The 115343-nt window shown below is 42.1% G+C and carries 121 protein-coding genes, 6 tRNA genes and 1 riboswitch (1 of these 128 running past the window's edge); of the genes, 68 read left to right on the plus strand and 59 right to left on the minus strand.

The window, feature by feature from the left end; genetic code table 11:
* Positions 1-103 precede the first annotated feature (103 nt).
* Together ubiE and CKK33_RS16325 are read left to right on the plus strand one after the other, a co-directional pair.
* The gene (gene ubiE, locus CKK33_RS16320; protein ID WP_095705889.1) at positions 104-832 is read left to right on the plus strand and encodes a bifunctional demethylmenaquinone methyltransferase/2-methoxy-6-polyprenyl-1,4-benzoquinol methylase UbiE; all 729 of its coding nucleotides are present in this window, start codon (positions 104-106) and stop codon (positions 830-832) included.
* A complete protein-coding gene (locus CKK33_RS16325) occupies positions 829-1554 on the plus strand; it encodes an outer membrane beta-barrel protein (protein WP_095705134.1) in 726 nt (241 codons plus the stop codon). Before ubiE ends, CKK33_RS16325 begins: the two co-directional genes overlap by 4 nt.
* Here the strand turns inward: CKK33_RS16325 and CKK33_RS16330 are convergent.
* Together CKK33_RS16330 and CKK33_RS16335 are read right to left on the minus strand one after the other, a co-directional pair.
* A complete protein-coding gene (locus tag CKK33_RS16330; RefSeq protein ID WP_233138244.1) occupies positions 1535-2011 on the minus strand; it encodes a GNAT family N-acetyltransferase in 477 nt (158 codons plus the stop codon). The two genes, CKK33_RS16325 and CKK33_RS16330, sit on opposite strands and share 20 nt — an antisense overlap.
* Positions 2012-2252: 241 nt before the next feature.
* Positions 2253-2945, minus strand: coding sequence for a S24 family peptidase (locus tag CKK33_RS16335; protein WP_095705136.1), 693 nt, complete (start codon positions 2943-2945; stop codon positions 2253-2255).
* 183 nt (positions 2946-3128) lie between these two features.
* Between CKK33_RS16335 and CKK33_RS19545 the strand changes: the two genes are divergently transcribed.
* Positions 3129-3302, plus strand: a complete 174-nt coding sequence (locus tag CKK33_RS19545; protein WP_158223457.1) for a hypothetical protein — start codon at positions 3129-3131, stop codon at positions 3300-3302.
* A 48-nt stretch (positions 3303-3350) separates the two neighbouring features.
* Positions 3351-3767 carry a hypothetical protein gene (locus CKK33_RS16340; RefSeq protein ID WP_095705137.1) on the plus strand — a complete coding sequence of 139 codons (417 nt, stop codon included), beginning with the start codon at positions 3351-3353 and terminating at the stop codon, positions 3765-3767.
* A gap of 41 nt (positions 3768-3808) precedes the next feature.
* On the opposite strand, the gene CKK33_RS16345 is transcribed toward CKK33_RS16340, so the two are convergent.
* The 5 genes from CKK33_RS16345 to CKK33_RS16365 all read right to left on the minus strand — a co-directional run bounded on the left by CKK33_RS16345 (position 3809) and on the right by CKK33_RS16365 (position 8106).
* On the minus strand, positions 3809-4138 hold the full coding sequence (locus CKK33_RS16345; RefSeq protein ID WP_095705138.1) for a hypothetical protein: 330 nt from the start codon (positions 4136-4138) through the stop codon (positions 3809-3811).
* A 69-nt stretch (positions 4139-4207) separates the two neighbouring features.
* The gene (locus CKK33_RS16350; protein WP_095705139.1) at positions 4208-5536 is read right to left on the minus strand and encodes a sensor histidine kinase KdpD; all 1329 of its coding nucleotides are present in this window, start codon (positions 5534-5536) and stop codon (positions 4208-4210) included.
* 156 nt (positions 5537-5692) lie between these two features.
* The gene (locus CKK33_RS16355) at positions 5693-5971 is read right to left on the minus strand and encodes an RNA-binding protein (protein WP_095705140.1); all 279 of its coding nucleotides are present in this window, start codon (positions 5969-5971) and stop codon (positions 5693-5695) included.
* 118 nt (positions 5972-6089) lie between these two features.
* Positions 6090-6683 carry a hypothetical protein gene (locus tag CKK33_RS16360; protein ID WP_095705141.1) on the minus strand — a complete coding sequence of 198 codons (594 nt, stop codon included), beginning with the start codon at positions 6681-6683 and terminating at the stop codon, positions 6090-6092.
* 181 nt (positions 6684-6864) lie between these two features.
* Entirely contained in the window at positions 6865-8106 is a 1242-nt protein-coding gene (locus CKK33_RS16365; protein ID WP_095705142.1) for a BamA/TamA family outer membrane protein, read from the minus strand.
* A 185-nt stretch (positions 8107-8291) separates the two neighbouring features.
* On the opposite strand from CKK33_RS16365, the gene CKK33_RS16370 reads away from it, so the two are divergent.
* The 14 genes from CKK33_RS16370 (at position 8292) to CKK33_RS16435 (ending at position 23781) form a co-directional block, all read left to right on the plus strand.
* On the plus strand, positions 8292-8741 hold the full coding sequence (locus CKK33_RS16370) for a terminase small subunit (RefSeq protein ID WP_158223458.1): 450 nt from the start codon (positions 8292-8294) through the stop codon (positions 8739-8741).
* Between the two features lie 15 nt (positions 8742-8756).
* Entirely contained in the window at positions 8757-9980 is a 1224-nt protein-coding gene (locus CKK33_RS16375) for a PBSX family phage terminase large subunit (protein WP_095705144.1), read from the plus strand.
* Positions 9981-10004: 24 nt separating this feature from the next.
* Positions 10005-10706, plus strand: a complete 702-nt coding sequence (locus CKK33_RS16380) for a hypothetical protein (protein ID WP_095705145.1) — start codon at positions 10005-10007, stop codon at positions 10704-10706.
* Positions 10707-10937: 231 nt separating this feature from the next.
* Positions 10938-11378 carry a hypothetical protein gene (locus CKK33_RS16385; protein WP_095705146.1) on the plus strand — a complete coding sequence of 147 codons (441 nt, stop codon included), beginning with the start codon at positions 10938-10940 and terminating at the stop codon, positions 11376-11378.
* 18 nt (positions 11379-11396) lie between these two features.
* Positions 11397-13484: a hypothetical protein gene (locus tag CKK33_RS16390; RefSeq protein ID WP_095705147.1), complete on the plus strand. Its 2088-nt coding sequence runs from the start codon at positions 11397-11399 to the stop codon at positions 13482-13484.
* Between the two features lie 108 nt (positions 13485-13592).
* On the plus strand, positions 13593-15644 hold the full coding sequence (locus CKK33_RS16395; protein WP_143822977.1) for a hypothetical protein: 2052 nt from the start codon (positions 13593-13595) through the stop codon (positions 15642-15644).
* 179 nt (positions 15645-15823) lie between these two features.
* Entirely contained in the window at positions 15824-16318 is a 495-nt protein-coding gene (locus CKK33_RS16400; protein ID WP_095705149.1) for a hypothetical protein, read from the plus strand.
* 11 nt (positions 16319-16329) lie between these two features.
* Positions 16330-17298, plus strand: a complete 969-nt coding sequence (locus CKK33_RS16405; protein ID WP_095705150.1) for a hypothetical protein — start codon at positions 16330-16332, stop codon at positions 17296-17298.
* An 839-nt stretch (positions 17299-18137) separates the two neighbouring features.
* The gene (locus tag CKK33_RS16410; protein ID WP_095705151.1) at positions 18138-18971 is read left to right on the plus strand and encodes a hypothetical protein; all 834 of its coding nucleotides are present in this window, start codon (positions 18138-18140) and stop codon (positions 18969-18971) included.
* 56 nt (positions 18972-19027) lie between these two features.
* Positions 19028-21160 carry a hypothetical protein gene (locus tag CKK33_RS16415; protein WP_095705152.1) on the plus strand — a complete coding sequence of 711 codons (2133 nt, stop codon included), beginning with the start codon at positions 19028-19030 and terminating at the stop codon, positions 21158-21160.
* Complete coding sequence (locus tag CKK33_RS16420) at positions 21091-21681, plus strand: hypothetical protein (RefSeq protein ID WP_095705153.1); 591 nt, start codon at positions 21091-21093, stop codon at positions 21679-21681. The genes CKK33_RS16415 and CKK33_RS16420 overlap by 70 nt, the downstream gene beginning before the upstream one ends.
* 81 nt (positions 21682-21762) lie before the next feature.
* Positions 21763-21993 (plus strand): hypothetical protein, encoded by a 231-nt coding sequence (locus CKK33_RS16425; protein ID WP_095705154.1) that lies wholly within the window; start codon positions 21763-21765, stop codon positions 21991-21993.
* Positions 21994-22384: 391 nt separating this feature from the next.
* Positions 22385-22819 carry an ATP-dependent Clp protease proteolytic subunit gene (locus CKK33_RS16430; RefSeq protein ID WP_095705155.1) on the plus strand — a complete coding sequence of 145 codons (435 nt, stop codon included), beginning with the start codon at positions 22385-22387 and terminating at the stop codon, positions 22817-22819.
* Positions 22765-23781 carry a hypothetical protein gene (locus CKK33_RS16435; protein ID WP_143822978.1) on the plus strand — a complete coding sequence of 339 codons (1017 nt, stop codon included), beginning with the start codon at positions 22765-22767 and terminating at the stop codon, positions 23779-23781. The genes CKK33_RS16430 and CKK33_RS16435 overlap by 55 nt, the downstream gene beginning before the upstream one ends.
* On the opposite strand, the gene CKK33_RS16440 is transcribed toward CKK33_RS16435, so the two are convergent.
* Entirely contained in the window at positions 23778-24647 is an 870-nt protein-coding gene (locus CKK33_RS16440) for a putative nucleotide-diphospho-sugar transferase (protein WP_095705157.1), read from the minus strand. The genes CKK33_RS16435 and CKK33_RS16440 overlap by 4 nt on opposite strands.
* A 69-nt stretch (positions 24648-24716) precedes the next feature.
* Here CKK33_RS16440 and CKK33_RS16445 point away from each other — a divergent pair, with 69 nt between their 5' ends.
* From CKK33_RS16445 to CKK33_RS16460, 4 genes are read left to right on the plus strand one after another with little or no spacing between them, the layout of a single operon-like run.
* Positions 24717-24965: a hypothetical protein gene (locus CKK33_RS16445; protein ID WP_095705158.1), complete on the plus strand. Its 249-nt coding sequence runs from the start codon at positions 24717-24719 to the stop codon at positions 24963-24965.
* A gap of 40 nt (positions 24966-25005) precedes the next feature.
* Positions 25006-25578 carry an N-acetylmuramidase family protein gene (locus CKK33_RS16450; RefSeq protein ID WP_095705159.1) on the plus strand — a complete coding sequence of 191 codons (573 nt, stop codon included), beginning with the start codon at positions 25006-25008 and terminating at the stop codon, positions 25576-25578.
* 1 nt (position 25579) lies between these two features.
* Complete coding sequence (locus tag CKK33_RS16455; protein WP_095705160.1) at positions 25580-25816, plus strand: hypothetical protein; 237 nt, start codon at positions 25580-25582, stop codon at positions 25814-25816.
* Position 25817: 1 nt separating this feature from the next.
* Entirely contained in the window at positions 25818-26207 is a 390-nt protein-coding gene (locus CKK33_RS16460) for a hypothetical protein (RefSeq protein ID WP_095705161.1), read from the plus strand.
* A 5-nt stretch (positions 26208-26212) separates the two neighbouring features.
* Here the strand turns inward: CKK33_RS16460 and CKK33_RS16465 are convergent.
* Both CKK33_RS16465 and CKK33_RS16470 read right to left on the minus strand, forming a co-directional pair.
* Positions 26213-26296 (minus strand) — tRNA-Leu (locus tag CKK33_RS16465).
* Positions 26297-26349: 53 nt separating this feature from the next.
* Positions 26350-26433, minus strand: a tRNA-Leu gene (locus CKK33_RS16470).
* A 115-nt stretch (positions 26434-26548) separates the two neighbouring features.
* Between CKK33_RS16470 and CKK33_RS16475 the strand changes: the two genes are divergently transcribed.
* The 5 genes from CKK33_RS16475 (at position 26549) to CKK33_RS16495 (ending at position 34069) form a co-directional block, all read left to right on the plus strand.
* Positions 26549-27550, plus strand: a complete 1002-nt coding sequence (locus tag CKK33_RS16475) for a YCF48-related protein (protein WP_095705162.1) — start codon at positions 26549-26551, stop codon at positions 27548-27550.
* 131 nt (positions 27551-27681) lie between these two features.
* Positions 27682-27754: transfer RNA gene (locus CKK33_RS16480), tRNA-Lys, on the plus strand.
* A 602-nt stretch (positions 27755-28356) separates the two neighbouring features.
* A complete protein-coding gene (locus tag CKK33_RS16485; protein ID WP_158223459.1) occupies positions 28357-29484 on the plus strand; it encodes a glycoside hydrolase family 2 TIM barrel-domain containing protein in 1128 nt (375 codons plus the stop codon).
* A 77-nt stretch (positions 29485-29561) separates the two neighbouring features.
* Positions 29562-32384 carry a glycosyltransferase family 2 protein gene (locus CKK33_RS16490; RefSeq protein WP_198952488.1) on the plus strand — a complete coding sequence of 941 codons (2823 nt, stop codon included), beginning with the start codon at positions 29562-29564 and terminating at the stop codon, positions 32382-32384.
* Between the two features lie 2 nt (positions 32385-32386).
* Positions 32387-34069 carry a glycoside hydrolase family 26 protein gene (locus tag CKK33_RS16495; protein ID WP_143822980.1) on the plus strand — a complete coding sequence of 561 codons (1683 nt, stop codon included), beginning with the start codon at positions 32387-32389 and terminating at the stop codon, positions 34067-34069.
* 17 nt (positions 34070-34086) lie between these two features.
* Here the strand turns inward: CKK33_RS16495 and CKK33_RS16500 are convergent, their stop codons facing one another.
* Entirely contained in the window at positions 34087-34914 is an 828-nt protein-coding gene (locus CKK33_RS16500) for a glycerophosphodiester phosphodiesterase family protein (protein ID WP_095705166.1), read from the minus strand.
* Positions 34915-35179: 265 nt separating this feature from the next.
* Here CKK33_RS16500 and CKK33_RS19740 point away from each other — a divergent pair, with 265 nt between their 5' ends.
* From CKK33_RS19740 to CKK33_RS16545, 10 genes are all read left to right on the plus strand, one after another.
* Positions 35180-35647 (plus strand): Wzz/FepE/Etk N-terminal domain-containing protein, encoded by a 468-nt coding sequence (locus CKK33_RS19740; RefSeq protein ID WP_233138245.1) that lies wholly within the window; start codon positions 35180-35182, stop codon positions 35645-35647.
* 50 nt (positions 35648-35697) lie between these two features.
* Positions 35698-36297, plus strand: a complete 600-nt coding sequence (locus tag CKK33_RS19745) for a hypothetical protein (protein ID WP_233138246.1) — start codon at positions 35698-35700, stop codon at positions 36295-36297.
* A 56-nt stretch (positions 36298-36353) separates the two neighbouring features.
* Positions 36354-37322 carry a glycosyltransferase gene (locus CKK33_RS16510; RefSeq protein WP_095705167.1) on the plus strand — a complete coding sequence of 323 codons (969 nt, stop codon included), beginning with the start codon at positions 36354-36356 and terminating at the stop codon, positions 37320-37322.
* Positions 37323-37374: 52 nt separating this feature from the next.
* Positions 37375-38064, plus strand: coding sequence for a glycosyltransferase family 2 protein (locus tag CKK33_RS16515; protein WP_158223460.1), 690 nt, complete (start codon positions 37375-37377; stop codon positions 38062-38064).
* Positions 38065-38072: 8 nt separating this feature from the next.
* Entirely contained in the window at positions 38073-39188 is a 1116-nt protein-coding gene (locus tag CKK33_RS16520; RefSeq protein ID WP_095705169.1) for a glycosyltransferase, read from the plus strand.
* Between the two features lie 11 nt (positions 39189-39199).
* Positions 39200-40684 (plus strand): lipid II flippase MurJ, encoded by a 1485-nt coding sequence (locus tag CKK33_RS16525; protein ID WP_095705170.1) that lies wholly within the window; start codon positions 39200-39202, stop codon positions 40682-40684.
* 82 nt (positions 40685-40766) lie between these two features.
* The gene (locus CKK33_RS16530) at positions 40767-41861 is read left to right on the plus strand and encodes a glycosyltransferase family 1 protein (protein WP_095705171.1); all 1095 of its coding nucleotides are present in this window, start codon (positions 40767-40769) and stop codon (positions 41859-41861) included.
* 100 nt (positions 41862-41961) lie between these two features.
* The gene (locus CKK33_RS16535; RefSeq protein ID WP_233138281.1) at positions 41962-42996 is read left to right on the plus strand and encodes an EpsG family protein; all 1035 of its coding nucleotides are present in this window, start codon (positions 41962-41964) and stop codon (positions 42994-42996) included.
* Positions 42944-43747 (plus strand): glycosyltransferase family 2 protein, encoded by an 804-nt coding sequence (locus CKK33_RS16540; protein WP_095705173.1) that lies wholly within the window; start codon positions 42944-42946, stop codon positions 43745-43747. The genes CKK33_RS16535 and CKK33_RS16540 overlap by 53 nt, the downstream gene beginning before the upstream one ends.
* Entirely contained in the window at positions 43744-44883 is a 1140-nt protein-coding gene (locus tag CKK33_RS16545; RefSeq protein ID WP_095705174.1) for a glycosyltransferase, read from the plus strand. Before CKK33_RS16540 ends, CKK33_RS16545 begins: the two co-directional genes overlap by 4 nt.
* A 157-nt stretch (positions 44884-45040) precedes the next feature.
* Here the strand turns inward: CKK33_RS16545 and CKK33_RS16550 are convergent, their stop codons facing one another.
* Complete coding sequence (locus CKK33_RS16550; RefSeq protein WP_095705175.1) at positions 45041-47605, minus strand: M1 family aminopeptidase; 2565 nt, start codon at positions 47603-47605, stop codon at positions 45041-45043.
* Positions 47606-47882: 277 nt separating this feature from the next.
* Between CKK33_RS16550 and CKK33_RS16555 the strand changes: the two genes are divergently transcribed.
* The 9 genes from CKK33_RS16555 (at position 47883) to katG (ending at position 55164) form a co-directional block, all read left to right on the plus strand.
* Entirely contained in the window at positions 47883-48191 is a 309-nt protein-coding gene (locus CKK33_RS16555) for a hypothetical protein (RefSeq protein WP_095705176.1), read from the plus strand.
* Between the two features lie 51 nt (positions 48192-48242).
* Positions 48243-48794: a hypothetical protein gene (locus CKK33_RS16560; RefSeq protein WP_095705177.1), complete on the plus strand. Its 552-nt coding sequence runs from the start codon at positions 48243-48245 to the stop codon at positions 48792-48794.
* Positions 48795-48799: 5 nt separating this feature from the next.
* Complete coding sequence (locus CKK33_RS16565; protein WP_095705178.1) at positions 48800-49612, plus strand: hypothetical protein; 813 nt, start codon at positions 48800-48802, stop codon at positions 49610-49612.
* Positions 49612-50037, plus strand: a complete 426-nt coding sequence (locus tag CKK33_RS16570; RefSeq protein WP_158223461.1) for a thiol-disulfide oxidoreductase DCC family protein — start codon at positions 49612-49614, stop codon at positions 50035-50037. The genes CKK33_RS16565 and CKK33_RS16570 overlap by 1 nt, the downstream gene beginning before the upstream one ends.
* 138 nt (positions 50038-50175) lie before the next feature.
* Positions 50176-50610 carry a hypothetical protein gene (locus tag CKK33_RS16575; RefSeq protein ID WP_095705180.1) on the plus strand — a complete coding sequence of 145 codons (435 nt, stop codon included), beginning with the start codon at positions 50176-50178 and terminating at the stop codon, positions 50608-50610.
* Positions 50611-50621: 11 nt separating this feature from the next.
* Complete coding sequence (locus CKK33_RS16580; RefSeq protein ID WP_095705181.1) at positions 50622-51284, plus strand: hypothetical protein; 663 nt, start codon at positions 50622-50624, stop codon at positions 51282-51284.
* Entirely contained in the window at positions 51268-52065 is a 798-nt protein-coding gene (locus CKK33_RS16585) for a sensor histidine kinase (protein ID WP_095705182.1), read from the plus strand. The genes CKK33_RS16580 and CKK33_RS16585 overlap by 17 nt, the downstream gene beginning before the upstream one ends.
* Before the next feature lie 4 nt (positions 52066-52069).
* On the plus strand, positions 52070-52720 hold the full coding sequence (locus CKK33_RS16590) for a response regulator transcription factor (protein ID WP_095705183.1): 651 nt from the start codon (positions 52070-52072) through the stop codon (positions 52718-52720).
* Positions 52721-52887: 167 nt separating this feature from the next.
* On the plus strand, positions 52888-55164 hold the full coding sequence (gene katG / locus CKK33_RS16595; protein ID WP_095705184.1) for a catalase/peroxidase HPI: 2277 nt from the start codon (positions 52888-52890) through the stop codon (positions 55162-55164).
* 65 nt (positions 55165-55229) lie between these two features.
* On the opposite strand, the gene CKK33_RS16600 is transcribed toward katG, so the two are convergent.
* The 6 genes from CKK33_RS16600 to CKK33_RS16625 form a co-directional block, all read right to left on the minus strand.
* Positions 55230-56282 carry a metallophosphoesterase gene (locus CKK33_RS16600; protein WP_095705185.1) on the minus strand — a complete coding sequence of 351 codons (1053 nt, stop codon included), beginning with the start codon at positions 56280-56282 and terminating at the stop codon, positions 55230-55232.
* Positions 56283-56394: 112 nt separating this feature from the next.
* Positions 56395-56763, minus strand: a complete 369-nt coding sequence (locus CKK33_RS16605; protein ID WP_158223462.1) for an RNA-binding protein — start codon at positions 56761-56763, stop codon at positions 56395-56397.
* 119 nt (positions 56764-56882) lie between these two features.
* On the minus strand, positions 56883-57947 hold the full coding sequence (locus tag CKK33_RS16610; RefSeq protein WP_095705187.1) for a phytase: 1065 nt from the start codon (positions 57945-57947) through the stop codon (positions 56883-56885).
* 2 nt (positions 57948-57949) lie between these two features.
* Positions 57950-59215, minus strand: coding sequence for a hypothetical protein (locus tag CKK33_RS16615; protein WP_095705188.1), 1266 nt, complete (start codon positions 59213-59215; stop codon positions 57950-57952).
* A 29-nt stretch (positions 59216-59244) separates the two neighbouring features.
* Positions 59245-62031, minus strand: a complete 2787-nt coding sequence (locus CKK33_RS16620) for a TonB-dependent receptor (protein WP_095705189.1) — start codon at positions 62029-62031, stop codon at positions 59245-59247.
* A 279-nt stretch (positions 62032-62310) separates the two neighbouring features.
* Entirely contained in the window at positions 62311-63915 is a 1605-nt protein-coding gene (locus CKK33_RS16625; RefSeq protein WP_095705190.1) for a tetratricopeptide repeat protein, read from the minus strand.
* Between the two features lie 204 nt (positions 63916-64119).
* Here CKK33_RS16625 and CKK33_RS16630 point away from each other — a divergent pair, with 204 nt between their 5' ends.
* The 3 genes from CKK33_RS16630 (at position 64120) to CKK33_RS16640 (ending at position 66907) form a co-directional block, all read left to right on the plus strand.
* Complete coding sequence (locus CKK33_RS16630; RefSeq protein ID WP_095705890.1) at positions 64120-64647, plus strand: OmpA family protein; 528 nt, start codon at positions 64120-64122, stop codon at positions 64645-64647.
* Between the two features lie 99 nt (positions 64648-64746).
* Positions 64747-65742 carry a DUF2157 domain-containing protein gene (locus CKK33_RS16635; protein ID WP_095705191.1) on the plus strand — a complete coding sequence of 332 codons (996 nt, stop codon included), beginning with the start codon at positions 64747-64749 and terminating at the stop codon, positions 65740-65742.
* Complete coding sequence (locus tag CKK33_RS16640; protein WP_095705192.1) at positions 65729-66907, plus strand: hypothetical protein; 1179 nt, start codon at positions 65729-65731, stop codon at positions 66905-66907. Before CKK33_RS16635 ends, CKK33_RS16640 begins: the two co-directional genes overlap by 14 nt.
* A 6-nt stretch (positions 66908-66913) precedes the next feature.
* Here CKK33_RS16640 and CKK33_RS16645 read toward each other — a convergent pair whose 3' ends face one another.
* A complete protein-coding gene (locus CKK33_RS16645; protein WP_095705193.1) occupies positions 66914-68236 on the minus strand; it encodes a hypothetical protein in 1323 nt (440 codons plus the stop codon).
* A 160-nt stretch (positions 68237-68396) separates the two neighbouring features.
* Here CKK33_RS16645 and CKK33_RS16650 point away from each other — a divergent pair, with 160 nt between their 5' ends.
* The gene (locus CKK33_RS16650; protein ID WP_095705194.1) at positions 68397-69641 is read left to right on the plus strand and encodes a cystathionine gamma-synthase family protein; all 1245 of its coding nucleotides are present in this window, start codon (positions 68397-68399) and stop codon (positions 69639-69641) included.
* A 300-nt stretch (positions 69642-69941) separates the two neighbouring features.
* Complete coding sequence (locus tag CKK33_RS16655) at positions 69942-70187, plus strand: hypothetical protein (RefSeq protein ID WP_095705195.1); 246 nt, start codon at positions 69942-69944, stop codon at positions 70185-70187.
* Between the two features lie 154 nt (positions 70188-70341).
* Here the strand turns inward: CKK33_RS16655 and CKK33_RS16660 are convergent, their stop codons facing one another.
* From CKK33_RS16660 to CKK33_RS16690, 8 genes are all read right to left on the minus strand, one after another.
* Complete coding sequence (locus tag CKK33_RS16660; RefSeq protein WP_095705196.1) at positions 70342-70662, minus strand: phosphoribosylpyrophosphate synthetase; 321 nt, start codon at positions 70660-70662, stop codon at positions 70342-70344.
* Positions 70663-70687: 25 nt separating this feature from the next.
* Positions 70688-70864: a hypothetical protein gene (locus CKK33_RS19645; RefSeq protein WP_198952489.1), complete on the minus strand. Its 177-nt coding sequence runs from the start codon at positions 70862-70864 to the stop codon at positions 70688-70690.
* Positions 70865-70912: 48 nt separating this feature from the next.
* Complete coding sequence (locus CKK33_RS16665; protein ID WP_095705197.1) at positions 70913-73141, minus strand: ATP-binding protein; 2229 nt, start codon at positions 73139-73141, stop codon at positions 70913-70915.
* A gap of 156 nt (positions 73142-73297) precedes the next feature.
* Positions 73298-73368, minus strand: a tRNA-Gln gene (locus CKK33_RS16670).
* Positions 73369-73441: 73 nt separating this feature from the next.
* On the minus strand, positions 73442-75571 hold the full coding sequence (locus tag CKK33_RS16675) for a carbohydrate binding family 9 domain-containing protein (RefSeq protein ID WP_095705198.1): 2130 nt from the start codon (positions 75569-75571) through the stop codon (positions 73442-73444).
* A 261-nt stretch (positions 75572-75832) separates the two neighbouring features.
* Positions 75833-75906: transfer RNA gene (locus CKK33_RS16680), tRNA-Cys, on the minus strand.
* Positions 75907-75919: 13 nt separating this feature from the next.
* Positions 75920-76555 carry a peroxiredoxin gene (locus CKK33_RS16685; protein WP_095705199.1) on the minus strand — a complete coding sequence of 212 codons (636 nt, stop codon included), beginning with the start codon at positions 76553-76555 and terminating at the stop codon, positions 75920-75922.
* 136 nt (positions 76556-76691) lie between these two features.
* A riboswitch (SAM riboswitch) is annotated at positions 76692-76801 on the minus strand.
* A 116-nt stretch (positions 76802-76917) separates the two neighbouring features.
* The gene (locus CKK33_RS16690) at positions 76918-77991 is read right to left on the minus strand and encodes a cellulase family glycosylhydrolase (RefSeq protein WP_143822981.1); all 1074 of its coding nucleotides are present in this window, start codon (positions 77989-77991) and stop codon (positions 76918-76920) included.
* Positions 77992-78420: 429 nt separating this feature from the next.
* On the opposite strand from CKK33_RS16690, the gene CKK33_RS16695 reads away from it, so the two are divergent.
* Both CKK33_RS16695 and CKK33_RS16700 read left to right on the plus strand, forming a co-directional pair.
* A complete protein-coding gene (locus CKK33_RS16695) occupies positions 78421-79896 on the plus strand; it encodes a PAS domain-containing sensor histidine kinase (protein WP_095705200.1) in 1476 nt (491 codons plus the stop codon).
* Between the two features lie 12 nt (positions 79897-79908).
* Positions 79909-80250 (plus strand): response regulator transcription factor, encoded by a 342-nt coding sequence (locus CKK33_RS16700; protein WP_095705201.1) that lies wholly within the window; start codon positions 79909-79911, stop codon positions 80248-80250.
* 94 nt (positions 80251-80344) lie between these two features.
* On the opposite strand, the gene CKK33_RS16705 is transcribed toward CKK33_RS16700, so the two are convergent.
* Positions 80345-81328: a type I phosphomannose isomerase catalytic subunit gene (locus CKK33_RS16705; protein ID WP_095705202.1), complete on the minus strand. Its 984-nt coding sequence runs from the start codon at positions 81326-81328 to the stop codon at positions 80345-80347.
* 86 nt (positions 81329-81414) lie between these two features.
* On the opposite strand from CKK33_RS16705, the gene CKK33_RS16710 reads away from it, so the two are divergent.
* Entirely contained in the window at positions 81415-82512 is a 1098-nt protein-coding gene (locus tag CKK33_RS16710) for an SIR2 family protein (RefSeq protein ID WP_095705203.1), read from the plus strand.
* Between the two features lie 59 nt (positions 82513-82571).
* On the opposite strand, the gene CKK33_RS16715 is transcribed toward CKK33_RS16710, so the two are convergent.
* Positions 82572-83801 (minus strand): NADP-dependent isocitrate dehydrogenase, encoded by a 1230-nt coding sequence (locus CKK33_RS16715; RefSeq protein ID WP_095705892.1) that lies wholly within the window; start codon positions 83799-83801, stop codon positions 82572-82574.
* A gap of 257 nt (positions 83802-84058) precedes the next feature.
* Here CKK33_RS16715 and CKK33_RS16720 point away from each other — a divergent pair, with 257 nt between their 5' ends.
* Both CKK33_RS16720 and CKK33_RS16725 read left to right on the plus strand, forming a co-directional pair.
* Entirely contained in the window at positions 84059-84757 is a 699-nt protein-coding gene (locus tag CKK33_RS16720; protein ID WP_095705204.1) for a hypothetical protein, read from the plus strand.
* A gap of 51 nt (positions 84758-84808) precedes the next feature.
* Entirely contained in the window at positions 84809-85237 is a 429-nt protein-coding gene (locus tag CKK33_RS16725) for a hypothetical protein (RefSeq protein WP_233138247.1), read from the plus strand.
* Between the two features lie 69 nt (positions 85238-85306).
* Here CKK33_RS16725 and CKK33_RS16730 read toward each other — a convergent pair whose 3' ends face one another.
* From CKK33_RS16730 to CKK33_RS16745, 4 genes are all read right to left on the minus strand, one after another.
* Entirely contained in the window at positions 85307-85945 is a 639-nt protein-coding gene (locus CKK33_RS16730; RefSeq protein ID WP_095705205.1) for a hypothetical protein, read from the minus strand.
* A 35-nt stretch (positions 85946-85980) separates the two neighbouring features.
* Positions 85981-87153, minus strand: a complete 1173-nt coding sequence (locus CKK33_RS16735; RefSeq protein WP_095705894.1) for a DNA polymerase III subunit gamma/tau — start codon at positions 87151-87153, stop codon at positions 85981-85983.
* A gap of 72 nt (positions 87154-87225) precedes the next feature.
* Positions 87226-87522, minus strand: coding sequence for a hypothetical protein (locus CKK33_RS16740; protein WP_143822982.1), 297 nt, complete (start codon positions 87520-87522; stop codon positions 87226-87228).
* 58 nt (positions 87523-87580) lie between these two features.
* A complete protein-coding gene (locus CKK33_RS16745; protein ID WP_095705207.1) occupies positions 87581-88198 on the minus strand; it encodes a hypothetical protein in 618 nt (205 codons plus the stop codon).
* 120 nt (positions 88199-88318) lie between these two features.
* On the opposite strand from CKK33_RS16745, the gene rpsF reads away from it, so the two are divergent.
* The 4 genes from rpsF to mtgA all read left to right on the plus strand — a co-directional run bounded on the left by rpsF (position 88319) and on the right by mtgA (position 90269).
* The gene (gene rpsF / locus CKK33_RS16750; RefSeq protein WP_095705208.1) at positions 88319-88684 is read left to right on the plus strand and encodes a 30S ribosomal protein S6; all 366 of its coding nucleotides are present in this window, start codon (positions 88319-88321) and stop codon (positions 88682-88684) included.
* Positions 88684-88947, plus strand: coding sequence for a 30S ribosomal protein S18 (rpsR, locus tag CKK33_RS16755; RefSeq protein ID WP_095705209.1), 264 nt, complete (start codon positions 88684-88686; stop codon positions 88945-88947). Before rpsF ends, rpsR begins: the two co-directional genes overlap by 1 nt.
* Before the next feature lie 16 nt (positions 88948-88963).
* Entirely contained in the window at positions 88964-89407 is a 444-nt protein-coding gene (gene rplI, locus CKK33_RS16760; RefSeq protein WP_095705210.1) for a 50S ribosomal protein L9, read from the plus strand.
* Positions 89408-89528: 121 nt separating this feature from the next.
* Positions 89529-90269: a monofunctional biosynthetic peptidoglycan transglycosylase gene (mtgA, locus tag CKK33_RS16765; protein ID WP_095705211.1), complete on the plus strand. Its 741-nt coding sequence runs from the start codon at positions 89529-89531 to the stop codon at positions 90267-90269.
* Between the two features lie 133 nt (positions 90270-90402).
* On the opposite strand, the gene CKK33_RS16770 is transcribed toward mtgA, so the two are convergent.
* Entirely contained in the window at positions 90403-90831 is a 429-nt protein-coding gene (locus CKK33_RS16770) for a hypothetical protein (RefSeq protein WP_143822983.1), read from the minus strand.
* Between the two features lie 400 nt (positions 90832-91231).
* On the opposite strand from CKK33_RS16770, the gene CKK33_RS19440 reads away from it, so the two are divergent.
* Positions 91232-91456, plus strand: coding sequence for a hypothetical protein (locus CKK33_RS19440; protein ID WP_143822984.1), 225 nt, complete (start codon positions 91232-91234; stop codon positions 91454-91456).
* A gap of 74 nt (positions 91457-91530) precedes the next feature.
* On the opposite strand, the gene CKK33_RS16775 is transcribed toward CKK33_RS19440, so the two are convergent.
* Positions 91531-92013 (minus strand): ABC transporter ATPase, encoded by a 483-nt coding sequence (locus tag CKK33_RS16775; RefSeq protein WP_095705213.1) that lies wholly within the window; start codon positions 92011-92013, stop codon positions 91531-91533.
* Positions 92014-92060: 47 nt separating this feature from the next.
* On the opposite strand from CKK33_RS16775, the gene CKK33_RS16780 reads away from it, so the two are divergent.
* Both CKK33_RS16780 and CKK33_RS16785 read left to right on the plus strand, forming a co-directional pair.
* Positions 92061-92546, plus strand: a complete 486-nt coding sequence (locus CKK33_RS16780; protein WP_095705214.1) for a hypothetical protein — start codon at positions 92061-92063, stop codon at positions 92544-92546.
* The gene (locus CKK33_RS16785; RefSeq protein ID WP_095705215.1) at positions 92543-93112 is read left to right on the plus strand and encodes a hypothetical protein; all 570 of its coding nucleotides are present in this window, start codon (positions 92543-92545) and stop codon (positions 93110-93112) included. The genes CKK33_RS16780 and CKK33_RS16785 overlap by 4 nt, the downstream gene beginning before the upstream one ends.
* 1 nt (position 93113) lies before the next feature.
* Here the strand turns inward: CKK33_RS16785 and CKK33_RS16790 are convergent, their stop codons facing one another.
* The 3 genes from CKK33_RS16790 to CKK33_RS16800 form a co-directional block, all read right to left on the minus strand.
* A complete protein-coding gene (locus CKK33_RS16790; protein WP_095705216.1) occupies positions 93114-93902 on the minus strand; it encodes a (Fe-S)-binding protein in 789 nt (262 codons plus the stop codon).
* A gap of 12 nt (positions 93903-93914) precedes the next feature.
* On the minus strand, positions 93915-94346 hold the full coding sequence (locus CKK33_RS16795; protein ID WP_095705217.1) for a DUF2750 domain-containing protein: 432 nt from the start codon (positions 94344-94346) through the stop codon (positions 93915-93917).
* A 71-nt stretch (positions 94347-94417) separates the two neighbouring features.
* Entirely contained in the window at positions 94418-95716 is a 1299-nt protein-coding gene (locus CKK33_RS16800; RefSeq protein WP_095705218.1) for a (Fe-S)-binding protein, read from the minus strand.
* A gap of 225 nt (positions 95717-95941) precedes the next feature.
* On the opposite strand from CKK33_RS16800, the gene CKK33_RS16805 reads away from it, so the two are divergent.
* The 3 genes from CKK33_RS16805 to rhuM all read left to right on the plus strand — a co-directional run bounded on the left by CKK33_RS16805 (position 95942) and on the right by rhuM (position 98793).
* A tRNA-Phe gene (locus CKK33_RS16805) sits at positions 95942-96014 on the plus strand.
* A gap of 195 nt (positions 96015-96209) precedes the next feature.
* Positions 96210-97553: a site-specific integrase gene (locus CKK33_RS16810; protein ID WP_095705219.1), complete on the plus strand. Its 1344-nt coding sequence runs from the start codon at positions 96210-96212 to the stop codon at positions 97551-97553.
* Between the two features lie 256 nt (positions 97554-97809).
* Positions 97810-98793 (plus strand): RhuM family protein, encoded by a 984-nt coding sequence (rhuM, locus tag CKK33_RS16815; RefSeq protein ID WP_095705220.1) that lies wholly within the window; start codon positions 97810-97812, stop codon positions 98791-98793.
* Between the two features lie 70 nt (positions 98794-98863).
* On the opposite strand, the gene CKK33_RS16820 is transcribed toward rhuM, so the two are convergent.
* The 16 genes from CKK33_RS16820 to CKK33_RS16890 all read right to left on the minus strand — a co-directional run bounded on the left by CKK33_RS16820 (position 98864) and on the right by CKK33_RS16890 (position 108078).
* Positions 98864-99889, minus strand: a complete 1026-nt coding sequence (locus CKK33_RS16820) for a hypothetical protein (protein ID WP_095705221.1) — start codon at positions 99887-99889, stop codon at positions 98864-98866.
* Between the two features lie 208 nt (positions 99890-100097).
* On the minus strand, positions 100098-100559 hold the full coding sequence (locus CKK33_RS16825) for a hypothetical protein (RefSeq protein WP_095705222.1): 462 nt from the start codon (positions 100557-100559) through the stop codon (positions 100098-100100).
* 132 nt (positions 100560-100691) lie between these two features.
* Positions 100692-101018: a hypothetical protein gene (locus tag CKK33_RS16830; protein WP_095705223.1), complete on the minus strand. Its 327-nt coding sequence runs from the start codon at positions 101016-101018 to the stop codon at positions 100692-100694.
* Positions 101015-101254: a hypothetical protein gene (locus tag CKK33_RS16835; protein WP_095705224.1), complete on the minus strand. Its 240-nt coding sequence runs from the start codon at positions 101252-101254 to the stop codon at positions 101015-101017. The genes CKK33_RS16830 and CKK33_RS16835 overlap by 4 nt, the downstream gene beginning before the upstream one ends.
* 17 nt (positions 101255-101271) lie before the next feature.
* Positions 101272-101535, minus strand: coding sequence for a hypothetical protein (locus tag CKK33_RS16840; RefSeq protein ID WP_095705225.1), 264 nt, complete (start codon positions 101533-101535; stop codon positions 101272-101274).
* A gap of 25 nt (positions 101536-101560) precedes the next feature.
* Positions 101561-102697 (minus strand): hypothetical protein, encoded by a 1137-nt coding sequence (locus tag CKK33_RS16845; protein ID WP_095705226.1) that lies wholly within the window; start codon positions 102695-102697, stop codon positions 101561-101563.
* A gap of 18 nt (positions 102698-102715) precedes the next feature.
* Positions 102716-102922 (minus strand): hypothetical protein, encoded by a 207-nt coding sequence (locus tag CKK33_RS19445; RefSeq protein WP_143822985.1) that lies wholly within the window; start codon positions 102920-102922, stop codon positions 102716-102718.
* Positions 102919-103101: a 3-isopropylmalate dehydratase gene (locus CKK33_RS16850; protein ID WP_095705227.1), complete on the minus strand. Its 183-nt coding sequence runs from the start codon at positions 103099-103101 to the stop codon at positions 102919-102921. Before CKK33_RS16850 ends, CKK33_RS19445 begins: the two co-directional genes overlap by 4 nt.
* A gap of 1 nt (position 103102) precedes the next feature.
* On the minus strand, positions 103103-103996 hold the full coding sequence (locus tag CKK33_RS16855) for a PRTRC system ThiF family protein (RefSeq protein WP_198952490.1): 894 nt from the start codon (positions 103994-103996) through the stop codon (positions 103103-103105).
* Positions 103993-104715, minus strand: coding sequence for a PRTRC system protein B (locus CKK33_RS16860; RefSeq protein WP_095705228.1), 723 nt, complete (start codon positions 104713-104715; stop codon positions 103993-103995). The genes CKK33_RS16855 and CKK33_RS16860 overlap by 4 nt, the downstream gene beginning before the upstream one ends.
* Positions 104696-105814, minus strand: coding sequence for a hypothetical protein (locus CKK33_RS16865; RefSeq protein WP_143822986.1), 1119 nt, complete (start codon positions 105812-105814; stop codon positions 104696-104698). Before CKK33_RS16865 ends, CKK33_RS16860 begins: the two co-directional genes overlap by 20 nt.
* A gap of 64 nt (positions 105815-105878) precedes the next feature.
* Positions 105879-106097 (minus strand): PRTRC system protein C, encoded by a 219-nt coding sequence (locus tag CKK33_RS16870; protein WP_095705230.1) that lies wholly within the window; start codon positions 106095-106097, stop codon positions 105879-105881.
* Between the two features lie 11 nt (positions 106098-106108).
* Positions 106109-106690, minus strand: coding sequence for a hypothetical protein (locus CKK33_RS16875; protein ID WP_095705231.1), 582 nt, complete (start codon positions 106688-106690; stop codon positions 106109-106111).
* Positions 106691-106696: 6 nt separating this feature from the next.
* Positions 106697-107257, minus strand: coding sequence for a hypothetical protein (locus CKK33_RS16880; protein ID WP_143822987.1), 561 nt, complete (start codon positions 107255-107257; stop codon positions 106697-106699).
* Between the two features lie 10 nt (positions 107258-107267).
* A complete protein-coding gene (locus CKK33_RS16885; RefSeq protein WP_095705233.1) occupies positions 107268-107642 on the minus strand; it encodes a penicillin-binding protein in 375 nt (124 codons plus the stop codon).
* A 1-nt stretch (position 107643) separates the two neighbouring features.
* The gene (locus tag CKK33_RS16890; RefSeq protein ID WP_095705234.1) at positions 107644-108078 is read right to left on the minus strand and encodes a hypothetical protein; all 435 of its coding nucleotides are present in this window, start codon (positions 108076-108078) and stop codon (positions 107644-107646) included.
* A 549-nt stretch (positions 108079-108627) separates the two neighbouring features.
* On the opposite strand from CKK33_RS16890, the gene CKK33_RS16895 reads away from it, so the two are divergent.
* Positions 108628-109221, plus strand: a complete 594-nt coding sequence (locus CKK33_RS16895; protein ID WP_095705235.1) for a hypothetical protein — start codon at positions 108628-108630, stop codon at positions 109219-109221.
* 38 nt (positions 109222-109259) lie between these two features.
* Here CKK33_RS16895 and CKK33_RS16900 read toward each other — a convergent pair whose 3' ends face one another.
* The 3 genes from CKK33_RS16900 to CKK33_RS16910 are packed head-to-tail and all read right to left on the minus strand — an operon-like array spanning position 109260 to position 113147.
* Positions 109260-110066, minus strand: a complete 807-nt coding sequence (locus CKK33_RS16900) for a competence protein CoiA family protein (RefSeq protein WP_143822988.1) — start codon at positions 110064-110066, stop codon at positions 109260-109262.
* A gap of 18 nt (positions 110067-110084) precedes the next feature.
* The gene (locus CKK33_RS16905) at positions 110085-111362 is read right to left on the minus strand and encodes an SMEK domain-containing protein (protein WP_095705237.1); all 1278 of its coding nucleotides are present in this window, start codon (positions 111360-111362) and stop codon (positions 110085-110087) included.
* An 18-nt stretch (positions 111363-111380) separates the two neighbouring features.
* On the minus strand, positions 111381-113147 hold the full coding sequence (locus CKK33_RS16910) for a hypothetical protein (protein WP_095705238.1): 1767 nt from the start codon (positions 113145-113147) through the stop codon (positions 111381-111383).
* Positions 113148-113290: 143 nt separating this feature from the next.
* On the opposite strand from CKK33_RS16910, the gene CKK33_RS16915 reads away from it, so the two are divergent.
* On the plus strand, positions 113291-113626 hold the full coding sequence (locus tag CKK33_RS16915) for an RNA-binding protein (RefSeq protein ID WP_095705239.1): 336 nt from the start codon (positions 113291-113293) through the stop codon (positions 113624-113626).
* Positions 113627-113630: 4 nt separating this feature from the next.
* Here the strand turns inward: CKK33_RS16915 and CKK33_RS16920 are convergent, their stop codons facing one another.
* Together CKK33_RS16920 and CKK33_RS16925 are read right to left on the minus strand one after the other, a co-directional pair.
* Positions 113631-114494 carry a hypothetical protein gene (locus CKK33_RS16920; RefSeq protein WP_095705240.1) on the minus strand — a complete coding sequence of 288 codons (864 nt, stop codon included), beginning with the start codon at positions 114492-114494 and terminating at the stop codon, positions 113631-113633.
* Positions 114495-114533: 39 nt separating this feature from the next.
* Positions 114534-115343, minus strand: the 3' portion of a protein-coding gene (locus CKK33_RS16925) for a hypothetical protein (protein ID WP_095705241.1). 60 nt of this gene lie beyond the right edge of the window; only the last 810 of its 870 coding nucleotides appear in the window; the start codon falls outside the window, past its right edge — the gene reads right to left on this strand; its stop codon occupies positions 114534-114536.

Consider the following 115343-nt stretch of genomic DNA (forward strand, 5'->3'; position numbering starts at 1 on the left):
TAGCCGGTAGGTTTTAGTTAATTATTGTAAACTATTTTCTGTTTACAATGGCCAATGATAGGGTAACATGAGCTATAAAAATCCGTATCTTTACCACATTCTTATGAGCAAAACTGTAACCCCATACCAGAACCAGGCTACTAAAAAAGAGCAGGTGGCCGATATGTTTAATAACATCTCCAAAACCTATGATTTCCTTAACCATTTTATGTCATTAGGGATCGATATTATCTGGAGAAAAAAGGCGATAAACGAATTGAAGCAGGATAAACCCAAACTGATACTCGATGTAGCTACCGGTACCGGTGATTTTGCTTTTGAGGCACTTAAAATGTTAAAGCCTGAAAAGATAATCGGGGTAGATATTTCTGCGGGGATGCTATCCATTGCTGATCAGAAAATAAAGAAACGGGCCCTGGGCGCTCAATTTGAAGTAAAATTGGGCGATTCTGAAAAACTACCGTTTGAAGATAACCAGTTTGACGCGGTTACCGTAGCTTATGGTGTGCGCAATTTTGAAAACCTGGAAAAAGGCCTCACCGATATACAACGGGTTTTGAAGCCAGGTGGTAAAGCAGTGGTACTGGAGTTTTCAAAACCCAAGGGCTTCCCGGTAAAACAGTTGTATAACTTTTATTTTAACTATGTAACACCTGGTATTGGCAAGCTTTTTTCAAAAGACGCCCGGGCATATACTTACTTACCTGAATCTGTTGCGGCGTTCCCGGATGGAGAAGCATTCAGGACCATTATGAACAAGGCCGGTTTTAGAGATACCAAAGTACGGCCTTTAATGTTCGGTATATGTTCCATTTACACCGGTGTTAAATGATCAAACTCAGGCTCCTTACCATCATCATGTTTATGTGCAGCGCCAATAGGCTGTTCGCACAGGCCTGGGGTGGTGGCGCCGACCAAAACGACCTGAGTTTTGGCTTCTCTTTTTCATACGTGCAAAGTAGTTATGACATTGCAAAAAAGGCTAACTGGACGCAACCATTTATTGACCCGCAGACCAACGCCCCTGCTACACCTTATTTAAAGGGCATCAGCTCAACACCATCTGCGGGGTTTGCTGTGGGCTTTTTAACCCGCTACCGCTTAACCGACCATCTGGAGGGCCGGGTTACACCCTCACTTGTTTTTGCAGACCGTAATGTAAATTATGATTATACTGACGATAGCCGGGTTACTAAATCGGTACAAACAACCGCGGTTGACTTCCCGGTGCAATTAAAGTTAAAATCAGACAGGGTGGGTAATATGCGCGCTTACCTCATAGGCGGCTTAAAATATTCAGGAGCTATAGGCTCAAAGAAAGACCAGGGCGATAACATTGCCCCTACCGAACGCCTACTCAGGAATGTTAAGGGTTACGCATCCTATGAGGCAGGGTTTGGGTTCGATATTTATTTTGAATACTTTAAACTATCGCCCGAAATAAAATTATCCAACTCCTTTACCAATATGCTGGTAAACGATAACACCCCTTACGCCGCTCCGCTAAGCAGGTTAGGTTTACGCACCCTAATGTTTAGTTTATATTTTGAGTAGACAGGCGCTTTTCAAAGCAAACAAATTTTAATCCCGGCCTGAATTGCAGCGTGATCTCTCCTTTATATTTGTAACCCATCTTTGGGAATAATTTTTGGGTAGCATGGTTTTGGCTATTGGTATCTACCCGCAGCAAAGATATGCCGCGCTGCTGCGCCACCTCCTCTGCCTGCTGCATTAATTCCTTGGCTATTCCGCGGCCCTGAAAACGCGGACTAACCGCGAGCCGGTGAGTAACAATAGCTTCTTCATTAACATCCATTCCCGCTTGCGCGTATTCGGGGTATTGCTCGGTAGTAATGGCAGTTACACCGGCAATTTCGTTACCCAACTCTGCTACCCAAAGCTGCCCATCTTTAATATCCTGCTCAAAAACCTGCGGATTAGGATAAACATCATCCCATTGCAGGTTACCGCTCGCGCGCATGAGAGGTACAACCTCTTTAACCAGTTGCATAATATAAGGAATATCTGAGTTTGTAGCTAAGCGCACCATGGGAAGTAAAGTAAAAAGTCAAAATTAAAAAGTCAAAACTTTGTTTATCCGGCAACAAGCCATTGCGGGGAGCGGCCGCGGTGCGGCAAATCATAAATAAACGCCGTCTCGCTACAAGTCGAGGATTGCCACCCTATCGTTCGTAATGACGCATGAGATAATATGATTATCATTTGTACATCTAAAATCTGCACATCTAAAATCAATGATTATGCTTTTTATGGATATCCTTTACCAAGCAAAGCTTTTTGATCTCATCAATACGGATGGGGAAAGGCGCGTATTTCAGCCTACCGCCCACCATTTCTGTTACATTATCAGAGTGGGCAATTACTTCTTCGGGGTTATCGCTTGCCAGCAGGCGTTTGTACATACGGTAGTCGCCCCACTCTATATAATATACTTCGCCGGGCAATATCTTTTTATCGTTGATGATCTTTAGCGCCACCCAGCAACCGTTTTCCAGATACGGATACATAGAATGCCCCCAAACCGGCAGCGCAAAATCGCATTCCTCAATACCTGGAAAATTCATACGCCCTACAGGCAGCGAATCATTGATATCATTATATACCTCTACCCCTGATGCGGTCGCGGTTATTTCATACATAGGTATACCCTCTTCCGAACGCTGCAATACAGGTTTTTCTGAATTTTTCCGTATACCTAATTGCTCTCCAAATTTTTCTTTAAAAATCTTCAGTTTATCGGGATCTATATTCTGCCTGCTCTTAATGATTTCAGTTATAGAACTGGCGGAATTAAAACCGAGCGCCTCTGCAAGTTCGCTATTATTATTAAATGCTCGACCACGCAATTGGTTATAAAGTATGATAAACTCCAGTGTTTCAGGTCTTACCGTTTTTATTTTATTAGGTTTTGATGCGTCTTCCATATCAAATAAAAATATTTAAAGATTTTTCTTGATTTATATAAAGAATATTCTTTATATTTGTTTTGTCAATACGGCTAATATAGCACTTATAATTTTAGTATTCTAATTTCAACATTACAGAAGTTAAAGAAAAAGCTTTAAAGACATTAACTCAATTAATAAAGAAAAGTTTCAATAAACCATATGCACATTGTTTACTCCGCGCTCCGCAAAAAAAAAGTAAAAGACACCAACCTGCTAAGCGATAAAGAATTGCAGCAACGATATGAAGGTTATCAATCGGCGTGTGCCAAATACCGCCAGGAAATTGCCGCCATTCAAAAATATCTGCCGGGTTGGACACCTAAGTTTATCTAACTCAAAAATTAATTGTAATAATCCATTCAACAATAATCAATTAAAACCATGATACGACTTTCACAAAAATTCCGCGACCAACTTTGGTGGCTTATTATTACCGTAGACTACAATTATAGCCGCATTTGCATAGCAGATCATGACCTTACAGACGAAACCCTCACCCTATGGCTTGAAGACAAGCAGGACTTTAAAAATTCGCTTGACGAATGCCTGCGAATGGAAATTCCTATTAAGGCCTTTGCTAAATTAATTAAAACCGAAAATCTTAACAGTTATGAAGGGCAAAGGCTGCACCCTAACAAACAATACGTCTACCGCACCCGCATACAAATTAACGAACCCATTACCTGGTATAAAACAGATGCTTCTTTAACAGAGCAGCAATGGGCACGCGAAGCAATGCTTAGAGCCGTATTAACACAATTGGTAGAAACAGAAGCAGCCGCAGATCGTGGCTGGTAGATTTATGCCGATCGGCATTTATTACATTTGGTGTTTAGGTACTATTTGTTTGTTTTCACCAACTCATCGGCCTGTATCAGCTCTTCAACTTCGCTCAATGCCTCCGCCGGTGCGCTGGCATAATTGAGTTTACGAAAACGCCATATAGCAAAAGCGGGTTCTTGCATACGGTTGATGAGCTTAAAAAACTTGGGGAAATTATGAACTTCTTCCAGTAATACACCGGTTACTATACCGTTGTTATCCAATATTTCACGAATGGTGTATTCTTTATCTTTAGTGATCCATATTTCAAAATCGCGGCGTATTTCTTCGCTCTTCTCCGGATCAATCTTGTCGTTAATACAAATTACTTTATCGCCTGGCCTCATTACAACTCAAAATTAGATAATCAAAATTAAAAACCTGTCAGCTTAAAATAATGTTCTTTGACTTTTCACTTAAACCGGCATGGCTACAAAAAACGTGGTTCCGTTATCAGGTTCGCTTTCTACCCATATACGGCCACCCTGCAATTCGGTAAACTCTTTGCAAAGCAACAAACCTAACCCAACCCCCTTTTCGTTATTAGTACCAAAAGTAGAAGTAGCCATGAGCGAAAATAATTCATTCACCTTAGCTGCAGACATGCCTACACCATTATCACGTACAATGAGCCAGCATTCGTTTCCGTTTTGCTTAGCCTCAAATATTACCTGGCCACCGTGCCTGGTAAATTTTATAGCGTTGCTGAGCAGATTGCGTATAACCAGTTGTAGCATATCTACGTCCGCTATAATGCGTGTGTCCCAATCAAGTGTGGTAGATAAACTGATATCCTTTTTCGAGGCGATAGATTTCTCAAGCTCAATGGTATTAAATAAGGCTTCTTTAAGATTTACATAACCCAGCTTAACATTAACGCCATCCATTTGCGCTTTTGACCACATGAGCAGTTTGCCAAGCATATCAATAGTACGACGGGTAACTTTTAGCAGGTCCTCTTCCACCATATGGCGTTCATGGCTGTCAAGCTCATACTCGGTAACCAGTTCAAGGTAATTCTGTATATTACTTAGGGGAGAACGCAGGTCATGCGCAATAATGGACATGAGCTTATTTTTCTCCGAGTTAATCTTCTCCAACTCCAGGTTCTGGCGCATGATCTGTTCGTTCTTGCGCCCTATGGCATTGGCCCTTTCAGATGCAGAGCGCTTTTCATAATCATAATTGCGCCTGAAATAAGTAACTGTATAATAAATAACCACTACAACAACGATATACGCCGATGAGATATCCCAATAACGGCTTTGCCTGTCGCGGTAGCTATCCGGTATTAAATGCGGATAATAGTACTCCACCAAATGCCCTGTTATAATGATGGAGATATTAAATAAGATCCAAAACAACTGCTGTTTTTTAGGCACTACACATAGTATAAGGAATATGCATAAGCCCATAAGGAGGTCTGTAGGGCCGTAAGTGCCTGAGTTAAGCACAAAGTTTACGGCAAACAGTAAATTACCTAATAAAGTAAATATAATTACTGTTGTATTTATCCGGCCGCGGTAACGCGACTGATAATAAAGTAATGAAAAAACGGTGAGGGTAACAAGGCTAACCAATGATACAAAAGGGAGCCCGATCAGATAATTGAATGGAACATTATAGACAAGGGCAAATATGGCAATGAGGCAAATTGAGTGATAAATTCTAACCTCAAGTGCAAATTCGGAGGTATGGCCGGTAAGCTTTACCCAAAGCTTATTTATATTTCTTAAAAGGCGCAATTTAAGCGTAATTAGGGCTGCAATTGTACAAATAATTATTGAGTAAGAAAGTGCTTAAACGCACATTTTATAACTAACAATTACAATTTAAGAAAAACTTTATGAGCATAAAAAAAGCCGGGTTAACCGGCCAATTTTATTGAAGTATAGTATCATTTAGTTACGGCTAAAGCCACCACGGTTAAAGCCGGGGCCCTTATCTTCTGCTACGTTAACTGTAATGCGTTTGCCATAATAGCTTTGTCCATTCATACATCTGATGGCTTCTTTTGCTTCGTCATCGTTAACCATCTCAACAAAACCAAAGCCACGGCTTTCTTTTGTTTCGCGGTCTTTAATGATCCTGAGCGATTTAACCGGCCCAAAATCTTCAAAAACTGCATTTAGTTCGGCCTCACTTACTTCAGTTGGTAGGCCTCCAATAAACACTTTCATTAATCTCCTTTTCTTTTCTGCAAATATACGAAAAAAGTGGCGTTTTTGCAGCAAACGAGGCGTTATAACTGCCCTGTAAAAGGTTTTTTACACTAACGTGTCAAACCAACACATTTGATTATTTCTTAGGTTTTAGCTTAAGTTCAAACGTTCCGTCAACCCGGTATAATTGAGATGGGCTATCGTTATCAGCAGCAAGGAAGGTAAAGAAACTGCCTTTAGCAAGTGTATCATTACGCATGTAGGAAACCAGTTTCAATGTGCCTACATCGCCGGGTTTAGCATAAGGTACTAATGTATACTGTTTAGAGTGCAAACCATCATTCACAACAATTAGCTGGCCACCGGCTATGGCTTTGGTGATGCTATCAGCCGCAGCGCCTTTTGAACTGATGCCAAAACTTAAATTGTGCGCCTTGTTAATGGCCGTTATACCAAAATACCGGTTATCTTCTACATGCATGTTTACAAATGCTACAGAATCTTTACTGGCATCAAAAGTATAAGTGGTGTCCCGCATTTTAAGGGTAAGCACGCCTGATGAGGCGAGGAAATTATCGTTAGGGTTCAGGGCCAATGCGCTATCTGCCTGTAGAGCGTTTTTCTTGTTTTCAACAGCTTGGTCTTTGGTATCTTTCTGGCAGGCAGAGGCAAAAAGCGCCACGGCTACTATCCACAACAAACACCATTTTGTAAACTGTTTAAAATACATATTTAAATAGATACGGTAAAGCTACAAAAAAACCAATTGCCACTAAATCCTTTAACTGCTGCCGCAAGTTATTTTAACATATTTTAACGTTATAACTATAACGAAAAAACCTTACCGTGTGTTTACGAATATAATAAAATTTTCATCAAAATTTCATTTATGCTTGAAGCTGGTTTTTCAATTAAAATATTTCTCCAACAGCAACAAATATTCCCTTTGAACCCTGGCTGCCCATACCATAATCAATAGCGATATTAGTTTTGGATACTTTGTTAAGCTTTATGCGGAGGCCCGCGCCATAGCCGGGTTGTATTTTTTGCAGGTCTGTACCGGGGCCGGCAGAAAAAGTTTCGGCATTGGTGAACACAACACCCCCCAGCAACCCATTACGGGTTAAACCAAAACGGTACTCACTCTCAAGATAAACCATTTTTGTACCGCGGAAGCGCCCCTGTATATAACCACGGCCGGTGCCGTTGTATTGGTCCCATGTGTTAGCGGGCAGGTCAAGATAGGGAGGCTTGCCGCCCAACGTGAGCCAGTTATAGCTCCACAACGCCAGCACATTATGTGACGTGCCCGGCAACCTGAAATATTTGCGTACATCTACAATAAGCGACTGCCATGGCGAGGTACTACCTAAAAATTTCTTGTTATCGCGGTATTGTATCGAACTGTAAAAGCCGCTGCTTGGGTTAATGCTGTTATCACGGATATCATACAAAACATTTAAAGTAGCACCTGATGATATGGTACTGCTTTGCGGCCCGTATAAAGAATAATCAGACACAGATCCATCGGGGTTGCCTGTTTCCGAAACACCAAAATGGTGATCAAAAATAAAGCCTGCACCGGCATACAAGTTCCCTGCTATGCGGGTAAGGATGGTTTCGTAGAACCTGAAAAGCGTATAATCCATCGGGTTTTCATTTGCCGCCCTGGAGTTGCTTCCTAAACCAAAGGTACTTTGCGGGTATTTGTAGTATTTGATATCGCCAATAAAGTTAAACTTATCGCCGCTTACCCAAATATTGGATTGAAGGGGGATAATGATCTGTTTGTTTTGGGTATAAGCGGAGTTGGAAGTAATGGTAGATATACGTTTGTTTCCCTCAAGCCTGAAAGCCACGTTACCGGCAAGCGTTACCGCAAATTTGGTTTGCAATGTATAACCCACAGCTGGTAGCAGTGAAAAAACCGGTTTGGTGCCAATTACAGTAGTAGCTTTGTTGTTAACACTTCCCTTTTTATTAAATATTCGCTTAATTACATCATACAGGTCTTTTTGTGCCGATGTATCCTGGCGTGAAACTTCCAGCGTATCGTTTCTGCGGGACTGCGTAAGTACGATAGTACTTTTGTCTTGAGCAAACAGCAAAACCGGTAATAGCAAGGTTAATACTGTTGTGATAATTTTTTTCATTGAGGCAATATTCCGGAGCAGGTGTTTGCGGCTCAAAGGTACTCTTAATGTTAGTATTATCGTTTTCGCTGTATCATTACAACATCATAAAATTTATTCTAAAAAAATTAGCAATTACAGTAAATTTTGCTTATCTTTGTATATAAATTATGCCATTCGGCATATTAAACACATCTCCTTTACATATGCCTACCATTACTAATAAACCTTATGGTGTACGCATTGCCCGTTATTTTAATTTCATAAAAGGCGAGTTTCATACCGAGCAGTTACCTGATAAAAAAGACAAAACCAGTTTTACAGAACAAAAGGTTTGGGATCGTGAGCCCGAGCCACCTACCCTTGCCGGCCTTGCACTATACCTGGGCTTTAATAGTCTTGACGAATTTGAAGCCTACGAGCGCAATGGAAAACATAAAAAACAATTACGGATGGGCAGATTGATGATAGAAGCCGAATACGAGAAGCGCCTTCATTACCAATCGGCCACCGGGGCGATATTCGCACTCAAAAATTTAGGCTGGAAAGAAAGCAATGAACCGAATGCGCTTAAAGAGGTGCCTAAAACCATCCACATAAAAATAACTACCAGCGGCCCTAAAGTAGCCAACAGCGAGAAAGAGGTAGAATTATAATACTATCAATTAAACATGCATGAAAAAACATCTATCCTTTTTAAATATAATTATGAATGCGATGCTCAGATAATTATTAATCAAGGGGGTACCAGTAGCGGCAAAACCTACGCGATATTACAGGTTTTGTTCTGCCTGGCTATTGAGATGCCTAAACAGATCATAACGGTTGTTGGGCAAGATATCCCTAATCTTAAAGCAGGTGCTCTGCGCGATGCGCTTAGCATACAAGCGGCATCGGATACGTTGAAACTACTTATTAAAAATTACAACAAGACCGACCGGATCATTGAGTTTAACAACGAAAGTATTATTGAATTTAAGAGTTATGCCAATGGGCAGGACGCTAAGTCAGGCAAGCGCGATTTTTTGTTTATTAACGAAGCTAACGGCATTTCCTGGGAGGTATACAGCGAACTGGCGCTGCGCACCCGCAAACGCATTTTTATCGATTACAACCCCAATACAGGCTTTTGGGTACATGAGCGGCTGATAGGCAAACCTGGTGTACAGCTTTTTATATCCGACCACCGGCACAACCCATTTACCGATGACGCCACACGCAGTAAAATTGAGCGTTTAAAGATGGAAGATACGGAACTTTGGAAAGTTTATGCCAGGGGCCTAACCGGTAAAGTAAGCGGCCTGGTATTTACCAACTGGCACGTATGTGAACATATCCCTCCCGATGCTAAACTTATTGCTGCCGGGCTTGATTTTGGCTTCAGCAATGACGAAACGGGCTTCCTGCTGGTATATAAACAGAACGGTGAACTTTGGGTTAATGAGTTGATCTATGAAACAGGGCTTACCAATACCGATCTGTCCGATAAATTAAAAAGCATGGGGATGAGCACTTCTACTGAGATCATCGCCGATAGCGCCGAGCCTAAGTCTATAGAAGAGCTCAGAAGGCTCGGATGGTATATTAACCCGGCTAAAAAAGGGCCTGATAGTATCAAAAATGCTATAGATATTTTAAAACGCTATACTATTAATGTTACCCGCAGCAGCGTAAACCTGCGTAAAGAACTCAGTAAATACACCTGGAAAACTGACAAAAGCGGCCAGTCGCTTAACCAGCCTATTGATGCCTACAACCACCTTATTGATCCGCTGCGCTACGTGGCACTGAATAAACTGATGATAAAAAACCAGAAAGCTCCTCGTAGCAGGCTGCCGCAGCAACACCACCCCGCACAAAACACCGTTGCAGGCCAAATGCAGGGTATGCTGTAATATTTGATTAAACAATGATAATTTATGATAGAAAAAAATCTGGCAACCGGCAACAGTAGGCTTCGTGTGTGCATCCCATCGCATTTACACGAACTCAGCCTTGGGCAAATGATCGCCTTGCAAAATGAGAAAGAATTGAGCGACATACAAGCCATTAGCATATTATCCGGTGTGCCGGCCAATGAGCTGATGCAAATCACTAACGGTAACGAACTACTGCAGTTTACAGATGCCATCCTATCGTTATCGCACCAGATAAAGAACCTTTATAACAGCGACGCTATTCCGAAAGATATTACCCTTGTTGTAAACAACAAGTCCGTTAAAATAAGCGTTAGCGGAAACCTGGCTATAGAACCGGCCGGTGCCTTTATGGCGTCCAGAGATATCATTGCTGATGAAATTGCCGCACATATTAAAGAGTATGGTGAAGAAGACTGGCAGCAATATTTTAACCCATCATTACAAGCTTGCGGTAAAATTTTAGCGCAATACTTTTATTGCAAGGCAACCGCTAAACCCTATGACGAATATGAAGCCGCCGATTTTTTTGAAACCATTAAAGAACTGAGGGTAACGGAGGCACTGCCCATAGCCAAACATTTTTTTACTGTTTATCCCAACTTGTGGACACAGAGAACCGGCTACTGGCGTCGTCTGTTACGGCTATTGAAAAACGCGCTGGTGTACAGGCGTTCGAAAAGTTCGGCTATGTTAACACGGTAAACGCCCTTGCCTCGGGCGATGTAACCAAATGGCCGCTCATTATGGCTATGCCTTACGAACGCCTCCTCACCAAATTACTGCTCAACAAAACCGAAGCGGAGTACCAAAAGCGATATACAGAACTTCTTTCTTAGTAAGATCTGCGCTTCGGAATAAATAACACATTATTATCCCTGTTTAATACGAAAAATACTGCTCCCCCTTCAGGGGGTTGGGGGGCTTCCAGACCATATGCGAAACCACATAGAAGCTATTGTACAAAGCCTTAGCACTCCAACAACCTTTATTTATGGCACCGAAAAAGAGTTAAACACCCTCGCTGATGATGTAGCTTTTCCGGCGGCATTTATGTACCCTATGCAGCCCTTTATTTTATCGCCACATGTAAATGGCTCGGTAAACAACGTTTTTACACTCTACATAGAGTTTTTATATCAAACACCATTTGGCCAGTTTACGGCTCAAAATGAAGTTCTGGTAGAGCAGGCACTGCAAATGGCCAACGAGTTTATAGCAAAAGCCTCAACCTATCGCGATGGCGATGGCCGCACCTTCAGGATAAAAGCCGGAGAAAAAGCTAAATGTGTGCCCGTATACAACAAGTTTGATGTGAATACAACAGGTGTAGGCCTTACCATTACGCTAAGCACCATGTACTTTAACGTTTATTAACCTTCCATAACCTTACCCATGAGTTTAACAGCCAATATTGAAATTGTATACCAGCCCGCAACCATTACGGATATTAATGGAAGTTTTATCAATAACGCGCAGGTTTACATAGCCATATACGATGCCATTACCGCGCAACCCGCAAACGGCAATAACTGCCTGGTTATTTACACGGTTACTGATGAGAGTAACAATACATCCACCAACACCATCAATATCCCCGGGATGCGATCACTCATCTACACAGGTGAGGTAGGCAGGACGGTATTTAACAGCAAAAAAAACATACTATCCTCATCAAATAAAACTTTTAAGGTATTAAGTGTAGGGCCGGGCGATGATAGTGTTTCGTTGCCACCAGTACCCGGCAACCTCACGCTGCAAATTAACGTAGATAGTCCCGAAAGCGCCCCTAATGCCAAAGACGGACAAATCACCATCACCGCAACTTCCAACTACCTGCCTATCGCTTATAAGCTTGATGATTTGATTACCGCGGCCGCCCCTACTTTCAGCGGTTTAAGCGGCGGCAACCATACCGTTACGGTTATTGACGCGGCCGACTACAGCCTAAGCCAAACCATATATATCCCTACCGTCACCAGTAGATTAGTATCAGATCCATCTGTAACACTGCCCGGCAATAATATCTCACGCTGGAACGCGGCGTTCAATCCCGTTGTTTTCACTTATCAGCGTAAAGATTTTTCGGTAACCGACATGGCGCTGAACACTGCCGACGGCAAAACCAGGGTAAGTGTGAATACCGATGTATCATCAGTGCTGAAAGATGACTACGTATACCTGCAAACCGATACGGTCACAGGCAGTTTTAAAGTTCTATCAGTATATGACAATTTTACACTGGTTATTGATGAACCTTTCAGCCAAACGGGCCAGGGCTTTATCAATATCAATCGCCTGCGCCCTTATTATAAAATGCTTACACGTATCAGCTTTTTTGATAAGGTCACAGGAAAATTCAGCGCTATAACAGCCACTCACCGGCCTAATAATACCGGGCTAACCCGTGCCGATATTTCTAACTTTTTGCAAAGCCTGTTGCGTGCTGCAGATGATTATGATTATAGCGCGCAAAGCTACCGCGATGACAACCTGAGCGCCAGTTACCAGATAGCCTATGCCCAGCATTGGGATGACGGAACCGACCAAGGTTACACTGCCGATTTTGTCACCATTGATAAACCTTATTACGTAGTATATGCCGCCAAACAACTGGGCGAAGCCTACGGTGGCAATATGGCGGCTTATGTACCATTCGCCACCACACCCTCGGGAGCGGCTAAAGCCGCATGGATAACCGACTTCGCTGAGCCTGCATACAGCGTAGGCTATCCGTTTGATATGAGCTTTATACACAGTGAGGACCTGGTAGGCAGGCAACTATACGCGGAGTTTACTCCATTGGATATTAACCGCAACCCGTTGCCGGGCAGCAGCGCCAGCTATCTGTTAAATGATGATGGTTCGTGGCTGCTCAATAGCGATGGCAGCAAAATGGTAATAGCACGGCAAAGCATCAGCAAAGCAGATGTGCCCGCGCAGCTTGGTCTTAACCGCTTGCTAATAAACAGCCCTTTGCCGAATGGTGCTTACTATATGGATGTAGTACTTAAATATGACGACGAGGGCGTAACGCATACCGTAACCCAAACACAAACCATACGTATAGATGACGCTGTTGACGACCAATCGGTTTACCTGCGCTGGATAGGCCTTAGCGGCAGTTGGAACTATTACCGCTTTGTATACAACCAGGAAGTAAGTTTAGATGTGCAGAATGCCGTGATCATCAAAAAATATGTAACCGATTGGCAGAACCAGCATGGCATTGATGAGGTGATCAGCAAAGCTGCCGGGCAAAAAATGAAAGTTGTGGCAGAAGATCTTTCCGTCGCCGATATCAAAGGCCTGCAATCGATTAAATATTCACCCAAAGTACAGATGCTGACAGGCCGCAACCCGGTGAAATGGCAAACGGTGGTAGTAAACACCGCTACTTATAGCGAATACGATACCCGCAACCAACAAGCACCATTCAGCATTACCTTTAGTTTACCGGCTATTAACGTACAGGCACAGTAAGTATTAGTCCATGGACGATAGCACATAGTCCATAGTAATATAAAACCATTCATTTAGTAATTCCAAAGCTATGGGCTATCGACCATGGACTATGGACTTCCAATCCCTATGAATCAACTCCAATTATACATAAACGACCAACTGGTTGATCTGGCCGATGACAGCCCGGTTGCCCTTACCTTTCAGATCAATAACCTGGCCGAAGTAAAGAACCAGCAGGGCAACACCAGCAACCAGTTTAAATTACCCCTCACTCAGCATAACCGGCAAGTATTGGGCTTCCCGGATGATATTACCCTTGTTGGCATACAGCCGTATGATTATTACCCGGCCAAAATAATTCAGGACGGGCTGGAGATTGTGCCTTATGGTATGGCACTTTTAAACAGTGTTGATAATGATACGGCCGCTATAACCGTATTAAGCGGAAACGTAGATTTTTTTGACGCGCTCGATGTAAAGATCTATGACCTGGGTGATAGCACTACTACAGCCGGGAAACAAAAGATCTTTGAAAAATATAACCACACCTGGAACCTGGAAAACATAGTGTACTCACAAACCCATACCGAAGGGTGGATATGGCCTGTGGTTGATTACGGAAAGATGGTAATGGATGCCAATAACCCTACCATTGATGTACGCTACCTACGACCGGGCTTTTTCCTGAAAACAGCTATAGAATTATTTGTGAAGCAGGCCGGTTACAAAATAAGCCCTTCATCATTCTTACTTAAGCAGCCTATGTACGAAAAGCTGATTGTACAGTTCGCGGCTGATACCTTTCAGCATGGTACTGATTATCAAAAATCACGGGATGCTTCGGGACTACTGGCAACACTGGGCGCTGATATCAGAAAAGACCACCCCAATGTTAATACACCTAACCAGGGGCTCATCAACTTCAGAAATATCGACAACAATGTAGATAATAATTACAACGCTGCCACCGGCATCTACACGGCATCGAGCATTTCTAAGGTAAACATTAAGCTTACCATACCCGGCTTTTACCTGTTCGGTAACATGAAAAAGTTGAATGATTACAGTTCATGTGTGGATATCAAGATTCAATCGATTGATCCGCAGCATGGGGTTTTAGACCTGGCCACTTACCGTTACGGGCTCGATGGTGGTATCCGTATATCAAACTTTACCAGCTTTGGTTACAAAACTTTTAAAGATGAAGTACAGTTAACGGCCGACGCCTTTTTAGAGCAAGGTGATCAGCTAAGGGTGATCTATTCTTTTGAAGGTTATAGCGGCAGTTTTTTTACCATGCCTGCATCAACCCAATTAAATATTGTTGCCGAAAACCAGGAAGTGCTTTACGGGCAGCAGGTACAGTGTGAGCGTATATTCCCGGATATTACTCAAAAAGACCTGCTTAAAGACACCTTGCAGCGCTTCGGCATTATTTGCCAGGCAGATAACACCAACCGTACCATTACTTTCTCGTCTTTCAGGGATATTGTAAATAATATACCCAAAGCTTTAAACTGGACGGATAAATGCCTGGACCAGGGAAAATCCATCAGCTTTCAGTTGGGCAACTATGCGCAGGTAAATAATCTGTTGTACAAGGAAGATGACGGTATTTTCCCGCCTAAATTTGGCAACTCGGCCATACGCATAGCCGATAAAACGCTTACGCAATCTGCCGATCTGTTTGAAAGTCAGTTTGCGCCTACGCTTAACCGCCCTTACTTTAACGGCTATATAGCGCAGATCTTAAAAATTGACCCTAAGGATGATGCCGAACAGCCGGCATTTAGCATAAGTACACAACCGCGGCTTTTAATAAATGAGCAGTATGATTTGCAAAATTCGCCAACTGCCAAGAGGATCACTTTTACTGATGGGCACAACAGAATGGTAGTGAATGACACCCTGTCTGTACCCTATTTTTATAAACCAAATGCCGAACACAGCCTGTTGTGGGAAGATCTGCGGCTTAAGTACTACCCCGAACTGGAGAAAGTATTGCGGCAAACAAAAAAGGTGGAGCGCTATTTCATGTTATCACCCAAGGATATATTGGAGCTTGATTTACTTTTACCGATTTATTTAGAACAGGATGGTGCATACTACTACATTAACAAAATTGATAACTGGCGCAAGGGCCAGCCAGTAAAAGTTGAACTGGTTAAATTGGGTTGATTATGATTTGCTTATTTGATGGCAAGCTTATATATTTACCAATATTTTTAGCAAAACCTTATTATGACAGAATTAAATCGCCAACCAAATATTAAAAATCTAAGAGAAAAAAATTGCTTATTTGGCTCACTGTATTAGTACTTACAAGTTTAGTTGTGTTTTTCAACTATGGCCGGATAATGGTGTTGTATATCTACACGTTTGGCTCAAAAAACTTTGAAGCAGGTCAAAAGGTTTATTTAAGCAAGGATATTCTGGACGCCAAAATTGATGTAATAGCCGAACTTAGACTTATAAGACCTGTAACGGAAAAGGAAGCAAAAGATTCATTCTTTTTTAGTAATGCAACACGTGATGAGACCTTAGCTATTGCTCAAAAAAAGGGCCTCAAACCCGTTTTGCAATATTTTAACTACGGTATAAATGTATCTAAACTTAAAGGCGCAGGCTCTGCGGCTGTAGGGACATTTATAGATAAAAAGATCATGACGTTTAAAACTCCCAACGGCGAATTAGGCAAAACTGTTTTTTATATTATCAAGCCATATCCAAATATTATTGATAATAATATAAGTAACATTGAAGTGCCTAAGGGATATAAATTAGCAGATGATTTGATGTATGTGTTTTGTTCAAACGCGACTGATTCGGAAACCTTAAATTCTACCAAATAATTTGTGCTACGATGAGAAAAACGTTATTCTTTATAATCACAAGTTTTGCATGCCTAAACGCTTATTGTCAAAAAAAGTATTCAGATATTAAGTTTGTTGGCAAAACGTTTACTATAGATACCTCCAGTTTGGATAAAACATCTATCGTTTCTTTAATTTATGATTTTCCCGAAGCTAATGCTAAGAATAAATTACCGCGTTTGGTAAATCAAGCGATCGATAGCTACCACACTGATTATGAAAGCCTGATTGGCGAAAAATTTAAATGTACCGAGGCGAAACCTTTTGATTCTAATCAAAAATTTTATCTCAAGCTTTATAGTAAAAAGTTGGGAATATTTTATGCTGTATCAGCAAATGGGTATTACTACAAACCAAGAGTTGGAGACCTCACCTGCGTTGAAGATGAGAGATCTATGGACACGAAAGGCTTTAAGAGACTTGATTCTTTAAGTTTGCTTTATCTAAATAAAACCTTTTGGATTAAAAGTAAAGAGCAAAATACATATAATGCCCAAAATGACATTTACGATAATGCAGGTACTTCAAGCCTGAGATTTAAACCAGTTACAGTACTAAAGTTTACATTATCAGATAACAAATTTAACCCTTATCGCGTATTTGCTAAAACCTCCGGCGGCCAAATGATCTATTTTGACTTTGAATTAGAGAAAGGTGAAAGATATGGCGAGATGGCGATGCACAACGTTAATGGTCGTAATATTTTCGAGCCACGTAACAGGTTAAGCGATGGTTTCTTTATGAAAAATCCTGCGCTAACACCTTCATTGATCAAAGCAATCAAAAAAGGCGATATTTACATAGGTATGTCGGCAAAAACTGTTGAACTTATTAAAGGAAAGCCTGATGATATCAATCGTACAACCAATGCCTACGGCGTGCGCGAACAGTGGGTTTACCGCAGCCAAGGCGAATACTATTACTTTGATAATGGTAAATTAACATCCGTACAGAATTAAAAAATTAAGACCTCGATAACATTGAGGTTGGATGCAGCTATGCCAATTGGCAATTATTTTCTGCCTGATTTTTAAATGCAGCTTCGAATTTTACCTGTTTAAATTTTCTCATATTCAAATTAATTTGATGTTATGACAACCGGCTATAACAACAAAATTTCTATTATGCCAATACAACCGGCGAAGCGGAAAAGATATTACATTTCTAACAAAGCTTAATTGTGAAAAATGCTAACATTACTGGCCGATCTAAATATACAATGAAACGCTATTCCAAAAAAACAGGGCCAGATTGAGTTAACCATTTCTTAAGTAATGGCTTGAATTTAATGTTCAATATCATACATTCCCTTAACAGAGAATGCAAAATGGAATTATAAACATAATTTGAAATCAATTTTAAAGCGATACTTTTTAAACTCAAAATATTCAACCGTAATAATATAGTGTAGGGCCGCCCATTCCTTCAGTGATGATTAAAATATCCTCTCGTTGAATATTGTTGCTATTAACAAATTCAACTAAAGCATCCCTGAACCTGAAACCCTTTACTTTTAAAATTTTCATTTCCTTTTTTAATTATACAATTTAGTATGCCAAATAACGAAAATCGATGTATCCGTAACCGGGCAGGATCAATTAGATAAGTATATAACATCTTTTAACAACTTACGAAATTCAATTGATGGTTTGTCTCAATCCTTTAATTCACTAAACTGATCAATGTTTTAAACTTTGGCTACAAAAACAATAAGAATTCTTCATGCATTAAAACTTAAAGCTATTATGATTTATCAAAACCTTCAATTATATTTACCAATAATATTAGCAACAAAAAAATGAAAAAACTCTTATCACTTGCATTTATACTATTAGCCAAAACAACTTTTTGCCAAACGGAACAGCCAAGATATCGCTCGCCAAAAGAAACCGTTGGCGAGACTTATTTTGTGCTTGCCACTAAGAACAGATTTACATATGGCCTTCTCAAAAACGACAAAGACGAATACGTCAAGGGTGATGAACATAAAAATCTAAAATTAAAACTCATAAAAATTGATAAAAAAGGTGATGATGTAATAGGCCATTTTATAGATACAGTAGGTAACACCTATAGTGAGGTGGTAACAAATGAACAATTTATATTAATGATATCTGAAAAAGATATTGAGGATGCAAAGAAAATATATTTAGGAAAAACTGTTTGGACGAACCCGAGTCTATTACCGGTTACAGTACGTGATACGTTTGTTTCAGCAACTAAAGTTGAAAGATTTAAAAAATATACGGTTAAAGAAGTTTCCATGTTCCCAAATTACTTTGAGCCCATTAAACTAACATTGCAGCCCGAGAGCGGGCCTGCATTGATCATTGCAGGAACATTAACAGGGACCAACGTTGGTGACAAAGAAAAGGTATGGTTACTATCTGATCTCCTTTTTCTTCAAGACCCTAAAACGCTTTACCATTTTACCCAGCAAACCTGGGATAACATTAAGATTGATTACGTTGCACCCGGTATGGATAAAGATGCGGTAAGGCTTATCTTAGGCAAGCCACAATCGATAAACAATTCAGCAAGCACTGGCAAATTCGCTCTTGACCAATGGGTTTACCCTTATGAGTATGTTTATTTTGAAGGCGGGAAATTCAAATCAAGACAATCTAAATAGCCTAAAGGCTATTTATTATTTAACAATTATGCCAATTGGCAATCAATACATATTTTATGGCAGATGATATTAGTAAAGGTGTTTTAACTGATTTTCAGAATAACACAGAACAATTAAAAAGCTCATTAGCGCAACTCACCCAGCAGCTTGACGAACTGCAGAAGAAACAGGCAGAAATGGGCCAGGGCGTGGCAAAATATAGTGATGAATTCAAAAAAGGATCAATAAGTATCAAAGAGACGCAAAAAGCAATCAAAGATCTTAATGGCCAGGTAGTTGAAAATAGCAAAACGTTACAAAGCGCCAAGGGCTCATTGCAGCAAAACAAAGACCTGTTAGCCGACCTGGAAGAACGTTACACAACCCTGTCTCGCTCCGAGGGTGATAATGCTAAGCAAGTAAAGGAGCTTAACGTACAAATAGAGCATCTATCGGCTACTATTGATAAGCAGGAAAAGAAGCTGGAAAAAAGCCGAGAGGTATTTGATTATCATACAGAATCAATAGAGGCACTTAAAGGCGCATTTGAGAAAATAAAAAATTCGGACGAATCATTCGGGAAAACGCTGGATGAAGTTACCGAAGGCTTCAATGCCATGAAAACCGGCATCGGTGCCGTTAAAACAGGCCTGCAAAGCGTTGATGGTGCTATAAAAACTACAGGCTTTGGCCTATTAATTCTGGTGCTAAAATCGCTTGTTGAATACTTTACCAACACTACTGAAGGTTCAAAAAAGCTACACGGGGCAATGGCTGTGGTTGGCAAGGTTGTAGAAACAATTAATGCGGCATTTGGCAAATTAGGTGGCATTATAGTTGATGCGGTTAGCCACCCGATAGATAGTCTAAAAAAGATAGGTGAATTTTTAAAGGAGAATCTTATAAACAGGTTTAATTCTTTAGGCGTAATTTTAGATGGTATTATCCACCTTGACTTTAAGAAAATAGGCGATGGGCTTATACAAAGCGTAAGCGGTGTTACTAATGCCACCGATAAAATAAAAACAGCCTATAATAAAACCAAGGCCGATATTGTTGCCGCAGGAAAAGTAATTGCTGACACTTATAATAGAGGCGCAGCAGAAGCCGGGAAAGCAAAAAAAACAGAGGAGCAATTGGCTAAGGAGAAAGAAGAACTTTTAGCAAAACAACAACATCAACGCGAGGAACGCCAACGAAAACAAGCAGAAGCTACCGAACGCGCTAAGCAAAAACATGCCGCCGACCTAAAAGACGCGAAGGCCACCAACGATACTTTTAACGATCTTGAAACTCAGTCCAATGCCCGCAAGGCGGAAAAAGTACTTAACCAGTATGATAGCGATGTAAAAGCCATTAAAGACTATTACGCCCAAAAATTGGAAGCCTACGAAAAATTTATTGGGGAATACGAGGGCAAGGCTGCCAAAGACCCCGAGTATAAAAAGCTGAATAAACAGAATTATGAAACGGCGCAAAAAGGCGTAGCAACCTTTAAAGCTGATGAGAAAAAGGAACTCATTGAGCTATCTGATAACTTCCAACAAAATGAACTGGATAAGCTTACGGCCTATGAAAACAAACTGCGCGAGATAGCTGCAAATGCTAAGAAAACAGCCCGTGAACTCGCTATTGCGCAGGTTAATGACAAATACAAAGCAGATGAAGATGCGATAAAAAAGGCTTTACAAGAAAGTATTACGCGAGAAAATCAGTTGAGGTATACAAACCCGGATGATCCTGAATCGCAAAAGAAAATTGCTAAAGAGATTAATATTCAAAATGCGGCAACAAGCGCAGCGTCTGTTTTAAATGATCAAAAAAGTGCCGACAAAAAAGCTGTAGATAACAATTTTGACGCACAAAACCTCCAGGAGAATATCAGCAACAATGAACAGGGTGGCCATTTTATAAAGGCTTTAAAGGAACAGCAACAGTTGCTTGATCTTAAATACTCAGCAGAAGTAGCTGCAGCGAAAAAACGCGGTGATGCTACTACAAAAATTGACGAAGACTACGCCAAAAAGAAGGCTGAGCTTGAAGATAAATTGACCACCTCAAAAATACATGCCGGCGATAAGTACATTGATGCCGTTCTAAAAACAGCAAAAAAGATTCGGCTATTTACAAGGCCGCTTTTATGGCCAAAAAAGCTACATCTATTGCTGATACCATCATCAGCACCAAGCGCGCTATTATGGATTCATTAAAGGCCTACAGCGGTATCCCATTTATAGGGCAGGCATTAGGGATAGCGCAAGCGGCCTTTATGGCTGCGCAGGGCGCAATGTCTATTGCGGACATTGCCAAACAAAAACCTGGGTTTGCTGCAGGTGGTCGCTTCATATCTGATGGCCGCGGAGCTTTGCTATCAGGCTACAGCCGTACCGACGATACCAACGCCTACCTGCGCAGCGGCGAAGCCGTAGTGGTATCTGAAGCTATGCGTAACCCCTGGGCACGCAACCTGGTAAGTGCTATTAATGTGGCCCACGGCGGCCGCGACTTCTCTGTTCCAAATACTACTCGGGGATACGCCATTGGCGGTATATTTACTGATGGAGGTAATGCCAATCGCTACTACAACCAGCCGGTTAATGATACCAAAGAACTGGCTAATACGCTCGCCTACCAAATGATCAATAACTTCCCTCCTATTTACGTTGACGTTAAAGACGTGAATAACCAGCAAGGCATCCTGGCACAAACAGTTAACCGGGTAAATCTATAATAGTAAGTATTTAGAGATTTATCCTAATAAAATGTTTGCTTCAGTTTAGATACTTGATACCAACTACTCGATACTAACTCCATGAACATCCAACAAGCTAACCTCCTCTATAATGAGGGAACACTTACCGCACTTTACAAAGCCGGCTTTATAACGGCTAAAGTTTTTACCTATCGAGAGATCTATCTGTGGGTAAAGGCGCAAATGCAAACGCGTAACATCAGCAAGAACCAGGCTGTGCTTGAAGCCGAAGTAAAATTTGAGAAAGACGAGCGCACCATCTGGAGAGCGCTGAATAGTTTTTCGGAATAATTTATCTTACTGACAAACCTCTGTCACCATACTCACCAATATAAGTCCCGATATTTGTATTGTTCCAAACGGTCGGAACCAGAATTTTCAGAATTATAAAATTCACAGAATTGTCGATCAACTTTATTCTGAAAATTCTTAAATCCTGAGAATTCTGATCGTACTGACAAACTTCTGTCACCAAAACAAAACTTAATTATCCCGACCTTTGAATTATGCCAACCGGCATTTAAAACAACTACAGTTTGAACCATGATTCTAATGATTCAAATGATTACCGAGAGAAGTTAGGAAAGTAAAAAATCCTCTATCAAGGTTCAAAATCCACTCGGCGAGATCACCCTCACCAATCAGTGAAATCCTCACAAAATCAGTGTAACCACACAAAAAAATGAAGATATACCTATACGATACCGAAACGGATTGTATCGGCTCAGGAAGCCTTTCATCCGCCTATGTAAAAACACAATTAGACGCAGCTGCCGGCGCCGATGTTGAGGTGCACATCAGTTCGGTTGGCGGTTCGGCCTTTGATGCCATCGCCATTTATGATCTGTTAAAAAAGTACACCGGCAACGTTACCACCTATATAGATGCCCTTGCGGCGTCGGCAGCGTCAGTAGTAGCCATGGCAGGCAGCCGCATTGTAATGAGCAAGTACGCGTTACTGATGATACACAAGCCCATGGTAGGCAGTGGCGGCAATGCCGATGAATTGCTGAAAGATGTACAGATGCTAAACGTGGTACAATCGCGCTGGCGCAGATCTATATGGACAGATCCGGGCTGGACGAGGCAACCATTAACAGCCTCATTAACTCCGTAACCTGGATGACCGCCGACCAGGCCCTGCACATGGGCTTTGTAGACTGCATTGAAGATTATAGCCAAACCATCATCAACAGTGCACTCATCAAAAAATATACTGACCAGGCGCCGGCAGTATACCAGCGTTGCATCAACAAAATCTTAATAAAAAACAGCAATATGAACATGGACAACAGAGACCTTATTGAACGCACCACCTCCGTTCTGGATAAGATCATGAACTTTTTTAAGCGGGTGGTAAACAAACAAACCATTACAGACAAAGGCACCCTGCATCATACAGATGAAATGGCTGAAGGCACGCATGTTTACCAGGATGAAGAAATGAGTGAACCTGCCATTACAGACACCTACACCACTGCCGATGGAAAGCAGGTTTGTGTTAAAGACGGCAAGATACAAAAGGTAGTTAATGCTGAAGACGACGGGCAAGAAGAAGACGAGGATACGCCTGTATCTAAGCTTAAACCAGCTAAGAAATTATCAACTGTAGAAAACCGCCTGCAAGAGGTAAAAGCCCGCCTGCATGCACAAAACGCTTTGTTAAATGAGGCAAAAGCGGCCTTAGCAGAAGCGCAGGCCCGCCTAAGCAAAAATAGCGAAGAAATAAAAAACGAAATTAAAAGTGATTTTACTCCCGAAGGATCACGCAGGAGCAGCAAAGCTAAAACCGAAACACAACCCTTCTTCGCCCCGCAAAGTCCGCTGGCACAAAACGCGGTTAAACGAGTTTTAAAGGGCGTAAAAGAAATAATTGACAATGATAAACCGCTGATTGTTTTAGAAGCAGATATGCCTACTAATAACACGCCTTCTGAGCTTGCATTAATACTTCAAGATTACATGAAGAATTTAGGTTACAATGCCTACAATTTCGATTTGCTTGAAGGTGAGCTAAAAATTGATACTTTAGGAAGTTTTCCCGTTGGTCACGCAAACATCCTATTTCAGCCTATTTAAATATAAAACGCGTCGCGCCAGAAAAGATGCCTTACCGGGCCGATGTAATGTCTGGCAATCCATTCGTCTTTAACCGAATATCTAAGATCGAACTGTCCGGTTGTACTTAATACATATTTATCGGCAAATAAAGCCGATTTCCCTTTCTGCTTTTGCAGATGAGCAAAAAGGGTTTGTTCGCTTAAATGCTCCGATTTTTCGATTAAATAGGGCAATAGTTTGTTGATTGTATCCACATCGCCGGCATCGATTTCTTTTATGAGCATTAAACCTGCACAATAATAAGGCGGTTCAAGTAAACCCTCCAACCCGGCTTTTGCTATAAAATCAAAATCATACCCGGGCTGATAATCGTATGACATGTGCATACTTAAATCGTCCTTTAATAAATTGCTGATATCGTCTATGGGATCTTTTAGCCACAGCACATCCGTGTCTGTGTAAATTAGGGGAGATCGATTATCTGCTATTTGTAGAATGGCGGCCAGCTTTAAACCCATGGGGTTTTTTGAAGCAAACTCACTTACACGCACATTATTTTTATCAAGGTGATATTTCACACATTCTTCAGCCTTCAGCACACTAATTTTTGATGACGGATATAAAGCCAAAATATTCTTGATCTGCGACTCCGGGAAACCAAAATCAACAAACGTATACAAATGCGGCAATTGGCTAAACTTTTTTTGTATGGAAATAATAACCTGCTTCAGGAATGGATAATGGTCTTTCCCGCAAAGAACAACGTAATTGAATTCAGCTGCAGGCTTATCTTGCGGCTGATAGTGGGAAAAATAAGTTAACCACTTTTTATAAACCAAAACAGGAAAGCGAAAAGCCAGGCTATTTTTTATCCTTCTGAGCATTTACAAGTATATCCAATTTGCTCATCATCTGCTCTTTTTAAAGCCATAATATTAAAAAACCGACTCATCATGACGTCCATAGAACACCGCCAGCTAAAAGGCATCACTATCAAAAATATCATTGTTACCATTATAAGCACAGCGAGTATTGTAGCCACTATCATGGGATCATATTTTCAATTAAAAACAGATCTACAGGGAATGCGCGCTTTGCAGGACTCACAAAACCGGGTTACGGACGTTCGTCTTAAAATCCTCGAAAGCCAGGTAGCTATGCTGCAACACCGCGTAGATGAGCTTAATAATGCCGCTAAATAAGTCTTTAAAAATACAAGGAATCCAACACTAACATCCTCTTATGGACAAAAAACTAACCGACCGGCAGCTTTACGATCTGGCATCGGCTTACGATTACGACTACAGGGCTCTTAAGGCGATTATTGAGGTAGAAAGCGGCCATCATGGGTTTTCGCCAATCACAGGTAAGCTTATCATTCAATTTGAACCTTCCTGGTTTAAACGCTTCAAAAAAGACTGGCAGGCAGACACTAAAAATACTACATGGCAGGCCAACAAGGTTGCAGACCAAACGCTTGAATGGGAGGCTTTTAACAGCGCGTTCGCATCAAGCCCAAACGCCGCCATGAAAAGCACCTCGATAGGCTTAATGCAGGTAATGGGTTTTCATTATGCATCCATAGGGTTTAAAACAGTAGGGCAAATGTGGGATTTCGCGAAACAAAGCGAGATGAACCAGGTAGAGCTTGCCTTAAGATTTATCAAAAAATCAGCTACGCTTGATCGGGCCCTTAAAGCGAAAGACTGGCCAAAAGTAGCCTACTATTATAATGGTGAGGGCTACAAATATTTTAACTACGATACCAGGCTTGCCTTTGCTTACCAGCAGGTAACAAACTTTAAATCAATTTAAAATGGAAAAAGCAATTGTAAAATTCGGAGCAGTAAACGCTCCAAAACCGGTGTGGGCAACATGGCTATTCCGGTCTGTAGCTATAATAACCACTGTAGCAGCCTTTTGGATAGGCGGAACTAAATTAATTACCGATGAAGCCAAAGTTGAAGTAATACTGGCTCTTAAAGCATTGGATATGCTGGTGCTTGGTTTTAGTAATCTTTTTGGAATAGTGATACCGGAGGAGGAGAAATAAGATGCTGAAGAAACTATGGGACTGGATTACCGGCGCGGCCGGAAAGATCAAAATTGCTTTGACATTTGGGAAAGACATCGCCAACGAAATTAAATCGATAGCTGAAAATCCATTATTGGACATTATTGTAAAGCTCACCCCTACGGGTTTAGATGATGCGGCTTTAGCCGCTTTCAGGACTTTTATGTACGAACTGGTTACAGAACTTAACTGGGCTGGTAGCAAACTTGATAACACTGACCCAAAAGTCAAAGCAATCATTTTGCACAGTTTATCTGCCGGGGCTGCCTACTGGAAGGCCTTAAATGACGGGGTTGATTTAAGCCTGCAAACAACATTAAGCACACCACAATTGGTATATGCTGTAAGTAAAGTAAATTTAAATGCTTAATTCAGTGCCCGGAACGAGATTCGAACTCGTACATCCTTACGAATGCCACCCCCTCAAGATGGTGCGTCTACCAATTTCGCCACCCGGGCTTTAAAGAAAAGACCACTAAGATAAACCAGGTTGATTTATCTTTTACTGGATGTGCCCGGAGAGAGACTCGAACTCTCAAGAGACAATTCTCAACGGCTTCTGAGACCGCAACGTTTACCAATTTCGCCATCCGGGCATTTAAGAGGGTGCAAATATAATTTTTTTATCATATTAAGCTTATATCTAAATTAAATAATTCTGCTTTCATTACTCACCCGGTATTTTTTATCTTCGGTTATTAAGATATACACATGCAAAAAGTAAAAATTATCAGTGCCCTACTCCTATTCCTGTCATTCGTAGCTAAAAGTCAGTCTGTTATTCCCCTTCAATCGGGCAAGTTAACGAGCATCCGCGGGTTATCGGTAGTGGATGACCATATTGCCTGGCTTAGCGGAAGCAAGGGTACAGTAGCCATTACATTAGATGGAGGAAAATCCTGGAACTGGCAGCAAATAAAGGGGTATGAAAAATCTGATTTTAGGGATATAGAAGCTTTCTCTGGTAAAGAAGCGATCATCATGAGTTCGGGTAGTCCGGCTTATATCTTAAAAACCACCGATGGAGGCGTAACCTGGGCCAAAAAATTTGAACAGGCCGACACTACCTATTTTTTAGATGCAATGGATTTTAAGAATCCTGCGCATGGTTTTGTTTTAGGCGACCCCATTAACGGGAAATTTTTGCTGTTAAAAACCGATAATGGCGGAGAAACCTGGTCCCCAGCCCAAAATCCACCAGATGCTTACAAAAATGAAGCGGCATTTGCGGCCAGCGGAACTTGCATCCGAACAACTAAAAGCAGTATTGTATTAGTTAGCGGTGGGGCAAAAAGCAGATTGATCAGTTCAAACGATGGAGGTAATAATTGGCATTATACAGATCTTCCGTTCACAGATGGTACATCAAGCCGCGGTGCGTTTTCTGTAGCGCTTGATGATAAACCGAAAGTTGTTGTGGGAGGAAATTATGCTAAAGACAAACTAAAAGATTCAGTTGCAGTATTATTTAATAAAAAAGACAAGCTTTTATTTCCCTCTATTGGTCCCAATGGCTTTCAATCCTCTGTAGAGCATATTATACCTAATGTGTACTTATCTACGGGCACTTCCGGTACCAACATAAGTACCGATGGCGGCAACACCTGGAAAAAGATTGACGACAAAAGTTACAACGTTTGCCGCAAGGCGAAGAACGGAAAATTGGTTTTATTGGCGGGTGACAGAGGGTCTGTGGGTTTATTTAAATTTTAATATTTTGTGTAATAGGCACTTATTGTAAACTTTACAATAATTTTAAAATAGACTTGCACGCAATTACAATTAAGCCTATATTTGCACCACTTTAACGGAAACGGATAACACAATCCACTAAGTTAAAAGATGATTCCGTAGCTCAGCCGGTAGAGCATAACACTTTTAATGTTGGGGTCCTGGGTTCGAGTCCCAGCGGGATCACGGAAAAAGCCACCACACGGTGGCTTTTTCTATTAATACGCTTCAGCGTTGGGTTTTCTGAAAAAGCCTCTCATTTCAAAACAGCCGATTAAATCTGTAATCCCAAAATCGGGGTCTATCACATAATGGTATCCTTGTCAATACCTATTTATTCATATATACAGGTATACCATGCAGTACAGATCATATTATTTCTATTCTGGATTACTATTAATAATTAAAATGCTATTAGAATATTGTTAATAGATGAACCAAGAATGAGGTTTGTCGTATAAGTCCTAAAGTCATTTATTGTACATATAAGGGGCATCTTGTTCGATCCAAAATCTATGGGGCATTTATATATGATTGAAAGATCAGCATTCAAAAACAATATTTTTATCTTTACGGATTGCCGAATCCGTTTGATGCGTAAGTTTTTTTGTAATCCCCCTATCTTCTTTATCTGCGCAGTGATGTGCCTTTTATACTCCTCATGCAATCGGCCACAACCAAATAAATTTTCAAAAGACGGAGTTTACATCAAACATGAAGGAGGCAGGTATCTACTATACCGTAATGGCGAACCATTTTTTGTCAAAGGAGCATCCGGTTTTACCAATTTGAAACAACTGCAGGAGGCGGGCGGCAATACCATAAGGGTTTGGGATACCTTAAACCTGGCAAGTATCTTGGATTCGGCACAGGCTAATCATTTAGCAGTTATAGTGGGTTTACCCTTGCCCCCAAGCGAAAGCATTGATAATTTTTACAACACGCCCAAAGCGGATCTGTACCGCAAAAAAATCACAGGTATTGTTGAGCGATTCAAGAATCACCCTGCGCTGCTGGCCTGGTGCCTGGGTAACGAGCTTTCCTTTCCTTACAAGCCAAAATATAATTCGTTTTATAAAGTGTTCAATGGCATGGTTGACATGATCCATAAAAAAGATCCCCGGCATCCGGTCACGACGACGATCATGGCCTTCCAGAAGAAAAATATTATCAGTATTAAGCTGCGCACAAAAATCGACTTTCTCTCCTTCAATATCTTTGGCTCCATCCAAACCTTAAAACAAGACCTCGAAGATTTCAAGTGGTTTTGGGATGGTCCCTTTCTATTAACCGAATGGGGCATTGAAGGGCCGTGGATTGCAGAAGATCAGAATGCCTGGGGTGCTTACATTGAAAATACCAGTACTAAAAAAGCCGAACAATACCTTTCCAATTACCAAAAGTACATGCCGGTTAATAACCCCAGATTTTTAGGTTCAATGGTATTTTACTGGGGACAAAAACAAGAATTAACGCCAACATGGTTTAGCCTTTTTGATGAAAACGGCGCTGAAACGGAAGCTGTTAAAGTGATGCAATACATTTGGACGGGTAAAAAATCAACAAAAAAGGTGCCCATGCTGAGATATATGCTGTTAAATGAAAAAGGCGGAAAAGACAATATTATACTAAAAGCCGATACTGTAACCAAAAGCAGGGTTTATTTTGATAATACAGATACCACCTTAACTTTTAAATGGAAAATATTAGAAGAGGATTGGTTTAAGCCAAACGGAATTTTCAGCAATAAAAAGCCAAAGGAAATCAATAACTTGATTATCAGGCAAAGGGGGGCTGAGCTAAGTTTTAAAGTACCTGATAAAGAAGGGCCTTATCGTATACTGGTATATGTATACAATAAAAGCGGGGCTTTTGCTACCGCAAACACGCCTTTTTATGTGTTAAAAAAACCATGAGCAATAATTTGATCAAAGCACCCACCAGATTACAACTATTCTACTTGAGATCGATGATTCTCATCGGTGTATTTTGCATGCTGTTTTTTTTGTACAGCCTGCTCAATAAATCGGTTATTGGCTACAAGCCCCTGTACTGGCTGTTAATATCAACCTTTATTTATACGTTTTTTAAGATACTTTATGAGTGGTATCACTATTGGGCTATTTCTGTTCCGGTTAATCCGGATGCAAAAAAAACCTATACCGTTGATATTTTTACCACCTTTTGTGCCGGCGAGCCCTATGAAATGATCGTGGAAACGCTTACCGCCATCCAGGCGATACGTTACCCTCATGAAACCTTTTTGTGCGACGAGGCCGATGATCCTTACCTGAAACAAGTATGTAAAGAACTGGGCGTTCATCATGTTACCCGAACGAAAAAAATAAATGCAAAGGCAGGTAACATCAATAATGCATTAGCCCAATCATCCGGAGAGCTTTGTGTAATCCTCGATCCCGATCATGTACCTGTACCCGAATTCCTGGATCCTATAGTTGGCCATTTCAACAATCCTGAGATTGGTTATGTACAAATTGTACAGGCTTATTACAACCAGCATAACGGATGGATAGCTAAGGGAGCGGCCCAACAAACTTATCAGTTTTATGGGCCAATGATGATGTGCATGAATAGTTACGGAACTGTACAGGCCATAGGGGCCAATTGCACCTTCAGGAGAACCGCTTTGGAATCAATTGGCGGGCATGCTGCCGGGCTGGCCGAAGACATGCATACAGCCATGCAGCTGCACGCCCGTAAATGGAAATCTGTTTATGTTCCCGCGGTTTTAACAAGAGGTTTGGTACCAGCCACTCTATCAGCATATTACAAGCAACAAATTAAATGGTCGAGAGGTGTTTTTGAGCTTTTGGTGACCTCCTACGTAAAGCTTTTTAATAAGTTTAACTGGAGGCAAAAACTGCACTATGGCCTCTTACCGCTTTTTTACTTATCGGGCTTTGTATTTCTGATCAACTTTGCCATCCCCATTGCTTCCCTTTTCATGGATACTTTTCCCTTGAGAATGGATTTTTCTGATTTTTTAATCATTAGCACGCCTTTTATCACCGCGGTTATTTTAATCAGGCACTTTGTGCAGCAATGGGTGATGGAGGATAACGAACGCGGCTTTCATGTGGTGGGTGGGTTATTGCTCATCGGCACATGGTGGGTGTTTATATTAGGCTTCATTTATACCATCATCAGGAAAAATGTACCTTATATAGCTACGCCTAAGGATGTAAAAGACGAGAAAAACTTAAAAAATAACCTCCCCAATATTTTTGTACTGGTTTTATCTGTAGCCGCTATTGTTTACGGTTTGTATAACGATTGGAGCCCTTTTACGCTCTTTATGGCCGCTATCACCAGCCTGAACTGCCTGTTCATGGTATTTATGCTCTTTGCGAGTTCGGAACTTAAATTCCAGGTATACCTGGATAAACACAAAACGCTCTTTGGCATCATATCACACATAAAAAACTTCAAGAGGCATTTTTGGCTATTCCGAAGAAAAGTATATGTAGGTGTAAGAAGATTTAGTCTGCTACTCACCATATCTGTGGTTTGTTTTAGCATTTATGCCGCCCGGCATTCAGACGACGAAACAAGTGATGATATCAAAGGCCGCTTTCAAAATGTTAATTATCCTATTCAACAAAAGCTCAGTTCGGATACTTTATTAATAGATATCACCCAAAACGCCAAGCAACAAAAGCAAGCATTAGAAAATCCTTCTTATTTCCAATCGGTTAAAGGGGTTATCTATTCAAAGGGGAACTATTGGTACAAAAACGTAACCCCGCTTACAAAAAAAAGTATTGTAGCTGATTTTGAAGAGATACGGAAAACGGGAATAAACACCATAAAAGTATACGGCCCTAATATTTACGACCATTCGATATTGGATGCTGCGGACAAAAAAAATTTGAAAATACATTATAGCTTTTGGCTACCAGGGCCTGCAAGTTTTATAGATAACAATAATAACTTACAGGAACAAGCGGACATTATTATTAAAGCTGTAGAAAATAATAAGTTAAACCCCAGCATCACCACGTGGAATTTGGGTAACACTACCTACCAACAACTGGCTCAATTTCTTCAAGGACCTAAATTATTAAACGCTCAGCAACAGTATATTAATTTCCTTAAATCCCTTGTTAAGAAAATTAAACTGGCAGACCCATCAAGGCCATTAACCATTGACCTGTTATGCTCCCCCACACTTGGCCAAACCATACGGTTATTACATGAGCAAATACCCGAAATTGATGCTTTTGGCCTTATCATTAATAATAAGGAGGCATTAAAATTTATAAGACCTGACTTTAATATCCCTTACTTTTTAAGTAGTGCTGATCCTAACACACTAAAAAATACACATCCGCAAGGCGGTATTTTTTACGCCAACTGGCAGGATCAGCAAAGCGGCAATGCCATTACCCTCGATGGGCTAAAAGATGTATGGGGCCGAAACAAGCGTTATCTCTATCAAATAAGCAAGGCCTGGCATGGTTCAATCCCTGCGTATAACTTGCCAACCATAAAAATATTAAAGCCGGCGTTAACCACAACAGCTGGAGCTTACCTGCCTTACAATGCCTTGATATACTTAACCAATAAATGGCATATTGCAGCTTACATAAATACCGATCTGAAATTTGAATGGTACCTGGTTAAAACAGACAGTTGGGGTAACGCTACAGATATGAAAAAAGTAGGCGACGGCCCAAAAGTATATATTTCTATTCCGCAAAACAGCGAAAGGTATAGGGTATATCTGATAGCCACTAAAGGCAATAATCAAACCGGTGATTACACCACGTTAAATACGCCTCTTCAAATTAATTGAAATTGAAAAAGAAGAAATCCCTGATAATTTATTTGCTGATCGGTACGGTTTTCCTTGTATCGGCATATGGTATGAGGCTATTGTTTAAGAATTATTTTACCAATACCTACTACCAAACCGATGAGCAAATTGTGGGCATATTTGATCCTAATAATTTAAACAGGATTTTACCTGCTAAACCCATTATTTGCTATGGCGCAGTATTTAAAAGCACGGCACTATGGTCAACCCACGGCAACCTGGAAACGGCATTAAATAACCAGGATGTACTTATTACGGTAGAAACCTGGCTTAAAGGAACGGATTACACATCCAACGTTCTAAAAGAAGTAACTAAAGGGCGTTTTGATAAACAGATAAGAGAACTGGCGCTTTTGGTTAGCAAAAGCCATCACCAGGTATTTGTTCGCTGGAACCCGGATATGGAAGTGCCAACTGATACTTACCCCTGGCAATTTAAATCGCCGGAGGATTACATTAATGCTTTCCATTATTTTTCAAAAAAATTGAAGGCTTATGTTCCTAAGGCGCAGATCATATGGGGGCCTTCCGGCTATCCAGGCGACACTGAGTATTGGCCCGGAAATAAAGCCGTTGACTATGCAAGTATCACTCTCGGTAGCCCGTCTGAACTTTCGGCCCATTTTTACCCGCAGGATACTACAGTTGCGGAAATGTTAAGGCACAAACTGCATCGCTTAAGGTTTATTGATAAACCGGTATTGATCATGAGCGGTAACGCTGCAAAATCACACCTGCCGGATAGTTTGCTAAACCGCCAAAAAAGTTATTACAGCCAATACCGTAACATTATCTACAGCAAAAATAATTATGTAGACAGCGCCCGTATCAAACCAGTGAGAACTACGCTAAAAATTGGTGTTTTTGACCCCAACAAAAAACTGATTAACCAACCAGGTATTACTGTAGAGCATCTTTTTACAGACTGGGGCGAGGTGGAACGAGGCGATTTTGAGAAAAAATTCTCTGGGGTTATTAACCGCCATCATGAAGTTATTGTAACTATGGAGCCATGGAAAGATACCAGCAAAACGCCGGATAAGGCTATGTTGCAAAGCATAATGAAAGGCCGTTATGACCCGGTGATCAAAAAGCTATTTACCATCATTTCCTCCACCCAAACAACTGTTTATTTAAGATGGATGCACGAGATGGAAATCCCGATCCATCGGTATGCGTGGCAAAGCCAGGACCCGGTTACCTATATAAATGCGTACAGGTATTTTATGCAGTTTGGCGGCGGTCCCGGAAAAAACGTCAAGAAAGTTTGGGGACCTGCCGGCGACAGGGGCTCTGTTGATTTTTGGCCGGGAGATGATGTGGTTGATTTTATAAGTATAGCCATTTATGGTTTACCGGATAAGAATATTACCGACCCGGAAAAACAGGAAGCCTTTAGCACCATTTTTAACAGGAAATTTTTCCGCATGAGGTTTCTTAGCAAACCTTTATTTATCACGGAATTTGGTGTAAAAGGCCCTGAAGACTTTCAAAATAAATGGCTTGCCAAGGCTGCGCAAACCATTAATGCCAATCCGCATGTTTTTGGCGCTTGTTACTTCAATTTATATGACAACCCCAAAGCATGGGGAAATATAAAAGCTCCTGACTGGAGTATCACGCCACGGTCTATGGCTGCGTTTACCAACCTGTTGAAGAAATAAAACATGTAGGCCTAAGTCTATCTAAGCCCCTTAGCCTGCAGAAATTTTATGAGCGCCTCCGGCTGATCGGTTTGTAAGCCTTTAAAACCCTTACTGATCGCTTTAGGCCATTGCTGGTCTTCGTCTTTACTTTGTATATCAGGCCACACCGGTATCCCTTGCTGGCTGGCCGCATTTAATATTTCTTCATTGTAATCCATCCATTCGCCATCTAATAAGGAAGGGACATACTGCTGCACAAATGCTTTAAAACCTGCTGCGTTAACCGCCGATTTAGGCAAGCTCAGCATTAGAGGCATATTGGGTGCAATCCGTTTCCACTCCTGCAACTGCGCCAAGCTGTTGATGTATACAATCACCTGGTTTTCCATCTCATACTGTTTAAGTACTTTCATGGTTTGAGCTACCGATGCGTCTTTAAAATCAATGTAAATATATATCCGGTTTTTACACAGTTTAAGTATTTCCTCAAAGGTTGGAATCCGGTAAACTCCTTTAACCTGCGAGCCATTACTTTTTATCATCAGCTGCTTCAGATCGGTCAACACCATATCTTTTATTTGCCCCTGCCCGCTTGTCATGCGGTTTACCGAACCGTCATGCATACTCACTAATACGCTGTCTTTGGTGGTACGGAGATCTATCTCCACGTAATCTGCACCGATGTTAATAGCTTGCTGATAGGCTTCTAAAGTATTTTCCGGGTAGCTCACATGAGCACCTCTATGAGCTATAACCACAAACGAATGACGTGGCTTAGGTACAGCATTTGGCTGGGCAATTGTATCAAAAGAAATAACGCATGCAGCGGTAAAGACCAACAGTGTTTTGATATAGAATAGCATAAATAAAACTTAATAAAAAGCTTCCGAAAATGCAGGTAATAGATTACCTGCGTGTAAAGCCTGAATTAAGTTCTACTTCAGATGATCCCTCCTTTTTAAACATACCGTAATGTTTCCAGTTTATGAGGAAGATAAGTGTAATCGATTGCATAGGATATTCTGTGCCGCTATAAAGTCCTGCCGATGTTCTTTTAAATACTTATTTAATTTAGAAGACTATTGGTGTTTAAATTTTACCTTTGACGGATTTAGCAATATTTAAAGTATGCCGGATACTATTAATACTAAAGAAACAACAGATACCAAAAACGAGATTACTTTAAAAGAGCTTATTTTTAAAGTTAAAGACTGGTGGGAATATTTATGCAGCAAATGGATACGTATTTTAATTTTTAGTGTAATAGGCGCTGTACTTGGTTTTACTTATGCACTCTTTCAAAAACCTCTTTATACAGCAACAACCACCTTTGTATTAGAAGCCGGAGAATCCGGAGGCAGGCTTAGTCAATACGCTGGTTTAGCTTCTATGGTTGGAGTTGATTTGGGGGGGCAGGACGGCGGCATTTTTCAGGGAGACAATATTATTGAGTTATATAAATCCCGAAAAATGCTAGAAAAAACGTTATTAACCTCTGTAGTTATAAATAATAAACGCCAAACGTTAATGCAATACTACATTGAATTTAATAAGTTGAAAAAAACTGGGCAGAAAAGCCACAATTACTTGCTGTAAATTTTAATGACACAAACAAAACATCAACAAATGAGTTTACAACAAACTCTATGTTCAGGCTTAAGGATAGTGTTTTAGGAAAAACCGTTGATGATATCAGAAAAAACTGTCTTAGTGTTGATAAACCTGATAAAAAGTTAAGTATTATAAAGGTAGATGTTAAAACTATCGATGAAAATTTTTCAAAGATATTTAATGAGGAACTAGTAAAAAACGTAAACAATTTCTACATACAAACTAAAACACAGAAATCATTAACTAATGTTAAAATTTTACAGCGTAAGGTGGACTCTGTTAGAAACGTAATGAATGGTGCCATTTATTCGGCAACAGCAGCTATAGATGCTACACCAAACTTGAACCCAACAAAACAAGTGCAAAGGATTGTACCCAGCCAAAAGGCTCAATTCTCTGCTGAAACTAATAAAGCTATGCTGAGTAACCTTATACAAAGCCTGGAACTAGGCAAAATTGGCTTATTGAAAGAAACCCCACTCATACAAACGGTAGATATACCGGTTTATCCGCTGAAAAAAGAAAAATTTGGCAAATTAAAAGGTCTTGTTTTAGGGGGAATGCTGTTAATGTTTTTTACCTGTATGTTTTTTATACTTAAAAGGCTTTTCATTCTTACAATAAATGAGAGCTAATAAAAAGTCTTATCATCGCCATATCTTTTTCTGCTAATAGGCAGTTATACTCTACAATGAAAATAAATTTTATATCCTTTTTAGATCCAACCGTATATTCTGGCGGCGGTGAGATGATAACAAAAGCGCTAATTGACACCGGCAAACAAAGAGGCCATGATATCAAATTATCTTCTGTTCGTCCATACAAATTTGATCTTCACCCAAATCCCGATCTGATCTTCTTAACGGATATTTTCAATAGCTCTCACTCACTTACTTCATTGGGTGCATGGAGGGGTTTTCCTAAAAATTTCGTATCAAATGCTGTAAAGCATACACCATTTATTCATTTAACAAATGCCTACGTTGACATTTGTAACCTTCCATATCTGCCATGCAATGGCAACAGCTGCCCAATTTGCCCGGTAAAAAACAATCTTTCGTTAATAGATAAACTAATTATAAAAGACTTTTCCAACAACTGCTTCGCCACTAAAAGTTTGGTAAAGGATCTGTATGAAAACTCGGCACTAAATATTTACTTGTCGCCACTACACAAACAAGTATCAGAGAACGTATTAAACATAAAAAATAAGGAAAACTTTGTTTTAAAGCCATTAATTGATAAAACGCTTTTTTTCAATGAGGGCTTAACACGTGATATAGAGTACCTTTTTGTTGGAATTATTAGCGAGGCAAAAGGCTATTACGAAATGCGTGAGAAATTTAAAGACAAAGACATCCATTTAATTGGAAAAATAGCGCCCAATATAAAGTTAGACTTCGGCACCCACCATGGGCATGTGAGTTATAGCGAAATACCACGTTATATGAACAGGGCAAAAAATTTTGTTTTTATGCCTCGTTGGCCCGAACCGCAAGGACGTGTGGTAGTAGAGGCCTCGTTATGTGGCTGCAATGTTATAGGCAACAATAATGTGGGCGCGTTGTCTTTCGATATGGACCTCGCTAATCCTGAAAATTTCGCGGGCGCCGAAAATGATTTATGGTTAAAAATAGAACAAATAAAAAATGGGAAATAAAAAACTAAGTATTATAATTCCGGTACTGCATTTATCGAGGCCTGTAAACAAAATGAGATTTTTCATGCCGAAGCAAACGCTTAAGGAAACGCTTGTTGACATTAAAAAGAATGTAAAAATGGATTATGAGATAATTGTTGTGTGCAATGGCACAGATAAAGCCCTTCATGATTACATTATCAAACATCCGGACATTGACAGGTATTGCATTAACAGTGTTAATGTTGGTGTTGCAAGAGCATGGAATATTGGCGCTCAATTAGCCGAGGGAGAGGTACTTTGCTATTTAAATGATGACGTTTCAATTGGCCCTAATTCATTAGAAACACTTACCGATCAACTTTTAGCATCAGAAGATGTAGGTGAAATAGGCCCTGCAGGCTCTTACTGGCGCAATTGCCAACACCACGCGTTTGTTGAGGAGAGTGCGTCTACAACAGAAGCGGATGTAGTATCTGGTTTCTGCTTTCTATTGCGGGCTTCAACTTTCCACGAAGTTGGTGGTTTTGATATTGCCTACACACCTGCCGGGCACGAAGAAATTGACCTATCTTATAAAATAAGACAAATTGGGCTGAAATGCCTAGTAAATCAATCGGTAGATATTAAACACTACCATCATCATGGAGTAAGTGCGCAGAATATGGATGTGCATTATTTGGGTTCGGTTATCAATACCAAAGACTTACACGAACGTAATAAAGCTTATTTCACTAAAAAATGGCAAGGTAAATTTGCTTAATCAAATAAATGAAGATAGTTGTTTTTGCATCCCTTACAAAAGATACTACCGCAAATTATATCATTAGAGCTTTTAAAAGACGGGGCGACTCTGTTTTTGTATTTTCAGATATAGATAATCCCTTAGTAGATAAGTTAATTCATGGAAGTCCTGATGTATCTGCTTTGTGTGAACAATTATCTTTGCGCCCTGATCTTTTCCTTTTTATAGAGGGTGGTTCCATGCAGATATTTCCATCAGGGTTGGAACACTTACCATGCCTTACTGCATGGTATGGTATTGATACCCACATGGACTACAACAAGCATTTAGCAATATGTAAGGCATTTGATATTAACTTTATTGCCCAATATGAATACGTGCCACGGCTTTTGTCAGACGGTGCTAAGCAAGTGCATTGGCTACCGCTGGCGTTTGAGCCCCAGCCCGAAAAACATGCGCAATTAGAACGTGATCTTTTGATATCATATATAGGATCAAACAACGTGGAGAAACACAAAGAGCGCCATGATCTTATAAAAGCGATAACAGACAAGTATAATAACATATTTTTTGGAAAAGCCATTCCCGCTGAAATGAGTAAAATTTACGCCAGATCATGGATGGTTTTTAACAAAAGTATTAATAACGACATCAACATGCGCTACTTTGAAGCAATGGGCGAGGGCGCCGTTTTGTTAACAGATAAGTTAATAAATAATGGAGTTGATACTTTGTTTGTTGATGGCGAGCATTATTTAGTTTATAATGATAAAGAGCACCTCCTGCAACTTATAGATGCTTTAAGTAATGACAAACAAGCATTAATGAAGATTGGCCAAAATGCCAAAGCGCTGATTAACGATTTACATACATATGATGCAAGAGCGAACCAAATTTTGGAAATAGTGAATAGGTCGCAAAAAGCAGCTGTTCTGTCTCCCATTAGTTATTTTTCTATATTTATTTCATTAGGATTAATTTCTGACGCGCTACTTTTTTTAATCCTGACGCTCAAATCATTACACACGGGAAAATTCAATAAAATTATAATCAAATTAATAAGCCCTCCTTTATACCTGATTTTTAAGTTTACACAGACCTTAAATTATTTCAGAAAGAATGCTAAAAAAAATGAATCCTGAATAGCCTTTAAATGAAATCATCTTTTTTAAAAAGCTTTGGTCAGCTATTTTTTCTCTCTACATTAAGTTACGTAATAGGTTTTTTAGGACAGATAGTAATTTCCTATTATTTAGGTACATCAAGCTCCGTTGATAGCTACTTTACTGTAATGGCCGCCGCTAGCTTTTTGTTGTTCTACGTAACGCCAATTAAGGATACTTTGGTGAAAATCGTTTATGAAGCCAGCGCCGAAAGTAACGAAGCAGCATCAAAGCTATTCTCCTCAGGCTTGATACTACAGCTTTTATTGGCATTGGTAAGTTCTGTTCTTTTTTTTGCTAAACCATTTTGGTTATTGGTAGGATCAAGAAACGATAGTGTCATTAATTTTAGTTTATTATTATTTTTTGTTCCTTATCTTTTATTGTTTGCGCTTTCAGAAACAATTAATGGACTACTTTTAAGTTTTAATAAGCTAAATTATCAAGCTATTGCCAGGCTGGTGTCTTCTGTTTTAGGCTTAATATTTGTTGCATTGCTCGCTCGTAAATACGGTATCTATTCTTTAATTCTCAGCTTGCAGGTTGCTCCACTTTCAACGGCTCTGATATCATTAATCGGATTACGAAAAAACGGCATAAGGCTGGTTTGGGTATCACCTAAAATAATACTTAAAGTACCATACTTTTGGCCAATACTATCTTCAATGCTGTTAAGCTTCTTTTTTTCACAGATATATGTTTTGGTTGAAAGGTCCACCATGTATAAAATGACAATAGGGCTTGTGGCTTCATACCAGTATAGTGTTACACTTGTAAATGTTGGCATAAGCATGATTGTTCTTCCTATTACTAACCTCGTATGGCCAAGGTTTTTGAAGGCAAATAAGGAAGGAGATTCCGCTAATATCATCAAGATCACAGAGTATACTATTGCAGGGATGTGCTTTATTTTACTTTTTGGATGCCTGTTTGTTTATGCAAACGCTTATGATGTAATAACGGTAATATATTCAAGGGGAAAGTTTGATTACAAATCAATAGCCTCCACTGGTAAAGCCCTACAGCTTACCATTTTTACAGCCATACCCATTGGAATATATAATGTGCTAACCAGAATTTTAATTACAAAGGGCTTAGCTAAATACCTCGCGATAGCTGCGTCTTCAATAGCCTTTTCGGGGATAGGGATTATTATTATCTCCTATTATATAAATAGTGCAACATTTATAATGTGCCATTGGCTAATTGCAAACACCCTTGGCGCGCTATTAACACTTATTGCTGTAAAAAAACATTTAAGCGGGTTGTTTTCAAAAATATCTTACTGGTTATGGATAGGCTTTAAAATCATTTTAACAATAACCATAGCATTATGGGTGAGCTCTTTATCTGTATTTAAAACAATTATAAATGGTGCGTTCATTACCCTCGTATTTAAATTCATAATTTATACAACCCTCATTGCTTTACAGGTTTACGTATATAAACTGCATAAAATTTTAAAACCAACCTAATTTGCTGTTTTTAGCGGTATTTATATTCCACTTAGTACGCCGGTATTTAGATATGATCGTTTCAAATTAAAAAATTGCACGCATGGTGATTGTTATTGATACAAAAAATATAGCATTATTTTCTGGAGGGATTTCCGCATTTGTTAAACCTTTAATAAAGGCCTGGATTGAAAGTCAGCCAAATATATCTTTTGTATTAATAGGGCCTTCAATGAAAACCGAATGGATAGACGGATTAAGTAATTTTGAGTTTAAAGAGGTAACATGGCCTACTTATTTACCAAGACAGCTACGGCATCCCTACTATGATCTTATCCTGTTTCCAAGAGCTGTTAAAAAAATAAAACCCGACTTTATTTATAGTCCATATCATGATGTTAAGTTACCCAAAAATGTTCCTTCTGTTATAACAGTACACGACACGTGTATAGGAGAACTGCGCGGTATATATCCTAAAACTATCCGTCTGTATTATGATAAAACTTTGAGAAGGAATCTAAAAGTATCTCAAAACATTATAACGGTATCACATGCCAGTAAAGAGGCTATTGCTAAGCATTATTTAATTTCGGAAGATCGTATACATATAGTCCCTAACGCGTTTGATCTGCCTGCGGATTTTAAAATTCCAAAAACAAATGGAGTTAAAAGCGATTATAGTGATATTAAAATATTTTACGCCGGCGGAGCAGAATTTAGAAAAAACGTAAAAAATCTGGCGTTATCGTTAGAGGTACTTGAAAAAAGGGGGTATAAAATAAGCTTGAGCGTTACCGGTAATTATAAAGGTGCCTGGGAGCGTGAGTTACAAAGTATATCACAATCAACTATTTCAAAATTTAATTTTTTAGGTTATTTAAGTATTGAAAAATTGTTCCAAGAATATGCAAATGCTGATGTTATTGCGTATCCAAGCCTTTGTGAGGGTTTTGGGAGAGTGTGTTTAGAAGCTATGGCATTAGGTACTCCGTTAGCTTGTTCAGACTTACCTGTGTTAAGAGAAGTTTCAGGCGACTACGCACATTATTTTAATCCTTTTGACGTTAACGATATTGCAGATAAGATTTTGATGGCCAAAAACGAGGGACGAAAGCCACATACTGTAAAACCAGAGTTTACGATTAAGTATGTAAGTACATTATTCGTTAACAAAATGAATAACTTTGTAAAAATTTAATACAGCTAGTTTGCTTACCAATTTGTACATACACCTATACCTGGTCTTTTTTATCGTCACAGCAATCTTAGCCATATTTACTGAAGATAATAGCCGCTATGTGTATTGGTTTTGTGTATTATTGCTGTTAACTATTGTTTGCTTTAAGCCTATAGGGTCATACCCGGATGACATCAGCTATCTTGATCTGTTAAAATACTTTCGCACTGATAATTTGCCGGAGGAAAATCAAGGCAGGGATTACATATACTATTATCTGGCAGAATCACTTAGTTTTATTATGGGTGATAAAGCTGCATTAATAAGTATTTCTTTAATAAGTATCTCCATTAAGTGTTTTGTTATTGGCAAAATGTCCAAATACTCATTAACCGCACTATTGGTATACATAGCGTTCTGTGTTCAGCTTATTGACCTTACAGCACTCCGAACATCGCTGTCTACAGCGTTTATTTTTCTCGCTATTTACTACTACAGCAAGAAAGGCTATGTTAGATCGGCCTTTTATTATATCTGTTCCTTTTTAAGCCACATTCAAACTTTGTTAATACTGCCTATTTTTTTTATGCTGCATAAGGTTTTGTATAAATACAGATACTTTATCATCGTTGGTAGTGTAGCATTTGGTTTGTTAAAGCTGTTTCCATTTGGAGACTTAACCACAACGGGATTCGCCCCTCTTGACCTTTACCTTACCCAATTGCATAACGGCCTGGAAGAAAAAATCAACCTGTTAAGACTCTCCACGATCGCAGCATTGTTTTTGATAATTTGGATCGACTATCAGCACAAAAATAAAAGCGATTGGTATAAGCGTGTTTTTATGGCTGCACTGCTATCGCAATTAAGCATTTTTTTATTTTACTGGTTCCCGGTACTGGCAGGCAGGTTAGCAGACTTACTGCTATCTTTCATGATTATTTATTTCGCTCTTTCGTTCCGAAGAATTAACCTCTATCAAAAACTTGCCATTATTGTCATAGCTTTTTTGATAAACATTAATTACATGTACGTAAACCCGTTATTCATGCGCGATGGTAATCCGCTGGCGCATTTAAAATCGACTTCCCCTACACTGTCATATGAAATTAAACAATACTCCAATACCCGTTTCCGTTATTATCCCATGCTTTAACTGCAAAACCACTGTTAAAAAAACATTAGATTCTGTAAAAGACCAAACATTACAGCCAACAGAAGTTATTTTAGTTGACGATTGCAGTAGCGACGGGACTTTTGATTTTTTAACTGAAATATTGCCTGAGTACCCTACGGCCAAACTTATGGCTATGCCGCAAAACGGTGGTCCGGGTATAGCAAGAAATGCGGGATGGGGTATCGCCACACAACCCTGGATTGCATTTTTAGACGCAGATGATACATGGCATCCTGATAAATTGAAGATACAGTGGCAGTTTATTCAGAAAGATACAAGCATTACTATGTGGGGTCATCAAACCGCATTATTCGATCACAACAAAACGTATGAAATTAAAAACAATATTACGATTGAAGAAGTAGAATTAAAACAAATGCTAATATCTAATAAATTTCCTACAAGGTCGGTTATATTAAAAAAAGACATTCCTTTCCGGTTTCGTGATAAAAGTGTAACAGAAGACTATTTACTCTGGCTGGAAATAATATCGTCCGGATACATGGCTAAGAAAATTAATTGCGTGTTGGCATTTTCACTCAGACCTGATTTTAGTCCCGGGGGATACAGTGGCCAGCTTTGGAAACATGAAAAACGAGAATTAAAGGCTTTTAAAATATTATATGAAGAGCAAAAAATATCGTATTCGAAACTCCTCGTTTATTCAGTTTTTTCTGTAGCCAAGTATTTTCGTAGAGTATTGATCTCAGCAACAATGTCAAAAAAATGAAAATTCTGCACGTTACCCCTGATATCAATTTCGCAAATAACTTTGTTAGGCCCATTTGTTTGCAACAAGCAAAAATGGGCCATTATGTAAAGGTAATAAGTACATCTGCATACTATATTGATGGCAAGAAGGCTAAAGAGTTCGCGTGTAAATTCTCTGAAGGAAATCCAAATCTGGAATTAGAAATATTGAATATCAGATTAAGGAAATTTGAATGGAACCTGATAAAATCCTACAGTACTTATAATAAGCTATTAAAAAAGGAGAATTTCGACATCATAGTTTTTCATACCACTTTAGACAGTACTTTACCTTTGATGCTGGCAAAAATCAATTCCAGTGCAAAGCGAATATATTTTAATCACGGTGTACCGGCATTGGGTTATAAAGGTATACTAAAGGGAATTTTAAGGCTCGTAGAAAAAATAAATATCAGATTATCCAATCACGTGTTTACTGTAGGGAAAGGAATGAGCGACGAGCTGAAAAATATTGATACAATGGTACAACCTATCCTTATTAAGCCCGGGTCAGCTTGTGGGATAAAGTTATTAACAAAAGATTTTTCATCATTACAACCATTACGGGAAACAGCGCGGAAGCGACTGGGTTTTTCTGAAAAAGACAAGATAGTTATTTATGTAGGCAGGCCAGTGAAAAGAAAAGGATTATTTGACCTCATTGAGGCCTGGAAGTTGGTAGAAAGATCTCCCAAACACCACCTATTGCTGGTAGGCCCTAATAACGATGAATTTGAACACTCCGAATTTGAAAAGCTAAACATAAAAACCGTAGGATATATCAAGGACATAGCCGAATATTATCTTTGTGCTGATGTGCTGTGTGTTCCCTCTTATCATGAAGGCTTAGGTTACACCTACTTAGAGGCGGCATCAGCAGGTTGTGTACCTGTGTCATCGAATATTATTGGTCCCACCGACTTTGTTATTGCAGGTTTAACAGGACTTACAGTGACTCCCGGTGATATAAGAGCTATCGCAAAAACATTAACAAATCTGCTTTTAAACGATGGAGAAAGAGCAAGATTATCAGAAAATGCCTTTTCAAGCGTAATAAAATACGATCAAGAGATAATCGCATTGCAAATTGCCCAAAAATTCTTGACGCTATCATAGTTTATTTATTCGTAACAAACTAAACATGAAAAGCACATTGGCTCAACTCAATATGATATTATAATATCTCAATTATGGGTATTAAATGCATTACTATATTCGTAAATTTAAGTCACATTTTAATCTGTAAGCTGTTTATTCTTCGCAACCGTTAATGCTATTGAATTAAACTTACCGATCTGAATAAATTATCTGAACCCTGTAATAGTTTATTAAGCAGTTTATCATTGAGCCTCGGGTGCTTTTTAATATAATCGTTCACCATACCAGCCACCTCTTTACTTTGGTAACTACCTAAGGTTGCAGCAATAAAAGACTGGGGGAAAAATATGTCTCCAGTGGCTTGTATTTCTTCCAGCATAGCTAAGCTTTCAGGTACATACTTCACAGAGGTTTTTTGCCTTAAAGGATGGTGCAGGTACGAAAGTGCGGTTAATACCCAGGCTTCCTTGGCGCGACCTTCACGCTTTTTAATGCTGTTAAAAAATGTATCGCGTTCGGTTACATTTACAGAAAGTGCCGGCATTAGAAACTCAAGTCGCTTTTGGCGATCCGGATTTTTTATACGTACCAGTTGCTGCTGCAAAACGCTGGTTACCGAGTCACTTTTTAGAGCGATAGTGAGTGCCATCCCTGTATAGTCGTCTTCTGTAAGCTTAACGCCCTGCGGAGCTTTTTGAGTTTGCCAGATACCGTAAACCCTTTGCCCGGCCTCATTGCTCAAATAAACATTCTGATAAGCATTAAATAAAAGCTTCTTATTATTTGCTTCGGTTTGTTGTTGCATAGCTTCCCAGAGGTTATGTTCCAAATCGCCCGAGTGCCGGTTGCGTACATCAGCAGGTATAAATTCCCAGTAGATGCTGCTGATGTAGCCGGTTAGCAATCGCAGATTAGTTTCCTCACTCTCCGTTTTTAACCCGCTTTCAAACATTTCCAGGAGTTCTATTGGCGTATATGCATCCTTGTTCAGCATGTTCTCATAGGCGTTAATGTAAAAGGAAGCTCGTTGTAAAGGACTCTTCAGTTTAAACAGTTCTGTGTATGTTAGCGTCTTATCAACAGGAAAAACACCATAACCCATGCCGTTTGAGTTATATATGATATGCAACGGTTTAGGTAATCCTTTAACGTTCAGGATACTTACTTCTTTAGCATTTAAATTAACAGGTAATTTTAGCTCATGGTCGGCATAAACCAAAGTTACCTCAAAAGTTTGCGGCCAAACCCGCTCCTGCCCCTTTTCAAGCCTTTGCTTTATCGTAAATTTCTCTATGCGGTTACCTCTGTATATTACATCCGCGTTAATCACCGGCCGCCCTGTATCGTTTACCCACACTTTGTTCCAGGCGTATAGATCGGCTTTGGTGTGTTTACTTAAAATACTGATCAGATCGGGCCAGGTGGCGTTCTTATAGGCATAATCGCGCAGATACTCCCGCACGCCCGCCCGGAAGTTTTCAGTTCCCATGAGCATCTCCAGCTGGCGCATCATGATGGGGGCTTTATGATAAATAATATCACCGTACATAGAGCCGGCGTCCATTAAATTGTCCAAACGCTGGCGTATGGGATTTGCCCCCGGTGTACGGTCAACGTTATATGCTGCCGTGTAATGCTCCTGCAAAAATTTCAGGTTAAAGGTTTCTGTACCCATCAGTTTTTGCGTTACCTTATCCGCCATAAAATTGGCAAATACCTCTTTCATCCAAACATCGTTAAACCAGCGCATGGTTACCATATCGCCGAACCACATATGTGCCGTTTCGTGCGCAATTAAGCTGATACGTGCTATTCGCATATTTCTGGTAGCGGCATCATCCAGAAACAAGCTCGATGCCCTGTACTGCACCTCGCCCGGATGCTCCATGCCGCCAAACTGAAAATCGGGGATAGCAGCAAAACCTACCTTTTGGAAAGGGTATTTGATGCCGGTCCACTTTTCAAGGAAATCTATGGCGTATCCGTGCTGGTCAAATACCGAGTCGGTACTCAACTTAATTTTTTGCTGATCGGTTTCCCTGTAAAAGAAATCGGCAGGGTGTATACCGGCCATTTTGCTTACAGCCGTGTATTTACCTGCGGTAAAAGAAAACAAATAAGTGGGTAATATATCCGAATTAGCGAAGCGAAAAGTAGTTTTATCCGCATCGGCAATTGAATCAGTAATAGCTCCGTTGCTCATAGCCCGCCAGCCCTTCGGCACGGTTAAAGTAAGCCTGAAGCGGGCTTTCAGATCAGGCTGGTCAAAACAAGGAAAAACCGAACATGCATGATCAGGCACAAAAAGGGCATACATAAAATCGTCATTGCGGTTAAGCGATTGGCTGCCTGCAATAAAGTTTATCTCAATTTCATTATGCCCTTTGCGGTATGCGCCGGGTGCAATTAACAAGTGCTCCTGCTGCAGAGCCACCGGCACTTGTTCGCCCGAAACTTTTATCCGTTTTATGTAAGAAACATCCTGCTTAAAATCGATCTGTAAGGGTTGGCTATTGGATTTTGCATCAAATTGAATAGTTTCTGTTGCCGCTATCGGTTCAGTTTTAACCGTAGGTATATTGAATTGAAGAATATACTGTATGTTACTGATGATGCTTTTTCGGTAATTGGCGAGCTCAAGCGAGACACCTGGTTCAACTGATATACTTTTTTGCTGGCCCCAAGCCACCAAAGCAAATAACATAAAGCTTAAAAGCGAGTATAGGTGTTTCTTCATCATGACACCTGAATAATACACATATTATTAAGCAGGCACAAATATTTTAGGACATTACATAAACAGCCTGATAGATAAGTAGCGGTACTTAATATAATTATGAGGTAAAACCCTGTAAAATAACGTAGTGATACGCACAACAACGTAGTAATACGTAATTCTACCATCGGGTACAAGCACTCTATTTCCGAATCTGCTATACGCCTTACTTTATGTTGTGTTTAGAAGCTTCGTTAGGCACAACAATTAACCACTTTTTATCACTTAAAAAATTTTTATCATGGCAAAGGTTACACTAACCAAAGCAGAACTGGCAGCACTTGATGCCATCATCGCTGAATTAAAAGGCGATAAAGAAACCGTAGAAGCTGACGTAACAGCGCTGGGTACCACTGCAATTATTCGCACCGCTATTCAGGTGACCAAAGTAGCTACCAAAGCAACACCGTATGTTACTGACGCGACTGAAGTACTAACCGCCATTTTAGGCCGTGGCGCGAATGACGAGGTTGCCAAGGAATTACACGGGGTAGCTAAAGAGGGCTTATCACTGGATGAGCTGATCGAGCTGCGCAAAAAGTTTAAGTAAGCCTATCAAGAGGAGGGTGTTCTCCCTCCTCTTTTTAATTATTTATGAGATATGAAAACCGAATTTACAACAGAACTGGTTTATACCGGTGTAGTGGGGCTGTTACTGGCGCTTTGGTTTGTTGCCACTGTCATTTGCCAATTCCGGGAATCAAAAGCCTCCAACTTTATTCGTCATCATCTTGATACCTTCGGGATGATTCCGCTGTGGACATTTTTTGCACCCAGCCCCGGAAAACGGGATTACCACCTGCTGTTTAGAGATAAATATGCTGACCAAACTGTTGGCGAATGGCAGCAAATGGAAATTACCGAAGAGCGCAAGTTATGGTCATGCATCTGGAACCCCCAAAAAAGGGATAAAAAGGTAATTTCAGACGTAGTACAAAATTTAGTTTCCACCATGCCGCATTACCGTAGCGGCGAGGGCGACTATCGCTTATTAATGTTTTCCATGCCCTACCTGATTGTGCTACACGCTGTAAGTTTATGCAAGCGAGTACCCGAAACCGAATCGCGCCAGTTTATGCTCGCCGAAAGCTGCGGGTATATTAAGGAGACCGATCCTACATTTATCCTGCTTTCTGTATTTCATCAAATTTAAAAGTCATGAATATCCTCAACAACACCTATCACGAGATTATAATGCTTATGAGTATAGGCTTATTCATCTCCACTGCTGAGTACCTGGTAAAAATTAAAATATTTGCCACCGATGGGCTGCTATCCTGGAACGTGATGCAGATACGCTGGGAAAACAGCAGCAAAAACTGGCTGGCGCAAACTGCCTTTAAATTTATTAATCCACGGGGGTTATCGGCCATTTTCGTGCTGCGCTGCGCATTATTGATTGCACTGGCATTTGCGCCAGTAGGCTCTTTAAATGCATGGCTTTGCCTTACAGGGCTTTTAATAACGGTATTATTAAGCTCATTGGTTACTTTTTATGGCAGCGATGGCTCCGACCAAATGACACTCTTAATCATCGTTACTCTATTTTTAGTCTTTTGCCCCGTAGGCCATGCCAACCCTACCTTATTGAAAATCGGTATTTGGTTTGTGGGGTTGCAATCCTGCCTTTCCTATGCGGTTGCCGGGCTTGCCAAGCTTTTTTCAAATGAATGGCGCAGGGGCACTGCAATTAAAGATGTTTTTAACACGCGTACCTACGGTTCTCCATGGGCATTAAGCTTGCTTAACAACCGGCCCTGGTTAAACAAATTCCTGTGCTGGAATGTGATCCTGATGGAAACCTTATTTCCGCTTAGCCTGTTTTTACCCTTTCCGCTGGCGGTTTGTTTCTGGATCTGGGGATTCACTTTTCACTTCCTTACAGCTGTAATTATGGGGCTAAATTCATTTTTATGGGCGTTTATGGCTACTTATCCGGCCATTTATTTTATCCATACCCAATTGGCCTGATGAAACCGAATAATGAGTTGTCTCAGCAACCGCCAATGATACTTTTTGATGGTGTTTGCAATTTTTGCAACCGCTGGATAAATTTTGTTATCCGGCATGATAGCGCCGGGCTGTTCCTTTTTGTTCCATCAACCGGCGAAACCGCAAAACGTTTGGAAACAGCTTACGCGTTTAATGTACTCGAGCTAAACACGGTGATGGTGATAGATAACGAACGTATTTATGACAGGTCAGACGCGGTATTATTTATACTCTCGCGTCTTGATATTCCGATAGCCAATAAAATTAACTGGGCATACGCTATTCCCAAACGTCTGCGCGATGGTATTTATAAATTGATAGCCAAACATCGGTACTTAATAGCCGGTAAAAGCAATACCTGCATGCTACCTACACAAGCTATAAGAAAAAGATTTTTAAATTAAATAAGCAGATGAGAATCAGGAAAATAAGGTGTGTTATACGTATTTATACGTACCCTTAACTTTCCGTATTTATACGGGATAGTATTGAGCTTAGCTATGTGTATATTTGGGATAAATACTCACCTAAACAATACATTCATGCAAAATCTATCACTACATTCACTTCCGTGGTTAACTTATGATGTCCGGCTGATCAAAGAGCGGCTCATCAATTTTCCTGAAACAGAATACTTTGTTTTTTCGCCTTACCTGGGCGGGCATCATGCCTCTGTAGGGCTGGTAGCGTTTTCATACCAGCGTACGCCATTACCCGTATACAGTTCAACATTTGATATCCTCACGCCGGATAATGCCAGGCGTGTGGAACTACCGCAACCGGTAGTTATGGGGAACAATGTATTACCGGTAACCACCATAAAAAAACTGATTGAGGCAAATAGCGTCGCCCTTACATTTGTTCCTGCCGTACGGGATAATAAGTATTTATATTACAATGTACAAGCAGGTGATTTAGGAAGCCCTTCTGAATCAGACTACAAAACCAATCCCTGCCCACCTGCTACTATTATTTAACAGGTAATTAGATGTCATGCTGGGCTCAACAGGTACTCGATTGGTCTGAAGTATGGGCAGGCCTGATGCCCTGTGCCGTATTATTATATAACAAACAACCGCCGGTTTTCAGGCCGGTTGTTTGTTATGTGTGGCTTTCTCTTTTAATCAATATCGCTATAGACCTGATATGGAAGCTTGGCGACCGGATGCCACAGCAATATCATTCAAATAATTTTCTTTATAACCTGCTTTCAATAGTTCGCTTTTTCCTCTTTAGTTCCTTCTTTGTTAAGCTACAACAGCCGTTCCTTGTGGGAATTAAACTGCTTATTATCCTGTCATTTACGCTTTTTGTGATCGTTGACTTTTCCTTAAGTGAAGACTTTTTCAACTTTAGTCATTTCAGCAGCAGGTTGTTATCGGTTGAGGCATTTTGCCTGCTCTTTTTTGTAATGCAATATTATATATATGAATTAAAGAGAGATGAAGCCATTAACATTTTTACCAATCAATTTTGGGTGGTTACCGGTTTAGGCGTTTATGTTTCAATCAATTTTTTTGTTTTCTTGCTCTACAACAGGCTTTCGGTACAAATGCAACGGTTTGCCGCCAGCTTATGGAATTTACATAATCTGTCGTTCATACTTTTTAATATGTTTTTAGTGAGAGGTTTTTATGGAAACAAACGATAGCCTGACGGTTATTTTAATAAGCGGCGTAGCCGCTATGCTACTGCTGTTCATCAGCCTGCTTTTGATATTTATTTTTACACAACGAAAAAAGTTACAATTTCAGCGGGCCATGCAGGATCTTCAGCAAGATCAGCAATCGCAACTGCTTGAGGCCGCTGTGCAAAGTGAAGAAACAGAAAGGCTGCGGATAGCCGAAATACTTCATGATGATATTGGCGTAGTATTATCTGCCGCCAAACTTTATTTTTCTTCTGTTGATACACATGCCTGGCCCCAGGAAGAGCAAAAAGCGCATAAGAAGGGTAATCATTTACTTGATGAGGCTGTGCAAAAAATAAGGGGCGTATCACATAACCTGCATTCGGCTATATTGCAGGGTTTTGGCCTAAACGCGGCTATTGAGCATTTTATGCAGCAAATTACGGGTTTACAAGAGTTAACGTTACACCTAAAACTCGACCCTGAATATGTAACCAGCAATAGCCAGCAGGACATACTACTTTACCGCATTTTGCAGGAATTAGTGCAAAACATTATTAAACACGCGCACGCAAGTGTTATTTATCTCTCCAGCCAGTTTTCGGGAAACCAGCTGGAGGTGTTTCTTCAGCATGATGGCCGCGGCCTTACGCAGGAGGAGTTTGAAGAATTAAGATTTCAGAAAGAGGGTTTAGGGTTAAAGAATATACAAAACCGCATAGGCATGCTCAATGGCGTTTTGCAGTTCTCATACCTGAAACCACTATATCATATCAGCATTCGTTTACCAAAATCTTCATAACGCCATGAACAAAATAAGGATTGGCATAGTTGACGACTATACCATTTTTAGAGATGGGTTGAGAGTAAGTCTTGCTTCTGATAGAGAACTGGAAGTTGTATTTGAAGCAGGAAACGGCCAGGAAACACTGGATTATCTTGCTAATACACCTACTGATGTTATACTGATGGATTTGAAAATGCCTGTAATGGATGGCATGGAAGCTACGAGAAAGATACGCATTGAGTATCCCGATTGTAAGATCATCGCCATTACGCTGTATGATGATGAAAAGTTCATCATTCACCTGATGGAACTGGGGGCCAGCGGCTACCTTTTAAAAAACGCGGAATCAGGAGAGATCAGGAAATCGATCCATGCGGTTTACCAGGATGGGTATTATTTTAATGACGTAGTCAATAAAGCATTGCTTAAACGATTGGTTATTAAAGGTAAGGTTAAACCTTCTTTTAATAATGAAGCCGAGCTCACAGACCGTGAATTGCAGGTTTTAAAACTGATATGCCAGGAAAACACCGCCGCAGAAATAGGCGATAAAATATACCTCAGCCCACGGTCTGTTGAGGGTATACGACAGCGTTTGATAGATAAAATAGGCGTAAGAAATACCGCGGGCCTGGTGATGTATGCCGTAAGGAAAGGAATTATCGATTGACGGGGCTATACGCACATCCTCAGGAAATAAAAAAGGCGCCGCAATTACGCGATATACCTATACTTATAGTTTTTAACTATCCTTTATCGAAAAATTCGATTGGCTTTGTGTTCATTTAACTCCTAACTTCACATTGTTAATGCACAGATACTAAAAACCAATTCAACATGGAAAACAATTCAAATGACATCAGCAAATGCCCGTTTCACAACGGCACATTAAAACATAACACCGCAGGCGGCGGTACACGCAACCGCGACTGGTGGCCAAACCAGCTTAAACTGAATGTTTTGCGCCAGTTTTCGGAGCTAAGCAACCCAATGGGCGAAGATTTTAATTATGCCGAAGAATTTAAAAGCCTTGACCTGGAAGCGATAAAAAAAGATCTGCATGAGCTAATGACCGACTCGCAAGACTGGTGGCCTGCTGATTTTGGGCATTATGGCGGCTTATTTATCCGCATGGCATGGCACAGCGCGGGTACCTACCGGGTAACCGATGGCCGCGGTGGCGCAGGCGCGGGCATGCAGCGCTTTGCCCCGCTAAACAGCTGGCCTGATAACGTTAGCCTGGATAAAGCACGCAGGTTATTATGGCCGATTAAACAAAAATATGGCCGTAAAATATCATGGGCCGACCTGATGATACTTACCGGCAACGTGGCGCTCGAGTCAATGGGCTTTAAAACCTTTGGTTTCGCGGGTGGCCGTGCCGATGTTTGGGAGGCTGATGAATTGGTTTACTGGGGTGCCGAAACTACCTGGCTGGGTAATGATGAGCGTTACGCAGATGGACAACCGGGCGTTGCAGCGCACGGCGTGGTTTCATCTGATGAAGACGCTGACGGTAACATGCACGACCGTAAGCTGGAGCAACCACTCGCGGCAGCGCATATGGGCCTTATCTATGTTAACCCTGAAGGACCCGATGGTAACCCTGATCCTATTATGGCCGCGAAAGATATTCGCGAAACCTTTGGCCGCATGGCTATGAATGATGAAGAAACCGTTGCTCTTATTGCAGGCGGTCACAGCTTTGGCAAAACCCACGGCGCGGCATCATCAGACCATGTTGGTAAAGAACCGGAAGCAGCAGGTATTGAGAGCCAGGGCTTTGGCTGGAGTAATAACTTTGGTTCCGGGAAAGGTGCCGACACCATTACCAGCGGTTTGGAAGTTACCTGGACGACCACCCCGACACAATGGAGCAATAACTTTTTTGAAAACCTGTTCAATTTTGAGTGGGAATTAACCAAAAGCCCTGGTGGTGCGCACCAGTGGGTAGCCAAAACAGATCAGCATATTATTCCTGATGCTTATGATCCTGAAAAAAAGCACCGCCCTACTATGCTTACCACCGACCTTGCACTGAGGTTCGATCCTGCATACGAAAAAATTTCAAGACGTTTCCTGGAAGACCACGAAGCATTTTCAGATGCCTTTGCCCGTGCCTGGTTCAAATTAACCCATAGGGACATGGGCCCGCGCGCTTTATACCTTGGCGCGGATGTACCGCAGGAAGAACTGCTTTGGCAGGATGTAATACCGGCTACAGATCATGCATTGGTTGATGATGCCGATATTACTATTTTAAAGGCTAAGATCCTCACTTCGAGTTTAACTATATCGGAACTGGTTGGTACCGCATGGGCATCAGCCTCTACCTTCCGTGGGTCTGACAAACGCGGTGGTGCTAACGGCGCACGTATACGCCTGGCACCTCAACGTTACTGGCAGGTGAACAACCCGGCGCAACTGCAAAAAGTATTGAACGTACTGGAGGGTATTCAGCATAATTTTAACGGTGCGCAAAGCGATGGCAAAAAAATATCCCTTGCCGACCTGATCATACTGGCAGGTAATGCCGCTATTGAGAAAGCCGCTAAAGATGCCGGCCACGATGTTACCGTTCCATTTACTCCTGGCCGTGGCGACGCCACACAAGAGCAAACCGACGTAGAATCATTCGGTTACCTTGAACCTCAGGCTGATGGTTTCCGCAACTACCGTAAAGGCCGTTCAAAAGCATCAACCGAGGAAATGCTGATTGATAAAGCGCAGTTACTAACCCTTACCGCTCCTGAGCTTACTGTACTGATGGGTGGTTTAAAAGTGTTGAACATTAATTACGACGGTTCAAACCACGGCGTATTTACCTCGCGCCCGGGCCAGCTTACCAATGATTGGTTTGTAAACTTACTGGATATGGGTACCGAGTGGAAAGCCGCTTCGCAGGATAAAGAAACCTACGCCGGTAACGACCGTGCTACCGGCCAAACCAAATGGACCGGCACACGTGCCGACCTGGTATTTGGTTCAAACTCCGAACTACGCGCCATAGCTGAAGTTTACGCCGCGGCTGACGCTGAACAGAAGTTCATAAAGGATTTTGTTGCCACTTGGACCAAAATAACCAACCTTGACAGGTTTGATATTAAAAAGTAAGTAAACTTCATCTTATAAAAAAGACCGTGGCAGCATTTGTCACGGTCTTTTTTATGTAATGATCTCTATAATGCCTTTGATATTTCAAAAGCGTCTAAGGGTTTATCCGGCGCACCAACTACAAAATATTCCCCGTTTAAGGTAAGTATTCCATCTTCTTTGCTGATGTCTATCCGTAAAAAGCCATGCTGTGTTTCGTTACTGGCATCAAGGGTAACCTCGTTGGTATCTAAAGCTATAAAACGGGTATCATTAGTTTGGGCAATGCTATGCAACTCTTCAAAGCCACCAGCGCCGGCAACAATAAAAGGCACCTGCTTACCATCAGCATAACGGCGCGTAAAGCGCTGGTAATTGTGTACGTGGCCGCTAAAAACAATATCAGGCTTAACACCTGTATGGTCAAATACCTCATTAAGCATATTGATCATAGGCATGCTTGAACCATGGTTTGTATCAGCGGAGTAAGGCGCGTGATGCATGCACAGGATGAGTAATTTATCTTTCGGCGCGTTAAGGAGTTCCTGTTCAAACCAAGCGCGCTGATCAGCCAAAACCGCTCCAAACTTGGGCACATTGGTATGTAAGCCAATAAATGTGGCCAGCGGCGTTTCCAGTGTCCAGTATACATTGGGTTGTACCATACTTTTGCGCATGGCATTACCGCTAAAACTTACCGAATCACGTTGGTGGGTACAAAAAACTTTCACAAAAGCATCGAGGCTTTGGTATGGCGCGGCATGGGGATTAACATCGCTGTCATGGTTTCCGGCTATGGCAAAAACCGGCCCCTTAAAATTATCGAAAGGTCTAAAAAACTGCTCCTGATATTGAGTCGCTTCGCCGAAATGATAAACCAGATCGCCCAGGTGGTAAATAAATTCTCCCGCAGGCTGCTGCGCAGCCATCATGGCAACCAGGCTGCCTCTTGCCTCGGGGCGCCCAAGGCCTCCAGTATCCCCCAACATATAAAAACTCATGCTATTGGTATGAGCAGGGCATATAACGTCTGTAATATTTAAATGGTAGGGATATTTACCGGTAGGCTGTGGCAAGGGCCTTATCTTGTAGTTATCGTCGGGCTGGTTGAGTTTTAGTACAGGCTTGCGGTAGTTCATTTACAGTAGAAATAACAAATCATTCATAAATGGTGCGAGTAATGCCCCGTACCAAATAAATGCTTTTGTTGTTGCCTTAATACTTTTATAATGTTATTAAAAGCTACGGATGTTATTTACTTAAACGAGGGCGCTTCTTTTTAAAATCGTTTGTATTATTTTGACCTGACGATGCTGAACAACGATTAGGTTGAGGCGAAAAGCGCTTTTGAGGTTTAAATTTAGGTGCTGCTGCCGGCTTTTCTTCGGCAATGCGTACCTCTAACTGGCGGTCGCCTAGGGTAAGGCCGTCCAACGCCTCGATAGCGGCCTGGGCACCTTCGGCAGTTTTCATGTGAATAAAGCCAAAACCTTTGCTTTGCCTGGTCATTTTATCGCGCACGATAGTGAGAATGTCAATATCGCCATGCGGACCAAACATCTGGGCCAGGGCCATTTCGTCCATTTCGCGTGGGAAACCCACAACAAACAATTTTATCATAAGTAGTTTACTACCGCAAAGGTACATAAACATTAAATAAAATAGCTGTTGATATGTATTTTTAAAATACCTGCGGCCCGGTAATGACTACGCCACAGGTATTTTAATCTTTTGTTTATTTATTTAACTGTCAACTCTTTACCGGCTATATCTTCCCAACGGTAGTAGTGAAAAGTTTTATCATCACTCATTACCACAAACAGCCCATGTTTAAAGGTACTGTTCAGCGGAACATTCACCACGTCAGAACCATCGCTCTGGCGGGCGGCTACCGGGACCACCTTCAGCAGTTTATGCTGAAACGGATCTTGCGGTGTGCCCCCCCTGCTAAACACCTGGAAACGGTTAGCCCCCTGGTCTGATACCAGTATGTAACCCGTACTATCGCCGGTTTTGTAAATAGATATCCCTTCATGGTCCGCCTTAAAACCGCTTGTGCCAAATATGGATAGTTGCTTATCGCCTTTTTCCGGATCGGCATAATACTGGCGTACACCTACCTGCTCATCAGAATAATAAATATACCCCAACTCATTATCAACGGCTATGGCCTCTATCTCCTTTTTACCGCTGTATTCGCCAAACTTCCGCACCAATGTGGCTTTCACATTGCCTGTACCATCGTCCTGCAAGAGATACTGCCAAAGGTACCCTCCTGTTTTAGGGCCGTTTTTACGACCTACTACCGCGTACATTTTTCCATCTTTCGCGGTGTAAATAGTAATCCCCATCAGGTCACGGTACTCGTAGCCGTTCTCTCCTACAAAAACATCAATACCGCCGTTGTCAACCGGTTTCATATCAGGCACCGAATAAATGCGCAGCTTATGGGTCATACGCTCGGTAGTAATAGCGATATCAGTAGGCTTACCTTTAAGCATAAGGCCGTAAGCCAGATCCACATTGTTGGGGCGCTTTAAACCATGCACTACCTTATCGGCTATAATTTTTCCCTGCAGGTCAAAAACATATAAGGCACCATCCGCGTCCTTATCTGTTCCTATGACCAGGCTCTTAGCAGGGTCGGCTTTATTTACCCATATTGCGGGGTCATCCGTATCGTATTTTACCGGCTCGGTAATTACTACGGGCTTTACATCATTTTCATTTACCTGCGCTTTGCATGCTCCCATTGATAGTAACAGGCAGCAGGGCACCATTTGTATCCAGCTTCTCACGTTCATGCTTATAATTTTGTTCCGTAAGCGCCTATGTAAGTAGCCGGCTCAGGCGATAGGTAAGTAATGCCGTTGCTCATTGCTATACCTGTTTTATAAAAGCGGGTGAAGCCGGTTGTACCTTTACCCAAAGCAGGTGAATTACCTTGCAGGTGAAAATCCCAGCTGGTGTTAAAGTCAGGACTGGTCATAGGGTTATCCAGCGGATAGTTAACAAATTTAGGATCGTTCTGTCCGGCTGTTGTACCGCGCACATCATGCGTGCCACCAGCAACCACATCGTTCTTACCTACCTGGAATTGGCTAACGGTAGTTTGATCATAACCATAGTACCAGTTATAATCGTTTTTAGAACGGCTATCCTCCAGATTTTTAGGATCACGTTTAATACCGAAACGGGTATTAGTAAATAGATTATTAAACAGGTCGGCATGTACGCTGGTTTCCAGCCACACCGAACCACCTTTGGCGGTTGGCCTGCGCCAGCCTGTGTTCACCATGGTATTATTATAAGCTATAATGTATGCCTGAGGTTTAAGGTCACCAGCATTTGAAAGCTTCAGCGCGTTGGTGTTACAGCTATAAACAAAGTTGTAAGCCACATCGGCCAAACAGCCCGATTTGAAGTTCATGGCCTCGCCACCGGTTATACCTGTGGTGTAAAAAATATTGTTGGCAAAGATGATCTTGCCGCCCTGGATGTAAGTACAATCTTCCTGAAAATTACGGATGATACTGTTTTGCACCACCAGTTTACCATTGATGTTTGAAAACCACAACGCCGGAAGGTTTTCACCAGCTTTATTTTTATACAAACCCATTTTTACAGAGGTTGAAGCATCAGACGTAGTGTTACCGCCGTACTCCAGTATGGTATGGTCAAGCACCAGTTCGGCACATGATGGCGCTGCCAGTATACCCCCCCAAAGCTTACCAAATTTATTGGCATCTGTGCGGTAGGCATCGCTTACTGTAAATTTAACCGGGTTTACATCGGTCCCTAATGAGTACAGATTGCCTTTCACAATAACCTCCGGTTTGGCGGTGGCGTCCATCAATACGGTAACACCTTCCTCAATGGTAAGGGTTTTACCCTCGGGGATAATAATATCTCCTTTAATTTCGTGTACACTTCCCTTTGCCCACACGCCTGATACCTCACCCGAAGCCGAACCATTGATCGGCCTGGTATCTACGTCGATATTTGCTTTCTGGCAGCCGGCTAATGCCATTGTGGCGAAGGCTGCTGCTGTTACTAACTTTTTTAATTTCATGATTGTATGCTTATATGGTATAGCAGTAATTAATTGAATTTGTAGCGCAGGCCCAGCAGGTAGCTTTGCCCGTAATAATCCGCGCGGATAAGTGTCTGTCCGTTGTGCACTATATCTTCGGCTATCTTATCATTCGCCGGGTTGGTGCCTTTAATGAATAGCTTAGTTGGCGTATTCAGGATGTTGTTGGCTTTAACAAATACACTGAAGTTTTTTGCAAATCTCTTTTCAGCAGATGCATCCATCTGGATAAAGCCTTTTTGCCACAGGTCGTTATCCAGGAATTGCGATACCGTGTTGATACGCTCACCGGTGTAAGCTCCGGCTATTTGTACATCCCAGCCTTTCTTAGTGTCTTTATACAATAAAGACAGGTTGGCAATATGTGCCGATTGGCCATACAGCGGTCTTGTCTGGTCTACCAGATAGGTTTCTAAATCGCCGGTTGTGGCATTAACCCGCCTTGCGCTTTTAGGTGTTGTAATGCGCGAATGGGTATAGGTATAATTGGCCTTTACGCCTATTTTGTTAAAGAATTTAATGTAGTCTATCTCAGCACCGTAGTTTTTGGCAGTACCAAAATTGCCTGGTGTGTAGTAAATATCCTGACCGCGTGTAGGGTCGGGCTGGAAAGTATACTCAATAGGATCTTTAATACGTTTGTAGAACGCGCCTACCAGTAACTGCTCAGAAGCGCCGGGGAACAACTCATAACGCAGGTCATAATTATCCGCGAGAGCGCGTTTCAGATCAGGGTTACCACGTTCCTGGTATTCCTCATTCACTACCTTACTTGGTACTATTTCATAAAAACCGGGGCGGTTAACCGCTTTGTAATACGAAGCATGCAACTGGGCTTTATCCGTTAGATGATATTTAGCGTTTACACTCGGTAATACATCCGTATAAACCTGACTACCATTAGGCCTTGTTTCTCCTGCAGGAAACAGCAGGCTATAATCCTGATTGGTATGCTCCACACGGACACCTCCAACCAACTCCAGTTTGTCGGCATTGTATTTTAGCATACCATAACCCGCAGACGTTTTTTCAGAAGCATCGTAAGTAAGTGGGTTGGCTACGGCACCGGTCGGGTTGGTTACTACCAGGTTAAGGTCGGTATAGTTTTGAAAGTCAACTCCATATTGCTTGCTGATGTCGCTGGGTACTGGTGCAAGCGTGTAATTATTAAAGAAACTGCTGCGCTGCTTATCGCGATATAAACCACCAAACATCAGGTCAAGTTTATTGGCAGTGTTGGTATTTTTGAAAATATTGTAAGTAAGATCGAGATACCCGGCTTTATCCTCATCGGTATTACGTTCCCAGCGGCGTTGTATAGGAGCGCTGTTTACTAAAGTGGTGCGCTTATCTACAAAATTTTGCTCAACGCCATTTAAACTGATAGTGGTATTATCAGGCACCTCGTTGCGCGCAGATGAATAAACCGCCGACCATTGTACTTTAAATTTATCATTAAACAAATTATGGTCACCATGCAGCGTACTGTTGTAGATTTCCTGCTTGGTTAACCTGCTACGGGTAGTGTAGGTAAGTTCGGCGTTACCATTGGCGGGGTCATAAACACCGTTGTAGGTAGTACCCAAAGCATCGCGCAGTTGCTGGTTTTGCAGGTTAACATAAACGTTGTATAAACTTAGCTTGTTATTTTTATCAAAAACGTAGTCTACCTTACCATGTAAACCCAGGCGTTTTTGCTGTTCGGAATATTCGCGGTAGCTTTTACTGGTAATAACGGCATATTTATCAGTACCGGCCACAGCGGTATTATAAAAAGTACTGTTGCTTCCTCTGTAAGTGTTTTGATAGCTACCTGCCAGGATAACGCCCAGTTTATTATCAAAAAAACGCTGGCCTAATGATAAGCTGCCTACAAGGTTAGGTGCCGGCTTTTTTGAGGCATAATCAAGCGGGCCTTTTGGGAAATCGGCTTGGGTAGCATTATAGTCACGGCCGTGTATCTCGTAGGGAGATTTACTGTTGATGGATGACGAGTTGAAACTGGTAAAGTTACGATCGAAGAACAACTGGCTGTATCCTGTAGCCAAATTAGCATTTACCTGGAAACGCTGCGGCGCGTTTTTCATCACCATGTTTACCGCGCCACCAATGGCATCGCCCTCCAGGTTTGGGGTAAGGGTTTTGTAAACCTCCAGTCGGTCCAAAAGATCAGAGGGGAAAAGGTCAAGTGGTACATAGCGGTATTTATTATCCGGGCTGGGGATCTTTACGCCATTAACCAGCGTGTAATTGTAGCGCTTATCCATACCACGTAAAATAGCGTATTGCCCGTCGCCGTTGCTGTTACGCTCTATGGACACGCCTGATACACGCTGCATTACGTTGGCCACGGTAAGGTCTGGCGATACTTCGATAGCCTTGCCCGATACGATGTTCATTACCTGTGTGGCTTTTTGCTCAATGCGTCGCGCATCGCGGTCATTTGAGCCCCCGGCTGTAGCGCGTACCACTACCTCGTTCAGGTCTGTTGAAGCGCTCTCCATATAAAATTTCAGGTGAGGGTTATCTTCCTTCAAAATATTAATGTCCTTGCGGATGTTTTTGTAGGTGAGGTAACTGATACGGATGGTTGCGGGGCCTGGGTTAACTCCTTTTATTTCGAAAGATCCATCCAAGCCAGTAGTGGTAGCTTTACCGGTATTTTCTAACAAAACGGTGGCTCCTACCAGGGCTTCGCCGGATTGCTTATCATAAACATGCCCCTTAATTTTAGCTGCGTTAGCTACAGTAACGCAAAAGAGCAGCGGTAAAAAAATTTGTAAAAGTTTGTTCATTGCTGTGGTTGATTCAATAGTTTAAAAACAACGGCGCAAAGGTGTGTATACACTTGTTTACAAATGAAATTTTGGCCGTTACCAAACAGCAACAGCGTTACAAACTCCGTATACCAAACGGCAACAAAAAATTACAAGTTATTAAAAACCAGTTATTTGATGCATTTAATAAACGCCATTATGGTTTTATTATCGTTACATTAACAAAATGTTAACCACTATTAGAGGCGTTTAAAGCTGTCTTTTGTAAAGAGTGATGTAACGGCCTAAAAGGGCAAACTAAAGTGTTTGTACAAACAAAGACAGGCTATCGCCCTGCGAAATATTGAGCTTTTTCCGTAATCTGTAGCGCGATACCCGCAGGCTATCCGTAGAGATGCCCAGCAACGTGGCAATATCCGCCGAATCCAGGTTCATTTTTATGAGCGCTATCAGGCGCATATCAGCAGGGGTTAATTCGAGCCCCCGGTTTCGCAGACTTTCAAAAAATTGCTGGTGTACCTGCTCAAAGGCCAGTGTAAACTCGCGCCAGTGTTGTTCGTGGCTAAAATTTTCATTGATTTGGGTAATCAATTGCTGCATTTGTTTTTTCTGGTCGCGGCGTTCATCCTTAACCATTGCCTGCAGGCTTGCCCTAAGCTGTTCAAGAAACTGGTTATTCTTTATCAAACTGAGTGTATGGTTTGATAGTTCTTTGCTCCTTAATTCCAGCTGCTGTTTTAACGCGGCCTCTTCCAAATGCTGGTTCTTCAGCTCAAGCCGCATCACTTCATGCTCGGCTGCGTTTTGGCGTGCTATGGCCTGCTGGTCGCGCAGTTTGAGGCGCTGCCTGCTAAATAAAACCATTAATAATATAACTAATAAAACAGCTACTATGGTAACTGCTATGGCGATGATGCGGTTTACTTTACGGATGTTATTGAGCCGGTCAATCTCATCGCTCTTTTTATTAAAATCATATAATACCTGCAAAAAAGCGGTTTGCTTAACACCGTCTTTTGAGTAAACATCAAGCGAATACTTACGGCTCAACTCGGCATAATGGTATGCGCTGTCCATCTGCTCCATCAGCTCGAAGGCCTTACCCAAATCCTTAGCGCTTGATGCCTGCTGGTATACGTTCCCTAAGCTGGTGGCCAGCTGCAGCGCGCGGCGGCTTTGCACGATACTTTCTTTATACTTACCGGTTTTGCGTAAAATATCACCAAGGTTATTGATCACCTCTATACTGCCGGTTTGGTCGTTCTGCTCCCGATACAACTGTAAAGAACGATTGAAATTAACGTAGGCAGAATCGTACCGGGCCAGATCCTCATAAATGCTGCCCAGGTTCTCGTATATTTTTGCGGCTCCCTGCTTAAAGTTCGCACGCTGATACCCTTCCAATGCTTTGCGCTGATAATAAAAAGCGCTATCGTACCGGTGCTGCTTTTCGTAAAGATGACCGATGTTGCCCAATATTTTAGCTTCGCCCTTTACATTATGATACTGCCTGTAAATGCTTAATGCCTTATTATAAAAACTGCGGGCACGGTCTAACTGCTTATTGTAATAATATAGTATGCCTATATCGCCCATATTGGCCGCTACGGATAAGGGCTTGCCGGCTTGTGTAAAAACCTTATCGGCGTGGAGGTAAAAATCAAGTGCCTGGCTGTAATGCCCCTGGTTATAACAAATGGTACCCATTTGCTGCAGGCATTGCCCTTCAATCGGTTTATTCGCTTTTTCCTGCGCTTTGATGTACAGCTTACGCAACAAGAGCAAAGCACTATCGGGCCGGGTTTGGCTTAATGAGGCGGCCTTTTGCAAGTCCATATCCTGCCCGTAGGCGCGTAAGCTTAAACCAATAATTAGTACAAAAATATAGGTGAGCCTGTGCATTTGTTTTTTTACTTACAGCTAAGCCACAAAATAATTAATCCAATGTTAATTTATCATTAAGTAATACAGTTGAGCACTGAAATGATTCGGGTTGTTTTTCATAAAACATTGCACAGTAATAGGCCAATTAGTTTAATTTGCGCCGCTGTAAATAACAATATCAACCCAGCGCCACCGTTTTATTTTAAACTAACAACAAAACACATGAAGTTTTTAAAAACCGTTTACCTGCCCTTGTTTATTGCCGCGGCGGTAGCTTTGCTGCCAGCCTGTAAATCAAAAAAACCGATGGTTAAGCCAGCGCCCACTCCACCGCCGGCTACTGCACCTGCCCCTAAACCAGCCCCGGTTGCTACGCAAACTCCGCCACCTCCACCACCGCCTGCTCCTGCGCCACCAGATTATAATTTTAAGAACATACAGTTTGAATTTAATTCAGGCATATTAAAAACTCAGGCTTATCCTATACTGGATAAAGCTGTAGCGGAGATGAAAAAAGATCCATCAGTTAAATTTGAACTGGATGGCAACTCATCTGCCGAGGGTACCGAACAACATAATATGGAACTTTCAATAGAGCGTGCCAACGCCGTTAAAACCTACCTGGTAAACAGCGGTGTTGATGCTGATAATTTAGTAGTTAAGGGCTTTGGTGTAACTAAGCCGCTTAATAACAATAAAACCGAAGAGGAGCGCGCTCTTAATCGCCGTGTAGAAATACATAAATTGTAACCGCCCATAAACAATTAGAAAGGGCCTTGCTTTATCGCAAGGCCCTTCTTGTTTTTACACATCCTTTATTATATTTACTAATTAAACCCCACTTAAACCTTGGCAAATAACATTTACAGGCAATTGCATGAACAAGGCTTACTTAACGATGAAAGCTATGAAAGGCTGCAAAAGAAAGAAAGCTTAAACCTTTTTTCCGTACACTGGGAACTCAACCTGCTATTATATACAGGTGTTCTGTTGCTAACCGGGGGACTGGGTACACTGATATACAAAAATATTGACACCATTGGCCACCAGGCTATATTGGCATTGATAGCGCTGCTTTGCATAGGCTGCTTTTATTACTGTTTTAAGCATAAGGCACCATTTTCCAGCCAGAAAGTGGCGTCACCTAATACCGGGTTTGATTATATTTTGCTGCTGGGTAGCATTCTAATGGTCACATTTTTCGGTTACATACAATACCAGTACAATTTATTTGGCAACAATTACAACCTGGCCGCCCTTATACCGATGGTGATACTTTTTTTTGTTGCCTATCGCTTCGATCACCTGGGTATATTGAGTATGGCCATTACCAGCCTTGCAGTTTGGATGGGCATATCTGTTACTCCTAAAACGCTCTTATTGATAGGCGATTTTAATAGCCTTACGCTTATTTATACCTACCTGTTACTGGGTTGTATACTACTTGCGGCAGCATGGCTTACCGAAAGGTTCCAGTTTAAAAAGCACTTCAGATTCAGTTATCAGAATTACGGAACTCATGTAACCTTTATCGCGCTTTTAGCCGGCTTCTTTCATTTCTTTGAACATGCTTACGCGTTGATATGGGCTACCGTAATTTTATCACTTGCCGGTTACTTGTATAGGGATGCCTATAAAAATCACTCATTCTACTTTATTCTTACCAGCGTCTTATATGGCTATATTGCCCTTTGTGGCTTAAGTATACGCATATTGGAGCTGTTCGCCATAAAAGATATAGGCGGATTTTACCTCTTATTATTACTGATTATTTCCTCTACTATCGGGCTTATATTTTTCTTAATTAACACTTACAAAAACCTCAAATCCGATGATCATTTATAATCAGCTTTGGTTAAATAACCTACGCGTAGTAAAAAAGTTAAGAGATGATTATGAGGATGGCTACATAGGTAAAGGCGAGTTCTTAGCTATAAAACAACACTATCCGGTAGGTTTTTACAAACCCAGAATGGTGGGTGTTATAGGTTTTTTTATACTTACACTATTTGCCCTTACATTATCTCTCGCTTTACTGAGTTTAATAGCAGCAGGAGGAAATTTTGCAGGCACCCCATATTGGACATTATTTTTGTGCATAGGCTGCTATGCCTGCCTTGAGGGCATGACAAAAGCCAACAATTATTTCCATTCGGGTATTGATAATGCTCTGCTTTATTACACTGTCGGCCTTGCTAACACTACCGCTTTCTGGATAGTTGGTTTCTTCAGCAATGACCAATCGGGGCTTTTACCGGCATTTATACTTTTAACTTTGGTTTACCTGTACCTTACCCTACGTTTTGCCGACCTGCTAATGGCTGCAGGTACCTGCATTTACTTTTTTTGCGCAGTATATTTTACATGGGCAAAATTAGGTGGGTTTGGCATGGCAACCATGCCGTTTATCATGATACTTGCAGCCGCCGTAGCATACTATATACTAAACCTGTTAAACAAGAAAAGTATTGTTATAAACTACATCAACTGCATTGCCGCGGGGCGTTTAGTAGCAATAGTAGTGCTTTACCTTGCAGGTAATTATTTTGTGGTGAACAAGCTAAACAACCTGTTAAAAAATCTGGACGATAGCCACACGCAGGTGCAATTGGGCTGGCTGTTTTGGTTGTGGACCATATTATTGCCTTTAGCTTTATTAGCCACAGCCATAAAAAACAAAGACCGCTTATTCTTAAGGACAGGTATGGCGTTATCAGTTGCAGCCGTTTTTACATTCAGGTATTATTACCATCTTTTGCCGGTTGAGGTTATGCTTACCATTGGCGGGACAATTCTGCTTTTACTGGCTTACACAATTATCAACTATCTTAAGCAGCCGAAGAAAGGCATCACTTATACCGAAACACGTAAAGCTAATTGGGAGAAGCTTAATCTAGAAGGTTTTATTATAGGCCAGACAATGGGCCATGCGCATCAAACTCCCGCTAAAAGCCAATCGCCTTTTGGTGGCGGTAGCGGCGGTGGTGGTGGGTCGAGTGATAGTTTTTAAACTCGTTTATTTCTTTACCAGATCGGCAGGGTTAACCGGGTTGCTTAACAGTTGCCCAAACAGTTCCCAACGTTTTTGAGAATTGCTCACTTTACCTCCATTACGTTCAATATAATCTCTAACCAGGTCCTGGCCATAGTTATAATTGATCACATAACTGCGGTATTTTTTAATAAAGTCTATCGACTTATCGGCGGTTTCATCGTTCATTAAACAGTATTTACGCAGGTAGCTACGTGCCTTACTTTCGCTCATGGTATCATTGATCAGGTCCCTCGCGGCCTCGTTACGGGCATAGTTCAGGCGGCCTTTTATCACCAGTGCTTTAAAATAAGTATCAGCGCCTGCAGTATCCAGTCCGGCCATAGGCAGTAACACATTCTTGGCAAATTTCACTTTTTCATCTCCCGGAAAAGCCATTTCGATACCAAAGTTTGCGCTGCCTTCCGCAATCAGCGATTGCGGGCTAAACAAAGGATATAAAGATATCTCCACCCAACCCCTGTCGTGATACAGGTTTTTCTCCAGCAACATATTATACACGTGGTGGCCAGGATAGCTTTCGTGGCTGCCTACATCAATGGCCCTGTCAATAAATATCTTAATATCCGTATTGATCTGTACATCACTTTTATAATTGCCTTTATACCAGTTATAGCCGTTCCAGGGTTTGTTGTTTACCAACTCAAGCGTTAAGCTTTCGCCGACAGGCAGTTTAAAGTGGGTTACCGTGCGTTTACGCGCTTCGGCAATAGCGGCTTTCATCACCATTTCTATTTTATCTTTCGGAATGATGAATTTGTTGGCCAGCTTCTGGAACCGGTCATTGATATTTCCTTTACCGGGCAACATACTGTCCAACTTGTCCAGTTCGGCTTTAAAGTTCTCTTCGCCGTAGGCCGGGGCTGCAACGCCAAAAAGCTCTCTCGATTCTTCGTCAAAAGACCGTGTTTCTCCTGCAAATATTCTTACCCTTCGGTTAAAAGCCAGCAACTGGTTGTATATCCAGCGGGCACGTATGCGGTTGGAGTCTATCTTGGCATCATCACCGGCAATTTTAACATTATTCATTAACTCGTTAATGGATGCCAGTATACTATCGCGCGGAAAGTCGTCTTTATTAATTTTCTCAGTAAGTTCTTTGGGTTTAAGCGAGTCCGGGCCGTAGTAAGCATCTACAAAGTCTTTGTCGTACTGGCCTATAGTTAAGCCAAGGGTTACATATTGCTGAGCTAACTTATTCAGTTTTTTACCTTCCACACTGTCTGATGCTCTTTGCTTGCATGATAGTACAAACAACACGGGCACCAGTAACAACAATTTCTTCATACGGCAGCTTTGTAATGAGGCCGCAAGGTACGCAAATCCTTTTAAAAGGCAGGATTAAATGGTTGGCCACCTCATCTGAATATCAGGTTTATGTATTAAGATTGCATTTAAGCCCCAGATAACCTATCATTGCGAAATATTATCTACTGTTCTAATAGTCATGACTAAACAAAAAGGATTTACCACCACCCTGCTTCATGCCGACCGCTTACGTAAGCCGGAATTTGGCGCGCTGCATCAACCCATACATACCGCTGTAACCTGGGGCTTTGATGATGTGCAGGACCTGGTGAACGTTTTTCAGAACAAGGCCAAAGGTTTTGCCTATTCGCGCCAGGGAAACCCAACTACCGCCGCGCTGGAAAGCAAAATCACCATGATGGAGAAAGGTATAGCTACTGTAAGTTTTTCTACCGGTATGGCCGCCATTATGGCAACGGTTTTCGCGCTGGTAAAAGAGGGTAGCCATATTGTTGCCAGTTCTTTTTTGTTTGGGAACAGCCGCAGTGTACTTACCACCTTTACCGAAATGGGATTAGATATCAGCTTTGTTGATGCTACCGATGTTGAAAACGTAAAGGCTGCCTGCAGGCCTAACACCTGCATGGTGTTTGTTGAAACCATTGCCAACCCGGCCACCCAAATTGCAGACCTGCAAGCGATAGGTGATCTTTGTGAGGAAAAAGGCCTGATATATGTAGTAGATAACACCATGACCTCGCCGTATATTTTTACGCCTTATGATGTAAAGGCATCATTGGTGGTAAACTCATTAACTAAATACATTGGTGGCCATGGTAATGCGCTTGGCGGAGCGGTAACAGATACCGGCCTGTACAATTGGGCCAACTACCCCGGCATTGCAGAAGTGCTGCGCCAGCAAATAAAACCAGAACTTTTAGGTATTACCCAGATACGAAAACGCGGCCTGCGCGATGGCGGCGGCACCCTTGCACCCGAAGCTGCACACAACCTGTCTGTAGGTGCTGAAACCCTTGCACTACGTTTAGAGCGTTCATGTGGTAATGCCCTGGCCTTGGCTCAATATCTGGATCAGCATCCATTGGTTGACAAGGTATACTACCCAGGTTTAGAGAGTCACCCGCAGCATGAGTTATCGAAGAAATTGTTTCGCCTGCATGGTGGTTTGATGAGCTTTGCTTTGAAAGATGGTATAGATGTTTTTGCTTTCCTTAATAATTTAGAAGTGGTGATAAAAAGCAGTAACCTGGGTGATACACGCACGCTGTCTATCCCGGTTGCCCAAACCATATTCTTTGAGTTGGGGCCTGAACGCCGCGCCGAAATGGGCATACCGGAAGGCATGATCCGTTTATCTGTTGGTATTGAAGATCGCGAAGACCTGCTTAACGACTTTAAGAAAGCATTTGAAGCTATTTCTTAACTTATTGCTTTTCTGATGGTCCGTTGGCTGAAGCCAACGGCAATGATGCTGTATTTTAATAGTGTTAAGAGCATCAATCTTTATCAGTATGTAAGAGCGAGTGTGGACTCGAAAAACTCATTGCCGTCGGCTTAAGCCGACGGAATAATAAATATAAAGATGGCTTCAGCCTGAATCTTAATTGGTTTGGCTGGGGCCATTTGCTTTTCTGGTGGTCCGTTGGCTGAAGCCAACGGCAATGATTACTACACTTTTGAACAATAATGTTTCCAGTTCGTTTATTTGTAAATCCAAGATGCCATGGAAAAATTCAATCTCGACATTAAATACAACAAGCAGAACTTAGCATTGGAGGTCAAGGAATACCTGCATCACAGTCACCAACGCTGCAAAATTGAGGTATATCAAGACGACAAATTCCTGTTAAGCTTTAATCCCGATGACCATGAAACACTATCTGTGTGCCAAAACCCAGCCCAATTAGATAATAAACTGGTACATTTAATAGCTGATAAGATCGAAGAGAAGATTGATTGGTTGGGATAGTTCCTCCTTCACGTTTTGGCATGCTATCGCTCGCAAAGACGTAGGCGTAAACAATAATGTCATTTCGAACGAGGAACGAGGAGAAACCCTCTACTTGCGATGAAGAAGATTTCTCCTCGCTAACGCTCGTTTGAAATGACATGGTTTGGATTAATTATATCTGTTCCGTTCCCGGCTTTTCTGCCAGCGCTTTTATCATCTCATCGGCAACCGGATCGGCTGAGATACCATAGCCGTTAACCAGTACTCCTTTCATTTTGTATTTATCAGATGATATGGCGTAAACAATAGCCTCATCATCAGGGTTAGAGTCGCCCTCAAACCGGTAATGCTTATCTACAACAAAATCTTCCGGGTGCAATTGCAGTTGGTTCCCGGCACATTGCAGGCAATTTTCATGCAGGTTAAAATCTTCGGTATATCCTTTTTCTCTGAGGTTATTGATTACTTCAGATACGGTTGTCATAGGTTTCATACAAAAATAGTGTTAGCTGTTTCTCTTATCTGCAAACCGTTACTTGTGGTTTGTTAGGTAAAGGTACGCTTGCGCGTGATTTATTATCGCATTTACCTAAAAGTGTATAGATAATAATAAAAATAACAATGGTTGATAAGCACCCACCACCCAGTTTCTTGGCTCCCCAGGCGGCAATAATAGCGCGGAAAAATTTATTCATAAACTAACATTTACATTACCAACATCATTTTATGAAAGATAGTTTGACTTAATTAAGCGGCAGGGTAAAATAAAAGGTTGAACCCTCTCCGCTTTTACTTTGCACCCATATTCGGCCGCCATGTTGTTTAATAATTTCTGCGCTGAGATATAACCCTATACCAAAGCCCGATATATTTTTGGTGTAACTGGACTCGACCCTGTAGTAACGGTCAAACAATTTATCCAGGTCCTGTTCAGTTATCCCCATCCCCTCGTCATGAATGCTTACTTCCACATAATGGTCCTTTTTAACATAGCTTACACTTATGCTCTTACCTTTGGGCGAATACTTAACCGCATTGCTTAGCAAATTGGTTAATACCGAACCTACCTTATCTTTATCTGCAAACACATCAACCGGCTCATGGTCATGTACATGAATAGTATGACTATGCGTAGTGATCTGTATTTCCTCGGCCATCTCATGTAAGAGTTGATTAAGGCGAAAGTGTTGTTTTTCAATATGTATCTTGCCAGATTCGAGCCTTGAAATGTTTAAGAAACCATTGATGAGATTAGTCATCTTCCTGATCTGGATATTGGCTTTCGCGAGAGCTCCATTAACAAAAGGGTCTGTGGTATCGCGCAGTTTAACAGTAAGCACTTGTATCAGTGCTGAAAGTGAGGTAAGCGGCGTTTTGAGTTCATGACTCGCTATACCAATAAAGTCATCCTTTTGCCTTTGTAACTTCTGAACCTCATCAAGGCTTTGCTCCAGTTTTTGGCGGGCCAGTACCTGTTCGGTGGCATCAGTAGTAATAGCAATTATACCTATCACCTTGCCGGTATTGTCGCAGTAGGGTTCGTAAACCACGTTTTGATAAATAACACCATTCTGGCTGCCCCTATATAATGAAACCGGCATTTCAACGGCTTCAAATGTTTCGCCCCGGTGAAAAACATCAGCCATTATTTGTTCCAGTCCTTGCTCCCTGGCTTCGGGCAAAACTTCAAATAATGGTTTATCTAATATTGCGGCGCTCTCTTTTCCCCAAAATTCAATCATCATATCATTGGCCACCATAACAGTATGTTTGGGTCCCATTAATATGCACATAGCTACAGGCGCCTGCAGGATAATGTTTTGTAGGTTTTTTTCGCTTTGCTCTACCTGCTGTTTTGCCCGTACCAGATCGGTAACCTCGGCGCCGGTATTCATTATACCATAAATTTCGCCTTTAGTGTCAAAAATGGGTACAAAGCTGTAGTTAAAATAAAAGGGCTGCAGTACGTTATCCACTACAATATCAACGCGCTGGTTCCTGGCATGGAAAGCTTTGCCGGTGGTATAAACCTCATCCAACTGGTCATAAATAGCCTGGTTGCCCAATTCGGGCAGTAAAGAATGATAGGTATGGCTAAATACATCGTTCCCCTTGCCCCAAATATCAATGATGGATTGGTTAGCCAATACGATCTTCATTTCCCGCCCCTTGTACACTGCAATCGGTAACGGCGCGCTTTCAATTAAGCTGCGCGTGCGATGTTCCGACTCCTTTAGCTCTTCCAGCAACTTTTCCAAACGGCGCTGGCTACTTAATAATTCCTCATTGGTTGTTGCCAGCTCCTCGTTAGTAGCTGCGAGTTCCTCATTAGTGGCTACCAGTTCTTCATTAAGCGTCTGTTGTTCGTGCTCACTTTCTTCAAGTGCTGTTGTACGCAAACGTACTTTTTCTTCCAGCTCATCATTTAAATTAGCAAGTTTTAACTGAGTCAAGTGCAATGCTTTGTTGGTAGTAGCCAGCTCCTCGTTAGTTGTAAGTAACTCTTCGTTGGCAGAAAGCAACTCTTTACTTAAAATATCTTCGTTTTGGCCTGATACAATTGCCTGTTGCTCGCTTTCCTGATGGTTAGCAAGCATTACGTTATCAATATCCTGGCACCAACAAACAAATCCATCAAACTCCCCAGTTGCATTAAGCCGGGTTGCGCCGTTGCAAACCACCCAATGATAGTTGTGATTACCGTTTTTAAGCCTGAAACTTATTTTAAAACTACTTTGCTGAAATGCCGCTTTTTTTAAGGTTTGCAAACATAAGTCCAGATCAGCCTGATGGATCCCTTTAAACCATTGTTCACTGGTTTCCTGCTCAATTGTACGGCCGGTAAACCTTAGCCACGCGGTGTTAGCATACACAGCGCCACTATCCTTATCCAGCATTAATACCATAATAGGTGCCGTATCTGCTATTGCTTTAACCTGCTCTTCAGAGCTTACCGGTTTATTATGATGCATCTGTATGACCAACAATTAAGTAACTGATAAAAGTATCAGGAGAGTGAATATATAAGCGTTAACAAAATTTTATACGCTTTGTTAAGGAAAAACGTAATTTTTACAACTTGAATAGTTGCGCGTTGGCTGAGCCAGGAAGTATCGGAAAAGTAAGAGATCTCCTGAATGGATTCGAACCACTACGAACAGAGTCAGAGTCTGGTGTGCTACCGTTACACTACAGGAGATTATCGGTATTTCTACGGCGCAAATTTAGCTATTTAACAAATTCTATCAAGCATTTTATTAAGAAATTATGTGCTAAATGTTACACCAATAAGTCCACTTAATAGTGAATTGCCTGTTTTTGATTGTAAATGGTGACGGTATGGAATTATCGCCATAAACTATAAACAGATCTGAAGCGGGCTTATATCGCCATTGCAACCTGCTGTTAATGTTTAAGTTATTTGCCTGCTGGTTGTATTGCACAAAAGTGGTAAAGTATAATGTATTGGTAAAAGTAACATCGGCACGCGGCCCAATAAGCCAGAAGGTACTGTGTCCATATGGCTGTGGCAAGTGCAGATCGTTATAAGAGGCGTTAACCAGCAAATTAACATACGGCTGAAAGCGGTAACCCACCTGTCCTATCAGGGTGTTTTTAGTACCATTATCATAATACCCGCCGCGGGCAGCCTCAACCAGGTAAGTAAACACGCTTTGCGGCTTTGAAGCGTATTGTATATCAATGGTTTGCCAGTGATTTTTAAAACCTACAGGCAGCTTAACCTTACCGGTATTGGTTGGATCATAGGGCTGCAGCAGTTTTACATAATCATCAAGCCCTGATACGGTTAAAGTACTGCGGTTACGAAATGTGATTAAATAACTTAATATGGTTTCGTAATCGGTAGGATTAAAAGCCTCATCAAAAAAATAAGTACCGCTTATTTGCGGGCCATGTGAGAGTATAATACCGCTTTTAGGTAAAAAATTATGTTGAAGTAAAGGGTTGAGCTTATTGTATCCCTTCCTGGGCACATAACCTACTTCCGCGTTGTAGTTACGGCCTACGTATTGCTGCTGAAGCGCGAGTGTCCAGTATTTGCTGAGGTATTGGATATTGGCCGCCTGCACATAATCATGCCCGGAAACGCCCGGGGTGAATGATTTAAGCCCGAGCAGCTTCCCCGTCCATATGTTATTTGACGAGGCCAGGTTAAACTCCGCACCCACGTTACGGTTATAGGCAAGCCCTGTGCTCCCGGCCGTCGGCGCGCTACCGGTGGCATCTTTATTAACAAACATTAAGGCGATATTGGAGCGTGAAAATACACGCCGCTGCAGGGTAACCACGCCAAAGTTTTGCCCAGCCACGTTATCTGCTGAAGATTGCCCGGTTTGTATATCCATTACTCCTATGCGCCAGTTCTTGTCAATTTTGCCTGTAAGCCTTGCCCCCGCTCTAATCGGAGCATTTAGACCTACCCTTCGCGAGAAAAACGGGCGGATATCCGCATAACCGAAGTTGGCAAAGAGGTCGCCGTTCTCCAGAAAGAACTGCCTCTTCTCCGGAAAGAAAAGCTCATAGCGGTTTAAATTGATCACCTGCTGATCTACATCAACCTGCGAAAAATCGGGGTTTACGGTTAGGTCCAGGTTGAGCGACGAGGTAAGGCCTACCTTTACATCGCCACCTATTTCTTTTCGCCAAACAGCATCTTTATTGTGCTCAAAATCTTTAGTGACACCCGCCAGTGCATAAGGTATAATAGATATGTTATGCGTAGCTACGGGAGGGGCTTCATCCCATACAATTGTGCCTGTGTAGGCAAGCGCTGCTGTAGGGAACTGCCTTGGTACTGGCGCCCAGCTCGATTTCTCAGTACTTTTGAGGTCATTACGGCTAAAGTTGATACCCCATTCTTTTATCCCTTTTTTGTAGCGGATACTTTTAAAAGGGATTGCCGCCTCAAAAACCCACCTGTCGGGATAATTTTTTACTGTAGAGTACCATTTATTATCCCAGCTCAGGTCAACTTTACTACCCTCGTACATAATACCGTCCCATTGTGCGCCTACCGCATTGGCACCGAATGTGAACCCATCTGTACGGGCGTCAAAAGGGTCCATAAAAAAGATGAAATTGTCGTTTTTAAGAAAGGCAAAATCGCGCTTTAACGATTCGACCATATAGCCGGGGCTTGGCGTATAACAAACCGCGGATACGTAAAGGTTGTTGTTATCATAAGTAAGCCTTACAACCGTTTTGAGGTTAGCATAGCTGGTATCCATTGGTAAAACCATGTAAAACCTGTCGGCACTATCAGCCAAAAGCCAATCGTTCTCGTTAAGTATGCCGTCAATTTTTATGGAAGATTGCGCATGGCGGATATGCAAACGGTAATCGGCATTCTTTTTTTGTGCTAACACTGCGCTAACAAGCATGCTTAGGCATAGCCCTAAGAGTAAAGGTTTAAATTTGGCCAATGGGTATGGTATGTTAATGTGAGATAATACCGTAATTGTGCAGGGGATACACAATTATACTACATATGCTGCTAAATTAACTGATGATAGATTAATTCTTTTAAAAGCATATTGATGATTGTTACATTAACCGTTTTAAAGGCGATAAGAAAAGGCCATAAAATAGCAAAGGGCCATAGGCCCATTACTTTTGTTATAGTTAGCAGTTGATGATTCCTCTGGACGCCGCGGGTAGATTCGAACTACCGTGAAAGGTTTTGCAGACCCATACCTATCCTCTCGGCCACGCGGCTTTAAATCTTAGCCTTATTTGTTAGGCTGCGGCGTTGTACGCAAATAAGGTTTTACTTCGGTAAAGCCTTTAGGGAACTTGGCCGGTATGTCTTCAGTTTTTATAGATGGTAGTACTACTACATCCTCTCCATCCTTCCAATCGGCAGGCGTGGCTACGCTGTGGTAGGCTGTTAACTGCAATGAGTCAATAACACGTAGTATCTCCTGAAAATTTCGCCCGGTTGAAGCCGGATAGCTGATAATCAATTTGATCTTTTTATCAGGCCCGATAATGAACAGTGAACGCACCGTTGCTGTAAGTGAGGCATTAGGATGTATCATGTCATAAGCCTCGGATATTTTGCGGTCTTCGTCGCCAATGATCGGGAAAGTTACCTCCACATGCTGGGTTTCGTTGATATCGTTGATCCAGCCTTTGTGCGATTCCACGTTATCCGTACTTAAAGCCAGCACTTTTACATTGCGCTTCGCGAACTCATCTTTCAGGGCCGCGGTTTTGCCCAGTTCGGTTGTACATACCGGTGTATAATCTGCCGGGTGAGAAAATAATACACCCCAGCCATCGCCCAGGTATTCATACAGGTCAATTTCGCCTTGTGATGTTTGTGCCTTAAAATTTGGGGCATCGTCGCCAATTCGTAAGCTCATATTTTAAATTTTATTTTTTAACTTGATGTGATAAACTATCATCAATAGCCTTATCAACATTTATTAAAATTATCCGGAATAAGAGAGAGAAACTTTTGCTCTGGCGCGATCATGCAAAGTATGCATTGTTTAAATCAGCTTATCTGTCTTTGCAATTAAACAAAGCAGGAATTAGCACCTTTTACCTTGGAGATACAGGTTGCTAAGACTTCGCAGGGCCTTTCCCTCGGTCTTTCTGGATAAGTATGTTTAAAGAACAATTACATTGCAAATGTAGATATAAAAACTATTAATCCTATAGACTTTATAAATTATTTTTTATTTGATTGATCTACAGTAAAATAAATTTTATTACTGGCAAATCATTTACCATTTAGCTTCTTAATAATTTCAACTTCCTCAGGTTTGTAGGCTGTGCCATCCTTCCGGAAAATATCATGAAACCACTCCTTGGGTTCGCTGCCATCAGGGATAGGGTTGTCCCAGGCATAAATGGTATTGGTTTTACCCATTACAAATCCCCAGTTAAGCGCACCAACATTTTCTTTTTTTAGCATAGGCATAACGGTTTCAAATCGGCTGCCCCTGGTACGTGCCATATACTCGGTGCAAATAAGCGGCTTGCCGTGAGTTTTTAGTAATTGTATGGTTTTACGGTGTGATGGTTCTTCGGTATAATCATGATAAGTGATCACATCTGAGTTTAAGGCCTGGTAAGTGTTCAGCTTCTCAAAACTCCAGTCCCACAACCCTGCCGAAAGGGGCTGCGATGGATTTACCGCTCTTGCCCAGCCAAACACCTTTACCAGCAGATCCATCGACGCTTCTTTTTTATTTGAATTTCCAGGTTCGTTATATAAATCCCATAAAAGTATGCGCTTATCATTTTTAAAAGTATTGAGGATATCGGTAACATAAGCCTCAAGCATAGCTTCCTGACCGGGTTTTCCGAGCCGGTTGCCCGGATCCTGCAGCCAGCCCGAGTTGTGTATACCTGTTTTAGGTGTAGGCTGCTTACCAATTTTGGCGCCGGCGTTCCAGCAGTCGTCAAAAAACACAAACATGGTTTTAATGTGATGCTTGTCAGCAATGGCCAAATACTGATTAATGCGTTTTTTAAAGCCTGTCTTATCCTGCTGCCATACCAGGCTATATAAAAATACGCGCATAGTATTAAACCCAATACCTTCTGCATATCCAAGCTCCCTGTCAATGGTAGTGGCATCAAAGGTATCAGCCTGCCACATCTCTAACTGATTAATGGCTGTGCTGGGTATAAAATCGGCACCGCTCATCCATTTGTATCCGGCATACCACTTGTTGGCTTTCTCCGCCGACCATATCTTTCCGGATACTTTTTTTTGCGCGGAAGCATTGAACGAAACAACTAAAGTAAGCAGGCTGAGTGCCGCTACTTTGCAGCATATACTTTTCATAGGTTTTATATTGGATAATGTAAACATATAAAAAACCGCTTAATCACACAAAAAGGGTTGGCAAGCATGTGTGTATAAGAGTATCCGCAATATGTGTGTTACAAGTAAGTAATGTGCAATCTGCAGAACTACTAAAAACAACGAAAGCGTTGATAATCTTCTACCTATAATTTATTTTTGCGCGAAAAAAATAACCATTAACCGTAAAGCACCGTATACTAATCCTGTTGGTTAGCAGTTTAATGTATGGTTGACCATGCAAAATGGCTCAAATAATTAACAAATAAAATTTTTTCATTCTGTTAAATACCGCCTGTCATTTATGTCAACTTTAGGTTGTAAAGGCCATTTTTAGCACAGGTTGGCACATTATTTATAATAGGTACCTTAGTTTAGATAGGCAAAGTAATTTTTTCTGTTGAAGTGTAAATGAGTTCAGAAGTACAACAATTTTCTGGTGAGAACGCAGCTCATATTGCACATTTTGCAGATACGGGTGTAAGCATATGGCGTTATAACATTGATACGCGTGAAGTATGGTGGTCTACAGGCTTTTACCAGGCCTTAGGATATCAAAAAAACGATATTGAGTGTTCGTACAGTGTTTTTTTTGATTACCTGCTATACTACGAAGACAGGCAGACGTTTTTAAAAACCACGTTGCTGACAAGCAACAGTGTGGAAAATTCTGCACACATCCGGCTGCTCACCAAACATAAAGGTTACCAGTGGTTTCAAAATACTACCAAACAATATATTACCGAAACCGGCCGGTTTATTTATGGCATTCTGATCAACATTAGCGAGGCTAAAACCGCCGAATTAAAAGCGGTTGAAAACGAAACTAAGTTTGCCGAGATAGGCCGCATTGCCAAAATGGGTTACTGGCAGATAGACTGCCGGACAATGGAACTGGAGTTAAGCCGGGAGATATACGACATTTATGAGCTTAATCCTTCCTTACCTCTATCCGTTGACGAATTACTGAGTTACTTTTTACCGCAACATGAGCCGGTTATAAAAAAGGCAATAGATGATGCCCTGCAGCACTGTATTCCTTATGATATTGAACTCCAATTTAAAACGGCCAAAGAAAATATCATATGGGTAAAATGTAAGGGCATACCCGTAATTGATGAGTATGGGCGCTCAAAATATTTGAGGGGTATATTTCAGAACATTGATAGTATCAAGAAGCGTGGGATTACCATGCAATCATCTATCAACCTGCTCGATGATCAGAACAAACGCCTGCAGAACTTTGCTTACATCGTATCGCACAACCTACGTTCACATGCCGGTAACCTGAAATTTATGGTTGACCTGTTTGAAGAAACGCCTGCAGAGCATGAGCGAGCCGAAATATTCTCGCATATCAAAACCATTAGCCAAAGCCTTAGCGCTACCATGAGCCACCTGGATGAGATAGTGAAAATGCAGGCCGAAATATCCAATGGCACCAAGTTGCTCGAGTTTGCTGATATCTTTACTAACGTTGTATCGGCGCTGCAAGCCGATATAAAAATGAGCGGCGCTCATATCAATACTAATTTCAACAATGCCCCTACGGTGAATTACATACCGGCCTATCTTGAAAGTATTTTGCAAAACCTGCTTACCAACGCCATTAAATACCGCCACCCCGACCGCACCCCGGTTATCAACATTACCACTTACAAAGCCGGTAGCGAAGTATTTATGGCTTTTGAAGATAATGGTGTGGGCATTGATCTTGAACGGTATGGCAACCAGTTATTTGGTATGTATAAAACCTTCCATACTAACCCTGATGCCAAAGGCATTGGTCTTTTCATGACCCGCAACCAGGTTGAAGCACTTGGCGGATACATCACCGTGGAGAGTGCTGTAAATGTTGGCACAAAATTTACCATTAAGCTGGTATAGTAAATCGCATTAATGAATAGTGAACTCCAATTTGTAACGGCCGCGATAGTGGACGATGATAAGATATTTACCTATGGTTTTAGAAAATTAACTGGTATAAAAGGTCTTTTCGATGAAATTTTAGACTTTTGCAATGGCAAAGAAGCCATTGACTATCTTAAAGATCCTCAAAACAGCACACGTTTACCCGACGTATTGTTTGTGGATATTAATATGCCCATTATGGATGGGTGGGAATTTAATGATGCATTTGAGGAAATAAAATCCCTGTTACCCAAACCTATTGCGGTTTATAATATTAGTTCGTCAATAGATATTGAAGATATTAACAGGGCAAAAAAAATCCGCTCATAGCGGATTATCTTTTAAAACCTCTTAATGAAATTTACCTTGCCGAAATTTACCGTAAACTACAGTATCTCGGCAAGGATATCAAAATAGGTTAATTTTACTCAATATAACTTTCCAGTATCTTAAAGCCAGCTGTGGTTTTCAATTCTACTTTATCAATGGTTTTGGGCAACAAAATACAATCGCCCATTTTAACCTGGTAAGCCAAATCATTATGTTGCAGTATGTATTCGCCCTCAACACAAACATGTATCACAAAAGAGTCCAGGTTACTGTAATCTTTTTCAGTTCCGTGAGTGGCATCTAAAACGTTGGTTGTAAAATACGGGCAGCTTACCACATGTACTGTTTCATCTTTTTGAGGCTGATACAGGGTTTTATACTCGTCATAGTGCTTGTAGTCTATGGCGGCTAAAGCCTCCTGTGTATGCAATTCGCGCTTATTACCTTTATCATCAACACGGTCAAAATCATATATACGGTAAGTGATATCTGATGTTTGTTGTATCTCAGCTATCAGCAAACCTTTACCAATGGTGTGTACGCGTCCGGCAGGCAGGAAGAAAACGTCGCCAGCTTTAGCTTCTTCGCGGTTAAGGATATCCATAATATGCCCGCTGTTCAATGCGTCCACATATTTTTGCTCATCCATTTCCTGGTTAAAACCGGTGATCAGCGTTGAGCCGGGGTCAGCCTCTATGATATACCACATTTCTGTTTTACCGAATGAGTTGTGGCGCTTTTTAGCCAGTTCGTCATTAGGATGCACCTGCACGCTGAGGTCGTCGTTAGCATCAATAAACTTAACCAGCAAAGGAAAGGTGTTGCCAAAGTGTTTGTATACTTTGTCGCCTACCAGGTCGGCCTGGTATTTCTCCAGCAGGTCGGCCAGACTTTGGCCTTTCAGTTCACCGCTGTCAACCACGGATACATCAGATTTAACGCCCGATATTTCCCAGGTTTCGCCGCAGTTGGGCAGGTCGGCTATGTTTTTGTGGAGATAACTTTCAATTTTATGGCCGCCCCATATTTTATCTTTAAATATGGTTTTAAATTTTAGCGGGTATAATGGTGTTGACATGGTAGTGTGTATTTGTTACGGCTAAGTTAGGAATTTTGTGTTGCTAACTTGTATCTTAGTTATACTAAACTCTAATACCTACAACCTTGCGTATAAATCCACATACAAAACCCAAGAAAAAAGTTGCAATCTTCTTGGGCGCCGGTGCTTCTGCTGCTGACGGAGCACCAATTCAGTCTAATATATTTAGGGATTATTTTAATTCTCTTAAACGACGAAAACCCAGTAAAGAACATGAACACGAATTAGTTGCTTTTTTCAAGAAAATGTTTGATATAGATGTATTGTATAAAAATCTTGACAATATCAATTTCCCTACATTTGAAGAAGCTTTAGGAATACTTGACTTAGCCGATTTAAAAAATGAAGCTTTTAAAGAACTTTCTAATATAAATTTGGAAGTCAACAGCGGGAGAATAAAATTTCTTCGCTTATATCTACTATTTCTTATGGCCGATATAATCAACGAAAAACTTCAAAAACCCGACACATTACACCGAGTTCTTGTCAATAATTTATCAAAAGATCAATTAGATCAAACAACATTTTTGACGACTAATTATGACATTCTGTGTGACAATGCATTGTACTACTTGAATCGGTTTGAAACTAATTACAAAAAGGTCGATTATGGTGTAGAATTTATAGATTATAGAAACGGTACATTTGAAAGGCCCAATGACAATAGTATAAAACTCCTTAAACTTCATGGATCATTAAACTGGCTTCACTGTCCAGTTTGTAATAATCTGCATATTACTCCTAACGAAAAGGGAGTGTACCGAATGATGACCAATCTCGATTCAATGAGATGTGAGAATTGTCAAGGAGTTTATTCACCAATAATTATCCCGCCTACCTTTTATAAAGATATGTCTAAAGTGTATTTAGGTCAAGTTTGGAATGTTGCTGAAGCCGAATTACTCAATACTAATCATCTAATTTTTTGCGGCTATTCATTTCCTGACGCTGATATCCATATTAAATATTTAATTAAACGCATTCAAAAAAATAGAAACCCTAAAAACGAACTCAAAGTAACGATTATCAATAATCACGATGACAAGGAACAGTCAATTAAAGACGAAGAAAAAAATCGCTACCAGCGCTTTTTAGGTAAAAACATAAATTACACTGACTTATCTTTTAAAGACTTTGCTAATAATCCTCTTCAAATAATTTAATCACCAAAAAGCCCGATCTGATTATCAGACCGGGCTTCATATTTTAGAGAAACGGCTAATTACTTACCCAGTTTCTTTTTCAGGTTCTCGTCAATAGCTTCTAAAAACTCTTCGGTATACAGGTAATCCGTACCGTGCGCTACCTTAGGTTTAATGGTGATGGCTAAGTCTTTGGTCATTTTGCCGCTTTCAACCGTTTCAATACAAACCTGCTCTAAAGTGTGGCAAAAGTCGATCAGCTCCTGGTTGTTATCCAGTTTACCGCGGAACTCTAAACCACGGGTCCAAGCAAAAATAGATGCAATTGGGTTGGTTGAAGTTGGGCGGCCTGCCTGGTGCTCGCGGTAGTGGCGGGTTACCGTACCGTGTGCGGCTTCGGCTTCCATAACGGTACCATCAGGTGTTACCAATGTAGACGTCATTAAACCTAATGAACCAAAACCCTGCGCTACGGTGTCAGACTGTACGTCGCCATCGTAGTTTTTACAAGCCCAAACAAAGTTACCGTTCCATTTAAGGGCCGATGCCACCATGTCGTCAATTAAACGGTGCTCGTAAGTAATACCAGCAGCGTCAAATTTGGCTTTATAATCGTTTTGGTATATTTCTTCAAAGATGTCTTTAAAACGGCCATCGTATTTTTTAAGGATGGTGTTTTTAGTTGACAGGTATAAAGGCCAGCCTTTCATTAACGCCTGATTGAAACAAGCATGCGCGAAGCCTTTAATAGATTCATCCGTATTATACATGGTTAAGGCAACGCCATCACCTTTAAAGTTAAACACTTCAAATGATTGCGGCTCGCCACCATCTTCAGGAGTAAAAGTAACGGTAAGTTTGCCTTTCCCTTTGGTTAAAAAGTCGGTAGCGCGGTACTGGTCGCCAAAAGCGTGGCGGCCAATGCATATAGGCGCTGTCCAGTTAGGTACCAGGCGCGGCACATTGCTCATTACAATTGGCTCGCGGAATACCGTACCATCTAATATATTACGGATAGTACCATTTGGCGATTTCCACATTTGTTTCAAACCAAACTCCTCTACACGCTGCTCATCAGGTGTAATGGTTGCGCATTTAATACCTACGCCATATTGTTTAATAGCGTTAGCAGCATCAACAGTTACCTGGTCATCTGTCTGGTCGCGATATTCGATACCAAGGTCATAGTATTTAATATCAAGGTCAAGGTAAGGAATGATCAGTTTATCTTTTATAAACTTCCAGATGATGCGGGTCATTTCATCACCGTCCAGTTCAACAACCGGATTTGCTACTTTAATTTTCGACATAGCTTTGTTATGATTTTTAATTTTAACGGTTTCAAACATACATAATTTTATATGTAAATACCCGAAACACTTAACTATTATAGTTTAAACTCCGTATACATAATTGGTGCAGGCCAAATAACAATTTTAACAAGTAGTTGTTGCCTGTAAAATGGTAAAAGCTTTAATTTGGTGAGTAACCATTGCTTTTTAAAAGTTTGATGCTACTTTTATAGCACTCGATTACCAGCGTATTTGTAGCAGCATAATTGCCGTTTATGAAAAAACCTTTCTTAAAAATATTTTTAACGTTTTTGTTTACAACAGCAGCGCTATTGGCGAAAGCCCAAATAGGCTATGATTACGCGCAGTATGACCTTGGCCTTGGCGGAGCTTACAACCAGGTATATGGCGATGCCGAAAAAGTAATTGGCACCCCTTCTGTAGCGGTAAGTTTAAATTATAACCAAACCCCCTATGCCAACTATCTTTTTGAGATACAAGGCGGGGAGCTTAAAGGTGGAGATAAGAATTCTGTATCCGGCAGGTATTTCCGCAACCGTTTTACGGCGTTGGTTTTTAGGGGGCAGCTACAGGCAGGAGAAATAATTGATTACAGCGGGAGCGGTTTCATGAACGGCTTAAAAAATTTATACATCTCATCTGGCGTAGGTTACGTTCTTAACGACATGAAGGAGATCAACCGGAAATCAAATACTACACCGCAAATTACCTGGGGCGGGCTCGATAAAAGCAATGAGCTTTATATACCGGCGCGCATTGGCTACGAACTTAAATTTTTTAACCAGTATAACCAGCCATCGTTCAAAATCGATATCGGTTACCAGGTTAATTTTGATCTTACAGATAACCTTGATGGCTTTACTGCAGGGCGTAGTAAAGATGTTTGGTCGCAGATCAGCATTAACCTGAAATTTGCGCTTGGCGGGGTAACATCGTATCGCAAAACCATATAACACTTGTTTTTTGGCAGGATTTTAGTTAATATTTCATAAATATTTAAACCTATGAATACCATTGAACCAAACGACGATTTTGTAACAGACCCTGAAGATAGGAACACACCCATTGAGGGAGAAAATGACGACATTGTAGATGATGAAAACCTGAACTATAATGAGGCGTCTAACAGTTACGAGTATGATGTTAAAGGTGATAACGAAGATTACGATCACCCCGACCCATACGATACCACGGCCGATAATGGCGACGACTTCGACTCGACTTACGACGAGGCTAATCCATACGACACCAAAGGCGAATACGATGCCGGCCGCTCTTTAGAAACCGACGCGGAATCGTTAGGGATGCATATTGATAGTGGCAAAATTGTACATCTCGACCCTCGTGATGAAGCCCTTTCACACACGCCTGAAGACGACAGGGATGATCTGGATGAAGAAGGCTATCCTAAAAACGACAAGCCAAGTATTTAATAACCCTTTAAAAAACAAGAGCGATGCTCATAAGCATCGCTCTTGTTTTTTATGATCTGTTAATACGGATTAATCAAAATCAAGATTAAAGCGAGCGCGTAATTCTAATAATTGAGGGTTTTTGGCCGCCAGATGCTGAAATTTTTCTATCGCGGTGTAGGGTTTGCGTACAACGGTAGTTTCCTCAACCCGGGCGTTCACTTCTATATCAAAATTACGGAGCGTAGTACGCAGATAGTTGAGCAAATAAGGGCGCTCATCACGAAAGGCGGCTTCCTGTACCTTATTTGATACTACAATTTCGTAGTTAACACCACCAAGCGCTTTCGGCGCGTTAGCCGTAAAAATGGTAAACAAACTCATGGGTTTACCTTCGGCTTTTATTTTAGCGGCGTAATTGCTCCATGTTTGCAAAAACTGATCGAGATTAAAGGACTCTTTATCATTGCCCTTTAAATAAGGGTCTTCTTCTTCCTTAGCTTCTTCTTCTACAATTTTACCCAGCTCATTAAATTTGGGGATCTTAATGGATGATGCAGACGCATGAAGATTTGGAATAAATGATTTGGGCTTTTCGGCAGGCTCCGGCCTGGGTTCAGCAGTCGGTGGCTTTAGCTGCGGGGTGGCAACAGGTGCTGGTGCTTCGTTAACTACCGGCGCGCTTTTACCTGTTTGATAATTTACGGGCGCATCCCTAACCACGGCCACCTTATCATTTGCTATTGTAGTGGCAGCAGGAGCGTTTACTGTTGTATCAGGTTTTTTTTTACCTCTCCGTTTGGAGTGGGTGTGATACCGGCCGGCATGGATGCCATACTAAACACCGCCTGCAGATTACTCATCTTCAGGAGTGCCAGCTCTACCTGCAAACGCTGGTTCTTGCTCTGTTTATAATTAATATCGCACTGGTTAGCAATATTTAAAGCCGACAAAAGGAAAGACACCGAAGCAGCCTGTGATTGCTGCAAATACCTCGACTTAATAGTTTCACTAACTTCTAACAATTTAATTGTGGAGGCATCTTTACCTACCAGCAGATTCCGCAGGTGCTCTGAAAGCCCTGTTATAAAATGCGCGCCATCAAACCCTTTACTTAATATCTCATCAAAAAGCAGGAGTACATTGGCGCTGTTCCCCTGTAAAAGGTTATCGGTTACATTAAAGTAATAATCGTAGTCGAGGATGTTAAGATTATCAATTACCGAGCGGTAAGTAACATTACCACCTGAGAAGCTAACAATCTGGTCAAACATCGACAGCGCGTCGCGCAGACCGCCATCCGCCTTTTGGGCAATAATATGTAACCCATCGTCCTCATAGGTGATATGTTCTTTTTTGGCAATCCCTGCCAGATGCCCGGCCATATCCTCAACCCTTATACGGTTAAAATCAAATATCTGGCACCGGGAAAGAATAGTTGGGAGTATTTTATGCTTCTCAGTAGTAGCTAATATAAATATGGCATAGTTAGGCGGTTCTTCAAGCGTTTTCAGGAAAGCGTTGAAGGCTGCCTGGGAAAGCATGTGTACCTCATCTATAATATACACTTTGTAACGCGCGGCCTGCGGCGGTATACGCACCTGATCAATCAGGCTGCGGATATCATCAACCGAGTTATTTGAAGCGGCATCAAGCTCATGTATATTAAAGGAGTTACCATTTTGGAACGCACGGCAGCTATCGCACTCGCCACAGGCTTCGCCGTTTGGCTGCAGGTTAGTACAGTTTATGGTTTTTGCCAAGATACGCGCACAAGTTGTTTTACCCACCCCACGCGGCCCGCAGAATAAAAATGCCTGCGCCAGCTGATTATTCCTGATAGCGTTTTTTAACGTATTAGTAATATGTTGCTGTCCTACAACGGTTTCAAACGTTGCCGGGCGATACTTACGTGCCGAAACAATAAAATTATCCACAGCCACTAAGGTAGCAAGAAAATGGCTTACCTGAAAGGCTTAAAAATCAATTTGGCATGCTTAACCCATCAGCTATTGCAGATCATCATCCGGCAAATGGTCATCATCTTCAGGATCAGGTTCGTTGAGGTCATCGCCTGCGCGTATCTCATTCATATCATCGCGCCACTCCACCTGGTCCTCAAAATCCTCATCCTCCTCGTCGCCCCAGCTACCCTCTTCAGGAAGGTCTTCATCGGGCGGATTTAAATTCAGATCGTCTGCAAAGGAATCAGCCTCATTCTGGTCTTCATCACCGGCGGGTAACTGCATCATTAATATGGCCGATTCAACAACATTGAAATCATAAGGGTGGAAGATGTAATTCATGGCAGTTTTATTTACATTTGAGAAGGCAAATAACATGCCATGCAACTGCTTTTGAAGCTTATTTTAGTATTTCTATACCGGTAATTTCTTTTACGTTATAATAACCTTTGGCCGCAGGCAGGTAAGCCTCCGTTTCTTGCCAGGTCACCTGTATCTTTTTACCTACTAAACGGGCTGCCTGGCCGCTAAAGGCATCAGAACCTGCAAACTGCCTAAACCATAAAAACGACCGCTCCTTACCATCCACATTCAGCACTATGTAATTGAAACCTTTGGTATCAATACGCTTAAACGTACCAGTAACAGTTTTTGACTCGGGAGCGTCTTTATCATCTTTCGCGGCCATTTTCATAGCAAGAGCCATAAAGCCACCGCATTTCATCTTCATTAAATTTGCACCTATCTCGGTGCCAATTTTGTTCATGGCCTCATTATCGGTCATCTCCACACCGCGCTCCGCGGCAACATCAGGCAAAAGGTCGGCCTGCTGGGTAAAGCAGTCCATAAACGCTGCATTGGCTTCTTTAGATGTTTTGATCTTCTCTTTATCAAGTTTGGTTATGCAATCGCAAAGCTGGTTATTAAGCTTAGTTTCGGCCGGGCCAATGGTTTTTGTTTGTGCTTTAACTACAACAAAGGGCATTAAGGTGATAAGGGTAAGTAAAATTTTTTTCATTCGTGTGATTGATGATGTTTTATGGTTCGAAAATAAGCATAATTAGCTTTGAAAATAATTTTATTCTTCCTACATTTGCAGCCCCGATATACCGGGTAAATAATTAAAAATCAATTTATAATGCAACAGTACGAAACCGTGATCGTTCTAACCCCGTTGCTGTCAGAAGACGTTGCGAAAGAGGCAATTGCCAAATTCACAAAAGTTTTAACTGACGGCGGAGCCGAAATTGTCCAGGAGGATAATTGGGGTTTGAGAAAATTAGCGTACCCAATTCAAAAGAAAACTACAGGGTACTATCACTTAACTGAATACAAGGCTCCGGGTGATTTAATTAACAAATTGGAGGTTGAGTTCAGACGTGATGAGCGCGTTCTGCGTTTCTTAACTATTGCTTTGGACAAACATGCCATTGCTTACAACGACAAAAAACGCAGCGGTGCTTTCAACAAGAAACCTGCAGCTAAAGTGGAGGAAAACAACTAATGGCAAACGACCAAATTAAATACGTTACCGCCCCTAAAGTAGAGGATAACCGTAAAAAATACTGCCGTTTTAAAAAGAACGGTATTAAGTATATTGATTACAAAGACGCTAACTTCCTTTTAAAATTTGTTAACGACCAGGGTAAAGTATTACCTCGCCGTTTAACAGGTACTTCTTTGAAGTTCCAGCGTAAAGTGGCCCAGGCTGTTAAACGTGCCCGCCACATTGGTTTATTACCTTATGTTACAGACTCATTAAAATAATCAAGGAGGTAAACACATGGAAGTTATTTTAAAACAAGACGTAAAGAACCTCGGCGATAAAGACGATGTAGTGAATGTAAAGCCGGGTTACGGCCGCAACTTTCTTATCCCTAAAGGATATGCTATATTGGCTACTGAAAGCGCGCGTAAGGTTTTAGCTGAGAACATTAAACAAGCTCAGTTTAAACAAGAGAAAATTCGAAAAGATGCTGACGCTATTGCTGCTAAATTAGAAGGCGTTAAGCTTACTATTGGCGCTAAAGCCGGCGAAAGCGGTAAAATATTCGGTGCTATCAATACCATCCAGGTTGCTGATGCATTGAAAAAAGAAGGTTTTGATGTTGACCGTCGTCGCATCACTTTTGATCAGGAGCCTAAATTCCTGGGCGAGTACGTTGCTAACGTAAACCTGCACAAAGAAGTAAAAGTTCAGGTACCTTTTGAAGTAGTAGCTGAATAATTATAAATTCTTAAATAGCTTTATTTTTTAGAATTTAGAGCTTATAATTCAGGATTTAAATAAAAAAGGAGTTTGGCATTTGCCCGGCTCCTTTTTTATTTACCTTACATTTGCACCTCAAATGGCAAAGAAAGCGCAACCCCGCAAAAAAGGTAACACTAAAGGCATCCACCGTAACGGCGTCATAAAACTGGCGTTGCGTATAGTAAAATTTGCACTCGTTATATTTATCGGTTCGAGCTTGTTTGGAGTTATCCTGTACCGTTTTATCAACCCACCATTTACCTGGCTAATGGTACAGCGTGGTTTTGAACGCAAACAGCGCGGCCTGGACTGGAAGATAGACAAAAAATGGGTCGACTTTGACCAGATTGCCGACCCGATGAAGCGCGCCGCCGTAGCTGCCGAAGACCAGACCTTCCTGGAGAACCACGGCTTCGATTTCAGGGCGATAGAAAAGGCCATTGAAAAAAACGCGAAAAGTAAAAAGCTCATAGGCGGCAGCACCATTACCCAGCAAACAGCTAAAAATGTATTTTTATGGCCTGGCCGCTCATTTGTTCGTAAAGGGCTTGAGGCGTGGTTCACCGTGCTGATCGAAGCTTTCTGGAGCAAAAAGCGTATAATGGAGGTATACCTGAATGTGATTGAAATGGGTGATGGTATTTATGGTATCGAAGCGGCATCGCAGGCATATTTTCATAAACCGGCGGCACAACTAACCAGGCAACAGGCAGCGGCCATAGCCGTGATATTCCCCAGCCCGCTTCGCTGGAGCGCCACCAACCCTACCCGTTATTTAAAACATCGCCAGTATTTGATTTTAAAGAATATGCGCAGGCTTGGGCCGCTGGAGTTTTAACACATTTCAAATACAGTTTCCTCCCAGGCTGCAATGATATTAATGATTGTTATATTATAAAAATGTCCCCGCGTATCTTGTGATACCGCGAGGACTTTATCATTAAATATACCTGGCAATCAGGTAAGCTGTGTTAGTTTACAGAGACTACGCCATTGGAGCAAATATTTACATTATTGAATGTAGCATTTGGCCCTGTAACATTGCCAAATGTGGCACATACCTGGTAAGCAAACGTATAATTTGAACCCGGTCCTCGCATATATATATTATATACTCCAGCTACCACAGAAATAGTTTGCGATGTGGTAAAGTTGAAAGAAGCGCTTGTACCGCCAGAAAATTGCGGAACAAGTTGAAATTGGAAGGTGCCGCCGCCAGTGTTGTTTTGCACTGTTAAATTATACGTGATTGGCATAACAACATCTGCATTTGCTTTTGCCGGATTCGTAATGTTAGGCGTTACAGCATCCTTAACCTGAGAACTAGCTGAGATGTTTTGAGCCTTTACAACAACGCAGAACATTACCAACATACTGCATAGGAATACGAGTTTTTTCATAAATAATAAAGATTAAAGGTTAATAATTATATAAATTTAACTATTTAAAAAACAGGTATTTATATCATATATTACCTATTAATTAATCAATATTTGCAATATTTAAAACAAAAATATCTCCATTTTTAATAATTAAATTCTGAATTATAACATATTAACCTACATCAGGATGCTTTTTCAGTATTATACTAAACAAAAACCACCTATCCGATCTTTACATTATCAATATGAGATAGTTAACGATTTTTGTTTTTAACGTTTAATGAAAATAAATTTTTAAAGTTGTTTTGAAATTTATTCTCATTAAACTATTGCGAAATACACTGCAGTTGATTAGCTTGCATGTAAAGGTGCTAATGATCAATTCAACAGCTCCGGTCTAACTTAAATCTACATCGAAATGAGAATGCTAAACAAAAAATTTAAGCCCCTTTCGAGGGAAGAAGCAAAGAAGGTTTTAGGTGGTTATCGCAATCCTGACGATGATTGCCCGGTAGGTACACACGAGTATATCTGTGTACAATCAGTTCCGGGGCATTCTGGAATAGGTGGTGGCGACCTTCTTTATTTAAGATATTGTGTACAAGACGGTCAGGCTAACCCTCCGTGCGAAGGTCCTGCATAGCAGATAAATTGCCTGTTGCAATAACTACATGCATTAAACAAAAAACCCTGTAAAAGCAGGGTTTTTTGTTTGATCTATACTATTAAATCGCCGAATAATTGTTGGTGCCAACTTTCTTTTAGAGGCACTTCCCACCTAGTATCAAGATCTGCAGGGGTTTGTGCAAGGTTATTAAATACAATAGTATCGCTATTTATCTTGCCCTCTTTTATCAAATCCTCAAACTGCTGCCTTGGAGCTGATTTGATAGTGTCGCCATCGCGGTAAGCCAAATTAAACCGATCGAACAAATTGATGCCGAAATGCTGCTCCAACTGCTTCATAAAATGAACAGATTTATCAATTGAACAGCCACTTGCGCCTGCCTGGCTTTCATCTACAAACAAAATCAGGAAACGGTTGTACCTAATTTCGGCCTTGGCTAACAACTGGTTATTATGTGCAGTCCAGTTGCGGGTAAAGTTATCTAACAGAACCTGCGCTTCCTGCGCCTCTGACGAGGTTAGTTCCCTGTCCGATTGATAGATCCAAACTCTTGAATGTGAAGAAAATTCCATGTTACAAATTTACTTGATTTTTTAACTTAAGGCTATTGTAAGTTGTCATGCGAGCATCAATTGTAAAACCTGTTTTAAAAACACGCCTGGGCATCGCGTTACTGGCCTTATGCCTGTTATTATGCAGCTTTAAAGGTTTTATGGATGGCCAGGAATGGACCAACTGGGCTAACCGCTTCCTAAACGAGGCTTATGACCCTTCTGTTGACCCCAATATCAAAAAGTTTGAGATCAACCTTACACCAGATCATTTTATCCGTTTAAGAAAAACTTATCAACAGGGTAAGCAGGAGTATTTTTCTTTCAAGATCAACCGTTTGAACAGCCTTGATCTAAAGCCCGGCAACGCCAATACAGATACCATAGCCTTTAAAACCCTTGCTGACGATATTATTTATCAAACGTTTGAAGACCCCGCCGGTGATTTGGATTCGATGGTTACGGAATGGGACATACCCATCAAAAAAATTTCGCCAAAAAGACTGGACAGTTTAAAAGAAGCGTTGACATTTCTTAAAGGAAATAACCCATGAAATATTTTTTAAGTGCTGCTTTAATTTGCTTAGTTATCATTGTTAAGGCACAAAATATAACCAAACAGCAAATTGATGGCTGGTTAATAAAATGCGATACAGCATATAAACCTGGTAAAATCTCGGGTTACGCTTTTAATAAAACGATGTATGAGCCTAAAGACTCTGTCAAATTAAACAGCGATCTGGCATCGATCAAAAGCACGGACCTACTAACTGTTGATCCTTTTTGGAATGAAGAACTTATATCTACTACAAATAACGCCGGAAAATTTACGGTACTGATTTTGAAAAAAGGTGAGCAGAACGCCGCAATCAAGCAATCAACCCTGAAAATAGCATTAAGTAAGTACAAGAAAACGCAATCCGGTAAAATTGGAATTGCATCTACCGAACCGGTACTTGTCATTAACGGGCAGCCGGTAACTCAGGCTGATTGCCTTGAAAAGTTATCGGCAGTTAAGGCAGAAACAATAACCGACATTTACTACAGTAAACATCCGGTACCGCAAGAATTATATGGGCCAAATGCCAAAAACGGCATAGTAACCGTTTGGACGAAATAGCTTACAACCCGTTTGCCCTAACCGTAATTTCGGCAATATCCAGCACTTTTATTTCCTGCTCTTTTTCCATGTGTTTTACGCCATCTGTCAGCATGGTCATACAGAAGGGACAGCCCGATGCAATGACGTTGGCTTTTGCCTCCAGCACATCAAGCATACGTTCATCATTGATATCCCTTTTACCCGGCTCAGGTTCTTTAAACATTTGAGCGCCTCCGGCTCCGCAGCACAGGCCATTGCTTTTGCAGCGTTTCATTTCAACCAGATCGGCATCTAAAATTTCTAACGCGCGGCGTGGGGCTTCGTAAACATCATTACCCCTGCCCAGGTAACAAGGATCGTGAAAAGTGATCTTACGGCCTTTAAAATTTTCGCCGCCTTCTGCTTTTAGCTTGCCCTCATCAATCAGTTGCTGTATCAGCTGCGAGTGGTGTATCACCTCGTAATTACCTCCCAATGCAGGGTATTCGTTACGAATGGTATTAAAACAATGCGGGCAACCGGTTACTATCTTTCTAATATTGTAGCCATCCAGTACCTGTATATTGCTCATAGCCTGCATCTGAAACAGGAATTCATTACCGGCTCGTTTTGCAGGGTCGCCGGTGCAGCTTTCTTCAGTACCTAAAACCGCGAAGCTAATGCCTACATGCTGCAATATCTTGCAAATATCACGGGTAATGCGTTGTGCGCGTTCGTCAAAACTACCGGCACAGCCCACCCAAAAAAGTATCTCGGGTTGCTTGCCTTCGGCAGCCATCTCGGCCATTGTAGGTATCTTTTGTTCCATCAGTAAGCTATATTATTCTTCGGTAATGGCTTCTATAAATTGGCTAATGCTATCATACTGCGAAAATGTGATAGCAGAGTTAATCTCATTCAATCGGTGTAGAATATCCAGCGCCAGATCAAGCGCATCAACCTCTACTCCCTGCATCTGCGCATTCCAGTTAATGCCTGCCTGAGTGTTATTATCAGCCATTTCCACGCACCAGTTCTCCAGGAAATCTGCTAATAAAATCTCGGTCGGTAAAAAACCTTTCCAATCATCGCGGGCGCAGATCTTTGCCTGGGCGCGATCATTCCAAAAAGGAATAACAGCATCCGCTTCGCCACTCGCCTCTGCATTAGCCCAACCGCCTTTGCCTTTCAATCCCCAAACCGACCGGTTAGCCGCGGCTTTCTCTACAAACGTTTTATATCCGGCTTCAAAAGCCTCTGTATCTTGGTCCATTATTTCTTTAATTAGTCGATAGTCCGTGGTAAGCTAATGTAACTATAGACCATAGTCTATTGACTATTGTCTTAATCTCTCTCCGCCCAGTTTAACCTATCAGCCTGACTATATTTCCATGGTGCACCATTGTTTTCCATGTTACCAAACATGTTATTCAAACTTGCAGGCGCCTGTGACTCTTCCATCACTATGTACCGCCTCATCTCCGTAATAATTTCAAGCGGATTAATATTTACGGGGCAAGCCTCTACGCAGGCATTACAGGTTGTACACGCCCATAATTCTTCGCGGGTGATATAATTATCCAGCAAAGTCTTTTCGTCGGCAAAATCCTTACCGTGCCTATCTATGTTGTTACCAACTTCCGTAACCCTGTCGCGGGTATCCATCATGATCTTACGGGGCGATAATTTTTTGCCGGTAATATTTGCCGGGCAAACAGATGTGCAACGCCCGCACTCGGTGCAGGTGTAGGCATCCATTAAGTTCTTCCAGGTTAGGTCGGTTACATCCCTTGCACCAAAGCGGCTTACCTCTGCCGCTTCGGGAACAAAAGAAGGATCAAGCATGGCTTTTACTTCGTTAGTTACCGAATCCATGTTAGTGAATTGACCTTTGGGTTTTAACCTGGAATAATAAGTATTGGGGAATGCCAATAAAATGTGGAAATGCTTTGAATATGGCAGGTAATTTAAAAAAGCCAATATGCCTATAATGTGAAACCACCAGCAAACCCGGTCTACAATCACCAACGCGCTTGCTTGCGATGGCAGCAAAGGCGCTATAAACTCACTTACCGGGAAGCTGCCTGCCTTTAAATAATGGCTGTAGTGCAGCGCCTGTAACTTGTAATCGGCAGCGTTCATTGTCAGGAAAGCAGCCATTAATAATACTTCGGTGATCAGGATATAGTTAGCGTCAGACTTTGGCCAGGAGGTCATCTCCTGCCCTGTAAAGCGCTTTAGCTTCAATACATTTCGCCTTATCAGGAAAATTACGCATGCTAACAGCACCAATAAAGCTAATATCTCAAAACCGCCTATAAGCAAGCCGTAAAAGCTTCCCAGCGGCTTGGAGAATACCCGGTGAGAGCCAAACAGACCATCTATTAATATCTCCAGTACTTCTATATTGATGATCACGAAGCCTACGTAAACGAACAGGTGCAGGATGGCCGCTACAGGGCGCCTGGTCATTTTGCTTTGCCCGAGGGCTACACGGGCCATAGTTGCCCAACGTTCGGCCGGGCGGTCGCTAAAGTCTGCATCCCTGCCTAATAAAATATTACGACGGATCTTGGCTGCATTCTTCCAAAACAGGTAGACTGCACCGGCCAATATGATAAAGAAGATAGCTTGTCCGATCATAATTTATTATGCATGCATAGTATTTAAATAACGAAAATAGTTATTTGTTTTAATGTTACAAGGTATAAATTGTTTTGATTTAGATATGAGGATGGTTCACAAAATACTTATTTAAAATTAATGCGCTGATAATCAATACCGGTTAGCACTTAAACATACTATTTTGAAAAAAAAGTTTTTAAAACTGAAAAAAACGCTACATTTGCAGACCCCAAACGGGATGATGGTATCATAGCTCAGTTGGTAGAGCAAAGGACTGAAAATCCTTGTGTCCCTGGTTCGAATCCAGGTGGTACCACAAATAAAAAAGGTCATTTTCAAGCGGAAATGGCCTTTTTTTATTTAAAAGGTTATATTTGTGTTAATCTTCTATGGTAACCCGATCGGGTGTCTTTGCAATTCAGCAAACAAAATTGTCGAATTGATCTAAAAACTTTGATAAATATTTGATGATGGAATTTATCGGTTTTGCAGATCAGCAAAAGCAAACACTATGGCAACAATTAACGCCGTTATCATTCCAAGCCAGAAAAAAAATGATGGGACCTGGAATGTAAAAATCCGGGTAACAAAAGACGCCCGCTGTTCTTACATTGAAACCCCGCATTTCATCAATGCGAAACAGATTCGTAAAAAGAATCAGATTAAAGACCCGCTCGTTCAGGAAATGATCGAACCCGTTTTGATCGATTACCGGAAAAAGATCGGGGAGCTCGGCCCGAAGGTTCGTACTTATACAGCCTTAACACTGGCTGCATTTCTTGCGGGCAAAAAAGAAATCAAAGCCGAAGACATCAATGTTGTTGAGTTCGGCCGAAAGCGTATCGAGGAACTGAAAAAGGCAGACCGTTTAGGCAGTGCAAAGAATATGCAAACGGTGGTCAATAGTTTGATCGATTTTTTCCGGATGGAGGACATTCGAATCACTGACATCCGTTCTAAAATGCTTGTAAAATACGAAGCATTCCTGCGGAAGCCCCGAACCCAAATCAGGCCTGACCAGTTCAACCGGCCGCAAACGCGGGCCATCGAAGGCCTGACAAATAACGGCCTGCACAACCACATGCGTGACCTGCGGATACTGTTCAACAATATCAAGGAATTTTATAATGATGAGGATGACGAATTGATCGTTGTGAAACACTATCCTTTCAAAAAATATAAACTTCCCCAGGTGCAGCCGAAGGAAAAGCCAAAACTGACCGTTGAGCAGGTTATTGCCATTAGAGATTTTAAGGCGGAGCCCGGCTCCCGCATGGAGCTTGCCCGCGATCTGTTTATGTTAAGCTTTTATCTCTGCGGAATGAATGCCGTGGATATGTATAAGCTTCAGCCTGCCGACGAATCGAATACCCGGATCGGCTATAACCGGTCAAAAACCGCCAGCCGGAGGCGCGACCAGGCGTATATCAGTATTTTCATTCCGGAGGAAGCACGGCCGCTGTATGCGAAATATGCCGGTACCTTACAGAAACGCTACGCTACCCATAGCGGTTTAGACCATGCGCTTGCCTTTGGCATTAAGCAGATCGGTGCTGAGCTTGGCCATAAGGACCCTGAGTTTTACGATGCGCGCCATGCTTTCGGTGATTTCGCACGGAACCGTTGCCGTTTCAGTATGGATGATGTCGGCCTGGCTATGAATCACAAAGATCAGTCAAACCGGGTGACTGACATTTATGTATCCAAGAACTGGGACATTATCGATGAAGTTCAGACGGAGGTTATCCGCGTACTTGCCAGCCATGATTTGGCCAAACAAGTTGGCCTTACCGGTCACGGCATTGAACTACCTTTGGAATCAACCGTGGAATCAATGGAGTTAGTAGAGGCTTAAATAATTATCTGAATTATGAAAACATTCATTTATCTCATCATAACGGCGTTCATTTCAGTGGGCGCCTTTATGACCGCATTCAACCAAAAGGCATCAACAATACCTTATATCATTGCCTTTGGCGTATGGGTATTGTTTTTTTGGGCTTGGTACCGGCGAATGAAATAGGCAACTGGAAACCGTTTCAGGGAGCATGTGATAAACCGCCTCCCTGCGGCGGTAAATAATTCTATTAAAACTCTTAATTTTAAATTTTATGTCAAACGATCAGATCATTATATATCAAGCGCCAGACGGACAAACATCAGTCGAGGTCAAGTTACAGGAAGAAACCTTATGGCTGTCCCTTAATCAATTAGCCGACCTTTTTGAGCGGGATAAATCTGTTATTTCAAGACACCTGAACAATATTTTTAAAGAAGGGGAATTGGATCGTGTGTCAGTTGTTGCAAAAAATGCAACAACTGCGGCCGATAATAAAATCTACAATGTAGAATACTTCAATTTGGATGTCGTGATCTCAGTCGGGTATCGTGTAAATTCCAAAAGAGGCACTCAATTTCGTATCTGGGCGAACCAGGTATTGAAAGAATATTTAGTAAAAGGCTATGCTGTAAATGAACAAAGGTTAAAAGAACAAACCGAACAATTCAACTCCCTGAAACAAACCGTAAACCTGTTAGGCAATGTTTTAAAAAATAAGGAGCTCACGTCTGACGAAGCTACGGGCTTGTTAAAAGTAGTTACTGACTATAGCTACGCACTGGATATTCTGGACAAATATGACCATCAGCAATTAACGGTTGAAGGGACTACCGATCAGCAACTGTTTGTCGCGACTTACGAGGAAGCTATACAGGCCATCAAAGATTTAAAAGATAAATTCGGGGGCAGTTCCTTATTTGGAAACGAAAAAGACGATTCGTTCAAAGGATCTGTAGGTACTATTTATCAGTCCTTCGGAGGCGTTGAATTCTACCCGACAATAGAAGAAAAAGCGGCAAACCTGCTCTACTTTATCGTTAAAAATCATTCCTTTTCAGATGGAAACAAACGCATCGCGGCATACCTGTTCGTTTGGTTCCTGGAAAAAAATAGTATTTTATATCGTGAGGACGGATCGAAGCGCATAGCTGACAATGCCCTGGTCGCGTTAACCCTAATGATCGCGGAAAGTAAGCCGGATGAAAAGGAGATGATGGTAAAGGTTGTCGTTAACCTGATTAATCCTAAGAATTGATCGTAAAACGAATTCCCTAATGTCTAATTTAACGCCGGTCCATGATGGTGCCGGCGTTAAACTGGATGGATCAGGAGCGATTTGGAGCAAACGAAAAATGCCTGCGCAGGCGTGTCATAAGATAGTCGTTCATCAGGTCAAAATAGAGGTCCTTAGCCATCGTATAAGTGCTTGGCAGGATATTCGTTCCCTCTGTAATGGCGTCCAGCAGGACATCACATTCCAGACTGTTTTTCAGGTTCTGTAACCCTTCAAGCATCATATCCGGGGAGCTGCATACACGGGCAGCTTCAAAGCTCTGGTAAGGTGAGAGATCAACCTGCATTTCCTGCATAAATATCTCGGCGATCATATCTTCTTTTTTGCCGCCTTCTATCTCACTGCTGACCATAAAGAGCGAAATAAATTCGATGAAACCTGCAAAATGTTCCGGCGAGCCTTCCCACTTGAATTTCCAAAAGCCGGGGTCCTCTAACTGCGCCCGTATATCCTCGGGCATTTGCAGGCGGCTACAGATCGCTTTTACCGCATCGATGAAGTGCTTTTTGTCCGACTGCTGCTCAAAATCCTGGCTGACGGCCATTAATACCGGCATCGAAAGGATACTGCCATTGACGGCCAGTGTGTCGCAATAAATTTTTAAGAGCTTCAGGTCGCCCCGGAATTCTTCACGAAGCAAGGGCAATATCTTTTCTTCTGCGTCCGCGTGGTAGGTCTTTCGGAGTGCAAAGATCGCAGTGGTGGAAAAATAGTCGTCACCGATCAAATCCAATACAGGGGTAATATCTACTTCGGCAGGAATTTGGTAATTCGCCAGCATTTTCAGAATGCTTATCCCGCGTTCCCGGTTTCCCGGCAACTGTTCCATCATTTTCTTAAAGATTGCAGCATCAGGATCGGCCGGCATAATTTGCATCAGGATTATAGCGGGATCAAGGATTTCAAATTTATGACGGTCGGCCCTTAGCAAGTCGCAGAGCGCTGGGATATATGACCTGTAGGGTTTCAAATCCTCATTTTCTTCAAACCAAACGGGTTCAATTAGGCTTTTTCCGGCCAGCATCCATTTGATGGCATCGTGCATGGTGTAGTCCATAAAAACAAAATTTAAAGTGAATAATTGGTAGCACTTTTAATCAATAGCACGGATGGGGATTGCTGTAGGCAACAAATTTAATAACTAAAAATTAAAACAAAAACTGCCCGGTGAGAAAGTTTCGGCCTATAAGTTCAAAGAAAGTTCAGGTTTTTTCTTGCTTTGATGGGGCATAACAAGAGCCTAATAACAGAAAGTGCGGCCATCATTAATTACTGTTAAGCCGGTTCAGGTTAATGAGCTTGTGCACCGTAGCTATCTTTTCTTCAATTATACCGTACATCCGCTCTTTTAACTCCTTATCCTTTACCTCCTTTGAAATGCTGACGCCCGTTGCGGCCTGCTTTAATTCTTCCAAAAGGGTTTGCTTTTCGCAACCGCTGATAAGTTCAATGGTATCTAAGACCAGGCGGTATAAATACATGAGGGGAATGACCGGGCGGTCATCGTGGCAAATTGTAAAATCGTAAGAACTGCCGTCTCTGATCGTAAACACGGAGATAACGGTTTCGTACTCCGGATCTTCCTCATCACCCATTTCACGGACTGCAAGCTCAACGAAAATTTTATCTTCCAGCATCTGGGGCGTAAAGGCATACGCCAGTTTAGAGCCGTCAGTATCTAAATAGGATAAGTATTTAATTCCCTTTTTGGCAAAGAGTTTTTCCATTGCTGCGTTTTTCAAGCAATATTAAGGCTTTTTTAAGGCTTGCGCAAACTAAGCTGCCTGCTATAAACGCTTACCGTCCCTTGTTAATATGCTTTCCACCATCTTGAATTCTTCCGGATCGGGGCTGATGATTCATCGGTCGGCTACATCCAGATACCAATCCGGTGGCTTAACCACGCCCCGGCAGGCGATGCAGAAATCTATGAGGTATGGCATTTTCAATATCGTTTCCGTGTGGCCGCAAATAAGCGGATTATGGACATAAAATGCGTAGGGACGGTAATAATATTCACCGAGGTCTTCGATGCAAATCAGGGGCATCGGACGGCTTTGCAAACTCATGGCGGTGCGGTGCATGTGGCCGAACAATTCCACGCCCCAATAACGGGCGTCATGGTGATCTCTGTTATCCTTAGCCTGCAACGCCGCGTCAACTAATTTTTGCTGATTGACGGTCATTGCTCAATGTCTTTAGGTACTTTACTTTCAAAATAAGTTTTTAGCATTTGCAGGCGTTTTGTCTGCCTCTTGCTTACACCGTTCTCATTCAGGTTTTCTAAGACCTCGGCAAGGCAGAGAGGTTCCTGTGCGGTATTTAACAGGCCACCGGAGGCAAAAGCATATAATGCGCTCCATTGGCCGCCATGCCAGTCAGCGGCTATGGCTTTTGCGGTTTTTAGTGTTATCGTTCTCATGTTGTTATTATATGGGATTAAGGATTGACTACGCGGAAATAGGCGCAGTCGAGTTTAAAAAGCAGCTTTCTGAGTTCAGACAGGATAGCCGTAAAGTCCTTTGGATAAGGTTCACTTTCGGGTTCTTCTTCAAAGAGCGTATCCGGGCTGAACAAGTGTTCTTCGAGTACCTGGTCGCGATAAGTTGCCTGCAAATGGTATAAAAAGCTGACAAAGTCTTCGGTTAGTTCGCTGGCGGGGATGTCAGCGACCTTCATGATGTTTTCGTATGTAATATTCATGGCTGATTGATTTTAATGTTGTTGATTAATAGCTGTAATTAGAGCGCACCATTTCGTTGTGGCGCTCCTGAAGTGCCTGATGGGTCATGCCTGGCTTGTTGGCCAGTGTCACGAAATTCTTGACCACGCCCTCCCGTATCTTCCACGGAAAGCTGTAAACCAATGCCTCTTTTTGTAAATTCACCAATAACGGTACGGGCAACCGCAGACTATGCGCCTGTTGCAGGATGGCGATACGGTTACAGGTATCGTGATAGTCTTTTTCATCCAGTTGGGCATATTTCAGGCGGTGCGCCAGCTTTTGCAACTGGCATTGCCGCAGGTCGGTTACGGGTTTATGCTTTTTCCGCTTTGCTGTTTTCTTCTTTTGGTGCAGGTCTGCGGCAAGCATGTTCGCGGTATAATCAGGATATTTAACCCGTATTTCTTCCATTGCGAACAGCTTATTTTTTTGCCATACACGGCGCACGAAGTTGCGGCGGGTACGCTGCTGCTGTAATTCAACCTTGCGCCTGATGGCTTGCTCCGCAAGCGGGCTTTGCTTGTCATCAGGCTTACCGAAATTCTGATAAAGCTGGCGCAGGGCTATCAAAACCGCAGGCCGCTTTTGCGTTTTCAGTTCATCATCCAACAGCTTTGCAACTTCGGCACCACTAAGGGCATCACCCGTGTCAATCAGTTCCCGCAAATAAACGGTTTCCTCATCCGCCGGTAATTCGGGCGGGACGGGCGGGAGTTTCCCCAAATCCGCATTCAGCGGGAATTTTTCACGAAAGGACTTCAACTGATTTAAGAACTCCGTCCCTGCGCCCTCCATTTCCAAATCCAAATCTTCGGCTTCCTTTTCCTCGGCGTATAGTAACCTGTTCCAATCCTCGTACTGGTGGTAACATAACCGCCAGTCAAAATGGTGGTATTCTATCTCTCCTTTGGTCATGGGTCGGCTCAGAAAGGGAAATGCCGTATGCAGCCCCATCGGCCTGCGGTTGCGGTCGCACCATGTTTCGGCGTGCATAAAAACGTAAATGCGTGGCGGGTACTTGGTTTGTGGCTTGAAATAGTAGTCAACCCGCCCTGAAGCCTTGCGGGGCAGGACGTTTTGCCGTTCGTATTCTTCACGTTCCCGTTGGGACATCACATATCCCTCTTTTATCTTTACCATAACGGTTTTGCTTTCGTTCTACTTCCAGTTCTTTTCACGGTAATGGCGGTACATTGCCCGTCTATCAGCCGCTTTTCTGCTTCTGCGGTCGCATCCCCATAAGAACCATGTCCAGAGGATAAATGCGAATGCTATTCCATAGATATAATGCTGGCTGTTCAATGAGGCGAAGTATGCACCAGTTGAAATAAAGCAGGTGCAGATGAAATAAATGAATGTTTTCATAACTGTTCAGTTTTAAGTTTGAGTAGTTTTTGGTAAACATCTTCCCAATAGGCGTAGCGATAAATGTCGTTCTCGGTGGGTGTTGTTACACGGTAATGGCGGTAATCGTCCGCCTGTAATAGGGCAAGGTCGAGGTTTTCCACCTCGATTACTCTGCCGTCTAAATCGATGAGCTTCATATCAGGCAGCTTTAGGGATTTCGGTTTTGGAGCGTTTTGGTTTCAACGCTTTCACTTTGCTGTCGTCATTCGGGGTAACTTTAATCGGTTGCGCCCTGAAGTCTTTGAGGTTCAGGAAAAACCCCCTGTTGAACAACATGCCCTCGCTGAATATTTGCCATAAAAGGGATGCCCCTAAGTTGGCAAGTGCGGAATTGATGAACAAATCCTGTTGCGTGAGGGCTTCGGCTAAGGAACAGCTTGGCGTGTGGTCGCCCTTTTCGGAGTTCACTAACAGTTCCCTGAATTCCTCGGTCACTAAAGGCAAACGGCTGACCACCTCAAACTTTCGGGATGCGGGTTGCGTTATTTCGCCAATGGTGGATAGGATACACTGCCCTATATCCCTGCTGTTGCCAAAGTCCATCCAGTAAAGCGGATGGTGATAGGCGTGTTTCCTGCTTGCATAGATTTTGGATAGCAGGTCGGCAATCTCAAATCTTGCCTTTACGGTATCCACGCAAGTTATGGTGATTTCCGCCATCGCCAGTTCGGGACTCTCGTTCAGGGTTTGCAGGTCGTATTTTTCGGGTATGGCTTTCCAGTTCGTGCCGAAAAAGAGATTGATGCGGTTGACAAGCGCAACGGCTTTGTGCAAGCCAAGTTCAGCGGTTGAAAATAGCTGTCTGCCTAAATTGGCTTCTTCCACTTTATCATCATCGAACACCCGCACGGCAAGGCCGGGATGGTTCAGGGCGATGAGCGCATGGTTTATTCGTCCCAATGCCGTCAGGAACTGGCTGCCTGTACCGCCCGCACCGATCAGGTTGACCACGATGGGGTTGTAGGGGTTCAGCAGGGTTTTTTCCACGATATGTACGGCGGTCTTTACCGCTTTCAGTTTTGGCGTTTTCATATAAAGAGGGTTTTAAGGGTTCGCTGATTGGGTTTGAGGCTTTCGCAGGGAAATACACGGTCTGTGGCGACCTGCTTTTGCCATAGCTGCACTATGTTCTCGGTTACGGGGTTGAACTCGCCCATCAGGTGACTGAAATAGCTGTTCCAAAAGTAGTTCTCCCATTGTGCCATAAAATCTTCCAGTCGGATGGTCTTGCCGATATTGATGCGCACGTTACCCATACAAACCTTACCATCTGTAGCCACATTGAAAAAGGGGGCATGAAAAAGGGCGGTATTGCCTACGGGCTTGCGGTGTCCCTTCAGGGCGTACACCGCTAAACTGTCCCTGCCCGCTTTCCACACCATCGCAGGTACTTTTCCCCTGCCTGATTTGATGCCTAAAGCATTGGAAAAGTAAAGGGGGACTTCCTGCGGTGGGGTGAACCAAATGGCATAGCCCTCCTGCTCGGTATTCACGTACAGCACCTTATTGGGCATGACGCCTTTACAGCGCAGGAAGCCCGTTTTAAATTCCTGCGCCGACTGGAAAATGCTGCTCAGGGCAAGCATTTCCTTAACGGTCAGCGGGTGGGCGTTTATTGGGTTGCCCAACCTGCCGATGTCGTAACTCTCTACATACACGCTGCTTGTATCTTCTTCGGTATGCTTGGTGTATATCAGCAGGGATTTTACAGGCTGATACAGGTTGCTGAAATTATGCGTTAGGTTCTTCATCGTCAAAATCGTTTAATATGCCTGTCAGTTCATCCAACAGGAAAAATAGTCTTGTTTCAAAATCAAAATCGTGGCGGGGTTTTTCCTGTGGCGTGTCAAACCATTGGACGGCAACGGGTTCTTCCTGATAGCCCATTTCCTGAAATTCGCTGTTCACCATTTCAAACAGCATGTGCTGCAAGGTGTCCTCACCGCTCCAGTAAAAGGAGATGTAGTTCTCCCAATAGATGCTGTAATCATCCTCGCTGGCTTCGTGCAACTCGTAGTGCATGGTGTCTTTGATAGCACGTTCGGGATAGTCCTTAGCCAGTTTCAGCAGTTCGCTTGCGACTTCCCTTAACTCCCTGCCTTGCTTGTCCGTTACGGGGATTTGCTGTAATTGCTGTTCCCACGTCTCCAAATCATAGGGCATTTTGATTTCGGGTAACAGCGTATCACCTGCCAGTCGCATTAAGTCCAGTTCTGCGAACTGGCGTTTGCGGTATTGGCATTCTTCCTTGTCATCATGCTCGTCATATTCGTCATCAATCTCTCTTATCCAGTTTTCGAGTGCATCATAGGAATTATCCAAATAGCCCGGCTCACGAAAAAAGGGGATGCCGATTGTGTGGTATAAGTATGCAAACAGCGTTCGGGTAAGTTCATAATAGGGCTGTTTGTTCCTTTCGTTTTTCATCTGCCACAACGGACGGACAGGCACATAATACAGGCAGAAGTTAGTATCAAAGGTTTTGACGGTTGCCAGTCGGGCGGGGCAACCCTTATCCTGCAACAGCATCACAGATGCGCCGTCAAACCGCTGTGAGGCCAGCTTTTCCAGTATTGCCGAAATGTTTTGAGGGAATGGCAAACCCGAGGTATCGGGGGCTTGCCACCCGTACAACTGGCAAAGGTTTCCCAACGACTGAAAAAATTCGCGTTCACCCTGCCCGAAGCCCGAAAAAGGCAGGCTTTGGAACGGCTTGAATGAATGGGTCAGAAAACCATTACGGTGCGTTCCTTTGGTGCGCTTCTTAGCGGGTTTTGCTGTACTTCCCTTGCATCGGGCAAGCGGTCTAACTTTTGGACGAATTCCCCGAATAATTGATGTAGTTTCCATTGTGTACTTTCCTCTATGACGGTTACTTTCCTGTTAATTCTTTTAGTTTCCATGATGTTGCGGTTTAACCTTTCGTACCCATTGTGCTTTCAAAACGGTACTGTATCATATCGTCCTTGATCTCAGGCCCGACAATTCGGGCATTGGTCAGGATGGGATAAGTACCTGTATAAAAGTTCAGGACACTATCGGGGTTCATGGCTTCGTTAGGGTCGGTCAAACGGACTTCCAACCCGTTCTCCTTATGGATAAAAATCCGTTCTAATTGCGTTGTCTGTAACATGATGCTTTCCTTTAGGCTTCGTTAAATAATGTCAGGGCTTGGGCGTACTGTGTCTTTTTGCGCTCCAAATCGGCACGCCTTTTTTCCAGTTCTTCTTTCTTTTCGGGGTAGTCCTCTACCGATGGCAGGATGTTGAGCGCATCTTCGTATTTGCACAGGTCGTTGAGTTCCACTACTTTTCGGATGGTATCGGTATAGGTTTTCCGCTTTTCCTCTGCGGACATTTTGGGTTCACCCACTTCAATCTCGTCTGTATCATCGTTGGTTTTAGCTTTGGCGGGTTGGGGCTTGCTTCCCTGTCCTAATTTTTTCTTGGCAACATCCACGCTTGCGGTTACGGCTTTGATATTGCTGTACAGCCCTTTAAGGCTATCCACCTGCGTTACGGTGGCTTCAAAAAAGCCCTCGTCCATATCCAATGCCGTACCCCTGTGAATAAGGGGTACTATCATTTTTGTGGCGGGTTCGTTAGATTTAAAGGGGGCGTATAAGGCAGATACGGTAAAATTGCCGTTCTCATCATTTTGGATGCCAATCGTCCAAATGCCGGGGGCATTCAGGCTGGCTATATTTTCAAAGAAGTTCGTTTTCATATTCGTTTAATTTTGTTGGGTAAGTTCTTCTGCTAATTTGTCTAATCTGTTGGCGGTGCTGCCGTCTGCGGTAAACCAGTATTCGTTTGCGGTCAGGCTTTCGGCAATCGCTTCATCACTGGTCAGTTCGTCATACACTTTGTCAAGCAACCGCAGATAGGCAAGGCTCATGGCTTTCAGGTAATCTTCCTCTATGCTATCGAGGGTGGTGTCCAGTTCTTCAGCGTTTTCAAACTCGCCAATCTCGTCCCTTCTCCATGTGTTAACCGCATGGTCACGGCGTTCCCAAAATGCGGTGGTCACCTGCATAGTTTCGGTCTTTTCGCCATGATTGAGGCGTACCTGTGTTGCGGTGTAAATGGCATCATGTATAAATTGGGCGTTGCAATAACAGGCTCTGTCAAGGTCAAAGCCTGTTATCTTCAAACCCGCTTCTTCAGCATCATCGTAAATCCAGTCCCACCAATTGTTGTTCACATTGAAGTCCTGATTATCCGCCAAAGCCTTTTTTTGCGCCCTCTCGTTGAGTTCGCTGAAATGGTATAGATTTAACTGTATCGTTTTCATGGCGCAGGTTTTAAAGTGGGTTTTCATTGATGTCATTGAGCATACTGCCTAATGCGTTATGGCTTGCGATGTATTCCTGATAGCGGTAGGTCAGGTTATCGCCTAAGTAAAATCGGTCTTTGCCGTAGTTGTAATTTTCCTCAAAGAATTGCACCGTCTTACTTGGCAGGCTGATGATGTACCGATAGTCGGCGTTTACCCGCTGTTCATTCATGGCACAGTATTCGGTAAGTAATGCCAGTTCCTTTTCTGCATCGTTCAGCGCAAGCAGGGGCAGTAACAGGGTTTCCACTATCCACCCGTGTTCGGGCGCGCTGCTGCTGTCTGCCACGCAGTCGATGATTTTTCCGTTGGTCAATTTGATATGGATATTCGAGCGTGTCATGTTATGCGGTTTTGATATTGATTTGGGATGGGTCGTTAAAAATGGACTGGAAGATGTCCGTTACCTGTTTTTCATTCAGCTTACACACGTAATGCCGTTCTCTGTACAGGTCGGTAAAATCGATACTGCCGTCTGAGCGGTAAGCCATTGCGATGGCTACCCCGCCTACGCCTGTGTCTACCCACAGGCTTAACCAGATGTCATTTTTGTACACCGTGCCGATAATCAATGTGTCATGCCCTGTCAACCCGCCGTCCTCACGGCATTGATTGATGCGTTCATCCGCAAACCACAGCCGTGCCAAGCGGTTGAATTTGAAGCCCACCTGTTGGGCGATTTCTTTAGCAAATTCTAATGGCGACATTGGCCCTGAAATGCTGCCCTGCTTTTCTTCAAGCAGGGGCTGAATGCTGTACGTGAATTGTTGCTTTTCCATTTTGTTGCTTTTAATTTTTCCTTTAATTTTTTTTCAGAGGCGTCTTTGGCAGTCCTTAGCTTTTGGCCTCTGATAGAGGCAAATCACTTGCGCGTGGGGAGAGCGCGTCAAGGGTTGCCGCCACACAAAATTTTTTGCCGCATTCACGGCAAAAAAATTTGACGGCATTCACTTGGCCCTTGCGCGCTGAAGAGGGGTAAATTTGCCTCAAGCAGAGGTCAAAAGCGGAAAACCCCCGGAGGATTCTGAGCATCAAATGGAATTGTAAACAGGAAAAAGAAAGGAACCCGGGCAGGAGACGGCGGCGGGGCATGCCCTGCCGGTGGTTGCTCCGGCCGAGGCTGCCCCGCCGCCGCCTGCCTAAAAAATTTTCAGCGAAGTAACCCGTTAGTGATCGGAAGCATTATCCTGCGCTTCCCCGGCAGATAGAGCGGAGAGCACGGCCGCAAACCCCTGCGGAACGGCCATATTTTTTTGATTGACAACGGGGGGATTTTTTTGGGGATAGCGCGGCGTAATCTTAACTTTGAGGCGAATTAATTTGTAGCTATGGCAAAAAATAACGGCAGCCCGGGTCTGTCAGAGCAATTTACGCTGATCATTAACCTGACTGACGGCTCGGAACTATCTTATGCACTCAATACAAATCAGAAGGAAGATTTTGAGCAGACTTTGCGTGATGCTTTACTAAGCTGGCGTAATCCGGCTAATGCTAAATTTGTCTTATTTGGTGTTTTCCCTAAACGGGTGGTCTATCTGAATACAGGCTACTTGTTGAAAATCACTTTTGTGGATGATTTTCCGGCTTTGTCATCAGAATTTAGCTATAAGGATAATTTTAATGTGCTTCCGGATTCGGAAAAGACGGAGAAGGGTTTTGCAAAAAGTACGGAGGAGGATGAAGCCCTTATCCCCCAGCTGATTATTAAGTTGACAGGAAAGGTTGAAGCTTCGGACGTACTGACCTATGATGGCCTGGAAAAAGGGGAACTTAGTGTTTTTTCGCTTGATGCAGCGGTGCAGGAATCGGAGATGCAGGAATTTTTGGAATTGATCGATACCGACGGGGACAATAATTTTATCCCGGTAAGGCAGATTGTGTGCATGGAAGGTGAGGCAGATATTTTCGAGGAAGTAAGATAAGGACGGGTTAGGTTATTTAAGAACAGTAAATTATATAGTTAGTAGCGCCTGCGCCTTTTATATGTTACAGGCCTGGAGAAATTCGCCATGGTCTGCCTTTGCTGCATTCTTCGCAGCATGGTTATCTGGTTTTGCAGGTCCCGCATAAATTGGTCTTTATTATTTAAGAAGCTGCGAAGCCGCAATGAGGACCTGCCGTTAAGGGCATCGGCTATAAAAGATTTGACAGGTATCTTTTCCAAAAGCGCGGATGTTCCAATTCTAATCGGAAACAAGCAAAATACATGCTCTTTTAATTCAGTTGACCCGTAAAAGGTTTGGTCGCTTTTAAAGTCGAAGATCACGGGAACAGGACTTCCGAGCCATGCAGCCGGTAAACTGTGTTCAGGGTTGCTCACCAAAAAGCTGCCGGCATTGATTTGAAAAAAGTGGTCTTTGGAGTCAATAAATCGCTGATGTTCACGTTTCAGGCGTGTTCCATCGGCGACCCAAACCATGTTTCCGTAAAAGTTCTCGCGGGAAACGCGCTCTAAAGGGTCAATACGGGAGTGCTGAAATTCGATTACCATTCCATGGGCGGTACGCACGTCAGCAATATGTTTTTCTCCTGTTAATTCATCATTCAAAATAATTTCCTGCCATTCAACAGGGAAATTACCTTTCCAGGATCGGTGCCATTCGGTTTCCGGCTCCCACCAGGGATCGCACATTTTATTGCGGTGCGCCCAGTGGTGCATTCTTTGTGTACCACATTTGGCAATAAGAGGCAATCCGCATCCGGGACAAAACCCTGATAAACCGGGTTCCGCCTCAATTCGATTATTATCAAACATTGCAAATCGCATATCTCTGTACCAAGGTGGTTAATCTTCAATATCTTTCAGGGAAGGTGCGAAAATAGCCTTCAACCCCTCGCTTGACCTGTTCTGTTCCGTTTCGTTAAGTTCGAGGTACGGCGTAAAGAAATAGCCGGGCTGTCCTTCGGAAACAAATCCGTGAATTATTTGGGTATAAATATCATTTAAAGTAGCGTTGCTAATATCATGGATCATTTTTGAAAATGATAAAGGCGAAGGGTCAAGAAACGTAGTCGTCATCATATTATTGACATGCAACGGGGAGTTTTGGCTGAAGAAACATAATTTGCCGTTACTTGCCAAATCAAAATCCAGCTCAACCTGCATGGGTTGTTTACCATAAAGTTGTTTCAGCATGATCAAAAGGCTTGTAATAGCCAGCACCTCAGTAACCAGGCTGGAGATCATTGTTTTTTCTGCCTGGTAACTTGCCTTTTCAAATATGATGGAGTTTGCCTGAATGCGAAGCGCACCCTCTTTAAAATAATCAGGCGTATTAGGATTCTCCAGCTTATCATAAAAATCTATCTGTTGAGCGGTTTGGCTACGCCGATAATAAGGATTGAAAAGATATAGGTTGTTCTTTTTAACGCCGTCGTAAAATTTATCCAATGCCTGAAAAAGTACGGGAGCCGAAAAGGATCTTCCTAATAAACGGACCCTGATTACCGTATGCTGAAAATACGGCATTGTGGAAATTTGCAGGCTGGCTTCAGTATTGATCAGCGTGGTAGACTTAACAGCCGCAGCAGCTTCCACGCCTTTGAGCTTGCTGATGGTATAGGGCAGCTCGGCTTCTAAAAGCTCAATGATCTGTTGCAGCCTCGCCAACGGAAGATGCTGCATATCTTTGAGCCAGTCGTCAAAGTCGACAACATTCTTAGTCGTGTCAAAAGCAAAAAGCCCGTTGATGTTGGTATTAAGCGTATAGCTACCTTGTTTTGGCGACAACATAAATATGTTGATGGAAGGGAATTTGACGTAGTGTTTGAACCGGATAACCTTTTCAAGCATTTCATCGACCTTTGAACTCGTTTTTTCGGAACTAACCTGATAGGCTATACCATGGCTTTCGTCACCAATATCAATGCCGGGGAAATTGGAGATCGGTTCATTCAGGTTAATCAATTGATAGTCGTAGGTCAGGTTAAGCAGGTTTTTGACCAGGTTTTCACAATATTTATGAATATTCAATATCCCCAATATCCCTGCCTGTTTGATCTCATTTTTTAAAATGGCGATCTTTTCATTGACCTGTTCGATTATTTTTCCGCTGGTTATCATTATGTAAAAGTAAGAATATTAAGCCTTTCCGGGTTTCAAAAGGTCTTCGCCGAATTCCATAAAGAGTTTAGGTGTGCGCAATTTACTGAAGTCATGAAGGAAGCCATTGTATGGTTGGAAGGAATTAAGCATCAATTTTTCGAGGTAGTCTTCGGTAGGGCGGACACCATGTTTAGGTTTTATCTTATTACGGTTTATCGCGGCATAATAGGCAAGCAGGCTCTCCTCAAACTGGCCACGATTGGCCTCGAACTCTTCGCTGTACAAAATCAGGGTATCAAAGTCCAGGATCACCAATGGAAATATCCTGGCTTTATTAACCCGTAATGTTTCACGGCTTTCGATTTCTTCCTGAAACCAGTCATTTAAAACCACATTCACGCCGGGTGTGGTCAACGCCAGTTCGGAAACCAGTAAAATGGGGAAGATACGGAGCTTTGCAGGCTGACGCTGGCGGTCGTAACCGTCGGCACTACTAAAAAGGTATTCAATCCGTTCAGCCAACTGTTTAACGGCTTTATTGTCGTTTTCTTCATCATCATGGACATATTTCTTGCGGAGTTCCTTGGCGACAAAAGGGTAATTAAAGGATTGTTTGGCCTCTCCGGTGAGTATACTTCCTTTAACTTCAAACAGGAATACCTTATGCCCGTTCCTTACATAATAATCAGGTTCCGTGTCAAGACCGAAGCGCTGAACGATATCGGCTCCTGAAAGCCGGTAATAGCTTGTCCTGCCGAAAATCTTGTTCAGCAAAGTATAACTGAGGTGTTTTTCAATAAAATCAAAAGTGTAGAAAGAGAAAAATTCCCGGTAGGCCGGGTGTAAATTCTTATTGCGTTCTGCAAGGCGGAGCAGTTCAAAAAAGGCGGAGTTATAAATACGGTTAACGGCGAGGACCGGATCCAGGATGAGATAGGTATCTTCGCCGGTACGGAAGAGTGGCATCGACCTCGCATTAAGGAAATCTGTCTTTGCTTTGTAGTCAATGTCATCGACAAGCGCAAGATGATCCAAAAAGGCCTTGCTTCGCTCCCTGTTATCCGAGTCTTTTATATCAAGGTAGTTCAGTCCCGAGCCGTCGCCTTCGGTGGTGGCATGTATCGCAACCGGCAGGATGCCCTTAAGGTAATCCCGCCAGTTTTCGACCCCGTAACTATTTAGAAAAAGACGCAGTAATTCCCCGTGTCCGTGTTCGAGAAACGAGAACAGGTAGTAAGCTTTTATGGTTCCGGCAATTAGCAGCTCTGAAGCATTGAAATGGTTCAGGTCATGATATGGTAAGAGGTTGGTTAAATATACTCTTGCTAATTTGTCAACCACATCGGGGAATTGATCAGCCGGCACAGAGGCGAAAATACCATCGTTTTTTGCACCGAAAAGTCCGTTTGCCGCGAGGTAGATATCAAAAAGCTCTTTTTCGGACGCTAAATCGTCGAGGCGGTTTTCAGGGTCGGCCGGGGTGCTTAATATTTTGTCGAGTAAATAAAGATTGGACCAGAGGTTGATGGTAAGCAATTGACGCGGATGGACATTCGCGTCCCGGTAGCTGTTGATGATCCGGTTTAGTAACAAATTCGCGTGTTCCTGGTTGGCTTCGCTAAACCAGGTTTTTAAGACATCGATTACGCCGTCGTGTTTGTTGTGGCGTGCCAGATGATTCAGCCGGGCAAGAAGCTTCGCCCAGGTGCTCCTGTCCAACGCAGATAGACTTACATCGGTTATCTCCTTATCTTCACCGTAAAGGCGCTGATAGTTAATTACAAGTTTTCGATTGAAGTTCATGCGATTGGCTTGGCTTAACCGCTAATTTACTGGTTGGGTAAAAGGAAAACGAATTTGTTGATGGAAATAGGCAAATAAATTTTTTGCCGGTTTGAAATTTAAAATAATCCCGGCAAAAGCCGGGGTAAAATTATATTTGTGAAATGGAGAGTAAACTGTACATCGGCGGCATACCGGGAGATATGGATGAATTAAGCCTGGCACAGCTTATAGGTGTACATGGCGATATAGCCACATTAAAAATCGTGAGGGATAAATTGACCCGGAAAAGCAAAGGATATGCTTTCGTGGAGATGGTCAGTGAGGAAGGAGCGGCCGCAGCTATAGAGGCGCTGAACAAGGCCGTTTTGGGGGATAAGGTTTTGGACGTGAAGCCTGCCGAAGTTAAGCAGGCCATCGAGCGTCCGGTAAAATACGAGCGGGTGCAGCGGGGAGCCGAACCACAGAAAAAGCTGAGGCCAAGAAGGCCGCGCCTATAGTTATTCAAAGGCCCTGTTTACGGACGGTCGTTTTAGCTAAGATTTCGGATATTGCGGTGATTCCGCAAACCTGGTGTTCGCGGTAAGGATAAACCAATAAAAAATCAGTATCGTACAATTCTGATGCGCGGGCGAACGCTACCGGGTCAAGATCGCCTTCATAAGGAAGTTCGATAACGCAGGCCACCGAGGGCAGCGTTTGAATGGCGTTGGAGCCATTAATGAGCTTCCGGCTGTCGCGATCATAAATAAAGCAAATGCCATTGCCGTTTTTCTTTAATGCCTCGGGGCCGATCTCCAAAAAATTATCTGAGCCGGTTTCCACCAGTCTTTTATTTTCCAAATCTATAGTGAAGTCGGTACCCGCAATATCGATGTGCGGTAATTTGCCCGCGATCCGTTCTTTAACGGCCTGGCTGGCAGCCAAAACTTTTTTATCCGACAATAAAACAGGGAAGAGGTCATATACGGTGTCATAAAATTGGCCATTGTAAGCAATATGGTCACAGGCGGGATCATAGGTAGTCAGATCAAGGTCATTCGGTATTAATCTGGTAATGCCGTATTCCCCATTGATCCGGGTGGCTTCACCCATAACAGCCATATTGAGTTCCTGAAAGTTATGGACGTAGTCAAGGCCGAAATGTTCAGCTACCTGTGCTACCGCGTTCAGGTTAGGATCATACCGGGTATGATAGGTAATCGTGTCATCATTCTGGCTAAGATCAAAAAACACGCCGCATTCTTTACCGACGAAATCGGGTAAGCCATAACCGAGGTCTGCAAGCTTTGAAAAACAGGCCCGCATCTGTAAAAGGGAACTTTCCGGCCCGTTAAAGGTTACTGTGTTCCAGCAATGATTTGCCATAATAATAGATTTTTAATAGCGGTAAAACAGAAACTTAAGTTATCGGCTTCTACCGTTCGCCTTTTGCCTTTCGATGAGCTCGGACAATTCGGTAACTATGGCTGTCCGGTGTGCTTTGTAGGGATAAGCAAGCAGCAGATCGGTGTCGTCAAGCCCGTTTTCCCGGGCCAGGGCTATGGGATCCAGTTCAAATTCGTTCGGAAGTTCCAGTAAGCAGATCGTTTCCGGCAAGTCAGACAGGTCGCGGGGTTTCACCACTTTCCCGGTCTGCGGTTCATAGAAGCAGATATAGCCGTCCCCTTCCTTTGTCAGCATCAGCTTATCGGCCGGGATACGGTTCCGTTCATCATCTGCCTGCCGGAGTTCTTTTTGCTGCCAGTCGACAAAAAAATCCTTTCCGGCAAGGTCGATGCGGGGCAATTCGCCTTTCAGGCGTCGTTCCACTTCATTACCGGTTGCCAGCAATTTCTTTTCCCTCAGTAAAACCGGCCATAGCTCATGTTCACGATCGGCAAATTCATCCCTGAAATAGAATTGCTCGCTAAGCGGATCGTATAGGATCAGGCCGAAATCATCTTCTACCAGTTTAATGTGTGTTGTGTTCCCGTTCTGACTGCTCATTTCTCCGCAAAGCCCCGCGATCGGCTCGATATAATAGTGGCGGTGATCGGCGCCGAAATGCGCGGCGTAGGCGCTGATGCGATCGGTATTCGCTTTCCCGACGCTGCGGTAGCGGAAAAGCTGACCGTCTTCCAGGCTCACATCCCAGGCCACAGGGCGGTCGATGCCCCGAAATCCGGGCAAATCGGTATTCCCGACAACGGCGATATCATAAAAAAACTGATAGGC

It is taken from the genome of Mucilaginibacter sp. MD40, assembly GCF_002288635.1.
In the GTDB taxonomy this organism is placed as follows: domain Bacteria; phylum Bacteroidota; class Bacteroidia; order Sphingobacteriales; family Sphingobacteriaceae; genus Mucilaginibacter.

Coding starts and splice junctions, on each gene's coding strand:
- CKK33_RS16610 (WP_095705187.1), bottom strand. CDS start 57,947: ATGAACGTGAGAAGCTGGATACAAATGGTGCCCTGCTGCCTGTTACTA.
- CKK33_RS16330 (WP_233138244.1), bottom strand. CDS start 2,011: ATGCAACTGGTTAAAGAGGTTGTACCTCTCATGCGCGCGAGCGGTAAC.
- CKK33_RS16395 (WP_143822977.1), top strand. CDS start 13,593: ATGAATCAACTCCAATTATACATAAACGACCAACTGGTTGATCTGGCC.
- CKK33_RS16725 (WP_233138247.1), top strand. CDS start 84,809: ATGAATACCATTGAACCAAACGACGATTTTGTAACAGACCCTGAAGAT.
- CKK33_RS16790 (WP_095705216.1), bottom strand. CDS start 93,902: ATGGAACAAAAGATACCTACAATGGCCGAGATGGCTGCCGAAGGCAAG.
- CKK33_RS16850 (WP_095705227.1), bottom strand. CDS start 103,101: ATGAAGCTCATCGATTTAGACGGCAGAGTAATCGAGGTGGAAAACCTC.
- CKK33_RS16585 (WP_095705182.1), top strand. CDS start 51,268: ATGGAAACAAACGATAGCCTGACGGTTATTTTAATAAGCGGCGTAGCC.
- CKK33_RS16785 (WP_095705215.1), top strand. CDS start 92,543: ATGAAATATTTTTTAAGTGCTGCTTTAATTTGCTTAGTTATCATTGTT.
- CKK33_RS16415 (WP_095705152.1), top strand. CDS start 19,028: ATGGCAGATGATATTAGTAAAGGTGTTTTAACTGATTTTCAGAATAAC.
- CKK33_RS16655 (WP_095705195.1), top strand. CDS start 69,942: ATGGAAAAATTCAATCTCGACATTAAATACAACAAGCAGAACTTAGCA.
- CKK33_RS16560 (WP_095705177.1), top strand. CDS start 48,243: ATGAAAACCGAATTTACAACAGAACTGGTTTATACCGGTGTAGTGGGG.
- CKK33_RS16695 (WP_095705200.1), top strand. CDS start 78,421: ATGAGTTCAGAAGTACAACAATTTTCTGGTGAGAACGCAGCTCATATT.
- CKK33_RS16650 (WP_095705194.1), top strand. CDS start 68,397: ATGACTAAACAAAAAGGATTTACCACCACCCTGCTTCATGCCGACCGC.
- CKK33_RS16515 (WP_158223460.1), top strand. CDS start 37,375: ATGAGATTTTTCATGCCGAAGCAAACGCTTAAGGAAACGCTTGTTGAC.
- CKK33_RS16570 (WP_158223461.1), top strand. CDS start 49,612: ATGAAACCGAATAATGAGTTGTCTCAGCAACCGCCAATGATACTTTTT.
- CKK33_RS16825 (WP_095705222.1), bottom strand. CDS start 100,559: ATGGAAAAACTCTTTGCCAAAAAGGGAATTAAATACTTATCCTATTTA.
- CKK33_RS16590 (WP_095705183.1), top strand. CDS start 52,070: ATGAACAAAATAAGGATTGGCATAGTTGACGACTATACCATTTTTAGA.
- CKK33_RS16575 (WP_095705180.1), top strand. CDS start 50,176: ATGCAAAATCTATCACTACATTCACTTCCGTGGTTAACTTATGATGTC.
- CKK33_RS16455 (WP_095705160.1), top strand. CDS start 25,580: ATGGAAAAAGCAATTGTAAAATTCGGAGCAGTAAACGCTCCAAAACCG.
- CKK33_RS16875 (WP_095705231.1), bottom strand. CDS start 106,690: ATGAAAACGAACTTCTTTGAAAATATAGCCAGCCTGAATGCCCCCGGC.
- CKK33_RS16430 (WP_095705155.1), top strand. CDS start 22,385: ATGAAGATATACCTATACGATACCGAAACGGATTGTATCGGCTCAGGA.
- CKK33_RS16880 (WP_143822987.1), bottom strand. CDS start 107,257: ATGAAAACGATACAGTTAAATCTATACCATTTCAGCGAACTCAACGAG.
- CKK33_RS16920 (WP_095705240.1), bottom strand. CDS start 114,494: ATGGCAAATCATTGCTGGAACACAGTAACCTTTAACGGGCCGGAAAGT.
- CKK33_RS16820 (WP_095705221.1), bottom strand. CDS start 99,889: ATGGACTACACCATGCACGATGCCATCAAATGGATGCTGGCCGGAAAA.
- CKK33_RS16580 (WP_095705181.1), top strand. CDS start 50,622: ATGTCATGCTGGGCTCAACAGGTACTCGATTGGTCTGAAGTATGGGCA.
- CKK33_RS16745 (WP_095705207.1), bottom strand. CDS start 88,198: ATGAAAAAAATTTTACTTACCCTTATCACCTTAATGCCCTTTGTTGTA.
- CKK33_RS16840 (WP_095705225.1), bottom strand. CDS start 101,535: ATGAATATTACATACGAAAACATCATGAAGGTCGCTGACATCCCCGCC.
- CKK33_RS16665 (WP_095705197.1), bottom strand. CDS start 73,141: ATGCATCATAATAAACCGGTAAGCTCTGAAGAGCAGGTTAAAGCAATA.
- CKK33_RS16445 (WP_095705158.1), top strand. CDS start 24,717: ATGACGTCCATAGAACACCGCCAGCTAAAAGGCATCACTATCAAAAAT.
- CKK33_RS16740 (WP_143822982.1), bottom strand. CDS start 87,522: ATGAATTACATCTTCCACCCTTATGATTTCAATGTTGTTGAATCGGCC.
- CKK33_RS16425 (WP_095705154.1), top strand. CDS start 21,763: ATGAACATCCAACAAGCTAACCTCCTCTATAATGAGGGAACACTTACC.
- CKK33_RS16780 (WP_095705214.1), top strand. CDS start 92,061: ATGCGAGCATCAATTGTAAAACCTGTTTTAAAAACACGCCTGGGCATC.
- CKK33_RS16500 (WP_095705166.1), bottom strand. CDS start 34,914: ATGCTATTCTATATCAAAACACTGTTGGTCTTTACCGCTGCATGCGTT.
- CKK33_RS16545 (WP_095705174.1), top strand. CDS start 43,744: ATGAAAATTCTGCACGTTACCCCTGATATCAATTTCGCAAATAACTTT.
- CKK33_RS16520 (WP_095705169.1), top strand. CDS start 38,073: ATGAAGATAGTTGTTTTTGCATCCCTTACAAAAGATACTACCGCAAAT.
- CKK33_RS16675 (WP_095705198.1), bottom strand. CDS start 75,571: ATGCTTGTTAGCGCAGTGTTAGCACAAAAAAAGAATGCCGATTACCGT.
- CKK33_RS16855 (WP_198952490.1), bottom strand. CDS start 103,996: ATGAAAACGCCAAAACTGAAAGCGGTAAAGACCGCCGTACATATCGTG.
- CKK33_RS16830 (WP_095705223.1), bottom strand. CDS start 101,018: ATGACCGTCAATCAGCAAAAATTAGTTGACGCGGCGTTGCAGGCTAAG.
- CKK33_RS16865 (WP_143822986.1), bottom strand. CDS start 105,814: ATGGAAACTACATCAATTATTCGGGGAATTCGTCCAAAAGTTAGACCG.
- CKK33_RS16810 (WP_095705219.1), top strand. CDS start 96,210: ATGGCAACAATTAACGCCGTTATCATTCCAAGCCAGAAAAAAAATGAT.
- CKK33_RS16775 (WP_095705213.1), bottom strand. CDS start 92,013: ATGGAATTTTCTTCACATTCAAGAGTTTGGATCTATCAATCGGACAGG.
- CKK33_RS16360 (WP_095705141.1), bottom strand. CDS start 6,683: ATGTATTTTAAACAGTTTACAAAATGGTGTTTGTTGTGGATAGTAGCC.
- CKK33_RS16910 (WP_095705238.1), bottom strand. CDS start 113,147: ATGAACTTCAATCGAAAACTTGTAATTAACTATCAGCGCCTTTACGGT.
- CKK33_RS16640 (WP_095705192.1), top strand. CDS start 65,729: ATGATCATTTATAATCAGCTTTGGTTAAATAACCTACGCGTAGTAAAA.
- CKK33_RS16690 (WP_143822981.1), bottom strand. CDS start 77,991: ATGAAAAGTATATGCTGCAAAGTAGCGGCACTCAGCCTGCTTACTTTA.
- CKK33_RS16870 (WP_095705230.1), bottom strand. CDS start 106,097: ATGTTACAGACAACGCAATTAGAACGGATTTTTATCCATAAGGAGAAC.
- CKK33_RS16355 (WP_095705140.1), bottom strand. CDS start 5,971: ATGAAAGTGTTTATTGGAGGCCTACCAACTGAAGTAAGTGAGGCCGAA.
- CKK33_RS16885 (WP_095705233.1), bottom strand. CDS start 107,642: ATGACACGCTCGAATATCCATATCAAATTGACCAACGGAAAAATCATC.
- CKK33_RS16475 (WP_095705162.1), top strand. CDS start 26,549: ATGCAAAAAGTAAAAATTATCAGTGCCCTACTCCTATTCCTGTCATTC.
- CKK33_RS16685 (WP_095705199.1), bottom strand. CDS start 76,555: ATGAGCTTACGAATTGGCGACGATGCCCCAAATTTTAAGGCACAAACA.
- CKK33_RS16490 (WP_198952488.1), top strand. CDS start 29,562: ATGCTGTTTTTTTTGTACAGCCTGCTCAATAAATCGGTTATTGGCTAC.
- rpsF (WP_095705208.1), top strand. CDS start 88,319: ATGCAACAGTACGAAACCGTGATCGTTCTAACCCCGTTGCTGTCAGAA.
- CKK33_RS16915 (WP_095705239.1), top strand. CDS start 113,291: ATGGAGAGTAAACTGTACATCGGCGGCATACCGGGAGATATGGATGAA.
- CKK33_RS16700 (WP_095705201.1), top strand. CDS start 79,909: ATGAATAGTGAACTCCAATTTGTAACGGCCGCGATAGTGGACGATGAT.
- CKK33_RS16660 (WP_095705196.1), bottom strand. CDS start 70,662: ATGAAACCTATGACAACCGTATCTGAAGTAATCAATAACCTCAGAGAA.
- rpsR (WP_095705209.1), top strand. CDS start 88,684: ATGGCAAACGACCAAATTAAATACGTTACCGCCCCTAAAGTAGAGGAT.
- ubiE (WP_095705889.1), top strand. CDS start 104: ATGAGCAAAACTGTAACCCCATACCAGAACCAGGCTACTAAAAAAGAG.
- CKK33_RS16525 (WP_095705170.1), top strand. CDS start 39,200: ATGAAATCATCTTTTTTAAAAAGCTTTGGTCAGCTATTTTTTCTCTCT.
- CKK33_RS19740 (WP_233138245.1), top strand. CDS start 35,180: ATGCCGGATACTATTAATACTAAAGAAACAACAGATACCAAAAACGAG.
- CKK33_RS16325 (WP_095705134.1), top strand. CDS start 829: ATGATCAAACTCAGGCTCCTTACCATCATCATGTTTATGTGCAGCGCC.
- CKK33_RS16345 (WP_095705138.1), bottom strand. CDS start 4,138: ATGAGGCCAGGCGATAAAGTAATTTGTATTAACGACAAGATTGATCCG.
- CKK33_RS16540 (WP_095705173.1), top strand. CDS start 42,944: ATGAAATTAAACAATACTCCAATACCCGTTTCCGTTATTATCCCATGC.
- CKK33_RS16420 (WP_095705153.1), top strand. CDS start 21,091: ATGGCCAAAAAAGCTACATCTATTGCTGATACCATCATCAGCACCAAG.
- CKK33_RS19445 (WP_143822985.1), bottom strand. CDS start 102,922: ATGAAAACATTCATTTATTTCATCTGCACCTGCTTTATTTCAACTGGT.
- CKK33_RS16340 (WP_095705137.1), top strand. CDS start 3,351: ATGATACGACTTTCACAAAAATTCCGCGACCAACTTTGGTGGCTTATT.
- CKK33_RS16620 (WP_095705189.1), bottom strand. CDS start 62,031: ATGAACAAACTTTTACAAATTTTTTTACCGCTGCTCTTTTGCGTTACT.
- CKK33_RS16770 (WP_143822983.1), bottom strand. CDS start 90,831: ATGAAAAAACTCGTATTCCTATGCAGTATGTTGGTAATGTTCTGCGTT.
- CKK33_RS16410 (WP_095705151.1), top strand. CDS start 18,138: ATGAAAAAACTCTTATCACTTGCATTTATACTATTAGCCAAAACAACT.
- CKK33_RS16370 (WP_158223458.1), top strand. CDS start 8,292: ATGCCTACCATTACTAATAAACCTTATGGTGTACGCATTGCCCGTTAT.
- CKK33_RS16400 (WP_095705149.1), top strand. CDS start 15,824: ATGGTGTTGTATATCTACACGTTTGGCTCAAAAAACTTTGAAGCAGGT.
- CKK33_RS16600 (WP_095705185.1), bottom strand. CDS start 56,282: ATGAACTACCGCAAGCCTGTACTAAAACTCAACCAGCCCGACGATAAC.
- CKK33_RS16450 (WP_095705159.1), top strand. CDS start 25,006: ATGGACAAAAAACTAACCGACCGGCAGCTTTACGATCTGGCATCGGCT.
- CKK33_RS16510 (WP_095705167.1), top strand. CDS start 36,354: ATGAAAATAAATTTTATATCCTTTTTAGATCCAACCGTATATTCTGGC.
- CKK33_RS16800 (WP_095705218.1), bottom strand. CDS start 95,716: ATGATCGGACAAGCTATCTTCTTTATCATATTGGCCGGTGCAGTCTAC.
- CKK33_RS16645 (WP_095705193.1), bottom strand. CDS start 68,236: ATGAAGAAATTGTTGTTACTGGTGCCCGTGTTGTTTGTACTATCATGC.
- CKK33_RS16405 (WP_095705150.1), top strand. CDS start 16,330: ATGAGAAAAACGTTATTCTTTATAATCACAAGTTTTGCATGCCTAAAC.
- CKK33_RS16460 (WP_095705161.1), top strand. CDS start 25,818: ATGCTGAAGAAACTATGGGACTGGATTACCGGCGCGGCCGGAAAGATC.
- CKK33_RS16375 (WP_095705144.1), top strand. CDS start 8,757: ATGCATGAAAAAACATCTATCCTTTTTAAATATAATTATGAATGCGAT.
- CKK33_RS19545 (WP_158223457.1), top strand. CDS start 3,129: ATGCACATTGTTTACTCCGCGCTCCGCAAAAAAAAAGTAAAAGACACC.
- CKK33_RS16390 (WP_095705147.1), top strand. CDS start 11,397: ATGAGTTTAACAGCCAATATTGAAATTGTATACCAGCCCGCAACCATT.
- katG (WP_095705184.1), top strand. CDS start 52,888: ATGGAAAACAATTCAAATGACATCAGCAAATGCCCGTTTCACAACGGC.
- CKK33_RS16845 (WP_095705226.1), bottom strand. CDS start 102,697: ATGGTAAAGATAAAAGAGGGATATGTGATGTCCCAACGGGAACGTGAA.
- CKK33_RS16715 (WP_095705892.1), bottom strand. CDS start 83,801: ATGTCGAAAATTAAAGTAGCAAATCCGGTTGTTGAACTGGACGGTGAT.
- CKK33_RS16890 (WP_095705234.1), bottom strand. CDS start 108,078: ATGGAAAAGCAACAATTCACGTACAGCATTCAGCCCCTGCTTGAAGAA.
- CKK33_RS16630 (WP_095705890.1), top strand. CDS start 64,120: ATGAAGTTTTTAAAAACCGTTTACCTGCCCTTGTTTATTGCCGCGGCG.
- CKK33_RS16720 (WP_095705204.1), top strand. CDS start 84,059: ATGAAAAAACCTTTCTTAAAAATATTTTTAACGTTTTTGTTTACAACA.
- CKK33_RS16905 (WP_095705237.1), bottom strand. CDS start 111,362: ATGATAACCAGCGGAAAAATAATCGAACAGGTCAATGAAAAGATCGCC.
- CKK33_RS16435 (WP_143822978.1), top strand. CDS start 22,765: ATGGACAGATCCGGGCTGGACGAGGCAACCATTAACAGCCTCATTAAC.
- rplI (WP_095705210.1), top strand. CDS start 88,964: ATGGAAGTTATTTTAAAACAAGACGTAAAGAACCTCGGCGATAAAGAC.
- CKK33_RS16900 (WP_143822988.1), bottom strand. CDS start 110,066: ATGCGATTTGCAATGTTTGATAATAATCGAATTGAGGCGGAACCCGGT.
- CKK33_RS16795 (WP_095705217.1), bottom strand. CDS start 94,346: ATGGACCAAGATACAGAGGCTTTTGAAGCCGGATATAAAACGTTTGTA.
- CKK33_RS16705 (WP_095705202.1), bottom strand. CDS start 81,328: ATGTCAACACCATTATACCCGCTAAAATTTAAAACCATATTTAAAGAT.
- rhuM (WP_095705220.1), top strand. CDS start 97,810: ATGTCAAACGATCAGATCATTATATATCAAGCGCCAGACGGACAAACA.
- CKK33_RS16385 (WP_095705146.1), top strand. CDS start 10,938: ATGCGAAACCACATAGAAGCTATTGTACAAAGCCTTAGCACTCCAACA.
- CKK33_RS16565 (WP_095705178.1), top strand. CDS start 48,800: ATGAATATCCTCAACAACACCTATCACGAGATTATAATGCTTATGAGT.
- CKK33_RS16615 (WP_095705188.1), bottom strand. CDS start 59,215: ATGAAATTAAAAAAGTTAGTAACAGCAGCAGCCTTCGCCACAATGGCA.
- CKK33_RS16335 (WP_095705136.1), bottom strand. CDS start 2,945: ATGGAAGACGCATCAAAACCTAATAAAATAAAAACGGTAAGACCTGAA.
- CKK33_RS16555 (WP_095705176.1), top strand. CDS start 47,883: ATGGCAAAGGTTACACTAACCAAAGCAGAACTGGCAGCACTTGATGCC.
- CKK33_RS16365 (WP_095705142.1), bottom strand. CDS start 8,106: ATGAAAAAAATTATCACAACAGTATTAACCTTGCTATTACCGGTTTTG.
- CKK33_RS19440 (WP_143822984.1), top strand. CDS start 91,232: ATGAGAATGCTAAACAAAAAATTTAAGCCCCTTTCGAGGGAAGAAGCA.
- CKK33_RS16380 (WP_095705145.1), top strand. CDS start 10,005: ATGATAGAAAAAAATCTGGCAACCGGCAACAGTAGGCTTCGTGTGTGC.
- CKK33_RS16625 (WP_095705190.1), bottom strand. CDS start 63,915: ATGCACAGGCTCACCTATATTTTTGTACTAATTATTGGTTTAAGCTTA.
- CKK33_RS19745 (WP_233138246.1), top strand. CDS start 35,698: ATGTTCAGGCTTAAGGATAGTGTTTTAGGAAAAACCGTTGATGATATC.
- mtgA (WP_095705211.1), top strand. CDS start 89,529: ATGGCAAAGAAAGCGCAACCCCGCAAAAAAGGTAACACTAAAGGCATC.
- CKK33_RS16550 (WP_095705175.1), bottom strand. CDS start 47,605: ATGATGAAGAAACACCTATACTCGCTTTTAAGCTTTATGTTATTTGCT.
- CKK33_RS16605 (WP_158223462.1), bottom strand. CDS start 56,763: ATGATAAAATTGTTTGTTGTGGGTTTCCCACGCGAAATGGACGAAATG.
- CKK33_RS19645 (WP_198952489.1), bottom strand. CDS start 70,864: ATGAATAAATTTTTCCGCGCTATTATTGCCGCCTGGGGAGCCAAGAAA.
- CKK33_RS16530 (WP_095705171.1), top strand. CDS start 40,767: ATGGTGATTGTTATTGATACAAAAAATATAGCATTATTTTCTGGAGGG.
- CKK33_RS16895 (WP_095705235.1), top strand. CDS start 108,628: ATGGCAAAAAATAACGGCAGCCCGGGTCTGTCAGAGCAATTTACGCTG.
- CKK33_RS16835 (WP_095705224.1), bottom strand. CDS start 101,254: ATGAGAACGATAACACTAAAAACCGCAAAAGCCATAGCCGCTGACTGG.
- CKK33_RS16440 (WP_095705157.1), bottom strand. CDS start 24,647: ATGCTCAGAAGGATAAAAAATAGCCTGGCTTTTCGCTTTCCTGTTTTG.
- CKK33_RS16860 (WP_095705228.1), bottom strand. CDS start 104,715: ATGAAGAACCTAACGCATAATTTCAGCAACCTGTATCAGCCTGTAAAA.